We start from the raw sequence: 115,343 nt of genomic DNA on the forward strand, positions 1-115,343 counted from the left end.
TCGACGTCGGTGACCGTGGCGTTCTGCGCCTTGTCGGCGAAGATCGGGTGGATCTGGCCGACGCCGCGCGGGACGGCGGCGCTGCGGCGTTGCATCAGGGATTCGTTGGTCTTGCTCATGCTGTCCTCATCGGAATTGCAGGTTGTTCAGATGGTGGAAGACGCTTCGCGGTCTTCCACCCTACGGATTTAGGGCAACGCTTTTGCTGCAATTTATAGAGCGTAGCGAGCGAAGGTCAGACAAGGCGGCCGGGGTCGGAAAAAGCGGAGTTGGCTGTTGCCAATGAGCATTTTTCCGACCCAGGCCAACGCCGTATGGCCGAGCGCAGTAGCTCTTAGATCCCCAGACAGAGGTATTTGATTTCCAGGTATTCATCCAGACCGTATTTCGAACCTTCACGGCCCAGGCCCGAGGATTTCATGCCGCCGAACGGCGCCACCTCGGTGGAGATCACCCCGGTATTGATGCCGACCATGCCGTACTCCAGGGCCTCGGCCACGCGGAACACCCGACCGAGGTCGCGGGCGTAGAAGTAGGCGGCCAGGCCGAATTCGGTGTCGTTGGCCTGTCGGATCACCTCGGCCTCGTCGCTGAAACGGAACAGCGGCGCCAGCGGACCGAAGGTTTCCTCGCGCGCCACGGCCATCTCGGCGGTCACGCCGCTGACGATGGTCGGCTCGAAGAAATTGCCGCCCAGGCGGTTGCCGCCGGTGACCAGGGTCGCGCCCTTGGCCAGGGCATCGGCCAGATGGCGCTGGACCTTGGCCACCGCCTCGGCGTTGATCAGCGGCCCGGTGGTGATGCCCTCCTGCATGCCGTTACCGACCCGGAGCTTGGCCACCGCCACCTGCAATTTGGCGGCGAAGGCCTCATAGACGCCGTCCTGCACATACAGGCGGTTGGCGCAGACGCAGGTCTGCCCGGCGTTGCGGTACTTGGAGATGATCGCCCCTTCGACGGCCGCATCCAGATCGGCGTCGTCGAACACGATAAAGGGCGCGTTGCCGCCCAGCTCCAGCGAGAGCTTCTTCAGGGTCGGCGCGCACTGCTGCATCAGCTGGATGCCGACGCCGGTGGAACCGGTGAACGACAGCTTGCGCACGATGGGATTCTCGCACAGCTCGGCGCCCACCTCGCGGCTGGCGTGCACGTCGGCCGTGATCACGCTGAGCAGCCCGGCGGGTATGCCGGCGCGCTCGGCCAGATGGGCCAGGGCCAGGGCCGAGAACGGTGTCTGCGGCGCCGGCTTGAGCACCATGGCACAGCCCACCGCCAGGGCCGGACCGGCCTTGCGGGTGATCATGGCGCTGGGGAAGTTCCACGGCGTGATGGCCGCGGTGACGCCCACCGGCTCCTTCTGCACCAGGATGCGCTTGTCCATGGCATGGGCCGGAATCAGATCGCCATAGGCGCGCTTGGCCTCCTCGGCGAACCACTCGATAAAGGAGGCGGCGTAGGCGATCTCCCCGCGGGCCTCGGCCAGCGGTTTGCCCTGCTCAAAGGTCATGATCCGCGCCAGGTCTTCCTGGTTGACCATGATCAGCTCGAACCACTGGCGCAGGCGATTGGCCCGCTCCTTGGCGGTCAGCGCGCGCCAGGCCGGCTGGGCGGCTTGCGCGGCGGCGATGGCGCGACGAGTTTCGTCACGGCCCATGTTCGGCACGCTGCCGATCTTTTCAGCATTGGCCGGATTGAAGATCTCGGTACGCGCGCCGCTGTCGGCTTCGCACCACTGGCCGTTCACAAAGGCCTGCTGACGCAGCAGGCTGGGGTCCTTCAACTCAAGGCTCATGCGGGCTCTCTTGTTCGTTGGGCGATCAGGTGGGTTGCTGGGTGCGCAGTTTCTCGCTGCGCCCGCGCAGCCATTCCAGGGTCAGCAGCAGCAGGATGGAGAAGCCGATCAGCAGGGTCGCCGCCGCGGCGATGGTCGGCGACAGGTTCTCGCGGATGCCGCTGAACATCTGCCGCGGCAGAGTGGCCTGCTCGGGGCCGGCGAGGAACAGGGTCACCACCACCTCGTCGAAGGAGGTGGCGAAGGCGAACAGCGCGCCACTGATCACCCCCGGGGCGATCAGCGGCAGGGTCACCCGGTGGAACGCGGTCAGCGGCGAGGCGCCTAGGCTGGCCGCGGCACGCACCAGGTTCTGGTTGAAACCCTGCAGGGTGGCCGACACCGTGATGATGACGAAGGGCACGCCCAACACCGCATGCACCACGATCAGCGACAAGTAGCTGTTGCCCAGGCCCAGCGGAGCGAAGAACAGGTAGCTGGCCACCCCGACGATCACCACCGGCACCACCATGGGCGAAATCAGCAGGCTCATCACCAGCGCCTTGCCGCGGAACTCACCGCGGGTCAGGCCGATCGCCGCCAGGGTGCCGAAGACCATGGCCAGCACGGTGGCGGCCGGGGCGATGATCAGGCTGTTCTTCAGCGAGCGCATCCAGTCGGCGGACATGAAGAAGTCTTCATACCAGCGCAGGGAAAAGCCCTGCAGCGGGTAGACCAGGAAGCTGCCGGAGTTGAACGACAGCGGGATGATCACCAGCACCGGCAGGATCAGGAACAGCAGCACCAGTGCGCAGAGGCTGCGCAGGCTGTAGTACCAGATGCGCTCGACGGGTGACAGGTAGGGGCTCAGCATAGATCTCTCTCCATCCTAAGGTTGCCCTCGCCCAGCGGACGAGGATGACAGGGGTCAGAGGCTGTGAAAAAAACCGAAGGCCGTCGCGAGGACGCCGCCGGGCGAGCGAAACAAGGCGCGCTACGTGAAAACGAGGGAGTTTGGCGGGCCAAATGACCGAAGTTTTTGCGTAGCGCAACGCAGTTGCAGCCGCCCGGCGACGGCCGCAGCAGGCAAGCGCTTTTTTCACAGCCTCTCATGCCAGACGCAACCGGCTGGCGCCGACCAGCCAGCTGTACACCACGTAAAGCACCAGGGTGGCGCCCAGCAGCAGGCCGCCGAGGGCCGTGGCCATGCCCCAGTTGATGGTGGTGTTGGTATAGAAGGCGACGAAATAGCTGATCATCTGGTCGCTCGGGCTGCCCAGCAGCGCCGGGGTGATGTAGTAGCCGATCGACAGGATGAACACCAGCAGGCAGCCGGCGCCGACCCCGGCCAGGGTCTGCGGGAAGTACACCCGCCAGAAGCTGGCGAAGGGGTGGCAGCCCAGCGACACCGCCGCGCGCATGTAGGTGGGCGAGATGCCCTTCATCACACTGTAGATCGGCAGGATCATGAACGGCAGCATGATGTGGACCATGGCGATGTACACCCCACTGCGGTTGAACACCAGCTGCAGGGGTTCGTCGATGATGCCCAGCGACAGCAGTGCACCATTGATCAGGCCACCGGACTGCAACAGCACGATCCAGGCCGCCACCCGCACCAGGATCGAGGTCCAGAACGGCAGCAGCACCAGGATCATCAGCAGGTTGCTCTGCCGGGTCGGCAGGTTGGCCAACAGATAGGCCAGCGGGTAGGCCAGCACCAGGCAGATGGCGGTGATCACCAGACTCATCCAGAAGGTGCGCACGAAAATGTCCAGGTAGATGGCCTGGTCCGGGGTGGCACTGGCCAGCTCGCCGAGATCGTCGATGCGATGGTCGAGGGCCGCCAGCAGGTAATAGGGGGTGACGCTCGAACTGTTGCGCCGGATCACCTGCCAATAGGCCGGGTCGCCCCAACGCTCGTCCAGGCTTTCCAGGGCGTCCTTGTAGGACTCCGGTTCGCTGGCGAAGGGCAGCGCCCGGGCGGTGCTGCTGATCAGACTGCGAAAGCCGGCCAGCTCCATGTTCAGCCGCTTGGACAGATCACCCAGGCTGCGCTGCTTGCGCGCCTCGACGATATCCAGGCTCACGGCGCGATAGACCGCCTCGCTCGGCAGTGCCTTGCCGTTCCACTCGGCGATGGCCTCGACGGTAAGCGGCAGGCTGGCGACCACTTCCGGGTTGTCCACGCTGCGCCAGAGCAAGGCACCGATGGGCACCAGGAAGGTCAGCAGGAGAAACACCAGCAGGGGCAGGATCAGCGCCTTGGACTTCAGCCGATTGAAGCGTTCGGCGCGGGCCAGACGCTGCTTGAGACTGGGGCTGGTGATGGGCAGGTCGGTGACAGGCATTACGCTGGCCATGGAAAACTCCGCATGCAACGGCCGCACTAGGCGACGGGTAAACACAGGCAAAGCCCCGGCCTTGCGGCCGGGGTCAGGGTGGCTTTAGTTGCGCGCAGCCCAGGCGTTGAAGCGCTGTTCCAGCTGCTCGCCGTAGTCGGCCCAGAAGGTCACGTCGATGGCTACTTGATCCTTGATGTTTTCAGGTGTGGTCGGCATCACGTTCAGGCGCTCGGGCGCCAGCAGGTCGATGGCCTGCTTCTTGGCCGGGCCGTAGGCGATGTTTTCGGCGAAGACTTTCTGCGGCTCCGCTTGCACCGAGAAGGCGATGAACTGCTTGGCTTCTTCCTGATTCTTCGCACCACGCGGGATGGCCCAGGAATCGAAGTCGTAGATGCCACCGTTCCACACCACCTGCAGGTTGCTCTCGGCCTGCACCGCGGCGATCCGACCGTTGTAGGCCGAACTCATGACCACGTCGCCCGAGGCCAGGTACTGCGGCGGCTGGGCGCCGGCTTCCCACCACTGGATATGCGGCTTGAGCTCATCCAGCTTGCGGAAGGCCCGGTCGACGCCGTCACGGGTGGCCAGCACCTTGTACACCTCGGTCGGCGCCACGCCATCGGCCATCAGGGCGAATTCCAGGGTGTACTTGGCGCCCTTGCGCAGGCCGCGCTTGCCGGGGAATTTCTTCACGTCCCAGAAGTCGACCCAACCGGTCGGTGCGCCGCTGAGCTTGTCGGCGTTGTAGGCGAGCACCGTCGACCAGACGAAGAAGCCCACGCCACACGGCTGGATAGCGCCGTCGATGAAATCGTCCGGGTTGCCGAACAGCGCCGGATCGAGCGGCTCGAACAAGCCCTCGTCACAGCCGCGGGCCAGCTCGGGCGATTCCACTTCGATCAGGTTCCAGTTCACGCTGTTGGTGTCGACCATGGCCTTGACCTTGGCCATCTCGCCGTTGTACTCGCCGGCCAGGATCTTGTTGCCGGTGCTCTTCTCGAAGGGCTCGTAGAAGGCCTTGACCTGCGCCTCCTTGCTCGCGCCGCCGAACGAAATCGCAGTCAGATCGGCCGCCACCGCCGGAACTGCAAGGGCCACCCCAACGGCCAGGGCCGCCAACTTCAGGGATCTCGACATTGTTGTTATCTCCTCTGTGTCACATGGGTAAGGATGAAGCACTGTTTGTAGGGTCAGTCCGGCTGCTGTGGATCGAGGGCGCGGACGTGCTCGACCTGCCAGCCGAGCGGCACCAGATCGCCAACGGCCAGAACGGAATCGAGCTCGGCCACCGGCTGTTTGATGTAGAAATCGCTTTTGCCGCAGACCTCCATGCGAATGCGCACGTGGTCGCCCAGGTAGATGAATTCGGCGACGCGCCCGGAGAAGCGGTTCGGGCAGGCCTCGCTGTGGCCGTTCAGGCGAATCCGCTCGGGACGTACCGACAGGGTCACCGGCTCGCCCGGCTGGCCGACATTGACCGCCAGCGCCTCGACCCGCTCGCCACGGGCCAGGCCGACCACGCAGCGCTCGCCATCACGGCTGATCAGGTGACCGTTGAGGCGGTTGTTCTCGCCGATGAAGTTAGCGACGAAGGTATTGCTCGGCTGTTCATAGAGGGTGCGCGGATCGGCGATCTGCTGGATCTCGCCCTGGTGGAATACCGCCACCCGGTCGGACATGGTCAGCGCCTCGCCCTGGTCGTGGGTGACGTAGACCACGGTCACGCCCAGACGCTGGTGCAGGTGCTTGATCTCCATCTGCATGTGCTCGCGCAACTGCTTGTCGAGGGCGCCCAGGGGTTCGTCCATCAGCACCAGCTGCGGCTCGAACACCAGGGCGCGGGCCAGGGCCACACGCTGCTGCTGGCCGCCGGAGAGTTGTCCGGGGTAGCGATTGCGGAAGCTGTCCAGTTGCACCATCGACAGCGCACGCTTGACCCGCTCGCTGGTGTCGGTGCGCGACAGACCGCGCACGGTCAGGGGAAAGGCCAGGTTCTCGGCCACCGTCATGTGCGGGAACAACGCATAGTTCTGGAACACCATGCCGATGTCGCGCTTGTGCGGTGGCAGCTTGGTCAGCGAGCGGCCGCCGAGGAGGATTTCCCCGGCGGTGGGGGTTTCGAAACCGGCCAGCATCATCAAGCTGGTGGTCTTGCCCGAACCGGACGGCCCGAGCAGGGTGAGGAACTCACCCTTGCGGATGTCCAGATTGAGATCCTTGACGATCAGATTCTCGCCGTCGTAGCTCTTCTGCACACCGCGAAAACTCACCAACACATCGTTTGCCTGAGACTCGGACATCACCGCACCCTTTGTTGTTGTCTGTACCTCGTTGGCTACAGACTAGGGGCAGCGCGGCAGTGAAAAAATCGGGCAGGATGACGACCTGTCATCAGATCGACGGAGAGTTTGCTGTAGGCATTGCCCTACAAAAGCCAAGGACATCCGATGCCCGGCACGCCGGTTCACACCAGGCGGTGCTCCATGGCATAGCGCACCAGGTCGGCCATCGAGTGCACCCCGAGCTTCTGCATCAGGCGCGCCTTGTGGGTACTCACGGTCTTGTTGCTGATCGCCAGGTGCAGGGCGATGTCGTTGACCCCTTCGCCGCGCACCAGGCGCTCGAACACCGAGAATTCGCGCTCGGAGAGCTGGGCATGGGGCGGCCGCGAATCGGTCAGGCCGACTTCGAAGACCATGCGGTCGGCCAGGTCGGGATCGATGTAGCGGCCACCCCCGGCCACCTTGCGAATGGCGGTGATCAGCAGTGCCGGGTCGCTGTCCTTGGTCGCATAACCGGCCGCGCCGATCTTCAGCGCGCGGGCGGCCATCTGCGCCTCGTTGTGCATCGACAGCACCAGGATCGCCGGCCCACTGGCCAGCGCGCGGATCCGTGGAATCGCCTCCAGGCCGTTGACCCCGGGCATGCTGATATCCAGCAGCACCACGTCGCAGGCAGTCTTGCGCAGGCACTCGAGCAACTGCTCGCCATTGCCGGCCTCGCCCACCACCTCGAGGTCGCGGGCCATGCCGATCAACTGCTTGATGCCTTCACGCACTATGGCGTGGTCCTCAGCCACCATTACCCGAATCACGCCACTTCCTCCTCGGCCACCGCCACTCGTGCGCACAGCGTAGTGCCTTCGCCGGGCTGGCTGTCAATCTGCAACTGGCCGCCGAGCATCAATACCCGCTCCTGCATGCCGACCAGGCCGAACGACTGCCCCGGCTTGCGCTGCTCGGGCGCGAAGCCTTTGCCGTCGTCGCTGACGCACAGGCACAGCTCGCCGTCCTCCAGGCGCAGGCTCACCTGGACGCTGTGCGCGCCGGCGTGGCGCATGATGTTGGTCAGCGCCTCCTGGAGAATGCGAAACAGGCCGATGGCCTTGGCATCGCTGAGTTTCGGCAGGTTCTCCGGCACCTCGACCATGCACGGGATCTGGGTGCGCGCCTCGAAGCGGCGTACCTGCCACTCGATGGCCGAGGCGATGCCGGCATCGAGAATGGGCGGGCGCAGGGCGGTGGCCACATCGCGCACCAGCTGAAACAGCTGGGCGATCAGGCGCTTCATGTTCTGCAAGTGCTTATCCAGCTCCGGCATCTGGCCGGAACAGACCAACTCGCACATGGCGGTTTCCAGCTTGAGCACGGTGAGCACCTGGCCCAGCTCGTCGTGCACCTCGCGGGCGATGCGCGCCTTTTCCTCCTCGCGCACGCTCTCCAGATGGGCCGACAGCTCACGCAGGCGCGCCCGCGACTCGCCCAGCGCCAGCTCCACCTGCTTGTTCTCGGTGATATCCCAGACGATCCCGTCCCACACCACCCGGCCCTCGCCCAGGCGCCGCGCGGTGGCCTTGATATCGGCCCAACGCAACTGGCCGGCGCGGGTGAGAATGCGCCCCTGCCACTGCCAGTCGCTGTCGCCGGCCAGGGCCGCGTCCTGGGTTAGCCGGTAGCTGGCCTGATCGTCGGGGTGCACCAGGCTGCGAATCCCGCGGTCGGCGCGCTGCAACTCGACGGCCGGATAACCCACCAGTTCGGCGCTGGCCTCGCTGATGTAGGCGAACACCACCGGCTGCTCGACGGCGGCGCGCTCCAGGCGAAACACCAGGCCGGGGACATTGCCGGCGATGCCCTTGAGCCGCGCCTCGCTCTCTTGCAGGGCGGCGCGGGCACGGCGGCGCTCGGTGACATCGGCGAGGAACACCACCAGGTATTCCGCCCGGTCGAAGCGCAGGAAGCTCAGCGACACGTCCACCGGCAAGCCGCTGCCATCGGCACGCCGGCACTCGGTCTCGAAACCCGGCAGGGCCTCGTCGCTGCTGCGCGCCAGCTTCCACAGGCTCAGCCAGCGGTCCATATGCAGACTGGGTTCCAGCGCCTGCAACGGCAGGTCCACCAGTGCCCCGCCGGCATAGCCGAGCATGTCCTCGGCGGCGCGGTTGGCATAACGCACATGGCTGTCCCAATTGACCCAGAGAATGCCCACGGTGCTGTGGTCGATGGAGAACTGGCTGAGGCGCAGGGCCTGCTCGGCCACCTCGCGCTGGCTCAATTCCTGGCGCACGCCGAGCAGTTGACGCTCCAGGCCGCGGCGCTGCTGGCGCAGGTGCAGGACGATGGCCGCGGCGCTGAGCAAGGCCAGCAACAGCAACAATGCGAGACCGCGCCAGAAGGCCAGGGATTCGCCGATCTGCGGGTATTTCAACGGCAGCCAGCGCTCGCGCAGACGCTCGATCTCGCGCCCGGGCATGGCCTCCAGGGTCCGCTCGACGATCTCCGCCAGCAGCGGCTCGTCGCGCCGACTGGCGATGCGCAGCAACTGCGGCAGACCGATATCGCCGACGATGCTCAGGGCCGCGAACTGCGGCTCGCGCAGCAGCAGGCTGAGCCGCGCCTCGTCGACCACCGCGTAGCTGACCTCCTGGCGCAACAGGCGCAGCAGGCCCACCCGCTCCGAACTCACCGCCTGCAGCCGCAGGTTGTTGTGGGTCTTGTACAGGTACTCGAACACCGGGCTCGGCTCGCGCACCGCGACCAGCTCATCGTGCCCCAGGCGATCGAGGTCGACCGCACTGATGCCGCGCCGCTCACTCACCACCAGATGCGGCACCCGCATATAGGGTGCGGAGTAGAGCCACAGCCGCAGCCCACGCGGGGTCTGCTGCAGTCCCGGCGCGAGGTCGACCTCGCCGCGGCGCAGCGCGTTATCCAGCTCGTCCTGGTCGGCGTAGCGCAACCATACCGGCTGCGCGCCCATGCCCTGCAGCACGCGGGTCATCAGCTCGACGTTGGCCCCGGAAAGCCGCTGCAGACGCCGGTCGTACAAGGCCCAGGGCGCCTGCATGAGCAGGCCCACGCGCAACTGCCGATGCTCGGCGAGCCAGGCCTGCTGCTCGGCCGTATAGAGCGGGCGCAGGGGCACCGCCGAGCCTTCGGCCCAGGCAAACAGCGGCCACACCAGCAATAGAACGAGGATGCGCGACCAGATAGGACTCATTGCCAACATTACTCTGCCGGGGCAGCGGGACAGGATTGATACATTACTCCAGTCCAGGCCCGGCTCGCCAAGGGATAGCGCTGACAAGGCGCCATGCAAGCAGTAGGCTGAGGCGCTCATCATTCCGCCCCGGAGTCGTCCATGCCCCGCGCCATCCACCCCCTGCTGGCAGCCCTGAGCCTGAGCCTGCTACTGCCGATCAGCGCGTCGCTGCAGGCCGAAGAGCCCGGCACCACGGACGAGGCCGCAAGCGACCAGGGCGCAGCGCTTGATCCGCCCGCGGCCGATCTGGCTCGCCCACCACAAACCGAGCGCAGTGCGGATGCCGCCAGCGCGCTGAGCCGTCATCTACCCAGCCAGGAACAACAGCTGCTGCAGGCCGGGGATGAGTCTTTCCTGGCCCTGTGGCTTCCCGCCAATACGGCCGAAGCCCACGGCGTGGTGGTGCTGGTCGCCGGCGCTGGCGAAAGCGCCGACTGGCCCAAGGTGCTCGGCCCGCTGCGGCGCAGGCTGCCGGATGCCGGCTGGCACAGCCTGACCCTGAGCTTGCCCGACCCGCAGGATGTCCTGCCGCCAGCGCCCGCCGTCAACCCGGTAAACCCGGCAACGGCGGCCGCTGCGCCGGCAGCGCTCGACGCCGCCCCGGCCAGCGCCGACGCCCCGCAAGCCGACCCGGGCCTGCAGGCCGACCAGCCCATGCCAGCCCCCGGTGAACGCCACGCCCGGCGCATCAAGCAGCGCATCACGGCGGCGCTGGAACTGGCCCGCCAGCAACAGGCCAAACACATCGTGCTGCTCGGCCATGGCAGCGGCGGCTACTGGAGCACGCGCTATCTCAGCGAAGAGCAACCCGCCGATGTGCGCAGCCTGCTGCTGGTGGACGTCAAGCCGGCAGCCGATGCCAGCCCGGGGCTGGACGAACTGCAAACCAGCCTCAAGCTGGCCACTGGCGACTTCTACTACCAAGATCGACAACTCGAGCGCGACGCCGCCGCCAGACGCCTCCTGGCCAGCAAGCGCCAGGAGCATCCGGCCTATACCCAGGTGGCCCTCAAGGCCTTGCCGGGCAACCCCGACGTCGAACAGGAGCAGCTCTACCGCCGACTGCGCGGCTGGCTCACGCTGCAACTGAAGACGCGCTGAACTGCCCTAACGAAAGCCGCGACACTGGCGCACCAGTCCGTAGGCCTGGTGCAGTTCGCGGGTCTTTTCCGTGGCTTCGCGCAGCCGCTCAGGCGTTACCCCGCTGCCGGCCAGCTTGTCCGGGTGGTGGCGGCTCAACAGCCGCCGGTAGGCGCGCTTGATCTGCGCCGGCTCGCTATCGGCGGTCACGCCAAGCAACAGTAGCGCCTGCTGATAGCTACCGCCGCTGGCCGCGACCGAAGCTTGCTTCGGCGCATAGGCCGCACTCAGCACTTGCTGGGTCGCCATCGACACGGCCAGCCACTTGCCCCAGAGCAGAATCAACTCGCGCTCGGTCTGGCTGACCCGACCGTCCACCCAGGCCATGCGCCAGCACGCACGCAACAGGGCTTCGGCCTGCTCGCGCTGGCGGCGCAAGGGCGCACGCAGGCCGTCGCGTCCGGTCTTGCCACGCGCGAAGGCCGCGGCCGCGCGCTGCTGGCCCGCCGCATCCAGGCCCAGGCGCTGCATTTCGGCCCGCGCCTGGAGGATATGCGCCTGCAGCACCCGGCCATCGCACTTGGCCAGGCGACCGAGCAGGACAAACAGCAACTCCTCGTCCCCCGGATACGGCTTGCCACCCAGCCGCTCGCGCAACGCCGCCCAGCTGTGCAAGCGCAAGCGCCGGTCCACGACCTGGCCGAGCAGCCCGCCGAGCAGGGCGCCGGGAATGCTGGCCAGGGCCAGGCCGCCAACGGCTCCGAGCAGCGTCGCCGGCCAGAGCACCTCAGTGCCCCACGGCGAGCAGACGCTCGACTTCGGCCAGGCGCTCATGGGTGCCGACATCGACCCAGCGCCCGGCGAAACGCTCGCCACTGACCAGGCCTTCGCCCATGGCGCGGCGCAACAGCGGAGCCAGCTTGAAGGCGCCCGGCTGGCAACCGGCAAACAAGGCCGGGGCCAGCACGGCGATGCCGCTGTAGGTCAAGCTCGGCTGCTCCGCGTGCGCCTCGCCGACCCGCTCGGCGCACAAGGCAAAATCGCCGGTGCGGTGATGCGGTGGATTATCCACCAGCACCAGATGCGCCAGCCCGGCCAAGGGGCGGCGCAGCTGGGCAAAGGGGTAATCGGTGAAGATGTCGCCATTGACCAGCACAAACGGCTGATCGCCCAGCAGCGGCAGCGCGCGAAAAATTCCGCCGCCGGTTTCCAGCGGCTCGCCTTCGGCCGAATAGGCGATGCTCAGGCCAAACTCCGCACCATCGCCCAGGTAGTCTTCGATCTGCTGGCCGAGCCAGGCGTGGTTGATCACCAGTTCGCGGAAACCGGCGGCGGCCAGGGCGCGCACGTGGTACTCGATCAAGGGTACGCCGGCGGCCTGCACCAGCGGCTTGGGCGTATGCAGAGTCAGGGGGCGCAGGCGTTCGCCCTTGCCGGCCGCCAGGATCATCGCCTTCATGCCGGCACCGCGGCGGCCTGCGGCAGGCTGGCGAACAGCTGCGCCAGCTCGGCCAACTCCGGCCGGCGCGCCAGCACGGCGTCTATATAGGCGAAGAAGCGCGGCACATCGCCAAGGTAACGCGGCTTGCCGTCACGGTGGCAGATCCGCGCGAAGATGCCGATCACCTTGAGATGCCGCTGCACGCCCATCAGGTCGCTGGCACGCAGGAAGTCGTCCAGTTCGGCCTGCACCGGAATCCCCGCCGCCCCGGCCTGCTGCCAGTAACCCGCGAGCCAGTCGCGCACCCGTGCCTCGGGCCAACTGAGAAAGGCATCCTTGAACAGGCAGGTGACGTCGTAGGTCACCGGGCCGTAGACCGCATCCTGAAAATCCAGCACCCCCGGGTTCGGCGTGCTGAGCATCAGGTTGCGCGGCATGTAGTCGCGGTGCACCAGCACCTTGGGCTGGGCCAGGGCGCTGTCGATCAGCAGTGCGCAGATACGCTGCCAGGCAGCCTGTTGCGCCTCGCTCAGCTCGACGCCGAGGTGACGCCGCACATACCACTCGGGGAATAGCTGCAGCTCGCGACGCAGCAAGGCATCGTCATAACTGGGCAGCGGCGCATCCATCGGCAGCCGCTGAAAGGCCAGCAAGGCCTGCACGGCATCGTCGAACAGCCGATCGGCATTCTGCGCATCGATCACGTCCAGGTAGGTCTGCCGCCCCAGATCGCTGAGCAGGAGAAATCCACGCTGCAGGTCCTGGGCGAGAATCTGCGGCACATTGACCCCAGCCTCGGCCAGCCGCTCGGCGACCTTGACGAAGGGCCGGCAATCCTCCTGCGGTGGCGGTGCATCCATCAGGATCAGGCTGCGGCCATCGCCCTGCCAGCGGAAATAACGGCGAAAACTGGCGTCACTGCTGGCTGGCGTCAGCGTGCCGAGCGGCACCTCACCCCACCCGCGGGCGGCGAACAAGGCCGGCAGTTGCTGGTCGAGCCAATCGCTGAGCAGTTGCAGGCGTATATCTTCATCAGGCATTACAAGGGTCTCCGACGGCGCTGGCCGTTGTGCGGGTCATGCTTTATTATCCAGCATCTTTTTCAGCCCATCGAGAGGCGTGCGGCCCCTGGGCCCAATGCGCGCAGGAAGCCCGGATAACAAGATGGCAGTAAAATACCCTAGGTTCCGCAAAAAATTCCCCCTTCTGGTAACTGGCGGCCTGTTGGCCCTACAGCCGTTGGCCAGTCAATTCGCTGTCGCGGCCGAACAATTCGACTGCCAGGTATCCGCTACCGGGGGTTGGGCATGCGCCCCGAAAACCACCAGTGCTGCGGTGCCGGAGCGCCCGGCGCCACACGTCGCGCCAAGCGCCAGCGGCCCGGTCACGGCCCAGCGCCCGGACAGTTCTGACGCGAGTCGAGCCTCCGGTGCCACCCTGGTCACGGAGAGCGGCGGCAAAGCCCTGGCTTCGCGCAGCGCCGACTACAGCCACCTCGACTGGGTGCCTCGCGAGAACCTGAGCGAAGCGCAACTGGCGGAAGTCGGCCCCTACTGTGCCGGCGGCTATGTCGAGCCGAGCCGGCCAGGGATGAACGACCAGACGCCGATGAATCAGGCGCCGCTGTTCATTACCGCCAAAGCCTCGCGCTACGAGCAGGAACAACAGGTCGCCACCCTGGCCGGCGATGTGGTGTTGCGCCAGGCCGGCATGCAGGTCGAGGCCGACGAAGCCAGCCTGCACCAGGCGGAGAACCGCGGCGAACTGATCGGCAACGTGCGCCTGCGCGATCAGGGCATGCTGGTGGTCGGTGATCGCGCCGAACTGCAACTGGACAACGGCGAAGCCAAGGTCGACAACGCCGAATACGTGCTGCACAAAAGCCATGTACGCGGCAGTGCACTCTACGCCAAGCGCGAAGAAACCGCGGTGATCCGCCTGAAAGACGGCACCTACACCTCCTGTGAGCCGGGCAGCAATACCTGGCACCTGAAAGGCAACAACGTCACCCTGAACCCGGCCACCGGCTTCGGTACCGCGACCAACGTGACCCTGCGGGTGAAGGATTTCCCGGTTTTCTACACCCCCTACATCTACTTCCCGATTGACGACCGTCGTCAGTCCGGCTTCCTGCCGCCGAGCATCAGCAGCTCCAGCGATAACGGCATGACGCTGCAAACGCCCTACTACTTCAACCTGGCGCCGAACTACGACGCCACGCTCTATCCGACCTACATGAGCGACCGCGGCCTGCTCATCGAAGGCGAGGGTCGCTACCTGACCAAGAGCAGCGAAGGCCAGTTTGGCGCGGCTTATCTCGACGACAGCAACGACGACCGCAAACTGCAGTCGGACTACGAAGACCAGCGCTGGCTCTATAGCTGGCAGCACAAGGGCGGCCTCGACTCGCGCCTGCTGGCCGAAGTCGACTACACCGACATCAGCGACCCCTATTACTTCCAGGATCTGGACACCGATCTCGGTATCGACACCGTCAGTTACGTCAACCAGCGCGGCACCCTGACCTATCGCGGCGGCAGCTATACCGCGCGCCTCAATGCGCACGCCTACGAACTGGCCAATATCACCGATATCACGCCGTACGACCGCCTGCCGCAGATCACCCTGGACGGCGCCCTGCCGTTCCAGCCGGGTGGCCTGAACTTCAGCTACGGCAGCGAACTGGTGCGTTTCGACCGCGACTTGCGCGACGGCTTCTTCATCAACGAAGAGGGCGTGGCCGAACAGCCGTGGTACGACGCCAACCTGCGTGGCCTGGCCCGCGCCAACGGCACGCGCCTGCACCTGGAGCCGGCCGTCAGCCTGCCGCTGAACTGGAGCTGGGGCTTCCTGACGCCTAAGGTCAAGTACCTGCAGACCAATTACGACCTGAGCCTCGATCAGCAGGGCAAGAACAGCCTGCTGGCCGAACAGGAGTTCGACAGCAGCCAGGATCGCGGCGTCCCCATCCTCAGCGTCGACAGCGGCCTGTACTTCGATCGCGACACCCAGTTGTTCGGCAAATCCTACCGCCAGACCCTGGAACCACGGCTGTTCTACCTCTATGTCCCCGAGGAAGACCAGACCGACATTCCGGTCTTCGACACCGGCGAGAGCAACTTCAGCTATGCGTCGCTGTTCCGCGAGAACCGTTTCTCCGGCAAGGACCGCATCGGCGACGAGAACAAGCTGTCGCTGGGCCTGACCAACCGCTGGATCGAGAGCAACGGTTTCGAGCGTCAACGCTTCAGCATCGGCCAGGCCTTCTACTTCGAAGATCGCAAGGTGCAGATGCCGGGCATCGACTACCGCACCCGCGATGACGCCCAGGCCTCGCAATCGCCTTACGCCCTGGAGTACCTGTATCGCTTCAACCGCGACTGGCGCTTCTCCTCGGACTTCAACTGGGATCCGGACAGCCGCAGCACCCGCTCGGGCAGCGCGATGTTCCACTACCAGCCGGAAGACAACCCGAACAAGGTGGTCAATGCCGGCTACCGCTACCGCAACGACACCATCCGCTTTGACCAGGCAACCGGTAACTGGGTAGTCGGTGGTGGTGACTATGGCACTCCGGGTAGCCCGAACTACATCAAGGACTACTACAAGGTCAGCCAGCATGACTTCTCGGTGATCTGGCCGATCGCGCCGCAGTGGAGCGTGATCTCCCGCTGGCAGTACGATTACGGTCGTGATCGCACCCTCGAAGCCTTCGGCGGCTTCGAGTACGACAACTGCTGCTGGAAGCTGCGCCTGATCAATCGCTACTGGATCGACTATGACGAAGTCAGCCTGAATCCGTCGCTGAATGATGAGCCGGACCGCGGCATTTTCCTGCAAATCGTCCTCAAAGGCTTGGGTGGCGTGGTAGGCAACAAGGTTGAGACTTTCCTCGATCAAGGCATTCAAGGTTATCGTGAACGTGAAGATCAAGCTTTCTGATTGCGTGCGCCCGCTACTGCTGGGCGCACTGTTTCTGGGTGCTGCGGCGCAAGCCGAGGTACAACCCCTCAATCGCGTCGTGGCCATTGTCGACAACGACGTCATCATGCAGAGCCAGCTGGACGCACGCGTTCGCGAGGTGCAGCAAACCATCGCCAAACGCGGTGCAGAACTACCCCCCGAGAACGTCCTCAGCCAGCAGGTGCTCGAGCGCCTGATCATCGAGAACATCCAGCTGCAGATCGGCGACCGCTCCGGCATTCGCATCACCGATGAAGAGCTCAACCAGGCACTGGCCAGCATTGCCCAGCGCAATAGCATGAGCCTCGAGCAGTTCCGCGCCGCCCTGGGACAAGACGGCCTGTCCTTTGCCGACGCCCGCGATCAGGTGCGTCGCGAGATGGTCATCAGCCGCGTGCGCCAACGCCGGGTAGCCGAGCGCATCCAGGTCACCGACCAGGAAGTGCAGAACTTCCTCGCCTCCGACCTCGGCAAGATGCAGCTCTCGGAAGAGTTCCGCCTGGCCAACATCCTCATCCCGCTGCCAGATGGCTCCTCGCCGCAGGCCATCCAGGCGGCTGAGCGCCAGGTACAGGAACTGCACCAGCAACTGCGCGACGGTGCCGACTTCGCCCAGATGGCCATCGCCCACTCGGCCAGCGAGACCGCCCTTGAAGGCGGCGAAATGGGCTGGCGCAAAGCGGCGCAACTGCCGCCGCCATTCGACGCCATGCTTGGCGCGATGGCGGTCGGTGACGTCACCGAACCCATGCGCACGCCCGGCGGCTTTATCATGCTCAAGCTCCTGGAAAAACGTGGCGGCGGCACCCAGGTACTCGAAGAAGTCAACGTTCGGCACATCCTCATCAAGCCCAGCGAGATTCGCAGCGAAGCGGAAACCAAACGCCTGGTCGAACGCCTGCATGAGCGCCTGCTGGCCGGCGAAGATTTCAGCGAACTGGCGAAGAGCTTCTCGGAAGACCCGGGCTCGGCCCTCAACGGCGGCAGCCTCGACTGGATCGATCCCAGCGTGCTGGTGCCGGAGTTCCGCGAGGTGATGAGCAACACTGCCAGCGGCGAACTGTCCAAGCCGTTCAAGAGCCCTTACGGCTGGCATGTGCTGCAGGTTGTCGGCCGCCGCGCCACCGATGGCAGCGCGCAGTTCCGCGAGCAACAGGCCCTGACCGTCTTGCGCAACCGCAAGTACGACGAAGAACTGCAGGCCTGGCTGCGGCAGATCCGCGACGAGGCCTACGTCGAAATCAAGCTGTAGACATCGCGAAGCAGATCAAAGCCCGGCAGCTGTTTCTCGCAGCACCGGGCTTTTTTCGTTCCGCCGCAGGCGCGGCGTAAACTGGCACCGCCCGCCCAGAAAGCACAACCGAGAACCCGCCCATGACTGCACAACCCCTCTTCGCACTGACCCCTGGCGAGCCGGCAGGCATAGGCCCCGACCTGTGCCTGCTGCTCGCTCGCCAGGCGCAACCCCACGCACTGATCGCCATCGCCAGCCGTGACCTGCTCGCCGAGCGCGCTCACTGCCTGAACCTGGACATCCAGTTGATCGCGGTCGGCCCCGGCAACTGGCCGAGCGCACCCGCGCCGGCCGGCAGCCTGTTTGTCTGGGACACGCCGCTGACGGCAGCCGTGCTGCCCGGCCAACTGAACCCGGTCAATGCCGGCTATGTCCTGGAAACCCTTACCCGCGCTGGCCAGGGCTGCCTCGACGGGCATTTCGCCGGCATGATCACCGCGCCGGTACACAAGGGCGTGATCAACCAGGCGGGCATCCCCTTCTCCGGGCACACCGAATTTCTCGCCGAACTGACCCACAGCGAACAGGTGGTGATGATGCTCGCCACCCACGGCCTGCGCGTGGCCCTGGTGACCACCCACCTGCCGCTCAAGGATGTCGCCGCCGCCATCACCGCCGAACGCCTGATCCGGGTCAGCCGCATCCTCGATCATGACCTGCGCACTAAATTCGGCATCGCCCGGCCACGCATCCTGGTCTGTGGCCTCAACCCGCATGCCGGCGAAGGCGGCCACCTCGGCCGCGAAGAAATCGAGGTGATCGAACCGACCCTCGAGCTACTACGCGGCGAAGGCCTTGACCTGGTCGGCCCGCTGCCGGCCGACACCCTGTTCACGCCCAAGCACCTCGAGCACTGCGACGCGGTGCTGGCGATGTACCACGACCAGGGCCTGCCGGTACTCAAGTTCAAGGGCTTTGGCGCCGCGGTCAATATCACCCTGGGCCTGCCGATCATCCGCACCTCGGTCGACCATGGCACGGCGCTGGACCTGGCCGGCAGCGGCAGGATCGACAGCGGTAGCCTGCAGGTCGCCCTGGAAACCGCCTATCAGATGGCGGCCTCTCGGGGCTGACGGCGCCAATCAGGATGCCGACGGCGCCCGCAACTGGTAAGCTGCGCCCCTTTGCCTTGCTGCTTTGGGCGCTGGCTTGACGCTTGCAGCTTGAGGCTTGGAGCTGCTCCATGTCCGAACATCCCCAACACCGCGCGCGCAAGCGCTTCGGCCAGAACTTCCTGCACGACGCTGGGGTCATCCACCGCATCCTGCGCGCCATTCATGCCCGTGAAGGCGAACGCATGCTGGAAATCGGCCCGGGCCAGGGCGCCCTCACCGAAGGTTTGCTCGACAGCGGCGCGCAGCTCGACGTGATCGAACTGGACCGCGACCTGATCCCGATCCTCAATGCCAAGTTTGCCGCCGAGCCGCGCTTCCAGCTGCATCAGGGCGACGCCCTGAAGTTCGATTTCAGCAGCCTCAACCCCGCGCCGCATAGCCTGCGCGTGGTCGGCAACCTGCCGTACAACATCTCCACCCCGTTGATTTTCCACCTGCTGAACAACGCCGCACTGATCCGCGACATGCACTTCATGCTGCAGAAGGAAGTGGTCGAGCGTCTGGCGGCAGGCCCGGGAGGCAAGGACTGGGGCCGGCTGTCGATCATGGTGCAGTACCACTGCCGGGTGGAGCATCTGTTCAATGTCGGCCCCGGTGCGTTCAATCCGCCGCCCAAGGTCGACTCGGCGATCGTCCGCCTGGTACCGCATGAAGTGCTGCCCCATCCGGCCAAGGATCACCGCCTGCTCGAGAACGTGGTGCGCGAAGCCTTCAACCAGCGCCGCAAGACCCTGCGCAATACGCTCAAGGCCTTGCTCCCGGCGGAGGCCATCGAGGCCGCCGGTGTCGATGGCAGCCTGCGTCCAGAACAGCTGGACCTGGCCGCCTTCGTCCGCCTGGCCGACAAGCTGGTCGAGCAACCCAGCATCGACCGACCCAGCTAGACTGGTTTTCAGTTTACCGAGTACTAGTCAATGTCAGATCCCCGTTACCAGGTCGACGTCCGCGTCACCACCCGCTACCTGCCGGAACAGTCGCAGCCGGAGCAGAACCGCTTCGCCTTCGCCTATAACGTGACCATCGTCAACCAGGGTCAGTTGCCGGCCAAACTGCTGTCGCGCCACTGGCTCATCACCGACGGCGACGGCCATGTGCAGGAGGTGCGTGGCGCCGGCGTGGTCGGCCAACAGCCGCTGATCGCCGTCGGCGAGAGCCACACCTACAGCAGCGGCACCGTCATGGCCACCCGCGTCGGCACCATGCAGGGCAGTTACCAGATGCTCGCCGCAGACGGCAAGCAGTTCGACGCCCTGATCGCGCCGTTCCGCCTGGCGGTTCCAGGCTCGCTGCACTGATGGCGACCTATGCCGTCGGCGACCTGCAAGGTTGCCTGAAACCCCTGCAATGCCTGCTGCAGCAGGTCGCATTCGACCCTGCCAAAGATCGTCTCTGGCTGGTCGGCGACCTGGTCAACCGCGGCCCGCAGTCGCTCGCCACCCTGCGCTTCCTCTATCAGATGCGTGATGCGCTGACCTGCGTGCTGGGCAACCATGACCTGCACCTGCTGGCCGTTGCGTCCAATATCGAACGACTGAAGAAGAGCGACACCCTGCAGGAGATTCTCGACGCACCCGATCGCGCCGATCTGCTCGACTGGCTGCGCCGCCAGAAGCTGCTGCATTATGACGCCGAGCGCGACATCGTCCTGGTGCATGCCGGCATCCCGCCGCAATGGTCGCTGCAAAAAGCCCTCAGGCGCGCGGCCGAGGTTGAGGAAGCCCTGCGCGACGACGCGCGCTTTCCACTGTTCCTCGATGGCATGTACGGCAACGAGCCAGCCAAGTGGGACAAGGATCTGCATGGCGTGGCCCGCCTGCGGGTGATCACCAACTACTTCACGCGCATGCGCTTCTGCACGGCCGATGGCACACTGGACCTGAAAAGCAAGGAAGGCGTCGCCAGCTCGCCGCCCGGTTATGCGCCCTGGTTCAGCTACAAACAGCGCAAGACTCGCGGACAGAAGATCATCTTCGGCCACTGGGCGGCCCTGGAAGGTCGCTGCGAGGAACCTGGCCTGTTCGCCCTGGACACCGGCTGCGCGTGGGGTGGCGCCCTGACCCTATTGAATATCGACAGCGGCGAACGCCACCGCTGTGACTGCAGTGAGGTACACGCATGAACGAGTTCAAACGTATCCACCCAACACAGGCCCAGGCTCTGCGCCAGCAAGGCGCCGTCGTGGTCGACATCCGCGACCCGCAGAGCTTTGCCGCCGGCCATATCCAAGGCTCGCAGCACCTGGACAATCACTCGCTGCATGATTTCATCGCCAAGGCCGATCTCGACCTGCCGCTGATCGTCACCTGCTACCACGGCAACTCCAGCCAGAGTGCCGCTGCCTACCTGGTCGGCCAAGGCTTCAGCGCGGTGTACAGCCTGGATGGCGGCTTCGAACTGTGGCGCGCGACCTTCCCCGAAGAAACCGCGCAAACGCCAGACGCATAAAAATTTATTCAGCGCGCCAGACCACGCCAACACTGGGCTACCGCCCACCCCTAAGCAGCGGTAATATCCTGTTATCGTTCGTGGCCACTTGATCTTGCCGATTCCGAACTATCCTTTAGCTCAGGCCATCCAAAACTAAGGTAGAGCCGGCCATCCGGCATCCGGGCCATCGGTAAGACCTTTAGGTGTTCTGGGGGGATTTTCCTCGGCTGACGTGTCAGCCGATCGCCCGCACCCGCACAACCGATGCCACGGCGGCTCTAAGCATCGAGCGAGGTGAAGTCATGAGCATTTTCAGCCACTTCCAGCAACGTTTCGAGGCGACCCGGCAGGAGGAATACTCCCTGCAGGAGTACCTCGAACTGTGCAAACAGGATCGCAGCGCCTACGCCACTGCAGCAGAGCGCCTGCTGCTGGCAATTGGCGAGCCTGAATTGCTCGATACTTCAAGCAACTCGCGGCTGTCGCGGATCTTCTCCAACAAGGTGATCCGCCGCTATCCAACCTTCGCCGACTTCCACGGCATGGAAGAATGCATCGACCAGATCGTCTCCTACTTCCGCCATGCGGCCCAGGGCCTGGAAGAGAAGAAGCAGATCCTCTACCTGCTCGGTCCGGTTGGCGGCGGTAAATCGTCGCTGGCAGAAAAGCTCAAGCACCTGATGGAAAAAGTGCCCTTCTATGCGATCAAGGGCTCGCCGGTGTTCGAGTCGCCGCTCGGCCTGTTCAACGTCGATGAGGACGGCACCATCCTCGAAGAGGAATACGGCATTCCGCAGCGCTACCTGAGCAGCATCATGTCGCCCTGGGCGACCAAGCGCCTGACCGAGTTCGGCGGCGACATCAGCCAGTTCCGCGTGGTCAAGCTGTACCCCTCGATCCTCAACCAGATCGCCATCGCCAAGACCGAGCCGGGCGACGAGAACAACCAGGACATCTCCGCCCTGGTCGGCAAGGTGGATATCCGCAAGCTGGAGGAATTCCCGCAGAACGACGCCGATGCCTACAGTTACTCCGGTGCCCTGTGCCGGGCCAACCAGGGCCTGATGGAATTCGTCGAGATGTTCAAGGCACCGATCAAGGTGCTGCACCCGCTGCTCACCGCCACCCAGGAAGGCAACTACAACAGTACCGAAGGCCTCGGCGCGATTCCCTACAGTGGCATCCTGCTGGCCCACTCCAACGAGTCGGAATGGCACAACTTCCGCAACAACAAGAACAACGAGGCGTTCATCGACCGCATCTACATCGTCAAGGTGCCCTACTGCCTGCGCGTCACCGACGAAATCAAGATCTACGAGAAACTCCTCACCAACAGCTCGCTGGCCAAGGCCCATTGCGCACCGGACACCCTGAAGATGCTCGCCCAGTTCTCGGTGCTGAGTCGCCTGAAGGAGCCGGAAAACTCGAATATCTACTCGAAGATGCGCGTCTATGACGGCGAAAACCTCAAGGACACCGATCCCAAGGCCAAGTCGATTCAGGAGTACCGCGACACGGCCGGCGTCGACGAGGGCATGAACGGCCTGTCGACCCGCTTCGCCTTCAAGATCCTGTCCAAGGTATTCAACTTCGACCCCCACGAGATCGCCGCCAACCCGGTGCACCTGCTCTATGTGCTGGAGCAGCAGATCGAACAGGAGCAGTTCCCCAGCGAAACCCGCGAGCGCTACCTGCGCTTCATCAAGGAGTACCTGGCACCGCGCTACATCGAGTTCATCGGCAAGGAAATCCAGACCGCCTACCTGGAGTCCTACAGCGAATACGGGCAGAACATCTTCGACCGCTACGTGCTGTACGCCGACTTCTGGATCCAGGACCAGGAATACCGCGACCCGGAAACCGGCGAGATCCTCAACCGCGTCGCGCTCAACGAGGAGCTGGAGAAGATCGAGAAACCGGCCGGCATCAGCAACCCGAAGGACTTCCGCAACGAGATCGTCAACTTCGTGCTGCGTGCCCGGGCCAACAACAACGGCAAGAACCCGACCTGGCTCAGCTACGAGAAGCTGCGCGTAGTGATCGAGAAGAAAATGTTCTCCAATACCGAGGACCTGCTGCCGGTCATCAGTTTCAACGCCAAAGCGAGCAAGGAGGATCAACAGAAACACAACGACTTCGTCACTCGCATGGTCGAGCGCGGCTACACCGACAAGCAGGTACGCCTGCTGTCCGAATGGTATCTGCGGGTTCGTAAATCGCAGTAAGGCAGCCATAAGCGGCAAGCTTCAGGCTGCAGGCAACAGCGACCGAGGGCCGGGGTCGCGCTTGCAGTTTGCGGCTTGTGGCTTGCAGCTCCCCGGAGGGGCCCTATGAGCCATGTGATCGACCGACGTCTGAACGGCAAGAACAAGAGCACGGTTAACCGCCAGCGCTTCTTGCGGCGTTACCGTGACCACATCAAGAAAGCCGTCGAAGAGGCGGTGAGCCGCCGTTCCATTACCGACATGGAGCATGGCGAACAGATCAGCATTCCCGGGCGTGACATCGATGAGCCGGTGTTTCACCATGGCCGCGGCGGCAAGCAAACCATCGTCCATCCGGGCAACAAGGAATTCGTCACGGGTGAACGCATTCCGCGTCCGCCAGGCGGTGGTGGCGGCCGAGGAGCGGGCAAGGCGAGCAATACTGGCGAAGGCATGGATGAGTTCGTCTTCCAGATCACTCAGGAAGAGTTTCTCGACTTCATGTTCGAGGATCTCGAACTGCCCAATCTGGTGAAGCGCCACCTGACCGGTGCCGACACCTTCAAGACCGTGCGCGCCGGTATCAGCAACGAGGGCAATCCATCACGGATCAACATCGTGCGCACCCTGCGCTCGGCCCATGCCCGGCGCATCGCCCTGTCCGGCAGCAGCCGCGCCAAGCTGAAAGAGGCGCAGGTCGAACTGGAGCGCCTGAAGCGCGAAGAGCCGGACAACTTCGGCGACATTCAGAATCTTGAGCTGGAAATCGGCAAACTCCTGGCCCGGATTAAACGCGTGCCCTTCCTCGACACCTTCGACCTCAAATACAACCTGCTGGTCAAGCACCCCAATCCCAGCTCGAAAGCGGTGATGTTCTGCCTGATGGACGTGTCCGGCTCCATGACCCAGGCCACCAAGGACATCGCCAAGCGCTTCTTCATCCTGCTGTACCTGTTTCTCAAGCGTAACTACGACAAGATCGACGTGGTGTTCATCCGCCACCACACCAGCGCCAAGGAGGTGGACGAAGAGGAGTTCTTCTACTCCCGCGAGACCGGCGGCACCATAGTCTCCAGCGCGCTCAAACTGATGCAGGAGATCATGGCCGAGCGCTACCCCACCAACGAATGGAACATTTATGGCGCCCAGGCGTCGGATGGCGACAACTGGAATGACGATTCACCGATTTGCCGGGATATATTGATCAAGCAGATCATGCCGTTCGTGCAGTACTTCACCTACGTCGAGATCACCCCGCGCGAGCACCAGGCGCTGTGGTTCGAGTACGAGCAGGTCAGCGAAGCCTTTGACGACACCTTCGCCCAGCAGCAACTGGTGTCGGCAGGCGATATCTACCCCGTGTTCCGCGAACTGTTCCAGCGGAGGCTTGCGACATGACAGCGCATGACAGCAGCGTACCCGTGAAGAAACGCCAACCGATCTCCACCGGCTCGGAATGGACCTTCGAACTGATTGGCGCCTACGACCGCGAGATCAGCCGGCTCGCCGAACGCTATGCGCTGGACACCTATCCCATCCAGATCGAAGTGATCACCGCCGAACAGATGATGGACGCCTACGCCTCGGTGGGCATGCCTCTGGGTTATCACCATTGGTCCTATGGCAAACATTTCCTTAGCACCGAAAAGAATTACAAACGCGGACAGATGGGCCTGGCCTACGAGATCGTGATCAACTCCGACCCCTGCATCGCCTACCTGATGGAAGAGAACACCATGTGCATGCAGGCGCTGGTCATCGCCCATGCCTGCTACGGTCACAACAGCTTCTTCAAGGGCAACTACCTGTTTCGCACCTGGACCGACGCCAGCTCGATTGTCGACTACCTGGTGTTCGCCAAGCAGTACATCATGCAGTGCGAGGAACGCCATGGCATCGATGCGGTGGAAGACCTGCTCGACTCCTGCCATGCCCTGATGAATTATGGGGTCGACCGCTACAAGCGCCCCTACCCGATTTCCGCCGAAGAGGAGCGGCGCCGGCAGAAGGAGCGCGAAGAGCACCTGCAGAAACAGATCAACGACCTCTGGCGCACCATTCCCAAGGGCGCCGGCAAGCGCGGCGAGGAAGACAACAAGCGCTTCCCCTCGGAGCCCCAGGAAAACATCCTGTACTTCCTGGAGAAACACGCCCCCCTGCTCGAACCCTGGCAGCGTGAAGTGATCCGCATCGTGCGCAAGATCGCCCAGTACTTCTATCCGCAGCGCCAGACCCAGGTGATGAACGAGGGCTGGGCCTGCTTCTGGCATTACACCCTGATGAACGATCTGTATGACGAGGGCCTGGTCACCGAGGGCTTCATGATCGAGTTCCTCCAATCGCACACCAGCGTGATCTACCAGCCGCCCTTCGACAGCCCCTACTACAGCGGCATCAACCCCTACACCCTTGGCTTCGCCATGTACCGCGACATCCGCCGAATCTGCGAAGAGCCCACCGAAGAAGACAAGCACTGGTTCCCCGACATCGCCGGTAGCGACTGGCTGACGACCCTCAAGTTCGCCATGAGCAGCTTCAAGGATGAGAGCTTCATCCTGCAATACCTGTCGCCCAAGGTGATCCGCGACCTCAAGCTGTTCAGCATTCTCGATGACGATCAGAAGGATGAATTGCTGGTTCCGGCCATCCATGACGAGCCCGGCTACCAGAGCATCCGCGAAACCCTGGCCGCCCAGTACAACCTGGGCAATCGCGAGCCCAACATCCAGATCTGGAGCATCGACCGCCGCGGCGACCGCTCACTGACCCTGCGCCACCAGCAGCACGATCGCAAACCCCTGGGCAACTCCACCGATGAAGTGCTCAAGCACCTGCATCGCCTGTGGGGCTTCGACATTCACTTGGAGACCCTGCAGGGCGACAAACTGATCGACACCCAGCACGTGCCGCCCAAGGGTGACAGCGATCACGACGGCGACTACCCGCGGCTCGACCTGGTGATTCCGCCTATCTGATCGCGCTCCCGCTGCCCACGCCCTCATTAACCCGGATGACCTGAACAACTGCGTTTGCGGCAAGCCGGATGCCGAGGACGTAGCCCGGGCTACGGGGTTCAAGGGCTCCTACGTCCTGCGAGACTTGTTCTCGCCCCCTCCGCTCTCACTTGCCCTCCCATTCAAGCCATGGCCGCTCAGGCCCTCCAGCCGTTATGCTGTGCCGCAACGGAGGAGCAGGCATGCAGATTTACAAAGTGGGCGGCGCAGTGCGCGACCGCCTGTTGGGACGCCCGGTCAGCGAGGTCGACTGGGTGGTGGTCGGAGCCACGGCCGAACAGATGCACGAGCAGGGATTCCGCCCGGTGGGCGCCGACTTCCCGGTGTTCCTGCACCCGCAAACCGGCGAGGAGTATGCCCTGGCGCGAACCGAGCGCAAGAGCGGGCGCGGCTATGGCGGCTTCACCTTCTACGCCAGCGCGGACGTCACCCTCGAAGAAGACCTGATCCGCCGCGACCTCACCGTCAACGCCATGGCCGAGGACGTACAGGGCCGCCTGATCGACCCCTATGGCGGCCAGCGCGACCTCGAAGCCAAGCTGCTACGGCACGTCTCCCCGGCCTTCGCCGAAGACCCACTGCGCGTCCTGCGGGTCGCCCGCTTTGCCGCGCGCTATGCACCACTGGGTTTTCGCGTGGCGCCCGAGACCCTGGCGCTGATGCGGCAACTGAGCGACTCCGGCGAACTTTCGGCGCTGACGGCCGAACGCAGCTGGAAGGAAATCTCCCGCGCCCTGCTCGAACCGCGTCCCGATGTGTTTATCCAGGTCCTGCGTGACTGCGGCGCACTCAAGGCGCTGCTGCCGGAAGTCGACACCCTGTTCGGCGTGCCACAGCCACCCGCCCATCACCCGGAAATAGACACCGGCGTGCACGTACTCAGCGTGCTGCGTCAGTGCGCCGAACACCAGCAGCCGCTGGCGGTGCGCTGGGCCTGCCTGCTGCATGATGTCGGCAAAGGCCTGACGCCGAAGGCCGACTGGCCCCGGCATATCGCCCACGAACGACGCGGGCTGAAGCTGATCCGGGCGATCAACGAACGCAGCAAGGCCCCGAAAGACTGCCAGGAGCTGGCCCTGCTGGTCGGCGAATACCACACCCACGGCCACCGCGCCCTGGAGCTGAAAGCCTCGACCCTGCTGGAGCTGCTGCAGCACTTCGATGTGTTTCGCCGCCCGCAGCGCTTCGAGGCGTTCATCGCCGCCTGTGAGATGGACGCCCGTGGACGGGACGGACTGGAACAACGCGCCTACCCGCAGGCCGATTACCTGCGCGGCGCCATGCAGGCGGCCCGTGCCGTGGCGGTACAGCCGCTGCTGGAGCAGGGCTTGCAAGGTCCCGAACTGGGCGAGGCGCTCAAGCGCGAGCGCCTCAAGGCGCTCAAGGCCTACAAGGCGAGCCATCAGCCGAGCCTTGCGCCGGTCTCCGCGGATGCGCGCGGCGAGCTCTAGCAGCTCTAGCAGCCCGTCAGGCTGCTAGGCGGACCCGGGGAATGCCGCGAGCAGGTCGGCCGGGGTCAGTTCGCTTCCGCACCACTGGAATGGCACGGGACAGAGTTGCTGATTGATCTGCGCCGCCCGCCACAGCGCGGCAAAACTGCGCTGCTCTGCAGGGTGCAGGCGATCCGGCAGCAGCAGCGCCAATGGCCAGAGCACAAAGGCGTTTTTCAGGATTTCTGCCCGCGGCAGCACCAGCCCATCGAAATTACCGACCTGATCGCCGTACAGCAGAACATCGATATCCAGTGGCAGGCCCTTGCGCTCGGGCGCATAACGGCCGTTGTCCGCCTCGATGAATTTCAGCCGGCGATCCAGCTCACCCAACGGCAGCTCGCTATAGCCCGCCACCACCAGGTTGAAGAAGGGGCCACTCTTGATGCCCACCGCCTGGCTTTCGAACACCGGCGAGCAGCGCATGTCGCCCAGCATGGCGGCCAGCGCCTCGAGCCCGGCCTGCAAATGCGCCTCACGCTCGATATTGCTGCCCAGACCTAGCACAACGGGAGTTAGCGACATCCGCGCTCGATCTCCACACCAACACCGCCAATCGCCGCCGGTACCGCACCGGGCTTGGTCAACCTGAGGCGCAGCCAGGGAATCTGGAACTCGTTCATCAATACCTCGGCCAGCCGCTCGGCAAAGGTTTCCACCAGAATGAACTGCGCTTCGCTGGCGAAGGCCTGGACACGCGCCGACACCGCCGCGTAATCGAGTGCCTTGCTCAGGTCATCGCCAGCCGCTGCCGGGCGATTGTCCCACCCCAGGCACAGATCCAGGCGCAAGCACTGGCGGATGGTTCGTTCCCAGTCGTAGGCGCCGATTACCGTATCGACTTCCAGACCTTCAATAAAAACTGTGTCCAAGCACTCTCTCCACAACACGCCAAAGCCGCACCAACTCGCTGGCTGGCCGAGTAACCACTACTGTGCACGACTATACGGCGTTGAAATCAGGTTTAAATGCTCATTTGCGACTCGTACACCACGCTTTTGTCTTGCCGGGCTAGCCCCGCACGCCATCGTGGTACTGCGCTCGCTACCTTTTTCAACTGCCTGCTAGAATCCAGCCATTCCTTCACCGCGGAATGGCTACCATGTTTTGGCTGCTGGCGATCCTCGCCTACCTGCTCGGCTCACTGTCCTTCGCCATTCTACTCAGCCGCAAGGCCGGTGGGCCGGATCCGCGCGTCAGTGGCTCCGGCAACCCCGGCGCTACCAATATGCTGCGGGTCGCCGGCAAACGCCTGGCCGGTCTGACCCTGCTCGGCGACCTGCTCAAGGGCTTGCTCCCGGTCCTGGCTGGCGCCCTGCTTGGCTTGAGCCTGCAACAACAAGCCTGGCTCGGCCTCGCAGCTGTGATCGGCCATCTTTACCCGCTGTACTTTCGCTTCCGTGGCGGCAAAGGCGTCGCCACTGCCGCCGGCATGCTGCTGGGGCTTTACCCGCCGGCGGCACTGCTGGCCATCTGCGCCTGGCTACTGAGTTTCAACCTGACCCGCACCAGCTCATTGGCCGCGCTGATCGCCACCCCGCTGAGCCTGCCATTGCTGGCCTGGCAACAACCTGCAGCATTGCTGCCGATGAGTGCAGTGACTGGCCTGATCGTCTGGCGACACCGTAGCAATCTACGCGACCTGTTCGACGGCCGGGAACGGCATTTTTAACCAGCCGCCGTTAGACAAGCGGCAGACCGACAGCAGCTTGTGCCACCCAGCTCGTTCTAGAGCGCCGGCAACGCCTCCATCGGCCAACGCGCCTGCACCTTGATATTCAGTTCCTCATGCTGCCCGGCCTTGAGGCGCTGGCAACCGGCATAGGCGATCATCGCGCCGTTGTCGGTGCAGAACGCCGGACGGGCGTAGAACACCTGTCCCTTGAACTCGCTCAGCATTTTTTCCAGCCCCAGACGCAGCGCCTTGTTCGCACTGACGCCGCCAGCGATCACCAGAGAGTTGAGCCCGGCCTGCTTGAGCGCCCGCCGGCACTTGATGGTCAGGGTCTCGACCACCGCCTGCTGGAACGCCAGGGCGACGTCACAGCGGGTCTGCTCGCCGTCATCACCGGCGGCGCGGCACTGCTGCCAGGTATTCAGGGTAAAAGTCTTCAAGCCGCTGAAACTGAAATCCAGTCCCGGCCGGTCGGTCATCGGCCGCGGGAAAGTAAAGCGCCCCGGCGTGCCTCGCTCGGCCAGTCGCGCGATTTCCGGCCCACCCGGATATTGCAGGCCCATCAGCTTGGCGGTCTTGTCGAAGGCTTCGCCGGCGGCATCGTCGAGTGACTCGCCGAGCAGTTGGTAACGACCAATGCCATCGACCCTCACCAGCTGGGTATGGCCCCCGGAGACCAACAAAGCGACGAACGGAAAAGCCGGCGGATTTTCTTCCAGCATCGGGGCCAGCAAGTGGCCTTCCATATGGTGCACGCCAAGCGCCGGAATGCCCCAGGCGAAGGCCAGCGCCTGGGCGCAGGAGGCACCCACCAGCAGTGCCCCGACCAGACCCGGACCGGCGGTATAGGCAACCGCCTGGATATCGCCCGGCGTGCATTTGGCCTCGGCCAATACCTCGCGGATCAACGGCAGCATGCGTTTGACGTGATCGCGCGAGGCCAGCTCGGGCACCACCCCGCCGTAAATACGGTGCTGCTCGATCTGACTGAACAAGGCATCGGCCAGCAGGCCACGCTCGCTGTGATAGAGTGCGACACCGGTCTCATCGCATGAAGTTTCCAATCCCAGTACCAGCATGGGCAACGCCTTGATATCGAGGGGCTAAACGCCAGAAGGCGCGCATGATAATCGGCGCTGGCGGACTCAGACCAGCCCTTTTCGATCAGAGGCTTTGCATTCCTGGCGATGAGACGGTAACATCCGCAACCCTTAAAAACGTACGTTCTCCAGCGCCATTTGCCAGGAGCACGACACCCCCCGGTAATAAAGAAGGTACGCCCTGGATGCCAGCCGTCAAAGTTAAAGAGAACGAACCCTTCGACGTAGCTCTGCGTCGTTTCAAGCGCTCCTGCGAAAAAGCCGGTGTTCTGGCCGAAGTTCGCAGCCGTGAATTTTATGAAAAGCCGACTTCCGAGCGTAAGCGCAAAGCAGCAGCCGCTGTTAAGCGTCACGCCAAGAAAGTACAGCGCGAACAGCGCCGCAGCGTCCGCCTGTACTAATACGTACAAGCGCAACGCCTGAATGCCCGGCCTCGGCCGGGCTTCGCTTTTGGACTCCGCACCACCCACGGGTGGCGCGGGGTCTTTTAGTTTCCGTAGTATTTGTCCAGCCGCCTCGCACGGCAGTATCCTGAGCGCCTATGGCCGGCCTGATCCCACAGTCTTTTATCGATGACCTGCTCAACCGCACCGATATCGTCGACGTGGTCGCCTCGCGCATCCAGCTGAAAAAGGCCGGCAAGAACTACACCGCCTGCTGCCCCTTCCATAAAGAAAAGACCCCCTCATTCAGCGTCAGCCCGGACAAGCAGTTCTATTACTGCTTCGGCTGCGGCGCCGGCGGCAACGCCCTGGGCTTTGTCATGGACCACGACCAACTGGACTTCCCCCAGGCGGTCGAGGACCTGGCCAAGCGCGCCGGCATGGAGGTGCCGCGCGAAGAAGGTGGACGCAACAGCAGCAACAAGCCGCGCCAACCCACCGACTCACCGCTCTACCCGCTACTGACCGCCGCCGCCGAGTACTACCGCCAGGCCCTGAAGAGCCATCCGCAGCGCAAGGCCGCCGTCGACTACCTCAAGGGCCGCGGCCTGTCCGGCGAGATCGCCCGCGACTTCGGTCTCGGCTTCGCCCCGCCCGGCTGGGACAACCTGCACAAGCACCTGGCCAGCGACAGCCTGCAGCAGAAGGCCATGATCGACGCCGGCCTGCTGGTGGAAAACGCCGACAACCCGGAAAAGATCAAGCGCTACGACCGCTTCCGCGACCGGGTGATCTTCCCCATCCGCGACAGCCGCGGCCGGGTGATCGCCTTCGGCGGCCGGGTGCTCGGCGACGACAAACCCAAGTACCTGAACTCCCCGGAAACCCCGGTATTCCACAAGGGCCAGGAACTCTACGGCCTGTTCGAGGCACGCAAGAGCAACCGCGATCTCGACGAGATCATGGTGGTCGAAGGCTACATGGACGTCATCGCCCTGGCCCAGCAAGGCCTGCGCAACGCCGTCGCCACCCTCGGCACCGCCACCAGCGAAGAACACCTCAAGCGCCTGTTCCGCATCGTGCCCAGCGTGCTGTTCTGCTTCGACGGCGACGCCGCCGGACGCAATGCCGCCTGGCGTGCCCTGGAAGCGACCCTGCCCAGCCTGCAGGACGGTCGGCGCGCGCGCTTCCTGTTCCTCCCCGAAGGCGAAGACCCGGACACCCTGGTACGCAGCGAAGGCACCGACGCCTTCCGCGCCCGCATCAACCAGCAGGCGCAACCGCTGGCCGACTACTTCTTCCAGCAACTCAGCGAAGAGGCCGACCCGCGCTCACTCGAAGGCAAAGCCCACCTGATGACCCTGGCCGCCCCACTGATCGACAAGATCCCCGGCAACAACCTGCGCACCCTGATGCGCCAGCGCCTCACCGAAATCACCGGCCTCAGCGGCGAAGCTCTGAGCCAGATGGCACCCGCCACCAAGAGCAGCGCCCATTCCAGCACCGGCCCAGCTCCCGGCGATTACCACCCGGACCATGGCGAAATTCCCGATAGTGCCTACTATGATGTCGCCCCCAGCCACAATGAATATGAAAATCCCGCCCCAACGGCGGGCTTCGAGCGCAGCAAGGGCAAGAGCAATTGGAAGAAAGAAGGCGGAAAATGGAGTAAAAAGGGCCGCGACGACTTCACCCCACGCGCACCACGCACCGCCGTCAGCGTCGAATCGCCACACCTGAGTGCGTTACGCACGCTGCTGCACCACCCCGAACTGGCCCAGAATGTCGAAGACGTCAGCCACTTCGCCGCCGAAGACGACACCTACGCACAACTGCTGGTGGCCCTGCTCGGCGCCCTGCAAAAGAACCCGAAACTGCGCGCCCTGCAACTGATCGCACGCTGGCACGGTACCGAGCAAGGCCGTCTGTTACGGGCCCTGGCGGAAAAAGAGTGGCTGATTTCAGCCGACAACCTTGAACAACAGTTTTTTGACACTATAACTAGTCTTGTGGCCCGCCAACGCGAGCGCAGCCTGGAACATTTGATCAACAAGGCCCGTCAAAGTGAGTTGAGTGCAGAGGAAAAAAACCAACTGCGCAACCTGCTGAGCCGTAATGCATCACCGGTAATCCCGAGCCCAACTGGCGCATAGGGGTCTTATTCGGGTATAATCCGCGGCTTGTTTTTAGCCCGCCAAGACCTTCAGTGGATAGGGTGTTATGTCCGGAAAAGCGCAACAGCAGTCTCGTATCAAAGAGTTGATCACCCTTGGTCGTGAGCAGGGCTACCTGACTTACGCGGAGGTCAACGACCACCTGCCGGAGGATATTTCAGATCCGGAACAGGTGGAAGACATCATCCGCATGATCAACGACATGGGGATCAACGTATTCGAGGTTGCGCCAGATAAGGATTCTCTTATGCTGGCCGACGCCGATACCGACGAAGCGGCTGCGGAAGAAGCAGCGGCTGCGTTGGCAGCGGTCGAGACCGACATTGGCCGTACTACGGACCCGGTGCGCATGTACATGCGCGAAATGGGCACAGTGGAACTGCTGACCCGCGAAGGCGAAATCGAAATCGCCAAGCGTATCGAAGAGGGTATCCGTGAAGTCATGGGCGCTATTGCCCACTTCCCTGGCACCGTCGACAGCATCCTCGCCGAATACACCCGCGTGACCACCGAAGGTGGTCGCCTGGTTGAAGTCCTCAATGGCTATATCGACCCGGACGACGGCAGTGTTCCTGCCGAAGCCGCCGCGCCGGTGCCGGTCAAAGACGGCACCGCCGCCGATGCCGGTGACGACAAGGAAGAGGAAGAGGACGACGCCGAAGAGGAAGAAGAAGGCGACGGCGGTCCGGATCCGGAAGAAGCCCTGCGCCGCTTCACCGCGATCTCCGAACAAATGGAGATCGCCAAGAAGACGCTGAAGAAGCATGGTCGCGGCAGCAAGCAAGGCATCGCCGAGCTGAAAGCCCTGGCTGAGCTGTTCATGCCGATCAAGCTGGTGCCCAAGCAGTATGAAGCGCTGGTGGTTCGTGTGCGTGGCGCCCTGGAGCGCCTGCGCGCTCAAGAACGCGCCATCATGCAACTCTGCGTGCGTGATGCACGGATGCCGCGCGCCGACTTCCTGCGCCTGTTCCCGGGCAATGAAATCGATGCCACCTGGTCCGAGCAACTGGCCAAGGGCAAAGCCAAGTACGCCGAGGCCATCGGCGGTCTGCAAGTCGACATCCAGCGCTGCCAGCAGAAGCTTGCCGCGCTGCAAACCGAGTGCGACCTGACCCTGGCCGAGATCAAGGACATCAACCGGCGCATGTCGATCGGCGAGGCCAAGGCCCGTCGCGCGAAGAAAGAAATGGTTGAAGCCAACCTGCGTCTGGTGATCTCGATCGCCAAGAAGTACACCAACCGCGGCCTGCAATTCCTCGATCTGATCCAGGAAGGCAACATCGGCCTGATGAAGGCGGTGGACAAGTTCGAATACCGTCGCGGCTACAAGTTCTCGACCTATGCCACCTGGTGGATCCGTCAGGCGATCACTCGCTCGATTGCCGACCAGGCCCGCACCATCCGTATTCCGGTGCACATGATCGAGACGATCAACAAGCTCAACCGTATCTCCCGGCAGATGTTGCAGGAGATGGGTCGCGAACCGACCCCGGAAGAGCTGGGTGAACGCATGGAAATGCCTGAGGACAAGATCCGCAAGGTATTGAAGATCGCCAAAGAGCCAATCTCCATGGAGACCCCAATCGGCGACGACGAAGATTCGCACCTGGGCGACTTCATCGAGGACTCCACCATGCAATCGCCGATCGACGTGGCGACCGTGGAAAGCCTCAAGGAAGCCACCCGCGAAGTACTGGCCGGCCTCACCGCACGTGAAGCCAAGGTACTGCGCATGCGTTTCGGCATCGACATGAACACCGACCACACCCTCGAGGAGGTTGGTAAACAGTTCGATGTAACGCGTGAGCGGATTCGTCAGATCGAGGCCAAGGCGCTACGCAAGTTGCGCCACCCGACGCGAAGCGAGCATCTACGCTCCTTCCTCGACGAGTAATCCAGAACCCCCGGCCAACACCGGGGGTTTTGCTATCTGCCTAGCCGAGTGCCAAGCCTGGCCTACACTCGGAGTACCACCCGTTCCGTGACGAGGCCGCCATGCCGCGATTGCCGGCCATTCTCCTGTTGTGCTTGGTGTATTGGGTCAGTCCGGTTGCCGCCTTGCCGCTCAGCGAAGAGGAGCGCAGCTGGCTTGCCGAGCACCCCGTACTGCGTCTGGGCATCGACGCCGCCTGGCCGCCGTTCGAGTTCCGCGACCCACAGGGCCGCTACCAGGGCCTGGCCGCCGACTACATCGCGCTGCTCGAACAACGCCTGGGCGTGAGCCTGCAACCGAGCGCAACAGACAGCTGGAGCGAGGTACTGGAGCAGGCCAAGGCCGGCCAACTCGATTTGCTTCCCGCGGTAATGGCGACCCCCGAGCGGCAGGCTTACCTGACCTTCACCCGCCCCTACCTGGATTTCCCGATAGTCATCCTGGCGCGCGATGGCGGCCCGCAACCACGCGCAATGAAGGCTCTCTCTGGTCTGAAAATTACCGTGGTCGAGAATTATGCGCCCCACGAACTGCTGCGCCGCCAGCACCCGGACCTCCAGCTGCTGCCGTTACCGACCGTCAATGCCGCCCTGCTGGCCCTCGCCAGCGGCCAGGCCGATGCCATGATCGGCGACCTCGCTTCCAGCGCCTGGAGCCTGCGCCAGCTCAAGCTGGAAGGCCTGCTCATCAGCGGCGAAACGCCCTACCGCTACCAACTGGCCATGGCCGCGCCGCACGACCAGGCCATCCTCATCGGGATTCTCGACAAGCTGCTCGCCGACATCAGCAGCAGCGAAGTCGGCGCCCTGCAGGCCCGCTGGATCGGCAACCTGCATGACCGGCGCAGCATCTGGCCTGAACTCCTGCTTTATGGCCTCCCGGGCCTGCTCGCACTGTGCGCCATCATCGCCGTGATCCTGCGCATCAACCGCCGCCTGCATGCCGAAATGAGCGCCCGCAGCCTGCTCGAACAGGAATTGCGCAACAGCGAACAGCACTACCGCAGCCTGGTGGAAAACCTCTCGGCCATCGCCTGGGAGGCACGCCTGGATGACTACACCTTCACCTATGTCTCGCAGCACGCGGAAAAACTGCTCGGCTACCCGCTGGCCGACTGGAAGCGCCCAGGCTTCTGGCTGCGCACCCTGCACCCGGACGATGCCCAGCAGGCCATGGAAGACTGCCTGCGCGAAAGCAGCGCCGGCCGCGACCATAGCCTCGACTACCGGATGTGTGCCGCCGACGGCCGCGTGTTATGGATCCGCGACATTGTCACCCTGGCCCGCAGTGGCGACCAGACGATCATGCGCGGTCTGATGGTCGACATCAGCGAAGCCAAACAGGCCGAGCTGGCCCTGCGCCTCTCCGAGCAGAAATTCGCCTCGGTGTTCCAGCAATGCCCGGACATCCTGGTGATCGCGCGCAGGGCCGACGGCTGCCTGCTGGAAGCCAACAACGCCTTCGAACAGCAGACCGGCATCCCGGTCAGCGAAGCGCTCGGCAAAACCGCCACCGAACTGGATATCTGGGGCATCCCCGGCATCGGCCAGACCCTGCTCAAGCGCCTGCAAGGCGAGAGCCTGCGCAACCTGGAAATGCCCTTCCAGCGGCGTAACGGCCAACGCTTCACCGGGCTGATCTCCGCCCAGGCCTTCCAGCTCGCCGACACCCCGGCGCTGGTGGTGGTCGTACGTGACATCAGCCAGCTCAAAGCCACCCAACAGCAACTGCTGCTCTCCGAAGACAAATTCGCCAAAGCCTTCCACTCCTCCCCCGACGGCCTGCTGATCAGCCGCGTTCGGGATGGCCTGCTGGTCGAAGTCAACCAGGGTTTCACTCGCATCACCGGCTACAGCAGCAGCGAAGTGGCTCGGCGCTCGACCCTGGAACTGGGCGTCTGGGCCAACCCGGCGGATCGCACCCGGATGCTCGAGCAACTCACCCTGCACGGCAGCGTACGCGACCTGACCGCCCCGATCCGCGCCCGCAATGGCCAGATACGCCTGTGCGAGCTGTCCGTCCAACCGATCCAGATCGGCGATGAGCCCTGCCTGCTGACCATCGCCCGCGACATCACCGAACGCCAGGTCATGCAGGAAAAACTCCAGCAGGCCGCCACCGTATTCGAAAGCACCGCCGAAGGCGTGATGATCACCGACCCCCAGCAGTGCATCGTCGCGGTCAACCGCGCCTTCAGCGAAATTACCGGTTTCAGCGAAGCCGAAGCGCTCGGGCAAACACCCCGGCTACTCGCCTCCGGCCAGCACGACAGTGCCTTCTACAGTGCCATGTGGCACCAACTGGAAGCTGAAGGGCACTGGCAAGGGGAAATCTGGAACAGGCGCAAGAACGCCGAGATTTTTCCGGAATGGCTGACCATCAGCGCCGTGCGCAACAAGGACCAACAGACCACGCACTTCGTCGGCGTATTCGCCGACATCAGCTCGCTCAAGCATGCCCAGGCCCGCCTCGACTACCAGGCCCACCACGACCCGCTGACCGGCCTGCCCAACCGCATACTGTTCGAAGCGCGACTGCATGCAGCCCTCGACGATGCGCAAACCAACGACCGCCGAGGCGCGGTCCTGTTTCTCGACCTCGACCGCTTCAAGCACATCAACGACAGCCTCGGCCACCCGGTCGGCGACCAGCTGCTCAAGAGCATCGCCATCCGCCTCAAGGAACAACTGCGCGACATCGACACCGTCGCCCGGCTCGGCGGCGACGAATTCATCATCCTGCTGCCGGGCCTGCACCAGACCGACGACGACGCCAAACTGGTCGCCAACAAACTGCTCGCCTGCTTCAGCCTGCCCTTCTACTTCGACGACCACGAGTTCCATATCAGCGCCAGCATCGGTATCAGCCTGTACCCCGATGACGGCCTGGATGTCGCCACCCTGGTGAAGAACGCCGACGCCGCCATGTACCGCTCCAAAGCCAAAGGCCGCAACCGGGTCGAAATGTACACCCACGACCTGACCTTCCAGGCCACCGAACGCATGACCCTGGAACATGAACTGCGCCGCGCCCTGGAGCGTGAAGAACTGCAACTCTACTACCAGCCGAAACTCAACCTGGGCACCCAGCGCCTGGCCGGCGCCGAAGCCCTGGTGCGCTGGATCCACCCCGTATTTGGTGAAATTCCGCCGGACCGCTTCATACCCCTGGCCGAAGAGAACGGCCTGATCCTGCCGCTGGGCGACTGGGTGCTGCAGCAAGCCTGCCGGCAAATGGGCGAATGGCAACGCCTCCACGCACCGTTCGGCCCCCTCTCGGTCAACCTGGCCGGCGCCCAACTGCGGCAACCGCAGCTGCTCGAACACATCTCGCAGCTGCTGAAGGACAACTCACTCGACCCCAGCCTGCTGCAACTGGAAATCACCGAAAGCTTCATCATGAACCAGACCGAGGACGCCCTGAGCATCCTCCACCAACTCAAGGCCCTCGGCGTGCAACTGGCGATCGACGACTTCGGCACCGGCTACTCCTCGCTGAGTTACCTCAAGCGCCTGCCGCTGGACACCCTGAAAATCGACCAATCCTTCGTCCGCGGCCTGCCGAACGACCCGCACGACGTGGCCATTGCCCGCGCCATCATCGCCCTGGGTCGCAGCATGCAACTCACGGTGATCGCCGAAGGCGTGGAAACCAAGGCCCAGGAACTGTTTCTCGCCACCGAAGGCTGCGAACAGATCCAGGGCTTCGTCCTGAGCCGCCCCCTCGCCGCCGACGCCTTTGCCCATAATTTCCTCGGCCCACGTCGTTCGGTTGGCGCTGCAGAGAAGGCACCGGTATAATCCGCCGGCTTCTGAGGGCCCATAGCTCAGTTGGTTAGAGCAGGGGACTCATAATCCCTTGGTCCACGGTTCGAGTCCGTGTGGGCCCACCAACCTCAAAGCCGCGCACTGCGCGGCTTTTTGCTGCGTGGGCTTTGCCGAGAGCAAACTCAACGCTTGGCGATGATATACACCGCGTGAACGATGCCGGGGATGTAGCCGAGCAGGGTCAGCAGGATGTTCAGCCAGAAGGCGCCAGCGAAGCCGACTTGCAGAAATACGCCGAGTGGCGGCAAGAGGATGGCGATCAGAATACGGACCAGGTCCACGGGCGTTCTCCTTAGTAGGATTGATCAGGCATATACAAGGTCGACCGTGCAGGTTCGCCCGAGGTTCCTTGCCGCTTTCGCGCGGCGCTGGCCATAATCGGCCGCACTCTTTCTTCGGAACCTTGCTGCCATGGCGATTTCTCGCGCTGATCTCGATCAACATGGACTCATCGTCGGGGTCTCGCCCGAGCGCTTTCGCGCGGTGGCCATGCCTTTGCTGTTCGATCACCTGAACGCGCAGTGCGAGGGCACCATCGCGGTCAACCGGCAGGCGCGGATCGTCTGGATCAATGACAAGTACGCGGCGAAGGTCGGCATCAGCGACCCGCGCAGCGTGCTCGGCAAGGAGATCGAAGAGGTGCTGCCGGCCAGCCGCCTGCGTGAGGTGGTGGAGAGCGGCCAGCCGAGCATGCTCGACCTGATGGCCTTTGGCAGCGAGCACTTCGTGGTTACCCGCATTCCGTTGCGCGACGAGGACGGCACCCTGGTCGGTGCCCTGGGCTTTGTGTTGTTCGACCGCGCCCGTCACCTCAAGCCGCTGATGGCCAAGTTCAACGTGCTGCAGAACCAGCTGCTCGCCACCCAGAACGAGCTGGCCAAGGCCCGCCGCGCCCGTTACACCATCGCCGGGTTCATCGGCAGCAGTGTGGCCGCCGCCGAGGTGAAGCGCCTGGCCCGGCGTGCCGCGCAACTGGACGCCACGGTGCTGCTGCGCGGCGAAACCGGCACCGGCAAGGAGCTGCTGGCGCAAGGCATCCATAACCTGTCGCCGCGGGCCAACGGGCCTTTTGTCGCGGTCAATGTCGCGGCGATTCCGGAAACCCTGGTCGAGGCCGAGCTGTTCGGTACCGCGCCCGGCGCCTTTACCGGCGCGGATCGCAAGGGGCGCATCGGCAAATTCGAGGTGGCCAACGGCGGCACCCTGTTCCTCGACGAGATCGGCGATCTGCCGCTGGCATTGCAGGCCAAGTTGCTGCGCGTGCTGCAGGAGCAGGAGGTCGAGCCGCTCGGCTCCAACCAGGTCAAGTCGCTGAACGTGCGGGTGATCGCCGCCACCCATATCGATCTGGAAGCCAAGGTCGCCGCTGGACAGTTTCGCGACGACCTGTATTACCGCCTCAATGTGCTGGCATTGCAGGTGCCGCCGCTGCGCGAACGCCAGGCCGACATCCCGGCACTGGTCGAGCATCTGCTCGACGATATCGCCAACCGCTCCGGCCAGGCGCCGATGGAGCTGAGCGCAGACGCCCTGGCCCTGCTCGCCGAACAGCCCTGGAGCGGCAATGTGCGCGAATTGCGTAACCTGCTGGAGCGCGCCCAGTTGGCCGCCGAAGGCGCCGAGCTGGACGCCGCACGCATAGGCGCGCTGTTGGACGCCAGCGGTAAACTGGCGTTGCCGGCCAGCGTACAGCCGCCACCGGCGCCCCAACCCGGCCCGACCGAGCCGTTGTCCGAGAGCCTGGCCCGTAGCGAACGCGCCGCCCTGCAAGCGGCCCTGCGCGCCTGCCAGGGCAACCGGCGCCAGGCCGCCGTGCAACTCGGCATCTCCCGCGCCAGCCTGTACAGCAAGCTGCAGCAGCATGGCTTGAGCGAGCGTTAAACCGGGGATGGGAGCGGTGGCGGTAGACACGCAGATTGGTCGGCGCATGGGGAATTGGTGCGCACGGCGCACCCTACCGCCTGTACGCACCGCCAGGCCTTTATGTCCATGAAACTGGATACATCTTGCGAGAGAAACTCCATAAATCCATACATGTCCATAAATATGGACACTATCCCACCGCTCGCGGGAAGCTCAGGCCATATCCGAAAAAAGGCATATCACTGCGAATAACCAGAGAAACCGCGCTACTTAACCGCTGATCGCTACCCAATCCACCTTACCCAGCCAAGCGCAAGCAACCTGGCACGTCTTTCGCTCTAGGTTCTTCCATGGATTGCGTATCTGCCTGAGTGCACCACGCAGCCACCCGCGGCACGCCATAGAGCGGTGCCTAAAACAACAACAAAAGGAACATCCCCAATGGGTACCCTCGGTATTCTGATTTCCCTCGCGCTGTTGATGTACCTCGCCTACCGCGGCATCAACGTGCTGATCCTCGCTCCACTGCTGGCCCTGCTCGCCCTGCTGTTTTCCGGCGATATCGCCATGTTGCTGCCGACCTACACCCAGGTGTTCATGAAGGCCATGGGCGGCTACGTCATCCAGTTCTTCCCGTTGTTCCTGCTCGGTGCGCTGTTCGGCAAGCTGATGGACGACTCCGGTTCGGCCCGCGCCATCGCCCACGGCATAGTCGCCAAGGTCGGTAGCCAGCGGGCGATCCTCGCCATCGTGCTGGCCTGCGGCATCCTCACCTACGGCGGCGTGTCGCTGTTCGTGGTGGCCTTCGCCGTGTACCCGATCGGCGCCGCGCTGTTCCGCGAGGCCGCGATTCCCAAGCGTTTGATCCCCGGCGCCATCGCCTTGGGCTCCTTCACCTTCACCATGACCGCCCTGCCCGGCACCCCGGCGATCCAGAACGCCATTCCCAACCCGTTCTTCGGCACCGACGCCTTCGCCGCGCCGGGTCTTGGCCTGATCGCCGGCCTGATCATGTTCGGTCTCGGCACCTGGTGGCTGACCGCCCAGGCGCGCAAGCTGAAAGCGGCCGGCGAAGGCTACGGCGAGCACCGCGACGACCCGGTGGCCGAGGACAACCGCAGCATCCCCGGTTTCTGGCTGGCGCTGCTGCCGATCCTGCTGGTGATCGTGCTGAACTTCGTGATGGCCAAGCAGGTGCTGCCCAGCCTCGACGCCAGCTACCTGGCCAAGCCGGAATTCGGCGGCCTGCAGGATGCCAAATCGCTGATCGGCATCTGGTCGATCATCGTCGCCCTGAGCGCGGCGATCCTGCTGCTGATCGCATTGCACTGGCAGCGCTGGCTGGACCTGAAGAAAACCGTCAACGATGGCGCTTTCGGCTCGATGCTGCCGATCCTCAACACCGCCGCCGAAGTCGGTTACGGCACCGTGATCGCCTCCCTGGCCGGCTTCGTGGTGATTCGCGACCTGGTGCTCGGCGTCTCCGCCAACCCGCTGATCTCCGAGGCGGTGGCGGTGAACATTCTCGCCGGCATCACCGGCTCGGCCTCCGGCGGCATGTCGATCGCCCTCAAGACCCTCGGCGAGCAGTACCTGACCCTGGCCACCAGCGCCGGTATCAGCCCGGAGCTGCTGCACCGGGTCGCCGCCATGGCCTCCGGCTGCATGGACACCCTGCCGCACAACGGCGCGGTGATCTCGCTGCTGGCGATCTGCAAGCTGACTCATCGCGAGTCGTACAAATTCATCTTCGTCAACACCGTGGCCTTCCCCATGGTGGCGTTGGTCATGGTGATTACCCTCGGCACCCTGTTCGGCAGTTTCTAAGCAATAGACCCGTAGGAGCGGGCCATGCCCGCGAAACCCATCGCGGGCATGGCCCGCTCCTACGGTCGAGATACCCCTTTCGTTACGAGTACCCGCCATGAGCAAGATCATGACTGCCGCCGCTGCGGTGGCGCGCATCGCCGATAACGCCAACGTCGCCACCGGTGGCTTCGTCGGCATCGGTTTCGCCGAGGAAATCGCCATCGCCCTGGAGCAGCGCTTCCAGAGCGAACAGGCACCGCGCGACCTGACCCTGGTGTATGCCGCCGGCCAAGGCGACGGCAAGGGCCGCGGCCTCAACCACCTGGCCCATGAAGGCCTGGTGCGGCGGGTAATCGGCGGCCACTGGGGCCTGGTGCCGGGGCTGCAGAAGCTGGCGGTGGACAACCGCATCGAAGCCTACAACCTGCCGCAAGGGGTGATCTCGCAACTGTTCCGCGACATCGCCGCCGGCAAGCCGGGGCAGCTATCCCGCGTCGGCCTGGGCACCTTCGTCGACCCCGAGTTCGGCGGCGGCAAGCTCAACGCCTGCACCACCGTCGACCTGGTGCGGCGCATGCCGATCGACGGCGAGGACTACCTGTTCTACCCGACCTTGCCGATCCACGTCGGTATCGTCCGCGCCACCAGTGCCGATCCGGACGGCAACCTGAGCTTCGAGCGCGAGGCGCTGACAATCGAGAGCCTGGCCATCGCCATGGCCGCGCACAATTCCGGCGGCATGGTGATCGCCCAGGTCGAGCGCATCGTCGAACGCGGCTCGCTGAATCCCCGCGAGGTGAAGATCCCCGGCATCCTGGTCGACTGCGTGGTGGTCGCCGAACCGCAGAACCACCAGCAGACCTTCGCCACCGCCTACAACCCGGCGTTCGCCGCCGAGACCCGGGTGCCGGTGGACAGCCTGGCGCCGCTGCCGTTGGACGTGCGCAAGCTGATCGCCCGCCGCGCCGCCCTGGAGCTCAAGGCCGGCGCGGTGGTCAACCTCGGTATCGGCATGCCCGAAGGCGTCGCCGCGGTGGCCGCCGAGGAAGGCGTGATCGAACGCCTGACCCTGACCGCCGAACCGGGCGTGATCGGCGGCATCCCCGCGTCGGGCCTGGACTTCGGCGCGGCGAGCAACCACAGCGCGCTGCTCGACCAGCCCTACCAGTTCGACTTCTACGACGGCGGTGGCCTCGACCTGGCCTTTCTCGGCCTGGCCCAGGCGGACGCAGCGGGCAACCTCAACGTGTCGAAGTTCGGTTCGCGCCTGGCCGGCGCCGGCGGCTTTATCAACATCAGCCAGAATGCCAAGCGGGTGGTGTTCGTCGGCACCTTCAGCGCCGGCCCGCAGGACATCCGCATCGAGGATGGCCGGCTGCGCATCGTCAAGGACGGCGAGCTGCGCAAGTTCGTCGCCGCGGTGGAACAGCGCACCTTCGCCGGGCGCCGGGCCGCCGAACGCGGCCAGCCGGTGCTCTACGTCACCGAACGCTGCGTGTTCCAGCTGAGCGTCGACGGCCTGGAGCTGATCGAGATCGCCCCCGGCGTCGACCTCGAACGCGACATCCTCGCGCGTATGGACTTCATGCCCAGCGTGCGCCAGCCGCGGCTGATGGAGGCACGGCTGTTCCGCCCCGAACGGCTGGGCCTGCACCAGACCTTGTAACGCTTGAGCGAAAACGCGGGCCCGCCCTTGGGCCCGCGCCTTTTTTCAGCTGTCACCCACTCCCACGGCGCGGCCCCTGCACGCGTTGCCTGGCCGGCTGTGGACCAAACAGCCGTATCCACAATAACAACAAGAGGAAATACCCATGCGCCACACCCCGCACTTGCTCGCCGCGAGCATCACCCTGGGCCTGGCTGGCCCGGCCAGCGCCGCCTTCATCGACGACAGCCAGGCCGTGCTCGACGCGCGCAACTTCTACTTCAATCGCGACTTCCGCCAGGACGGCGCGGCGCAGAGCAAGGCCGAGGAATGGGCCCAGGGCTTTATCCTCCGCCTCGACTCCGGCTACACGGAAGGGTCCATCGGCGTCGGTGTCGACGCCATCGGCCTGCTCGGGATCAAGCTGGATTCCAGTCCCGACCGGGTCGGCACCGGCATCCTCAAGAGTGACCGCGAGGCGCCCAGGCGCGCCCAGGACGAGTACGGCGAGCTCGGCCTCACCGCCAAGCTGCGCGCGTCGAACAGCACCCTCAAGCTCGGCACCCTGCAACCGCTGCTGCCGGCGCTGATGCGCAACGACAGCCGCCTGCTGCCGCAGACCTTCCGCGGCGCCTGGCTGAACAGCAACGAAGTGGAAGGTCTGAGCCTGGACCTCGGCCGCATCGACCGGGTCAACCAGCGCGACTCGTCCGACAATGAGCAGATGAGCGTATTCAACGGCGGCAAGCGCAATATCGTGCTGGGCAGCGCCAAGACCAGCGACGAATTCCTCTTCGCCGGCGGCCGCTACCAGTGGACGCCCGAGCTCGCGACCAGCTACTACTACGGCGGCCTCGATGGCATCTACCAGCAGCACCTGGTCAACCTGGTACACCAGCTGTCGCTGGGCGAGGGCCAGAGCTTCAAGTCGGATATCCGCTTCGCCCGCTCCACGGACGACGGCGGCAGCAACGTCGACAACGACGCCTTCGGCGCGCTGTTCACCTACCGTCTGGGCGGCCACGGTTTCGGCGCCGGCTACCAGCAGCTGAGCGGCGACACCGGCTTCGCCTACATCGCCGGCTCGGACAACGCGCTGGTCAACCTGGTGCAGATCAACGATTTCGGCAACCAGGACGAGCGCTCCTGGCAGGCGCGCTACGACTACGACTTCGCCGGCCTCGGCCTGCCGGGTTTGACCTTCATGACCCGCTACCTGTCCGGCGACAACGTCGAGCGTGGCGCCGGGTTGAGCGAAGGCAAGACCTGGGAGCGCAACACCGACATCGCCTACGTGGTGCAGAGCGGCCCGCTGAAGAACTTCGGCCTGCGCCTGCGCAACGCCAGCACCCGCAGCAACATCGGCAGCGATCTGGACGAGAACCGCTTGATCCTCAGCTACAGCCTGGCGCTCTGGTAAGACACAACACCCGCTCGATTGCTCTCCAGCCTTTATTTGCCGGGCCCGGTGGCCCGGCTTCTTTCGTTGCGGGCAGTCAGTACGGCGGGCCATGTGCAGGGGTAGATCGGCGCCGGGGCTTTCCCGGCTTGCATCCGGACTGATTCGTAGGATGTATTGAGCGCAGCGATACCCAGCCTTCCTGCCCTGGCATATCGCCGCCCCCTGGGAGACGCGCGGCCTGCTGCGTGCGGTTTCACCTGGCCAGCCACCGCAACCGCCAGCCGGGCGAGGTGCAGCCGGCCTTCGTCGAGGATCTGCTCGGAGCCTTCGCCTGCTAGCGACATGAGTGTCGAATGCCCGCGCCGGGGCAGTCTATAGTTTCAGTTCACCCCTCTTCCCGCCCTCACTGGCAAGGAGTCGTCATGAGCAAGGTTCACCACATCGCCGTCCTGGTCGGCAGCCTGCGCAAGGGCTCGATCAATCGCAAACTGGCCCTGGCCCTGATCGAACTGGCGCCGGCTTCGCTGAAACTGGAAATCGTCGAGATCGGCGACCTGCCGCTGTACAACGAGGATATCGACCACGACCAGCCGCCCGAGGCTTACATCCGCTTCCGCGCCAAGCTCAAGGCGGCCGACGCGCTGCTGTTCGTCACCCCGGAATACAACCGCTCGATGCCGGCGCCGATGAAGAACGCCATCGACGTCGGCTCGCGCCCCTACGGCCAGAGCGCCTTCGGCGGCAAGCCGGGCGCCGTGCTGAGTGCCTCGCCAGGCGCCATCGGCGGTTTCGGCGCCAACCAGCACCTGCGCCAGTCCATGGTATTTCTCGATGTGCCGATGATGCAGCAGCCGGAAGCTTACATAGGCAATGCCGGCAGCCTCTTCGAAGAGAGCGGTGAGCTCGGCGACGGCATCAAACCGTTCCTGAAAAAGTTCATCGACGCCTATGCCGAATGGGTGGCGCATCAGGTAAAAGGCTGACCCACGCGGGATGGCGGATGCTGGACAGGTAATAGGGAGCACTGGGCGAACGCCCAAAAAAGAAAACCCCGCTGGTGCGGGGCCTTTGCAGACTGTGTACTGACATCCGTGTTCCGCACACCATCCTGGCGGCTTCCAGCGTATCCCTTTTGGTTACTTTGCGCTTCCTGCGCTACGTCCATGAACAGAAGGTTAGCCGCCCAGCGCCCAGCGCAGTAGTGGCGATCTGCAGCACGCCATGTAAGCTAAGGCTTACATGGCGTCAATCTTTCGGCTTTATCATGCCTCGTCGGTCTTGTTAGAGGCGACCATCCTATAAAAACAACAGCCGCCGAACACGGCGGTCAGCGGGGCCTGGTCATGCGTGCTGTCGTTATCGCCCTCGGTTGCCTGGCAGCCAGTTTCAGCCTGCCGGTTCTGGCCAATGGTCAGAGCCAGATTGCCGATCCGCAAGTTCGCGACCAGTTGTTCTGGAATGAGCTGTATGGCGCCGGCGGCACCTCGCTGTATTGCGCCAAGGCCTTTACCGGCGAAGGTGGTGGCGGACTGCTCAGCGCCAGCCCGATCTACAGCCGCAAGCAGTTGAAAAGCGCCCTGCGCTGCATCACCGATCGCCAGTGCCGCATCATGAACCCGCGCTATGCCTATATGGCCGCCGACCTGCATAACCTCTATCCGGCGCTGACCCGCGTCGAACAGGTGCGGCGCAACGCGCAGTTCGGTGAGCTGGACGCCAGCGGGCAGAGCCCGTTCGTCGACATCGGCTGCGACCTCAAGAGCCGCTTCAAGGTGCTGGAGCCGCCTGACGCAGCCAAGGGCAATATCGCCCGGGCGATCTTCTATATGCATATCGAATACGACCTGCCCATCGTCGGCCAGGCGAGCATGTACAAACGCTGGCACCGGATGGACCCACCGGATGGCGAAGAAAACGCCCGCAACGAAAAGATCGGCAGCCTGCAGGGTACGCGCAACCGTTTTATCGACGACCCGGCCCTGGTCGACCAATTGATCGCCGACTGAGACACCCCGCGCCGCGCCGATGAACCAGCGGTGCACTGCCTGCGGTGAGGTCACCCTGCGGATTGCTCGGGGTAATGGGTCGCAGCGGCGGGCGCCTGGAGACGGCCGCGGTAGACGGGGGGTTGTTCGCGAGCTCTCAGTCCAGGGCGCGGGCCAGCTGGATCAGTTCGGCACGCCATTCGACGGCTACCGGCAAGGCGAGGAAGGACGGGTTGAGCAGGGACTCGCGTGCTTCATAGGTCAGCACCTCGCCCTTGAGGGTCAGCACTTCGCCGCCGGCACCTTCCAACACGCCCTGGGCGGCGGCGGTGTCCCACTGCGAGGTCGGCGCCAGGCGCGGGTAGCAATCGGCAATGCCTTCGGCCAGTTGGCAGAACTTCAGCGAGCTGCCGACGCTGGCCAGTTGCAGGTCGCCGAAGCGCTCGCTTAGGCCCTCGAGCAGACGCTCCTGCGCCGGGCTGCTGTGGCGCCGGCTGGCGACCACGGTAAAGGCCTCGTCCGGGGTCAGGCGCACGCTGATCGGCTGCTCCGCGCCATCGGCCTCGGCCCGCCAGGCGCCCAGGCCGGCACCGCCGTAGTAGCAGCGGCCATTGGCCGGAATACCGACCACGCCGAAGACCACCCGGCCCCGCTCGATCAGGGCGACGTTGACGGTGAACTCCTCGCTGCCGGCAATGAATTCCTTGGTGCCGTCCAGCGGGTCGACCAGCCACCAGCGGCGCCACTGCGCGCGCTCGCCGAAGGCGATATCGGCGTCCTCCTCGGACAGCACCGGGATGCTCGGATCGAGCGCGACCAGGCCATCGGTGAGGATGTGATGGGCGGCCATGTCGGCGGCGGTCACCGGCGAGGCGTCGGCCTTTTCGGTGACCAGCACACCGGCGCGCCAATGCGGCAGAATCGCCGCGCCGGCCTCGCGGACCAACTGGATGACCGCCGGAATCAGGGGGTGGCTCATGGCACGAAGTCTCCGCGCTGGGTCAGCAGATCGCGCGCCAGGTAGAGCGCGGCCAGGGCCCGGCCCTCGCTGAATTGTGGATGCTGCACCAGGCTCGAGAGTTCGCGCAGGTTGACCTTGTCGACCCGCATCGGCTCCGGTTCGTCACCGGGCAGGCTTTCCGGGTACAGCTCCGTAGCCAATACCACCTGGATCTTCTGGCTCATATAGCCGGGCGACAGGCTCAGCTCGGTCAGGTGCTCGAGCCGCCGCGCGCCGAAACCGGCTTCTTCCTTGAGTTCGCGGTCGGCCGCTGCCAGCACGTCCTCGCCCGGTTCGATCAGCCCCTTGGGCAGCGACAGCTGGTAGTCGTCGGTGCCGGCGCAGTATTCCTCGACCAGCAGCACATGCTCGGCATCGGCCAGCGCCACTATCATCACCGCGCCGTAACCGACGCCCTTGCCGACCAGGCGCTCATAGGTCCGTTCCACCCCGTTGGCGAAGCGCAGCTGCAGTTCCTCGACACGAAACAGGCGACTGCTGGCGACGATCTCGCGGGCGAGTACGGTGGGTTTCTGACGCATGGTGCGGCTCCTGGGAGTGGCGAGGCGAGTTATCATACCGCGCCTTTTCCGATTAGCCCCGTCGGAGATTGCGCGATCACGACGTCAGTCGGCAGATTAGCGACAACCTCCGCAATCAGCACACAAGAAGCCGCCATGCCGTCATTGCCCTGGACCGAGATCGACACCGTACTGCTGGACATGGACGGCACCCTGCTCGACCTGCATTTCGACAACCACTTCTGGCTGGAGCACCTGCCGCAGCGCTATGCCGAGCTGCACGGCATCAGCCGCGCGCTGGCCGACGCCGAGCTGCTGCCGCTGTTCCATGCGCACGCCGGCCAGCTCAACTGGTACTGCACGGACTTCTGGAGCCGCGAGCTGAATCTGTCGATCCGCGAACTCAAGCGCGAGGTGGCCCACCTGATCGCCCTGCGCCCGGACGCCGACACCTTCCTCGCCGCGGTGCGCGCCGCCGGCAAACGCGTGGTGCTGATCACCAACGCCCATCGCGATTCGCTGTCGCTGAAGCTGGAACGCATCGAACTGGCGCCCTACTTCGACCGCCTGATCAGCTCCCACGACTACGGCTTCGCCAAGGAAGACCAGCAGTTCTGGTTCGCCCTGCAGCAGGACCTCGGCTTCGCTGCGGCGCGCAGCCTGTTCATCGACGACAGCCTGCCGATCCTGCGCAGCGCCCGCGCCTTCGGCGTCGGCCATCTGCTGGCGGTGCGCCAGCCGGACAGCCGCAAAGGCCCGAAAGACACCGAGGAATTCGCCGCAGTCGATGACTACCGGGCGTTGATCGAGGGGCTGTAAACGCACTGTGGTGCGGCAAGTGAATCAGATTGAGCCGGTGCACGCGCGTCCAGCGCACGGTGAGGCTGACCGAGCCTGGTAGGGTGCGCCGTGCGCACCACTGACAACCGGGTGCCGGTGCGCACGGCCTAGGCAGCCCCGCGCACCCTACGAGCCGGGGTCATCGAAACAATAACGCTGAGAGAGCGCCCTAGCACGCCGGGCTGTAGACCCGGGGCGCGCTGTGATGCGGCAGGTGGATCAGGTTGAGCCGGTGCTCGCGCGCCCAGCGCACGGTGAGGTTGGTCGGCGCCGAGAGGCTGACCAGGGTGGCGAATTCGCCGCGCACCGCCTTGTGAATCAGCTCCAGGCTGCAGCGACTGGTGATCACCACGAAGCCCTGGCGCGCGCTACGACCTTGCTGGCGCAGCGCACCGATCAGCTTGTCCAGCGCGTTGTGCCGGCCGATATCCTCGCGGCACAGGCTGATTTCGCCGTGCTGGTCGACAAATAGCGCGGCATGCAGGGCGCCGCTGTGGCGCGCCAGGCTCTGCACGCTGGCGATGCGCGTGCGCAGGTCACGCAGGTGTGCGGCGGGCGGCAACGGGCTGGGCGGCAGGACCTCGAGTTGCGGCAGTGCCTGCTCCAGCGCCGCCACGCCACACAGGCCGCAACCGCTGGTGCCGGCCAGCTGGCGACGTTGCTGCTTGAGCGCCCAGAAGGCGCGGTTACTGATCTGCACCTCGGCGCTGAGGGTGTCGCCACTGCGCGTAACCCGTACGTCGAAAATTTGCTCGATGCCGCTGACCACCGCGCTGCTCAGGCTGAAGCCGATGACGAAGTCTTCCACGGCCGAGGGCGAGACCATCATCACCGCATGGCTGATACCGTTGTAGGCAATCGCCAGGGCACATTCCTCGGCCAACATGGCGCTGCCGCGCACTGCCGCGTCATCCAGCTCGACATAGGCGTAGGCATCCTGCGCCTGGCTGGTGGACGGCTCGCCCGGAACGGAGATGGCTGCGCGACGTGACATGCTCGATGACTCCAAGGGATCAGCTCCCAGCTTAAGCCGGCCTGGCCACAGGTTCGACCTGGTCGCGACGCGCCCGCATTGCCTCGAGCACAAAGGCGCTCAGCCCTTCACCGCCGCTGGCATCGAGATGAGCGTAGAGCGCGGTGCGCATCTGCGGATCCCATTGGCGCTTGAGGTGCTGGGCGAAATCGTCCCGCGCCTGCAGCGGGTCGGGCTGGGAGGCGAAGAAGGCGCCAATCTGGTTGGCCATCTTGATCAGTTGCGTGGCGTTCATGCCCATGGACGTGCTCCGCTGATTAACCCGACTGCCCCGTAGGATGGGTTGAGCGCAGCGATACCCATGCCGTCGCTGCACACACACCACACGCCCCTCACAGCTGCACCACCTTGATCTGCGGCAGCAGGTCGAGCTGCTCGTGGGTGAAGGCCTGGAACTCCTCCTGCCACTGCGAAGGCGTTGCCACCTTGCTGATCTGCACCGCGGTGACCTTGTACTCGGGGCAGTTGGTGGCCCAGTCGGAGTTGTCGGTGGTGATCACGTTGGCGCCGGATTCCGGGTGGTGGAAGGTGGTGTAAACAATCCCCGGCTGAACCCGCTCGGTAATGGTCGCACGCATCGCCGTCTCGCCGGCGCGGCTGTTGATCGATACCCAGTCGCCGTCATTGATCCCGCGATCCTCGGCATCCACCGGATGGATCTCCAGACGATCTTCGGCATGCCAGGCGCCGTTGGCGGTGCGCCGGGTCTGCGCACCGACGTTGTACTGCGAGAGAATCCGCCCGGTGGTGAGGATCAGCGGGCGCTTGCGCGAGGTGCGCTCCTCGGTGGCGATGTACTCGGTGATCATGAAGCGGCCCTTGCCGCGCACGAAGGCGTCCTCGTGCATGATCGGCGTGCCTTCGGGCGCGGCGTCGTTGCATGGCCACTGGATGCTGCCCAGGCGCTCGAGCTTGGCGTAGCTGACCCCGGTGAAGGTCGGCGTCAGGCTGGCGATCTCGTCCATGATCTGCGACGGGTGGCTGTAGTTCATCGGGTAGCCGAGGGCATTGGACAGCGCCACCGTCACTTCCCAGTCTTCCTTGCCGGCCAGCGCCGGCATCACCTTGCGCACCGGCGAGATGCGCCGTTCGGCGTTGGTGAAGGTGCCGTTCTTCTCAAGGAAGGAGGCGCCAGGGAGGAACACATGGGCGTACTTGGCGGTTTCGTTGAGGAACAGGTCCTGCACCACCACGCACTCCATGGCCTTGAGCGCGTCGGTGACGTGCTGGGTGTCCGGGTCGGACTGCGCCGGGTCCTCGCCCTGGATATACATGCCCTTGAAGGTGCCGGCATGGGCCGCCGCCAGCATATTGGGGATACGCAGGCCCGGCTCGTCGAGCAAGGTGACGCCCCAGGCCTGCTCGAACTGCGCGCGCGCCAGCGGGTCGGAGACGTGGCGGTAGCCGGGCAGCTCATGGGGAAAGGAACCCATGTCGCAGGAGCCCTGCACGTTGTTCTGCCCGCGCAGCGGGTTCACCCCGACGCCGGGCCGGCCGATATTGCCGGTGGCCATGGCCAGGTTGGCGATCGCCATCACGGTCGAGGAACCCTGGCTGTGTTCGGTCACGCCCAGGCCGTAGTAGATCGCCGCGTTACCGCCGGTGGCATACAGCCGCGCCGCAGCGCGCACGCTGGCGGCCGGCACTCCGGTCAACTCCTCCATGGCCTCGGGGCTGTGCCGCGGGTCGGCGACGAAGGCGCGCCATTGTTCGAAGGCCTCAATCTCGCAGCGCTCGGCGACGAAAGCCTCGTCCACCAGCCCTTCACTGACGATGACGTGGGCCAGGCTGTTGAGCAGGGCGACGTTGCTGCCGGGACGCAGTTGCAGGTGATGGTCGGCCTTGACGTGCGGGCCGCGCACCAGGTCGATGCCGCGCGGATCGGCGACGATCAGCTTGGCGCCCTCGCGCAGACGACGCTTGAGCTGCGAGCCGAATACCGGGTGGCCGTCGGTGGGGTTGGCGCCGATCACCAGCACCACATCGGCGGCCAGCACCGAGTCGAAATCCTGGGTGCCGGCGGATTCGCCGAGGGTGACCTTGAGGCCGTAGCCGGTCGGCGAATGGCAGACCCGCGCGCAGGTGTCGACGTTGTTGTTGCCGAAGGCGGCGCGCACCAGTTTCTGTACCAGGTAGGCCTCTTCGTTGGTGCAGCGCGACGACGTCAGGCCGCCGACCGAGTCGCGGCCGTACTGCGCCTGGATGTCCTTGAAGCGTTTGGCGGTATAGGCGATCGCCTCGTCCCAGCTCACCGTGCGCCAGGGCTCGTGGATGCTCTCGCGAATCATCGGCGCGGCGATGCGATCCGGGTGGGTGGCGTAGCCCCAGGCGAAACGGCCCTTGACGCAGGCGTGGCCGTGGTTGGCGTGGCCGTCCTTGTTCGGCACCATGCGTACAACTTCATTGCCTTTGATCTCGGCCTTGAACGAACAACCGACGCCGCAATAGGCGCAGGTGGTGGTCACGCTGCGTTCGGCCTGGCCCTTCTCGATCACCGACTTTTCCATCAGGGTGGCGGTCGGGCAGGCGTTGACACAGGCGCCGCAGGACACGCACTCGGAGTCGAGGAAGGTCTCGTTCTGCCCGGCGCTGACCTGCGAGTCGAAGCCACGGCCAGTGATGGTCAGGGCGAAGGTGCCCTGCACTTCTTCACAGGCGCGCACGCAGCGGTTGCAGACGATGCACTTGGCCGGGTCGAAGGTGAAATAGGGGTTGGATTCGTCCTTGGCCTCGGCCAGGTGGGTCTTCACCGGGTCGTAGCGCACCTCGCGCAGGCCGACCACGCCGGCCATGTCCTGCAGCTCGCAGTTGCCGTTGGCCGAACAGGTCAGGCAGTCCAGCGGGTGGTCGGAGATATACAGCTCCATGGTGCCGCGGCGCAGCTCGGCCAGTTTCGGGCTCTGCGTATGCACCTTCATCCCGGCTTCCACCGGGGTGGTGCAGGACGCCGGGAAGCCGCGCCGGCCTTCGATTTCCACCACGCACAGGCGGCACGAGCCGAAGGGTTCCAGGCTGTCGCTGGCGCACAGCTTGGGCACCGCGATGCCGGCCTCCTGGGCCGCGCGCATCAGCGAGGTGCCGGCCGGCACGCTGATCGCCTGGCCGTCGATTTCCACGGTTACCGGGGCGCCGGTGCGGGCGGGGGTGCCATAGTCGAGTTCACGAAACAGGGCCATGTCGGTGTCTCCGGTTCAGCGGGCTGCGGCAGTGTCTGGCGACACGCCGAAGTCTTCGGGAAAGTGGTTGAGGGCGCTCAGCACCGGATAGGGGGTCATGCCGCCGAGGGCGCACAGCGAACCGCCGAGCATGGTGTCGCACAGGCTCTTGAGCAGTTCGATGCGCCCCGGCTGCGGGCCTTCCGAGCGGGCGACGATGATCTGCTCGAGCAGCTCTTCGCCGCGGGTCGAGCCGATCCGGCAGGGCGTGCACTTGCCGCAGGATTCGATCGCGCAGAACTGCATGGCGTAGCGCGCCATGTCGGCCATGTCGACGCTGTCGTCGAACACCACGATGCCGCCGTGGCCGAGAACCGCGCCAAGGGCGGCGAAGGCCTCGTAATCCAGCGGCGTGTCGAATTGCGACTCCGGCAGGTAGGCGCCGAGCGGGCCGCCGACCTGCACCGCGCGAATCGGCCGGCCGGTGGCCGAGCCGCCGCCATAGTCGTAGAGCAGTTCGCGCAGGGTGATGCCGAAGGCTTTCTCGATCAGGCCGCCGCGGGCGATATTGCCGGTCAGCTGGATCGGCAGGGTGCCGAGCGAGCGGCCCATGCCGAAGTCGCGGTAGTAGGCACCACCCTTGTCGAGAATGATCGGCACCGAGGCCAGCGAGATCACGTTGTTGATCACCGTGGGCATGCCGAACAGGCCCTCGATCGCCGGCAGCGGCGGCTTCGGCCGCACTTCGCCGCGCTTGCCTTCGAGACTTTCCAGCAGCGAGGTTTCCTCACCGCAGACATAGGCACCGGCACCGCGGCGCAGGTGCAGATGGAAGCGCTGGCTGCTGCCGAGAATGTCGTCGCCCAGGTAGCCCTCGGCATAGGCCGTGGCGATGGTCGCCTTGAGCGCGGCCTCGGCATGCGGGTATTCCGAGCGCAAATAGATATAGCCCTCGGTGGCGCCGACGGCCAGGGCGGCGATGGTCATGCCCTCGATCAGCACGAAGGGGTCGTCTTCCATCACCATGCGGTCGGAGAAGGTGCCCGAGTCGCCCTCGTCGGCGTTGCAGACGATGTACTTCTGCGCCGCCTCGCAGCCGGCCACGGTGCGCCACTTGATCCCGGTGGGAAAGGCCGCGCCGCCGCGCCCGCGCAGGCCGGAGTCGAGCACTTCGGCGATGATCGCCTCAGAGCCGATTTCCAGCGCGTGCTTGAGGCCGCGGTAGCCGTCGTGGGCGATATAGTCGGCCAGCGACAATGGATCGGTGATCCCGGCGCGGGCGAAGGTCAGGCGCTCCTGACGCTTGAGGTAGTCGATCTCCTCGGTCAGGCCGAGCGCCAGCGAATGCTCGCCGCCGTCGAGAAAGCCGGCATCGAACATTCCGGCGACGTCGCGGGCCTTGACCGGACCATAGGCGACACGCCCGGCCGGGGTGGCGACCTCGACCAGCGGCTCCAGCCAGAACAGCCCGCGCGAACCGTTGCGCACCAGGCGCACCTCGATATTGCGCGCAGCGGCCTCGGCGACTATGGTCCGGGCAACCTTGTCGGCGCCCAGGCTCAGGGCGCTGGCGTCACGCGGTACGTATACGGTAATGGGCGAACTCATAGCCGCACCTCCTGTTCTTCAACCAAGTCCAGCAGATCCTCGACATCGACACGGCCATGCAGCTCGCCATTGAGCATGGCATTCGGCGCACAGGCGCAGTTGCCCAGGCAGTACACCGCCTCCAGGGTCAAGCTGCCGTCGGCGCGGGTCTCGCCCAGTTGCAGGCCGAGTTTTTCCTGCAGCTCATGGGTCAGCGCCTTGGCACCCATCGACTGGCAAGCCTCGGCCTGGCACAGCTTCAGGTGCACACGCCCCGGCGGGCTGGCGCGAAAATCATGGTAGAAGCTGACCACGCCGTGCACCTCGGCGCGCGACAGGCACAGGTCTTCGGCGATCATCGGTAGCACCTCGGGCGGCACCGCGCCGAGACGATCCTGAATGTCGTGCAGAATGGGCAGCAGGGCGCCCGGTTCGTCGCGGTGCGCCGCCAACACCTCGCGGGTGACGGCCTGGTACTGCGGTAAGTCGGCATGCTGGGCAAGCTTGGCCATGTTCGAGGCTCCGGCCGCTGTGCGGGCTGCTGACCGCCGCTGCTCGCCAAAACTATCCGGCGAGCGGCTGAGCGACCCTTAGGCGCACAACATATGAAATTGAGTTCTTATTTGCAGGTCATGAAAACCACGGTAAGCCAAGCTAACATGCGGTCACGCCACATCAAATATGAAGCAGAGGACATATGATCCGCATCGAGATCCAGCCGCGCTGGCGCTTTCACCAGACCGATGGCAGCAGCCTCGACCCGCAGGGCCTGAGCCTGCTGCAAAACGTCCACGACAGCGGCAAGCTGACCGAGGCCGCCGCCCGCAGCGGCTACTCCTACCGGCATGCCTGGAACCTGCTGGGCAAGTGGGAAACCTTCTTCGGCAGCCCGCTGATCGAGCTGCAGCGCGGCAAGGGTGCACGGCTCACCAGCCTGGGAGAAAAACTGCTGCGCGCCGACCAACGCATCCGCGCACGCCTGACCCCGCAACTGGACAACCTCGCCGGCGAACTGGAGGTCGAACTGAACCGCGCGCTACAGGAAACCCGCCCCGGCCTGCGCATCCATGCCAGCCATGGTTTCGCCGTGGCGGCGCTGCGCGAATGGCTGGAGCAGGACAACCGCTGGCAGTGGGAGCTGCAGTTTCGCAGCGGGGTCGAGGCGATGCTCTCGCTGCAGCGCCGCGACTGCGACCTGGCCGGCCTGCACGTGCCGTCCGGGCCGCTGGGCAGCCTGAGCATGGCGCGCATCCAGCCCTGGCTGCGCGTCGAGCACCGGGTGATCACCTTCGTCGTGCGCACCCAGGGCCTGATCCTCGCCCCCGGCAACCCGCTGGGCGTCACCGGGCTGGCCGACCTGCAGCGCAGCGGCCTGCGCCTGGTCAACCGCGAACAGGGCTCGGGCACGCGCATGCTGCTGGAAAGCCTGCTGCAACAGGCGCAGATCGACAGCGCCGGCATCGACGGTTTCCATAACGAGGAATACACCCACGCCGCGGTGGCCGCCTACGTCGCCAGCGGCATGGCCGATGTCGGCTTCGGCGTCGAGGCGGCGGCGCGGATGTTCGGCCTGGCCTTCATTCCCATGGCCCGCGAGCACTACTGCCTGCTCTGCCACCAGGACAGCCTGGCGCTGCCGGCCATGGGCGCGCTGCTCGAGGTGCTGCAACACCCGGAGTTTCAGGCGCGCATCGCCCAGTTGCCCGGCTACGCCCTGAGCCGCCCCGGCGAGGTGCTGCCGCTGGCCCAGGCGCTGGAACAGTGGAGCCGCGAGAGCCTGCTGGAGTAGCCAAGATTTTTTTCACCAGCCCTATCAAACAACCCGCATGTCATTGATTTTATGGGTTATGACGTTTTATGTAGGAGCGGGGGGGGGGGACGCCTAGTTCCATGGCCGCGATGGGTTTCGCGGGCATGGCCCGCTCCTACAGGGGCCCATAAGCCGACAGAGACGATTGCCTCCAGTTTGCTGCGCGACAGCGCGCCGTCGAAGACGGGGCGGCCCCTCTCAGGGAGCAGCAGACTCCGGCGCGCCTTGCGCCCAGCGCAGGCGTGTGCGCCCGGGCATCTCGACCTTGGGCAGGCTGTCCTGGTCGAGCACGGCGCTCGCGTCCAGCAGGCCATTGAGGTGCAGGATATAGGCGCTGACGGCATACACCTGATCGTCGCTCAGGCTCTTCGGCGCATGGTGCGGCATGGCCCGGCGGATGTAGTCGAAGATGCTGGTGGCGTACGGCCATTGACCACCCACCGAGAGCAGCAGCAACGGGTATTCGCTGATGCGCAGAATACGCAAGGGGTCGTCGAGGCTGAAAAAACCGTCGCTACCAACCAGGCGTGCGGCCGGGCCCTGTTTGCCGTTGGCACTGTGGCAAGCGGCGCACTGGCTGGCATAGAGCTCGCCACCGGCAATCACGCTGCCCTGGCCCGGAGGCAGGTTGCGTCCATCGGGATACACGCTGATGGCATAGCGCTGGATGGTCTGCGCCGCCAACGGCTGGCCGAAGTCGATCACCGGCTGCGCCGCCGCGCTGGTTGTCAGCGCCAGCAGCAGCCACAGGCTACGCATAGACATTCTCCACCTCGCCGCTGCTGCTCACCCGCCAGGCCTGGATGGCGTTGTAGTGGTTGAACGAGTGGGCGGCGTAACGGCTGCGCCACTCGCTGCGGCTCGGCTGGGTGTTGCCCAGCTCGTCGGTGGCGCGGCTGAGCAGGGTGGTGGCCGCGCCCGTCCACTGCCAGGGGATGCTGAAGCGGGTCAGCGCCTTGTCCAGCACCGGTGCGTGCAACTGCGCCGGCGCCCAGGTGCGGCCGTTGTCGGCGGAAACCTCGACCTTGGAGATACGCCCCAAGCCGGACCAGGCCAGCCCGGATACCTCATAGAAGCCTTTCAGCTCGGGCAACTGCTGCAGCCCGCTGGGATGGGTGATCACCGATTTGACCTCCATGGGGAAGCCGAACGCGAGGATGTCGCCATCGCTGAGAATGCGCGTATAGAGGCCCGACTCGTCCTTGCTGAAGGCCGGGCTATCGCTGACTTCCAGGCGGTGCAGCCACTTGACGCTGACGTTGCCTTCCCAACCCGGCACGAACAGGCGCAGCGGATACCCCTGGGAGGGCCGCAGGCGCTCGCCGTTCTGGTAGAAGGCGATGATGGCGTCATCCAGCAACTTGGCCAGCGGCAGGCTGCGGCTGTGCGAGCCGCCGTCGGCGCCCTCGCAGATCACCCAGCGCGCCTCCGCCTTGACCCCCGCTTCGCGCAGCAGGTAGGACAGCGGCACGCCGGTCCATTCCGAGCCGGAGACCTCGCCGAACAATTCCTGGCAATCGGCATTGCGCGCAGTCGGCGAGATGGCGTTGGCGGCGGTGTTGCCCGCGCATTCGAGAAACTGGATGCGCGAGACCATGGGGTAGCGCATCAAACGCTCCAGATCGAACTGCAGCGGCCGCTCGACCAGACCATGCAGCAGCAGCTGATGGCGCTCGGGGTCGATGGCCGGAATGCCGTTGTGGTGCACCGCGTAATGCAAACCGCTGGGGGTGATGATGCCGCGCTGGTGCTGCAACGGCGAATGCCAGATGCTGAAACCGGCGGTCTTTGGGGTCGATGGCTGGCGCTGGCGCAACACCTGCCGTTCATGGGCCGAGGGGCTGCCGTACTCGGTGTCGGCGCCGCCCAGGCTGGTCATCCAGGTCGGCATGGGCGGTTCGCCTTGCGCCAGCACCCGCCCGGCCGGCGTCAGGCCGATGGCGGCGGCAAGGCTGAGGCCGTAACCGCTCCTGAGAAAGGCGCGGCGATCGAGCAGGCCGTTACCGGCGACGAAGCGCAAAGCTGACTTGTTCACGACAGGCTCCTGGACGGCAGTTGCCGTCGCCTTCATTGAATGACCATATAACTAGTAATCTAGTTATATGGTTGCATGCCGTAGGCCGCTTGTCTATTCTCCGCGCCATGGAACTCAATGAAGTCGCATCTTGCCTCGAGGCGCTGGGCAATCCGCTACGCCTGCAGGTCTTCCGCACGCTGGTGCGCAGTGGCCCGGACGGGCTCAACTTCGGCCAATTGCAGGAACGCATCGGCATTCCCCGCTCGACCCTGGCCCATCACCTCAACAGCATGGTGCAGGCCGGCGTGATCACGCAGCAGCGCGATGGCCGTGAAGTATTCAACCGGGTCGACTTCGCCCGCTTGCAGCAGGCCCTGAACTTCATGCTGGCCGAATGCTGCCAGGACGGCGGGCCAGCCTGACCACCCCGGTGGCGGCCCGATCCATCCGCCGGTCTCCCTGAGCAGCTCGGTTTGCGCCGCGACAGCGCTTCGGCGAAGACGGCGATACGACGTCCCGATAATCAATAGATCGGTGGATCAACCTGCAATTCCCCGCGCCTCCAGAGCCACAAGCAGGCACCCGCATCAACCGCTGAAGGCGCCCGCCAAAAGGCCTGAAAAAACGCCCCGGGTTGCTTGGGGCAAGGAGCTATGACCGCCTGATTCCGTAAAAGTTCTCCAGTCAAAACAGCTACTTACACAACCTTTACCTACGCGCACCGCTCGTCGGCAGAAGCTTGCCAGGCCTGCTCGCCAACCCCAGCATCGCCACCGACTTAACCACTGAGAGAGCTTCTCCATGAAGTACATTTCGATGCTTCTACTGAGCCTCGGCTTCGCCGCAGGACAGGCAATGGCAGGCGATAACATTCAGGCCGGTGTCGGCGGCGCGCTGGGCGGGGTATTGGGCTCGGTGGTCGGCCAGCACGTCGGCGGCAGCACCGGCGCAGCCATCGGCGCCGGTGTCGGCGGCGCCGCGGGCGGCTCGGTCGCCGCGCGCCGCGGCAACAAGACCGAAGCCGCCATCGGCGGCGGTTTGGGCGCGGCTGGCGGCAACGTCATCGGCCAGCAGATGGGCGGCACTACCGGCGGCCTGATCGGCGCGGCGCTCGGCGGCGGAGCCGGCGGCGCCATCGGCAACAGCTATGGCGATGCCAGCCGGTACGATGACCGTGACTATCGCGGCGACCGGGGTTACTACCGGGACGGCCATCGCCACGGCCATCGCCATCACCACGGCAAGCGACACAAGCACAAGCACCACCGTCACGGCTGGCGCGACTAGCAGGGCAGTGCGCCACCCGGCCTAGGAGAGACCGTTTAAGCGCAGGTTGGTTTGCGACATCAGCGCGCTGCGTGCCTTACCCATGATGCAGGTGCGACCAGCCCCGGTCAGGGAACCAAAACCCGCCATGCGCCTCTACATCTGCGCGATGTAGCGAAAAGCCACTAATCGTGACTGCCGTACGCTCGCCCCCTCTTATTCAGCAGGACTCAAACCATGCGCAATATTCTCGCAGCGTTAGTGCTCAGCGGCCTTATCGCCGCGCCTTATGCCCTGGCCGGCGACTCCGGCAAAGTCGCCATCGGCAGCGGCGTTGGCGGTGTCCTGGGCAACGTCATCGGCCAGCAGGTCGGTGGTAGCACCGGCGCGGCGATTGGGGCCGGAGTCGGCGGTGCCGCCGGCGGAGTGATTACCGCCCGCGACGGCAACAAGACCGGCGCCGCCCTCGGCGGTGGCCTCGGCGCAGCGGGCGGTTCGGTGCTCGGCGGCCAAGTCGGCGGCAGCACCGGCTCGACCATAGGTGCGGGCCTGGGTGGCGCAGCCGGCGGCGCGCTCGGCAACGAACTGAGCAACGACAACCGTTACGACAGCCACTATGACGGCGGTGGCCACTCCCATGGCCACAAGCACAAGAAACACAAGAAAAATCGCCACCATTGAGTCATTCCAGGCGCAGCTGCCACCCAGCGTCATCGGCCACGACAGCAGCCGCTCACCCAGCCCGGTGAGCGGCTTTTTTGTAGCCTGGACAAGGTCGCAGAGTAACCCCCAGTGCGTCATGCGCACCAAGGCTTCACGGCCTTCGGCAATCTGGTGCGCACAGCGCACCCTACGGTTCGAACTCGTCGCACCTATTGCTCCACGCCCGCGCAGGTCAGCGGCGCATGCCCTCAACCTGCCAGCAGCAGCCGGTCCGGCTCATCCAGGTGCTGCAGCAACTCGGCCCGCGCGCTGTCGCGCAATCTGATCGCATCCAGCCAGTCGGGGCCCTGCGTCAGCAGTTGGGCGCAGATGTGCAGATGGATTTCGCCACGGTGGGGGAACCACTGGCCGCCACGCAGGATCATGCGCGAACCGGCGATGGCCACCGGCACCAGCGGCACGTCGGCGCGCGCGGCGAGGACGAAGGCGCCCATGCGAAATGGCAGCAGCCCCGGCTCGCGACTCAACGTGCCTTCGGGGAAGAACACCAGCGACTGCCCGGACTGCAACGCCTGCGCCAGGCGTTCGGCGTCGTCGGCACTGCGCTGCAGGTCGAAGCGCTCGACGAAGCAGGTGCCGAGCTTGCGCAGGAAGGGTCCGGCGATACGCTGCCCGGCCAGTTCACGCTTGGCGACGAAGCTGAACTCGGCAGGCAACGCCGCGCAGAGCAGCAACCCGTCGAGGTAACTGGCATGGTTGGCGACCAGCACCCGCACCTCCTGCCGGCGCAGCCTGTCCAGGCGTTCGATATGCACGGGGATGCCCGCCAGACGCAGGAACAGGCGCGCCGCGGCCCCGGTCAAGCGGCGGCGCCAGGTCAGCCGCGGCAGCAGTGCCACGGCCGTCCAGGTCAGGCTGCCGAGTAGCCCGAGCAACCCCCAGAAATACCCGGCATAGAGCGCGGTCTGAACGCTGCGCCAGCCGCGGCCGAGTTGCGCCCGCGCCGCCGACTGCGCCAGGCGCAGCAGTTGCCGCCACACCGGACGCCCCGCCCGGCCTACCTCGCCGCGCTCGTACAGCTCGCGGCTGGCGGCGCGGCGGATCTTGCCGCTGGAGGTTTTCAGTACGCTGTGCGGCGGCGCCAGGACGATATCGTCCGGCGGCACCCCGGTCAGGTCGACGGCGATCCGCCGGATCTGCTGCTGCAGACGTTGCCGCACGTGGGCCTCCTTCTCGTTGGTTTCCGCCAGCACCACCAGGCGCTCGCTGGCACTGGCCGGGTCGCCACTGCCGAACACCGCGACGCAGCCTTTGCGCAGGCCCGGCAGGCTGCCGACCGCGGTCTCGACGTCGTAGGGATAGATGTTGCGCCCGCCGCGAATGATCAGGTCCTTGGCCCGCCCACTCAGATAGATCTCGCCTGCGGCCATATAGGCCAGGTCGAGCGAGTCGATCCATTCGCCATGGCGCACCCGCTGGCTCTCCTGCGGGTTATGGAAATAGCCGCTGCTGGTCGACGGCCCCTTGAATTGCAGATGGCCCTCGCTGCGTTCGGGCAGTTCGATATCGTGGTCATCGACGATCCGCACCTGGTGCCCCGGCAGCGGCCGCCCGCAGCTGACGAAGCGCAGCGCATCGGCACTTCCCGGCTCGGCGTGCACAGCCTTGCCCCGGGCCTGGAACGGCTCGCGCCGGATCCAGTCGATCAGCAGCCCGCTGTCCATCGGCGGGAAGGCCACGCCCAGGGTCGCCTCGGCCAGGCCATAGACCGGGGCCAGCGCAGCCGGCTGCAGCCCACAGCGGCCGAAGCGCTCGGCGAAGCGTTGCAGGGTGTCCGGGCTGACCGGCTCGGCGCCGTTGCAGGCCAGGCGCCAACTGCTCAGGTCGAGGCCCTCGATCTCGCTGTCGGTGAGCTTGCCCAGGCACAGTTCGTAGGCGAAATTCGGTGCCGCCGACAGCGTGCCGCGGAAGCGCTGGATGGTCTCCAGCCAGCGCAGCGGCCGGGCGAGGAACGCCAGCGGCGACATCAGCACTAGGACGAAACCGTAATACAGGCTGCCGAACCAGGCGCCGATCAGGCCCATGTCGTGGTACATCGGCAGCCAGCTGACGAACACATCCTCGGCGCTGACGCGAAACGCCGTCCCCATCGCGCGCAGGTTGGCCAGCAGGTTGGCGTGGCTGATCATCACCCCCTTGGGCTGGCCGGTACTGCCCGAGGTGTACTGCAGGAACGCCAGATCCTCGGCCTGGCGCCTGCTCGCCAGGAAGGTACCGGGCTCGGCGGACAACTCGGCCACCGTGGCGATCTCGCGCAGGCTCGGCACCTGCGACTTGAGCAGGCGGGCGAGCAGTTTGGCTTCGCTCACGGTGATCAGCATGGTCGCCTCGGCATTGCCCAGAATGCCGGCCTGGCGGCGCAGGTGCTCCTCGATCTGCGACAGGCGCATGGGCGGATAGATCGGCACCGGCACGCCGCCGGCGAGGAGGATGCCGAAGAAGCCGAAGAGGAAGTCCCGGCCGGTCGGCAGCATCAGCGCCACCCGCTGCCCGGCACGCAGGCCGCGCTGCTGCAAGCCACTGGCAACCGCCCGGGCGCCCTGCTGCAAGGCCAGGTAGCTGATGTCTTCGGGCACATCGCTATCGCCCAGCAGACGCACATGAATGCGCTGCGGGTGCTGCTGCACATGCCAGTCGAGCACCTCGATCAGGGTCTGCGCAGCGTCCGGCGCGAGCCGCTCCTGCGGGCCGACGGGCAAGCGCTCGACGCTGCCGCGCGGCTCCGGCCCCGGCCCGACTGTCGGGGCGCATGCCAGCAGCGCCTCGAGCACATCGCCCGGGGTCTCCGCCGAGGCGAACAGCGCTTCCGGCAAACGCACGCCGAACTCGCGCTCGACACGCGACCACAGCTCGACCCGGGCCAGACTGTCCAGCCCCAGATCGCTGTCGAGTACGCTGTGCAGGCTGACGGGTGAGTCCTGCGCCGCATCGGGGCGCAGCTCGACAAGCGTCTGTCGAACGATGCGTAACAGTCGTTGCGCCGCAGCCGCTGAATCGGGATGGGCGCGTGTTGCATGAGGCAAACGACTCATCGGCGACCCCTCTCCGGGTGGGCAGTCTTGGCGACCACCCTCGCCCGAAAACAATAAGCCTTTGCCGGCGCTGGCGATAATAACCTCTGGCCCATACCAGGCCCGTGGTTATAGCGCGGTCGTCTCTCGCCGAGCGGGCTGTTAGGATCTCTTGATCCACAATTGTCCAGCGCCAACCCGGAGTGCCCGCCATGCCCCCCAGCCTCGCCCCCGGAGTCACACGCCGCGAAGCCTGGGCCTGGGCGATGTACGATTTCGCCAACTCCGGCTACACCACGGTGGTGATCACCGCGGTGTTCAACGCCTACTTCGTCGCCGTGGTGGCCGAAGGCGCGACCTGGGGCACCCTGGCCTGGACCAGCGCCATCGCCCTCTCCTATGCCCTGATCATCCTCAGCGCACCCGTGCTCGGTGCCTACGCCGATGCCTATGCCTGCAAGAAGCGCCTGCTGCTGCTCTGCACCTTCGGCTGCGTAATCTTCACCGCCGGCCTGGCGCTGGCCGGGTCGGGTGCACTGGCGATCGCCATCGTCTTCGTCGTGCTGTCAAACTTCTGCTTCGGCAGCGGCGAGAACCTGATCGCCGCCTTCCTCCCGGAAATCGCCCGCGAGGAGGCCATCGGCCGGGTCTCCGGCTGGGGCTGGGGTTTCGGTTATCTCGGCGGCCTGCTCAGCCTCGGCGCCAGCCTGGCCTACGTCAGCTGGGCCCAGGCCCAGGGCCACACGGCGGCGCAGTTCGTGCCGGTGTGCATGCTGCTCACCGCGATCCTGTTCGCCCTGGCCAGCCTGCCGACCTTCCTGTTCCTGCGCGAGCGCAGCCAGGCGCAGCCGCAACCGGATGCCCGCCACAGCGCGCGGGTGGCCTTCGCCCGCTTTGCCCAGACGGTCCGCGAAGCCGGGCGCTATCGCGACCTGCTGCGCTTTCTCGCCTGCACCCTGTGCTACCAGGCCGGGATCGCCGCGGTGGTGACCCTGGCGGCCATCTATGCCACCCAGGCCATGGGCTTCACCACCCAGGACACCCTCAAGCTGATCCTCCTGGTGAATGTCACCGCCTCGCTCGGCGCCGTGCTGTTCGGCTATGTGCAGGATCGCCTCGGTCATCTCGCCACCCTGACCCTGACCCTGTTCGGCTGGCTGCTGATGATTGGCCTGGCCTGGGCCGCCGAGGGGCCGCCGCTGTTCTGGCTGGCGGCAAATATTGCCGGTTTGTGCATGGGCGCCAGCCAGTCGGCCGGGCGCGCCATCGTCGGCCTGCTGGCGCCGCCATCGCGGCGCGCGGAGTTCTACGGCCTGTGGGGCCAGGCGGTGAAGCTGTCGTCGATCATCGGACCGATGACCTACGGCCTGACCAGTTGGCTGACCGCCGGCGACCACCGCCTGGCGATGCTGATCACTGGCAGCTACTTCGTTCTCGGCCTGCTGATCCTCGCCAGCGTCGACCTTGCGCGCGGCCGCCGTGCGGCACTGGCCGACTGGTAAGGCCCAGGCACCACCTACTGACGACTGGCATCGAGCATCCACGACTCCAGGCGGCGGCCGAATGCCAGCTCGACCCGCACCTGCGGCCGCTCCTCGCGATAGGCGCCACCCTGCTGCCAGTCGCTGAACACCTCGCGCAGGGCATGCGGCACCGTGATCCGCGTATGGTCGGGGTAGATAGCCGCGGCAAACCCGCCCGCCCCCGGCTTGCCACTGTCGGCATGGGGCTTCAGGCGCCCGCCCAGCAACAGGTAGCGCTGGCGATCCGGGTAGGCCTGGCGCAGCGCCTGGGCGTCGAGCCCGGCATCGACCAGGAACAGGCGGCTGTCGCGTCGCTCGGCCTGGACCAGTTGCTCCCGCTGGCTGTCGCGCTGGCGTTGCAGCTCCTGATCATCCGGCCGACTGCGCACGCGCGCCTCGGCCTCGGCCAGCGCCTGACGCGCGCTCTGCAGCTGGCGCTGGTAGGCCGGACCGTCGAGTTCCAGCACCAGCACGACCGGGCGGGCCAATTGCCGGTTGAGGCGCTGCGGCCAATCGTCCCGGGTGAAATCGGGCACCTGGAAACCCAGGGCCTGCAGCTTGTTTGCGCTCAACCAGTCGACCCGGCCGTACTCGTCCGCGCGGCGCCACAGCAGCTGCACGCGCAGGCCGCTGTTGTCCTCGCGCTGGAACCAGTCGCCGTAGGGCAGCTGCAGTTCGCGCTCGCTCAGGGTCAGGCGGCTCTCCGGCGCGCCGCTGCGGTTGTAGTAGACCCCGGCCAGGGCCACGGCATTGCTCAGCAGGATCAGGCCGAGGCCCAGCCATAGGCGCCGGCGCGTGCTCCAGAGGTTCATTGCGCACCCTCCTGGGCGCTTCTGCGCCAGCGTTGCAGCAGGGCCAGGAGCAACAGCGAGAGCAGGCCCAGCAGCAGGAAGAACAGGTACTTGGGCAGCAGCTGCCACCACCAGTCGAACAGCTTGGCGTAGAGGAAGATCACCGCGAACAGCAGGCCGATATTGACCAGCTCCGCCCAGCCGCGACGAATCCCTTGCCAGATCACCAGCCCGGCGAGGGGGAAGCTGAGCAACTGGTAAACCGTCTCGATCGTCCCGCTCGACCAGGGCAGGTAGCTGCTGGCGCCCCAGTAGGACAACAGCAACACGGGGACGAACAGGAAGAGCAGCGCCATGCCGCGATAGAGGCTGGCGAAGCCGCTGTAGCGCGCCTGCTCGAACAGCTGCGGCACGGCCAACAGCAGCAGCGCCACCGGCAGGAAGTTCTCCGGCCGCTGGCCCACCGAAAACCAGTAGAAGCCGCCCCAGGCGTTGCAGCGAATCGCCACGAACAGCCCCAGGCAGAGGATGCCGGCGGCCAGCAGCAGGCGTTGCCGGCACTGGTAGGCGAGCAGCAGGGCCAGCGCGCCCCAGGGCAGCAGGGCCCGGTCCGAGGGGGTGATGTTGAAGATCTGGCCGAGCATGCTCAGGTTCAGCACGAAGCAGACGAAACTCAGCAGCGCCGCCAGCTTGGCGTAGTAACCGGAACGGTCGCGCGCCTGAATCCAGAAGGTCAGCAGTACACTGCCGAGTGCGCTGCCGAGCAGGATCGCCACCTGCGCCGCCTCGTTGAACAGCCCCCAGAACTGATAGAAGAGGAAGAACACCCCGGCCGCCAGGGCCAGGGAGCCGAACAGCGAGGCGATCCGCATGCCCAGCGACAACTGCCGCGAGCGCTGGTCGGCATCGATATCCAGGGTACTGGCGAAATGGCTGAGCAGGCGCTGGTGATAGAGGCTGATCGCCACCTGCTGCTCCGGCGTCAGGCTAACCACCTGTTCGGCCTGCAACTGCGCCAGTTCCTGCTGGAAGGCGTGAATCCGCTCGGCGCGCTGCTGCGCCTGCTCACGGGTTTGATCGGGCATGGGCACTCTTTCGCATGGTGACTGCCGACAGCCTAGTGCGCCCTTGGCAATTTCACCATGCATCTGCCGTAGGGATCATCAGCGTCATGCTGCGCCGCAGGCCTGGTGCGCACGGCCTAGGCGGCCCCGCGCACCCTACGGAATGGAGCCAGCGCATCGTAGGAGCGGGGGCGACGCCCAGTCCCATGCCCACGAACAGCTATTCCACCAACAACGCCGCCAGCGCCGTGCGCAAGCGTTCGGGAATCGGCAACGGCCGGTTGCTCGCCCGCTCGACGAACACCTGGACGAAGCGCCCGGCCGCGCAGGCCTGTTCCTCGCCCTGCTTGAACACCGCCAGCTCGTACTGCACCGAGCTGTTGCCCAGTTTGCCGACCCGCAGGCCGATCTCGATGCGCTCGGGGAAGGCGATGGAGGCGAAGTAGTCGCAGCTGGAACTGACGACGAAACCGACCACCTCGCCGTTGTGGATATCCAGGCCGCCGACCTCGATCAGGTAGGCGTTCACCGCGCTGTCGAAGTAGCTGTAGTAGGTGACGTTATTCACATGGCCGTAGATATCGTTGTCGTGCCAGCGCGTGGTGATCGGCTGGAAGTGCAGGTAATCGCGGCGCAGGTGCTGGGGTGGGTTCATTGAGTGTCCTTGGGGTAGGGTGCGCTGTGCGCACCAACGGGGCTCGCCTCAATAGGCCGACTGGTAGATCGCCAGGGCGTGCGCCTCGGTCATCTCGCGCGGATTATTCGCCAGCAGGCGCTGCTGCAGCATGGCGTCGGCCGCCAGTTGCGCGAGCATCTCCTGCGGCACCCCGGCGTCACGCAAACGGGTGGGTAGGCCGCAGCGTTCGCTGCAATCGGCCAGTTCGAGGATGAACTGCTCGGTCTGCTCCATGGCGCTACCGGGGCGCATCTTGGCACCCAGCACCAGCGGCGCCAGTTCGGCATACAGCGGCGCGGCCACCGAGGCATTGAAGCCCAGCACGTGCGGCAGCACCAGGGCGTTGCTCAGGCCGTGGGGAATGTGGAAGTGCCCACCGAGCGGATAGGCCAGCGCATGCACCGCCGCCACCGGCGCATTGGCGAACGCCTGGCCGGCCAGGCAGGCGCCGAGCAGCATGGCCTGGCGCGCCCGGCGGTTGCTGCCGTTGTGCACCGCCTCGTCCAGATTGGCGGCGAGCAGACGCAGCGCCTCGCGCGCCAGCAGGTCGGACAGCGGGTTCTTCTTCAGCGCGCTGGTGTAGGCCTCGATGGCATGCACCATGGCGTCGATGCCGGTGGCGGCGGTCACCGCCGGCGGCAGGCCGAGGGTCAGGTCGGCGTCGAGCAGCGCCAGGTCCGGCAGCAACAGCGGCGAGACCACGCCCTGCTTGGTCGTGGCGCCGGTGGTGACGATCGCCACCGGGGTGACCTCCGAGCCGGTACCGGCGGTGGTCGGCACCTGGATCAACGGCAAGCGCCGGCCCCTGGCATTGCCGACGCCGTAGAGGTCGGCCAGTTGCTGGCTGCAGTCGGGATGGGCGAGCAACGCGACCAGCTTGGCCACGTCCATCGAACTGCCGCCGCCGAAGCCGATGATCAGTTCGGCCTTGAGCTCCCTGGCCTGCGCCACCGCGCTCTGCACTATGGCTTCCGGCGGGTCGGCCAGCACCTGATCGAACACCTGGGCGGTCACCCCTTCCAGCAGGAAGCCGGGCAACACCTCGGCGAGCAGACCGAGGTGGGTGATACCGGGATCGGTGACGATCAATACCGCCTTGGCGCCGCGTTCGACGCACAAGGCCGCCAGCCGACGGGCGGAACCGGCTTCGCAGATGATCTGCGCGGTGGTGGCGAAGCTGAATGGCTGCATTGTTGTGCTCCTCTGGTTGTTCGGCACAGCCAAGGCGGTGACTCGGTGAGCACGGCGCATGAACCCATAGGGTGCGCCGTGCGCACCAAAGCCCGCCACTAAAATGCGAAACTCGCCTCCGGCATGGCCATCAGCCAGTCCGCGCCTCCAAGCAGTGCTTCGCGGTGGCCGCTGACGCGCGGCAGCACGCGCTTGAAGTAGAAGGTCGCGCTGTACAGTTTGGCCTGGTAGAAGGCCGCTTCGGCAGCGCCTCGTCCAGTAGATCCTGCGCCCAGCCGTTGTCAACGTATTGCCGGTAGGCCGCGGCGTAGCGCGCGCCCTCCTCCAGCACGCCGTCGATCAGTTCGCGTTCGAGGCCGTTGCCGAGCAGCGCGCAGTGACCGCCGACATCGAACAGCGCGTGGAGGACGAAGCGCATGTCGCGCAGCGGCGCCTGGTAACTCATACCCGGCCCGCCTGCACGGCGGCGAAACCCTGGCCGCTGGCGGCCAGGGTTTCGAGCAGCCTGGCCGGCTGCCAGTGGTCGCCGAAGCGTGCCTGCAACGCCTCGAGCCGCGCCAGAATGTCCGCCAGGCCCTGCTCGTCCGCCCAGGCCATGGGCCCGCCCTTGTCTGCCGGGAAGCCGTAGCCGTTGAGGTAGACCAGATCGATGTCATGGCTGGTGCTGGCGATCTGTTCTTCGAGGATTTTCGCGCCTTCGTTGACCAGCGCCAGCAGGCAGCGCTCGAGGATTTCTTCCGGCCCGATGTCGCGGCGGACGAAGCCCAGCTGTTCGGACACCTGCAACACCAGGGCGTCCACCTCGGGATCCTGCTCGGCCTGGCGGCTGCCCTCGGCGTAGCGGTAATAGCCCATGCGCGCCTTCTGGCCGAAGCGACCGAGGCCGCACAGGCGGTTGTCGACCTGCACCGTCGGTTCGTCCTGGCCCTGGCCTGCCAGTTCGCGGGCACGCCATTCCAGGTCGATGCCGACCACGTCGTACATGCGGAACGGCCCCATGGCGAAGCCGAAGCCCTGCAACGCGGCGTCGACCTGATGCGGGTAGGCGCCTTCGAGCAGCAGCATCCGCGCCTCGTGCACATAGCTGGCGAGCATGCGGTTGCCGATGAAGCCATGGCAGTTGCCGGCCACCACCGCCACCTTGCCGATGCGCCGGCCCAGCTCCAGGGCGGCGTCCAGCACCGCCGGCGTGGTTTTGGCGCCGCGGACGATTTCCAGCAGTTTCATGATGTGCGCCGGGCTGAAGAAGTGCAGGCCCAGCACCTGCTGCGGGCGCGCGGTGACGGCGGCGATGGCGTCGATATCCAGCGCCGAGGTGTTGCTGGCGAGGATCGCGCCGGGCTTGAGGGTGGTGTCCAGGCGGCGGAAGATCTGCTGCTTGAGCTCGAGGTTCTCGTACACCGCCTCGATCACCAGATCGGCCCCGGCCAGGGCCGCGTAATCGCTCACCGGGGTGACGCAGGCCAGGCGCGCGGCCGACTGCTCGGCGCTGATCCGGCCGAGCGCGACATTGTGCGCATTGGTCTCGGCCACCACGCCCAGCGCCTGTTCGAGCATCTGCGGGTTGTTGTCCAGCCACAGCACCGGAATGCCGGCGTTGGCCAGGCTCATGACGATCCCGCGACCCATGGTGCCGGCGCCGATCACGGCGGCTTGCTGAACGGTGAAAGCGGAGTGGCTCATCGGGGTACCTCTGGCTGGAGAATGAATGGACATGCCGCCTGGATGCGATTCCCGTAGGAGCGGGCCATGGCCGCGAATCGCGGGCATGGGCCTAGGCGTCCCCGCCGCTCCTACAGGAGACCGCGCATGCGCCAACGCCATCCAGCACGGGCACATTCAGGCGAAGAAAAATCGACAATCACCATAAACAAGGCGCTACTATTTTTGAAATTTAGTCTTGTGATAAGTCGTATTCAGTAGATGAATATCTTTACCTTCGATCTGAACCTGCTGCGCGTATTCGATGCCCTGATGCGCGAGCAGCATGTCTCGCGCGCCGCCGAACGCCTGGCCCTCAGCCAGCCAGCGGTGAGCAACGCGCTGAACCGCCTGCGCGAACTGCTCGACGACCCGCTGCTGGTGCGCGTCGGCCGCAGCATGCAACCGACACCGCGGGCGCTGGCCCTGGAAGCGCCGATCCGCGCCGCCCTGCAGCAGATCGAGCAGAGCCTGATGGCCGGCGAGGCCTTCGATCCGGCGAGCAGCCGGCAGCGCTTCAATATCGCGGTGACCGACTACGTCGAGCTGATCTGCATGCCGCGCCTGGTCGAACGGCTCAGTAGGCAGGCGCCGGGCATCCGCCTCGACATCCGTCACCTCAGCCCGAGCCTGCCGGCCGAAGCCCTGGACAAGGGTGAGCTGGACCTGGTGCTGGGCCGCTTCGAGGAGACGCCCGCGCGCTTCGCCCGCCGCCACTGGATGAGCGAAACCCTGCAACTGGCGTTACGCCGCGACCACCCGCAGGCCGCGGGGAAGCTGGATCTGCAGACGTTTCTCAGGCTGCGCCACTTGTGGGTGCACGGTGGCCAGACCCGCGGCATGGTCGACCAGTGGCTTGGCGAACAGGGCCTCAGCCGCGAGATTCTCTACACCACCCCGAACTACCTGCAGGCCGCGCATATCGTCGCCAGCAGCGAACTGGCGGCCGTGCTGCCCAGGCAACTGGCGCGCCACTTCGCCGCGCTGTTGCCGCTGCAACTGTTCGACCTGCCCTTCCACCTCGGCCCCTTCCACCTGGAAGTCGTCAGCCTGGCGCAGCGCCAACGCGACGCGGCGTTGCAGTGGTTGATCGAACAGATAATTGCCATCGGCCAGGGCTGACGCCTGGCCGACTGCCGCCATCAGCCAGCGGCCGCAGCCAGCTCCGGCGCGGACGACGCGCTGGTTTGCCGCGAGTGTTGCTGCGTGTTGCGGGCCGAGGACGACGCCTCGGTCTCGGCATGGTTCCAGAGCGGGCCTTCACTGATCAGCATGCCGTGCGTGACCAGGCAGCTTCTGCCCCCGAGCTGCAACTTGAGCGGATTGCGCTGGGCAATGACCCAGCCCTCGCGCAGCAGTTGGTCGATGTGCGCGCGCAGCGCAGGGAGGTAGCGTTGTTCCTTCATGGCAGAGTCCTTTCTTACCTGTAGATGATGACAGTGGCACGGCCCAAGGAGCCGTCGCACTCATCCATAAAGCACGCTGCAAAGGATAGTGGCCAAATGCCTGCCATAAAAGCGAAATTTGCCCTGGCCTTGTAGTCGATAGCCCCCAATCAGCTATGGCGTTTGGCTTACACAAGACCAGGTCCCCGCTACGAGTTGCCAGCTGCCTCCGGCAGCAGCACGCAGTACGTAGGATGGGGCGGGCCGCGTAGGTTAGGCGCCCGCAAACTGACCTGCTGTCAGCAGAACAAACGCGCCGTAACCCATCATCGATAGTCGCCATGACACCGGGCACGGGCATAAACCGCTCGATGGGTATCGCTGCGCTCAACGCCATCCTACGGGGTTGCGGAGGGGCTGAGTCTTATACGACAGGGCCGAACGCCTCGGCATCCTCGCGGCGTTGCGGCGAGCTGAATTCCAGGTAGCCGTCCTCCAGCTTGCCGTAGCGCAGCAGCGCCAGGTCGAGCAGGTAGTTCTGGTAGAGCTTCCAGGGCACGCGATCGCCCTGCTTGGGAATCCTGTCGGCGGCGCGCTGGATGTAGCCGGAGGTCAGGTCGAGGAACGGTGCTTCCCCGACCCGGCGCGCCGGGTCGCGCGGGGTGCACTGGCGCATGCCGATGGCGTCCATGTGCTTGATCAGGCGGCAGAAGTATTCGCTGGACAGATCCGCCTTGAGCGTCCAGCTGGCGTTGCTGTAACCGAGCACCACCGCGGCATTGGGCAAGTCGCGCAGCATGATGCCGCGATAGCCCATGCTCGTGGCCGCGTCGAACGGCTGGCCGTCCACCGCCACCTCGATGCCGCCGAACAGCAGCAACTCCAGGCCGGTGGCGCTGACGATCACGTCGGCCGGCAGCACCTGGCCGGTTTTCAGGCGGATGCCGGTTTCGGTCAAGCTGTCGATCTGCTCGGTCACCAGCGACGCCTTGCCCGCGCGCAGCGCCTTGAACAGATCGCCGTCCGGCACCACGCACAGGCGCTGATCCCACGGCTGGTAGCGCGGGCTGAAGTGGCGCATGTCGAAATCCGCGCCCAGTTGGCGCCGGGCCTGGCCCAGCAGCAGCTTGCGCATCAGCGTCGGCAAGGCCCTGGCCAGCTTGTAGAAACCCAGTTGCATGAGCACATTGCGCGTGCGCACCAGGCGGTAGACCAGGGCCGGCGGCAGCCAGCGGCGCAGCAGGTTGGCCAGCCTATCGCGCTGCGGCAGGCTGACCACATAGCTCGGCGAGCGCTGCAGCATGGTCACATGGCGGGCCTTGTCGGTCAGCGCCGGCACCAGGGTAATGGCGGTGGCGCCGCTGCCGATCACCACCACATCCTTGCCGCTGTAGTCGAAGCCCTGCGGCCACTGCTGCGGGTGGATGAACGCGCCGCGGAACAGCTCGCGGCCCTGGTACGGCGGGGTATAGCCGGCGTCGTAGCGGTAGTAGCCGGTGCACATCAGCAACTGGTTGCAGCTCAGCAGGCTCGGTTCGGCCGCCTCGCCGCACTGCACCTGCAAGGTCCAGCGCGCCGCCGCGCTGCACCAGTCGGCCTTGAGCACCCGGTGCCGGTAGCGGATCTTGGCGTCGATGCCGTGCTCCCGCGCGGTCTCCTCGATATAGCGACGGATCGACGGGCCGTCGGCAATCGCCTGCGGGTCGGTCCAGGGCTTGAAGTTGTAGCCGAGGGTGTACATGTCCGAGTCGGAGCGAATGCCCGGGTAGCGAAACAGATCCCAGGTGCCGCCGAGGGCATGCCGGCCTTCGAGGATCGCGAAGCGCTTGCTCGGGCACTGCTGCATCAGGTGATAGGCCGCGCCGATGCCGGACAGGCCGGCACCGATGATCAGTACGTCCAGGTGTTCCACAGACATGGGCTGCCTCGCTGTCCTGTTGCCTAGCCCGGTCGACGACCTCGCCCCGGCGGGTTCGCCAGATACAGGGTAGACGCTGGCAGCGCCGGCCAGCCGTTGGCCTGCCGTCGTGCACCTACGCCCAGGATCGACGCCCGCCGAATGCTGGCAAACTGCCGTCAGCAGGCTTACCCTCCTGCACAGTTACGCGCCGGCCGAACCCGCATCGGCACAGGCCCGCCATGGACAGGTAAAGGGATGCCATGAAGCACCAGGATTGGCAACGCGACAGCCGCGAGGTGAATGTGAAGTGGATCAAGGGCTGGAACGGCGACACCTCCTACCTCGCCGAATGGCACGCCCTGGATAACCGCATCGACAGCAGCAGCGTGTGCGTCAACCACCGCCGCGGCTCGATCGACTACCGCGAATGCCGCAAGGCGGCCAAGGTGCATTTTCGCGAGCAATGTCGAGCCTGGGAAAAGCGCTGGGCGCGGGATGGTCAAGAGTGGAGCAAACAGATGGAACAGCGCTATTGCAGTGCGGCGAATGGGTTTAGTCCGATGGGCTGAGGTTGTTTTATTGGCTGCGTCGGCCAGGAGTGGACATGTCGTCACAGTCCGCTTCGGGTCGGGTCGGAAGCGGCCCCCGCACCGCAGCTATCGATTACTTCTCCAGCCCCATCCATGCCCTCAGACCAAAACATCCGCCGGCAATGCACAAGCGCGCTTTGCGGTGCGTCTGTGCTATTCATAAAGTTGTTGACTTAGAGTGCACTCTAACTTTTAGGATCGAGTTTATGGAATCCCATCTGACTATTGATGAAGTCGCCAAGCGCACGGGCCTCACGGCTTACACCTTGCGCTATTACGAGCGTATCGGACTGATTGCTGCGGTCACGCGCGCAGCTGGCGGTCAGCGTCGCTATTCGGCAACGGATATGGCTTGGCTGGAATTCCTGTTGCGTTTGCGCACGACCAACATGCCTATCGGCAAGATGCAGGCGTTCGCAAAACTTCGCGACGCTGGGGACTCGACAGTGCCGGATCGCCGCCAGATGCTGGAAGAGCATTTGACCGACGTGCAGGCAAGGATCGAAGCGATGCAGCAATCCGCTGAAGCGCTGCACGCCAAGATCGAGCATTACCACTCGCTCGAGCGCTCCCTGGCGCCATGCTCAAACTCGAATGAAGGGTGCACTGATGAACAAGGAAAATCGCTACGAACGCGGCCTGGCAAAGCTTCGCGAAATTGATGGTGAAGCCGGAGAGCGCGTGCTGGATAGCCTGAGTGATATCGCGCCAGACTTTGCTCGCTACCTGATCGAGTTCCCCTTTGGTGACATCTATTGCCGCCCAGGTCTGGATCTTAAAAGCCGAGAAATCGCAGTGGTTGCAGCACTCACGGCAATGGGCAACGCAGCGCCTCAACTCAAGGTGCATATTCAGGGCGCCTTGAATGTCGGGGTTTCCCGCGAGGAGATAGTCGAGACCATTATGCAGATGGCGGTCTATGCCGGCTTTCCGGCTGCGCTGAATGGCTTGACGGTGGCCAAGGAAGTGTTTCTTCAAAACGGCATTTAACGGCGTGGAGAGGCACAACGATTGCGCAGTTCGTGACTGGCCGGAGGCCGCATCTCACCGATACCGGCTGCCTTGAATAGCCCAAGTGCGGACAACCCGAGTCAAGCCTTCAGCGTTCTCCGGCACCTGCGTGACGTGCCGCTTCGGGGCATGCTAAATTGCATCCGCAATTGCCCTAACCGGTAATGGATAAGGTTCTCATGACCCCCGATTTCGTGGCACGCATTTCATTTGTTTCGACACCGGCTAACGCCGTCGGTGTCTGCGTGCGCGCAACCTACCCCCCGCATACCCCATCTGTCGTTGATGGCGTACCGGCAGGCGCTTGCCCGCCGCCGTCCGCCGTCATCCGCGGCTGATTTCAGCCCGGTTTCACAGCTCCAGCGTAAACCCCAACCGTTATTCCTGCGCCTGTGCGCTGGCTAGGTCGCTGGAGCCTGTTGGCTTTTGACAGGTGAATCAATCATGACCTTGAACAAATCTACACTGGCCTCGCACGGGGCCATGGTGCTCTTCGTATTGCTCTGGGGAAGTGCTGCCATTGTCACGCGCTGGGGGCTGGATCACGGCTCCACCTTTGCCCTGCTGTTTGTCCGCTTCAGCATCGCCTTCGGCGTGCTGCTCATGCTGGGCTTGAGCCGGGGCGGCTGGTTGCCGGTACGGGGGACTCGCCGGCAAGTTGCCGCAACGGGTCTGTTGCTGATTGGCAGTTACACCATTTGCTACTTCCAGGCCATGACCTTTGGCATTACCCCGGGCCTGATCGCCACCCTGCTGGGAATTCAGCCCATCTTGACGCTACTGCTGGTTGAGCGGCGCTTCAGTGCGCTGCGTCTCGGCGGCTTGCTGGTTGCGCTGGGCGGCTTGGTGCTGGTGGTGTATCAGAGTCTGGTCGTGTCGCGCTTCGCGCCCGTCGGCATGCTATTCGCCCTGGGAGCATTGGCCTGCATGACATCGGGTGCCATTTTGCAGAAGCGGGTACAACAATCGCCGACCGAGGTGCTGCCGTTGCAATACGCGGTCACGCTGGTGGCGTGTCTGCTATTCGCGCCCTTCCAACCCGTCGAGTTCGAGAAATCCCTGGGCTTCTTCGGCCCTGCGCTTTGGCTGGGACTGATCATCTCGGTCGTCGCCCAGCTGCTTCTGTATCGGATGATCCACTCCGGCAACCTGGTCAATGTCACCAGCCTGTTCTATCTGGTGCCAGCCGTGACGGCGGCAATGGATTATCTGTTCCTGGGCAATTTGCTGTCCAAGCTGAGCATTGTCGGCATGGCGGTCATTCTGCTGGGGGTTGCGCTGACCTTCAGACAGGCACCGGCGCCCAAGGGATAGGCGTTCGCCACGATCCATTCTCGAGGCCGCGCAGTAAGGGATTGTTTTCTTACTGCGCGGCGCGGGATGAGAGAGGCTCACTCCTGGTCAAGGGAAGGGATGCTGTGGGCGAAACACCATCGGCGAAGACGGGTGGGCAATATCCCACAGCGGCACGGAATCATCCGGACGGGCAGTCGGCGGCGGATCAGGGGCGTGGCTAGGGGCTGGTTTGGCGGATTGCGGTATGGCTTGCGCCACCTTAAAGGGCTTGCCATGCATGCATGGCAAGCCCTTGTGGCAATCACTCAGGACTCAACGAATGTGAGCGCCTTAAGCCCGGCTCAGGGCTTCTTCCTTGGCCAGGAATTCTTCCTGCAGCAGGGCCTCGGTGACTTGCTCGGGTTCTTCGCTCAGGCGTGGGTCGTCGATGTGGCCGGTGGATACGGCTTTTATCTCAAGCTTGCCGACCATGTGATCGAGGGCATGGCGCATTTTTTCGGTGGCGCCGTCCACAGCCTGATCGAGCGATGAGGCCTTGTGGGTGACTGAAATGGATTGGTGGCCCTTTGGCCGTGCTTCGATCTGGCAGCGCTTGTCGTCGGCACCGGCCTTGTTGCCGTTTTCGTCGCTGAGATGAACTTCAACCCGAGTGAGAAAATCTTCAAAACGGTCCAGCCGCTCGGTGACTGTTGCGCTTACCCACTCCTGAAGCCGGACACTTCCTTCGATATGGTTGCTTCTCACATGAATTTGCATGGTATTCCTCGCTTCTGACGGGTCTGTACCTTCGAGGGCCGGCATACCGTCGAGGTTCCGGACTTTGTCGTTGCGGCGCTGACAAAGACCACAATCTGCGATGTTGCTGCTGCGTATGCGCAGCCCTGTATTGCCCCGAGTCTACAGGGGGTGTTCTGAGTTCGCTCCTTCAGATTGCCACAGAACATTTATGACGATGGCCAGCATGGAAGGCAACCCCTATCGCCTGCACGGCGGGCCAAATGATGCCGGGGATGACGCGGACGCAAGCAGGCCCGGCGCCAGGATCGGGCGCCGGGTATGGGTTCAGCGGGCGTCTGCCGCAGGCCGATGCCCTGACCGGCACGCGGCTAGTCCGGTTGCCCCGGCTGCAGGGGGCCGATGCGCAATGGCCGCATCATCTCGTTGTCCTCGTGTTCGACGATGTGGCAGTGCCAGACGAACTGGCCCGCAGCGGGGAAACGCATGCGCACTCGGGTGACCTGGCCGGGATAGGCGATGACGGTGTCCTTGAAGCCGGTCTCCCAGGGCTCGGCTGGAGTGGGCACGGAGCCGGGAGCTAGCTGCACCTGTTGTTCATCCTCGTCGACGAGGATGTCCTGCCGGTCGATGACCTCGAACACCACCTCATGGATGTGCATCGGGTGGGCGTCGCCGGTGGCGTTGTACAGTTCCCAGACCTCGGTCGCGCCCACGGCCGGGTTCTCGGTCACCGGGTCCATCCACAGGTGTTTGCTCCACTGCGCCGGCGCCTCGGCGGGGTCGCCGGCCAGGGTCCCCAGCAATGCTTCGGCCGGGGCATCGTCGAAAAAGGCCGACATCTCTTCGATCAGGACCAGGCGACGGGTGACGCTCGCCGCCGGCAGCGGGGCGAGCGTCGGCAACTGCAGGAACTGCGGCGGCGTACTCGGATCGGCGGCCACGGCCGGCACCACGCGGAACTCCAGGACCTGACCGGTGGACGCCGGGTCGGCTATATCGAAATCGCCATCCGGTACGCCGCCGCTGAAGGGCTCGTCCGGGCCGACATTGCCCAGCACGTAATTGCCCACTGGCACCTGGCTGAAATCGACGATCAGGTCGGCCCGTTCGGCCGGGCCCATCAGCAGACGGTTGGCGTGGTCGGCGCTGAGGTTGACCGGTGCGGCGAGGAAGCCGCCATCGTTGCCGATCTGCCAGACCTCCACCCCGGGAATATTGCCGAACTCGAGGATCAGGAAACGCGACTGGCAGCCGTTGAGCACGCGCAGGCGATAGCGCGCCTGGGCGACGGTATGGAAGGGCCAGGTGTTGCCGTTGACCATCAGCATGTTGCCGAAGAACTCGGGATTCCAGGCCGGCGCGATGTCGGTGTCGGGGATGAAGGGGCCGGCGATGTCGTCGAAGAATTCGCGGGAATCGGGGTAGAACAGCGAGCCGTCGCTGTTGAACGAGCGATCCTGGATGGCGATGGGGATCTCGTAGTAGGTCTTGTTCGGTGGGAAGCGGTCGCCCTCCCGCGGCGCCGGCCCCGGCAGCACGGCGCTGCTGCCGAAGCGGCTGTCGAGCACCGCCTTGTCGCCACCTGGGCCGCCACGCAGGAGATAGAAACCGGCCGGCCCGGCGTAGACATTCAGCCGGGTCATGCCCAAGGTGTGGTCGTGATACCAGATGGTCGAGGCGCGGTTGAGGTTCGGGTACTGGAAGGTGGCAAAACCCGGCCCCCAGGTGGCGCCAAAGCCGGCCTCGGCCTTGCCGGCGAAGAAGTCGTACCAGCGGCCTTCATGGGCGTAATCCGGCGGAATGTTGCTGGCAGCGGGGAGGTACCAGGCTTCGGCATAGCCGTCGCTCTCGTCACCGACGCCGACTGCACCATGCACATGGGTGACGATGGGCACCGGCCCGGTGTAGGGCGCGGGCGTGCTGGTGAAGGTCGGGCGCATGTCGCGCCCGCCAAGGCCGCCGGGTGGGTTGGCCCAGTGCAGGGTCGGGTCCACCGGCAGCAGGTGCGGCAGGTAGTTGCCGGCATCGTCCGTGAGGTCGTTGATCCACTTCACCCGCACCGGGGTGTTCCACTTGGCCTCGATGGTCAGCGACGGCGCATTGTGCAGCAGCAGGCCTTGCCGGCGCGCCGATGACACCGCGCCGTAGCCCCAGACTGTGGTGGCCGGCAGGCCGGCCGGGAGAATCTGCTGGGCGAATTGCTTGACCGAGATCTCGTAGTAGTCGACCTGCTTGCCGCCACGCATGACGACGCGCCCGACCTTGGGCATCACCGGCGGAATCAGCAGCGGGGTCTGGAACTTGGGCACCACACCCGGATCGAGTGAGCCACCGGGAATCTGGGCGAGGGCGACGGGCACGCCGAACCTGTCGAATGCATACAGGGTAAGAGCGCTGCCGCCGGTGTATTTCAAGAATGTACGCCGCGTGAACATGATGCGAACCCCTAGCCGTCAAATTGCCTGAACCGCCGCCTGGGACCGTCCATCAATTTGCCGAAGGCATCCACTTTCAGGTTGCACACGACGCGCTGTAGCACAACATTCCCTGTCTCCCTTGCCTCAGCGTTTGACCTGAAGACTGCCTGTATGAACGCGATGCTGTTCGAGAAATACTGCTGCGTGGGCGAAAGACAGCACTTGTGCGGCCAACTCGGCCCGCCACCTAAGCTTAGCCAGCGATCGACCCGCGGTATTGCCGTTGGTCGTACATTGCCGGGTGGGCGTGGGCGATTGGCACCGGCCCGCGGCGAAAAAATGAGCTTTGCTTGCTCTAGCGGCCATTACTCAAGGGCGTGGATATGACACTTGAAACCTGGGAACTGCTGTCCTACATCGTCACGGTGGTGGCCTTGCCCTTCGCGATCGGCGTGTTCCTCGTCGAACAGCGCAAGGAGCGCGCGAATGAACAGGAAGCCACCTGGCAGCAGATCTCCGATGCCTATATCGACTTCCTCGAGGTGGTGCTGGCCAACCCGGACCTGAAGCTGCGCAGCCAGCTCGCCACCCCGGATCTGACCGATGAACAGCGCGAACGCATGTTGCTGATCTTCGACATGCTCATCTCGCTGTTCGAGCGCGCCTATCTGCTGGTCTACGCGCCCGACATGGACGAGAAGAAACAGCGTCGCTGGCATTCCTGGGAGGACTACATGCGCGAGTGGAGCCGGCGCGAGGACTTCCGCGAACGGCTGCCACAACTGCTGCGCGGGGAAGACCCGGATTTCGCCATCTACCTGCAGCGGCTGGCGGATGAGGAAGCGTCGGGGGTGCCTCCTCACGGACCGGGTAGCGCGGATGCCACCCCGTAGCAGCCAGCTTGCCGTGGTCCTACAGGTCCCGAAAAGGCGTTGTCAGGCGAAGACGAAGTACTTGCGCACCGTCTCGACCACTTCCCAGGTGCCGCGCATGCCCGGTTCGACGATGAAGATATCGCCGGCCTTGAGGTGGATCGGCGCCTGACCGTCCGGGGTGATGATGCAGTAGCCTTCCTGGAAGTGGCAGTACTCCCATTTCTCGTAGGCGACCCGCCATTTGCCGGGGGTACAGATCCAAGTGCCCATGATCTTGCTGCCGTCTTCCGAGGTGTAGGCGTTGAGATTGACGGTGTGCGGGTCGCCGGCAAGCTTCTCCCATTTGCAGGCGTCGAGCATGGGCATGGGGGCGGTATCGCGGAGAACGGTGATCGGGTTAGGCATGTCTGCTCCAAGTGGTTCGGCTGAAATAACACCCGTCTAACCTAGAGCCTCTGGCGCCGGCACGGATGTCTGTAGTCGACTCCCAAATGCCTGGAAGCGCGCAACGTGAGGGTGGGCTGGACCCTCATCGCGCCATCTCGGATTGCGCAGAGCTCAGAGCTTTTGAAAATATCGAGCGCCGTAGCGAGAGCGCCTCCAGGCGTTCGCGGCAAGGCGCGCTACGTGAAAAGTAGGGGAGTTTAGTGAGCTAAATGACCCTGCTTTTCACGTAGCGCAACGCCGCAGCGGGCGTTTGGAGGCGGCCGCAGTAGGCGAGAGTTTTTTCACAAGCTCTCCGCGTGCCTGGCGGACCTGCTGGCGCAGAAAGCCAATCCAGTAGCGGGCACAAACTGGATTCTCGACAGGGCCAACCGGCCAGGCCCTGAGAATACGGGGCTGTTGCCGGGGTTTATGCGCGTTAATTCCTGAAGCCTCAGGTTTTATCGCTACTCGTACTAAACCACTCGCGATGAATCGGACTACCTTATGACTCAGGACAGCAACAAGGAGGGCTTAAGCGAATGACGACACGCAGTATCACTTGTCCCCCAATCAGCACCCGCGTGATTCTGCGCGCTGGCCACAGGGCCAAAGCACAGAATGCACGTGTAACCATGGAGTCGAAACGTCCGGCCGTGGGTGCAGGTCAACAACACATGATGGCAATCCAACTCCGCGCTTAGCGCGTAACGCCGCAGCTCGCGCTTGGGCAAATCGTACAAGGCGAAACAGTAGAACGGCATAACCGGACCATGGGTCAGGATAGATAGCCATAGCGCTAACGAAGATCCGATCAACTGCAGAGCATGACGACCCAACGCAGCATCCTGGCACTCGTCCAGGCGGTCAGCGACACAGATCCAGCGCCCCGCATGGGGCGTGAAGCAGAAAAATCCCGAGACGGCTGCTGACCCTCACCAGCGCCGCCTCGGTTCTGATCTTCCCCCTTTCCCGACGCATTTCATCCCGATCAAGCATCGGGATGAAATGTGTCGTGCGCGGTCATGATCGTGCTCGGGGATGCCGCCCAACCTTCCCCCTGACGCGACGCCATAGCCAAGTAGGCTGTGCCCTGCGCAGCACAGCCGCGTGTTGCCAGCGGTGCGCACAGCGCACCCTACGTGAGTATGGCGTTGGGGCCCTGATGTTGAGGCCGCGCAGCAGACCTTGAGCAGTCAATCTGACGCTGGCCTGTGCGGTTAGGTAGGGTGCGCTGTGCGCACCAGCTGCTTGCGCCGCATCTGGCGGCATTTGCGCCGCGGCGGGTTTGCTCGCGGTGTCAGTGCGCGGCCAGTTGCTGCTCGGCCCAGGCGCGCACGTCGGCGTAGGGGTAGCTGTCCAGCGCGGCGAAGCCGGCAAGGCTGCGCGCCTTGAGCTTGGTGAACAGCGGCACGCTGATGCCGCAGAGGAAGCGGGTCAGGCATTCGGCGCTCGGGGTACTGCCTTTCAACTCGGCGTGGCGCTGGATAAAGCTGCCGCACAGGCGTTGCAGCTCATGTTCGGCCAATGCGGGCAGCAGTGGCGGCTCCGGCAGGTGGGCGATCTGGCCGTGACACACCGAACAGTGGCCGCAGCGCTCGGGGGCCTGGCGGTCGCCGAAGTAGGCGGCCAGGCGCTGACTCAGGCAGTGCCCGGTGGCAAACAGCTCGAGCATGGCGTGGATGCGGGTGATTTCGCTGCGTTCCTGCTGCTTGAAGTAGCCATGCAGCTCGGCGCTCAGCGACTCGGGGTCGAAGCCGGCATCGAGCAACGCATAGACCTCGGTCATCTGTTTGCTTTCCAGCTCGATCCAGCCCTTTTCCTGGAAGTAGTCCAGCGCCTTGACCACCCGCCCGCGCTCGGCCTGGTGCTGCTGGTAGAGGGTGTCGAAATCCAGGGTGCACCAGGTACGGGCGCGTTGCGAGCTGTCGAGGATGGCCTCGACGAACTGCCGCCGTTCGCCGTCGAACTTGGCCAGCAGGGCCTCGGGTTCGAGCAGGTGCTTGAAGCGGTATTCGGCGAAGTAGGCGTAGCGCGGGGCGATGATGCCGCGCAGCTCCAACTGCACCAACAGGGTTTTCAGCGGCAGTTGGCGAATGTTGCTCTGCTCGGACAGGGCATTCAGCAGCAGTTCCCACTGCCCGTCCTGGCTGCTGGCCAGCAGCTCGTCGAGCACGCAGCGGATGCCGCCCTGCTCGGGCGTGTCGCCATAGACGAAGTTTTCCAGCACGTTGAGGCTGTCGCGGTTGGCCAGCACCAGGCAGTCGGAGGGCTGGCCGTCGCGCCCGGCACGGCCGATCTCCTGGCTGTAGTTCTCGATCGACTTGGGCAGGTCGAAGTGCACCACGTTGCGGATGTCGCTCTTGTCGATGCCCATGCCGAAGGCAATGGTGGCGACGATGCAGTTGATCTGCCCGCCCATGAAGCGGCGCTGGATCGCCTCGCGCGCCTCATGGGCCATGCCGGCGTGGTAGGCGCTGGCGGCGATGCCACGCTGGCTGAGGCGTTCGGCGACCTGCTCGGCGGTCTTCTGCTGGGTGACGTAGACGATGCTCGGTTGCCCGGCCTTGGCCCCCAGCCACTCGACCAGCCGGCGCTGCTTGTCGGCGCCGCCGACCGGCTCGACCAGCAGGTTGAGGTTGGCCCGGTAGAAGCCGGTGGTGATCACATCCGCCGGCGCGATGGCGAACTTGGCCTGCATGTCGGCGATCACCGGCGGCGTGGCGGTGGCGGTGAGCAGCAGCACCTGGGGAATGCCGAACTGGCGCTGGTAGTCGGGCAACTTGAGGTAGTCGGGACGGAAGTTGTGGCCCCACTCGGAGATGCAGTGGGCTTCGTCGATCACCAGCAGGGAGATCGGCACCTGGCCGATGAAGTTGCGGAAACGTTCGTTCTTCAGGCGCTCGACCGAGATCATCAGGATCTTCAGTTCGCCGGACTTGGCCCTGGCCATCACCGCGCTGGCCTCTTCGCGGCTCTGCGCCGAGTCGATGCTGGCGGCGCTGATGCCGTGGCGGGCGAGAAAGACCAGCTGATCCTGCATCAGCGCCAGCAACGGCGAGACCACCAGGGTCAGATGCGGCAGGTGCAACGCCGACAGCTGGTAGCACAGCGACTTGCCCGAACCGGTGGGAAAGATCGCCGCCGCCGAACGCCCGGCCAGCACGGCGCCGATCACCGCCTCCTGACCGGGACGCAGTTGCTGGAAACCGAAAACACGTTCGAGGGTGGTGTACATGAGCTGTCACTCCGTTGACTGCTGGATGGCCTGTGACCATAACGCGGCGAGGGTGGGTCAGGCCACCGGTAAAAACGAGGCGACCTCGTAGCCCGGATGCAATCCCGGACATTGTCGCGCCCCGGATTGCATCCGGGCCGCGGCGCGGCGGGCAGCGCGTTCACGGTACTACCCGTGGGAGGGGCCTTGGCCGCGAAAGCGCCAGCATCGCTGCTCGCCTGCGGACGCCGTTCGCGGGCAAGTCCGCTCCCACAGGGGCGGCGCGACGCCCGGAAATGACAAAGCCGCCCGAAGGCGGCTCTGTCGCAGGACGCGCTGCGGCTTAGAGCTGCGGGCCGGCCTGCTTGATGGCGTCACTGACATCGAACTTCTTGAAGTTGTCGATGAACAGCTTGGCCAGGCCTTTGGCGGCTTCGTCGTAGGCGTTCTTGTCTGCCCAGGTGTTGCGCGGGTTGAGCAGGTTGGTTTCGACGCCCGGAACCGAAGTCGGCACGCTGAGGTTGATGATCGGCAGTTGCTCGGTCTCGGCGCCGATCAACGCACCGCTCTGGATCGCGGCAATCACGCCTCGGGTAGTCGGGATGTTGAAGCGTTTGCCGACGCCGTAGCCACCGCCGGTCCAGCCGGTGTTGACCAGGTAGACCTTGGAGCCGAAGCCGCGGATGCGCTTGATCAGCAGTTCGGCGTACTCGCCAGCCGGACGCGGGAAGAACGGCGCGCCGAAGCAGGTGGAGAAGGTCGACTTGATGCCGCTGCCGCTGCCCATCTCGGTGGAACCGACCAGCGCGGTGTAGCCGGAGAGGAAGTGGTAGGCCGCCTGCTCTTCGTTGAGGATCGACACCGGCGGCAGTACGCCGGTCAGGTCGCAGGTCAGGAAGATCACCGCATTCGGCTCGCCACCGAGGTTCTTCTCGGAACGCTTCTCGACGAACTCCAGCGGGTAGGCGGCGCGGCTGTTCTGGGTCAGGCTGTCGTCGGTGAAGTCCGGTACGCGCTCTTCGTCGAGGACGACGTTTTCCAGCACGGTGCCGAACCGGATGGCTTTCCAGATCACCGGCTCGTTCTTCTCGGACAGGTCGATGCACTTGGCATAGCAACCGCCTTCGATGTTGAACACCACGCCTTCGCCCCAGCCGTGCTCGTCATCGCCGATCAGGTAGCGCGACTCGTCGGCCGACAGGGTGGTCTTGCCGGTGCCGGACAGGCCGAAGAACAGGGTCACGTCGCCCTCTTCGCCGATGTTGGCGGCGCAGTGCATCGGCAGCACGTCTTTTTCCGGGAGCAGGAAGTTCTGCACCGAGAACATGGCTTTCTTCATCTCACCGGCGTAACGCATGCCGGCCAGCAGCACCTTCCTGGCGGCGAAGTTGATGATCACGCAGCCGTCGGAGTTGGTGCCGTCACGCTCGGGCACGCACTCGAAATTGGCCACGTTGAGCACCTTCCACTCGTCCTTGCCGGCCTGGTTGTAGGTTGGCGGGTTGATGAACAGCTGGCGGCCGAACAGGTTCTGCCAGGCCGTGGCCGTGGTCATCTTGACCGGCAGGTAGTGCTCCTCGGCGGAACCTACATGGACGTGGGAAACGAAACGATCCTGATCCCGGTTGAATGCCTCGACACGATCCCACAGGGCATCGAACTTGTCGGCGGGGAAGGGACGGTTGATCGGGCCCCAGGCGATTTTTGCCTCGGTGCTCGGCTCTTGCACGATATAGCGATCAGCCGGCGAACGACCAGTGCGGTGCCCGGTACGTACAACCAGAGCGCCACTGGCAGCCAGCTCGCCCTCACCGCGGCGAATGGCTTCTTCGACCAGTTGTGCAGCGCTGATGTCGGTGTACACGGCATTGTTAGCTTGCGTCATGTGGGTCCCCATCGGCCAAAGGGCCGAGTTTTCCAAACGTTTTGTAGTAAAAGCGAAAACACTACTACAGCGAGAAAAAAGTGGCGGGAGTATGCCAGAAAGCACGTCCCTTGGCAGCACCCGATCCGCTAAGCGGGTCGATAGGCGCACGCTATCGCTTTCAGTGAAGGGTATCCGCAGGCCCTGCGCTGCCGCCTCCAGCGAATAGCTGGGCGATGTCGGCAGCGTCGAATGCATAGCGCTGGTTGCAGAACTGGCAGTCGATCACCACTTGCCCGGCATGCTCGCTCAGCAGCAGTTCGGCATCGGCCTGACCTAAACTGACCAGCGCGTTGGCCGAACGTTCACGCGAGCAGCTGCAACGAAATTGCAGCGGGCGCGGTTCGAACAGGCGTAGCGGCTCTTCGTGATAGAGGCGGTGCAGCAGGGTTTCGTTGTCCAGGCCCAGCAGCTCCTCGTGGGTCAGGGTGCCGGCCAGCGTCGCCACATGCTGCCAACTGGCCTCGCGCTCTTCCGGATCTTTCAGACGATCGGCAGGCAATTGCTGGAGCAGCAGGCCACGCGCACGCTGACCGTCGGCACACAGCCAGAAGCGCGTAGCCAGTTGCTCGGACGTGGCGAAATATTTGGACAGGCAATCGCTCAGGGTGACGCCGTCCAGGTCGACGATGCCCTGATAACGCTGACCCTGGGCGGGGTCGATGGTCATCGCCAGCACGCCATCGGGCATCAGCTCGACCAGTCCGGCATCGGCGTTGATCTGCTCGGCATGGTAGCGGGCGATGCCGCGCAGTTCGCCGGCGCTGGAGCATTCGACCATCAACAGCGGCAGCGCACCCGAGGAGCGCGCCTGCAAAATCAGCAGGCCGTCGAACTTCAGGGTACCAACCAGCAGGGACGCCGCGGCCATCAGCTCGCCCAGCAATTGCGCGACCGGCTGCGGATAGTCATGTTTGGCCAGCACGTGCTGGTAGCTCTCGCCCAGGACGACCAACTCGCCGCGAATGTCGGTGTCGTCGAACAGAAAGCGTTGGGTGAAATCGGGCATAGCGGGCTCGCCTGCAAGGGGAACTGCGAAAGGCTGGCGATTTTATGCACAAATGCCGGCCTAACCAAGGGCCGCGCGCCGAATGACCGTCACCAACGGGTCGATTGACGAGCAATTCGGGGGAATGTGCCGGTCGCATCGGGTGAATGACCTGGGCCGTCCAGTCAATTGCAGGCACCGAACCTCACTCGCGGCAGCGACTTTAGCTGCACAAGCCTCGCAGCCGAAGTGCAACGCCGCCATGGGTTCGTGCGCCTGCGCTACAGCAGATGCTCCAGCACGCTGGTCGCCGACCGGAAGGGCAGGCCATGGGCCTCGGCGACGCTGGCACAGGTGATCACGCCTTTGGCCACGTTGAGGCCATTGCACAGGTGCGGGTCTTCCTCCAGGGCGCGGCGCACGCCTTTCTCGGCGAGGGCGATGACGAACGGCAGGGTCGCGTTGTTCAGCGCCAGGGTCGAGGTGCGCGCCACCGCACCGGGCATGTTGGCCACGCAGTAGTGCACCACCCCGTCGACCACATAGGTCGGATTGTCGTGGGTGGTGGCTTTCGAGGTTTCCGCACAGCCACCCTGGTCGATCGCCACATCCACCAGCACCGAGCCGGGCAGCATCTGCCTGACCATCTCGGCGCTGATCAGCTTGGGCGCGGCGGCACCGGGAATCAGTACGCCGCCGATCACCAGGTCGGCGGCGAGGATCTGCTCGCGCAGCGTAGCGCGGGTCGAATAGAGGGTGGTGATGCGGCTGGCGTACTGGTTGTCCAGACGGCGCAGGGCATCGACGCTCTTGTCCAGCACCGTGACGTCGGCGCCCAGCCCCACCGCCATGGCCAGGGCATGACTGCCGACCACGCCGCCGCCGAGGATCACCACCTTGCCCGGCGCCACGCCCGGTACGCCGCCGAGCAGCACACCGCGCCCGCCCCTGGCTTTTTCCAGGCAGTTGGCGCCGGCCTGGATCGACATGCGCCCGGCCACCTCGGACATCGGCGCCAGCAGCGGCAGACGGCCGTGGTTGTCGGTGACGGTTTCGTAGGCGATGCAGGTGGCGCCGCTGGCCATCAGCTCGTCGGTCTGCGGCCGGTCCGGCGCCAGGTGCAGGTAGGTGAACAGGGTGTGCTCGGGCCGCAGCCGCGCGCGCTCGGCGGTCAGCGGTTCCTTGACCTTGACGATCAGCTGCGCCTCGGCGAACACCTGCGCCGCGTCCCCGGCGATCTGCGCGCCGGCCGCCTGGTAGTCGGCGTCGCTGAAGCCGATGGCGGCCCCCGCCTGGCTCTCGACCCAGACCTGATGGCCAAGGGTGGTCAGTTCGGCTACCGATTGCGGAGTCAGGCCGACGCGGTACTCATGGTTCTTGAGCTCTTTGGGGACACCGATACGCATGATCCTCTCCTTCATCCAGCCGAGTACCTTGAAGTTTAGAAGAGCGCTGGAGCGGGCCTCCCTGTATATCCGCCGCGCTTCAGGGGAAAGCCCTGATTCACTCAGGCATCACGGCACCTTCCCCGCCACTCGGCGCAGAATGCGACAGCTTGTCCGCAGCCAGTCAGCCGCGCGGATGCAGCCAGGCCGGTGCCAGGCTGGCCGGATCGAGCGCCGGCGCCTCGGCCAGTTCGACGCCGTGGGCACGCAGCAGCGTGGCCAGCCGGCCATCAGCATAGGCGCCAAACAGCTCGCTGCAGCCGCCGACCAGTTCGCCACCGACGAATATCTGCGGGATGGTGAGCATCCCGCTCTTGCGCTGCAGCGCCACGCGCAGGCGGCCGCCGAGGTCGTCCCGCTGGTACTCGACCGAGTCCAGGTCGACCGAGCGGTAGGGCACGCCGAGGGCGTTGAACAGCTTGCGCGCCGACCAGCAGAACTCGCACCACTCCAGGGCAAACATCACCAGCGGCTGCTCGCGGTCGGCGAGGATCTGCGCCAGCAGCGCCGCGGCCTCGACATCGACTTCTGCGCCGAGCGGCTCTGCCGGCGCGGCACTGGCCGCGGCGAGGCTGACGTCGAAGCGGTAGTTGGGCGTCGAGCAGGCCAGCTGCTGCTCCTCCTCGCTCATGTCGACGGCGATGTCTTCGAACAGCGGCGTGGACAGGTAGCGCTCGCCGGTATCCGGCAGCATGCACAGGATGCGGCTGCCGGGGGCGGCATCGGCGGCCACGGCCATGGCGCCGGCGAAGGTGGCGCCGCTCGAGGGCCCGCAGAAGATGCCTTCCTGGCGCGCCAACTGGCGGGCGTAGTGGAGGGCCTGGTTGCCGTTGATCGGCACGATCCGGTCGATCAGGCCGAGACTGCGCGCGTCCTCGGTCAGCTTGGGAATGAAGTCCGGGGTCCAGCCCTGCATCAGGTGCGGGCGGAACGCCGGGTGGCTGTCCAGCGGCCGGCCCTCGGCATCACGCAGCTGGGCGATGCCGCTGCCCAGCAGCGGCGAGTTGTCCGGCTCGCAGACCACGATGCGGGTCGCCGGGCTGCGCTCGCGCAACACCCGCGCGGTGCCCTTGAGCGTGCCGCCGGTGCCGTAGCCGGTGACGAAGTAGTCGAGTGACACATCGGCGAAGGCCTCGAGGATCTCCAGGGCGGTGGTGCGGGTATGGGCGTCGGCATTGGCCTCGTTCTCGAACTGGCGCACCAGGAACCAGCCATGCGCCGCCGCCAGTTCCTCGGCCTTGCCGACCATGCCGCTGCCCTTGAGCGCGGCCGGGGTGAGCACCACCCGGGCACCGAGAAACCGCAGGATCTTGCGCCGCTCGATGCTGAAGTTCTCGGCCATGGTCAGCACCAGCGGATAGCCCTTGACCGCGCAGACCATGGCCAGGCCGATGCCGGTGTTGCCGCTGGTGGCCTCGATCACCGTCTGCCCCGGCCGCAGGGCGCCGCTGCGTTCGGCCGCCTCGATCACGCTGAGGGCCATGCGATCCTTCACCGAGCCCATGGGGTTGAAGGCTTCGGCCTTGACGTACAGCTCGATGCCGGGCGGCGCCAGGCGGTTGATGCGGATCACCGGGGTGCGGCCGATGGTGGCCAGAATACTCTCGCAGCGGGTGTTCATCGAAGCCTCCGTCAGCAGCCTCGACCGCACTAGGCGGTGCCCGCATTGCGCGAGCCCTGCCCGATCGCCGGCCGGCTAACTTTTACCCTTGAGTTCGGCCATGCCCTGGAGCAGTTCGATCGGCAGCGGAAAGACGATGGTCGAGCTCTTGTCGCCGGCGATATTGCTCAGGGTCTGCATGTAGCGCAGTTGCATGGCGCCGGGCTGGCGGCCGAGCATTTCGGCGGCCTGCATGAGTTTTTCCGAGGCCTGCAACTCACCCTCGGCATGGATCACCTTGGCCCGCCGCTCGCGCTCTGCCTCGGCCTGCTTGGCGATGGCGCGGATCATCGATTCGTCGAGGTCGACGTGCTTGATCTCGACATTCGCCACCTTGATGCCCCAGGCATCGGTCTGCGCGTCCAGCACCTGCTGGATGTCGATATTCAGGCGTTCGCGTTCGGCGAGCATCTCGTCCAGCTCATGCTTGCCGAGCACCGCGCGCAGGGTGGTCTGCGCCAGCTGGCTGGTGGCGCCGTGGTAGTCCTCGACCTGGATGATCGCCTTCTCCGGGTCGAGAACGCGGAAGTAGACCACCGCATTGACCTTGACCGAGACGTTGTCGCGGGAGATCACGTCCTGGGTCGGCACATCGAGCACGATGGTGCGCAGGTCGACGCGCACCATCTGCTGGATGCCCGGAATGATGATCACCAGGCCCGGTCCCTTGACCCGCCAGAAGCGCCCCAACTGGAACACCACGCCGCGCTCGTATTCGCGCAGGATGCGAAACGCCGAAACCAGCAGCGCCATCAGCAGCACCGCCAGCGTGGCAAAACTCAATTCGAAACCCATGTCAGTCTCCTTGTGGCGGTGTGTCTTCAGTGGTGGCGACGTCCAGCATCGAGCCGTTGCGCGCCAGCACCCGCACCTGCTGGCCGGGTTGCAGCGGCACCTGGCTGACGACCTGCCAGTTCTCTCCTTGCAGTTGCACCCAGCCGCCCAGCGGGTTGCTCGGCTGCACCGCCTGGACCCGCGCCAGGCTGCCGATCAGTTCGCTGTCGCCGCCGACCAGGGCGCGGCGCCTGGCACGCAAGGCCATGCTGAGGATGGCGAAGATCACGGCGCCACTGGTCAGGGCCAGGGTCACGATCAACCCCAAGGGGATGCCGAAGCCGGGCACATCGGTGTCGATCAGAATCAAGGCGCCGAAGACGAAGGCGACCAACCCGCCGATGCCGAGGACACCGAAACTCGGCAGGAAGGCTTCGGCGGCGATAAAGGCGATGCCGAGCAGGATCAAGGCCATGCCGGCGTAGTTGACTGGCAACAGCTGCAGGGCATACAGCGCCAGAATCAGACAGATGCCGCCGAGCACGCCGCCGACGCCGGTGCCCGGGTTGGAAAATTCGAAGAACAGGCCGTAGACGCCGATCATCATCAACAGCAGCGCCACGCTGGGATTGGTGATCACCGCCAACAAGCGCGTGCGCCAGTCGGGCGCGTGGCTGACCACCACGGCATCGGCGGTGTGCAGCTTCGCCTCGACGCCGGCGGCGGTGAAACTTTTGCCGTCCAGTTGCCTGAGCAGATCGGGCAGGTCGCGGGCGACATAGTCGATCACCTTGAGCTTGAGCGCCTCTTCGGCCGCCAGGCTGACCGCCTGGCGCACCGCCTGCTCGGCCCATTCGGCATTGCGCCCGCGCATCTGCGCCAGGCCACGGATATAGGCGGAGGCATCGTTGATCTGCTTCTTGCTCATGGCGTCGCCCGGCGCCTGCTCGGCCTCGCCTTCACCTTCTTTGTCTTTGTCGGATTTCTCCGACTTGTCCCCCGCCGGCTGCTGCGGCGGCGAACCGGGCATGCCGCCGATCGCCACCGGTGTGGCCGCACCAAGGTTGGTGCCCGGCGCCATCGCCGCGATATGGCTGGCATAGAGGATATAGGTGCCGGCACTGGCAGCCCGCGCGCCACTGGGCGCGACATAACTGGCCACCGGAATCGGGCTGGCGAGAATCGCCTTGATGATGTCGCGCATCGAGGTGTCCAGACCGCCGGGGGTGTCGATGCTCAGCACCACCAGTTGCGCACCCTCTGCCACCGCGCGGGCCAGGCCGCGCACCACATAGTCGGCGCTGGCCGGGCCAATCGCGCCGTCGACGCGCAACTCCACCACCGGCGCCGGGGTCGCCGCCTGAGCGGCCAGCAGTCCCGGCGGCAATAGCAGCAGAGCCAGGACGACGAGCAAACGAGGTATCGGGAAAACCTTCACGGCCCTCTCCACGACAGCCGCTATGGGAAGCTAAAGATGGGCAAAGCACGGTTGTCTGCTTACAGGATAGTCCATGACTTTTTTGCGCAGGCCCGACATGCCGCCGACGCAGTAAAAGGTGTCGCCAGGGGAGTGCCAGTCGTCCGCATACTCCGTTAGTCTGCTCACTATTGCCGCTGCACAAGGTCGCCCGGATGCCCGCCAGCTCTTTTCACCACTCCCTGCGCCGCCTGTGGGCGCTGGATAAATTCAGCTACAGCCTGCGGGTGTTCATCGCCCTCGGCGGCGCCCTGCTGCTGTGCTGGGCGCAGGACTGGATGCAGGCGCTGATTCCGCTGTTTCTCGGGGTGATCGCCAGCGCACTGGCCGAGACCGACGACAGCTGGCAAGGCCGCCTGACCGCGCTGCTGGTGACCCTCGGCTGCTTCAGCGCGGCGGCTTATACGGTGGAATGGCTGTTTCCCTATCCCTGGCTATTCGTCGCCGCCCTGGCCCTGGCCAGCTTCGCCCTGACCATGCTCGGCGCCCTCGGCGAGCGCTACGCCACCCTGGGCTCGGCGACCCTGATCCTGGCGATCTACAGCATGATCGGCGTGGAGCAGCGCGGCGGCGTCGCCGGCCTGTGGCTGGAACCGCTGCTGCTGGTGGCGGGCGCGGCCTGGTACGGGGTGTTGTCGGTGATCTGGAATGCGCTGTTCGCCAACCAGCCGGTGCAGCACAGCCTGGCCCGGCTGTTTCGCGAGCTGGGTCAGTACCTCAAACTCAAGGCCGCGCTGTTCGAGCCGCTGCGCCAACTCGACGTGGAGCAGCGGCGGCTGGCCCTGGCCCAGCAGAACGGCCGGGTGGTGGCGGCGCTGAATGCCGCCAAGGAAATCATCCTGCACCGCGTCGGCAATGACCGACCGGGGAGCAAGGTCAGCCACTACCTCAAGCTGTACTTCCTCGCCCAGGACATCCACGAGCGCGCCAGCTCGTCGCATTACCCCTACAACGAACTGGCCGAAGCCTTCTTCCACAGCGATGTGCTGTTCCGCTGTCAGCGCCTGCTGCGCCTGCATGGCGAGGCCTGTCAGCGCCTGGCCCAGGCCATCGAGTTGCGCCAGCCGTTCGAGTACCGCGAGCAGTGCAGCCAGGCGCTGGACGACCTGCGTGCCTCATTGCAGCACCTACGCCTGCAGAGCAACCCGGCCTGGCGCCAGCTGCTGCGCTCGCTCGGCGCCCTGGCCGACAACCTCGCCGCCCTCGATCAACTGCTCGGCCATGCCAGCAACCCCGATGCCCTGGACGAGCAACAGGACAGCAGCCTGCTGGATCGCGAGCCGCACTCGCTCAAGGAGGTCGTGGAACGCCTACGCCAGCAGCTGACCCCGACCTCGCTGCTGTTCCGCCATGCCCTGCGCCTGGCCATCGCCCTGGCCGCCGGCTATGGCGTGCTGCACTGGATTCACCCGACCCAGGGCTACTGGATCCTGCTGACCACGGTGTTCGTCTGCCAGCCGAACTACGGCGCCACCCGCCTCAAGCTGGTGCAGCGGATCGCCGGCACGGTGCTCGGCCTGCTGCTCGGCTGGGCGCTGTTCGACCTGTTCCCCAGCCCGCTGGTGCAGGCCTTCTTCGCCGTGGCCGCCGGGGTGGCCTTCTTCGCCACCCGCAGCAGCCGCTACACCCTGGCCACCGCGGCGATCACCCTGCTGGTGCTGTTCTGCTTCAACCAGGTCGGCGACGGCTACGGCTTGATCCTGCCGCGCCTGGTCGACACCCTGATCGGCAGCCTGATCGCCGGCCTCGCGGTATTCCTGATCCTGCCGGACTGGCAGGGGCGCCGGCTCAACCGCATGCTGGCCAACACCCTCAGCTGCAACAGCACCTACCTGCGGCAGATCATCCAGCAGTATGTCAGCGGCAAACGCGATGACCTGGCCTACCGCCTGGCCCGGCGCAATGCGCACAACGCCGAAGCCGCACTGTCCACCACCCTCGGCAACATGTTGATGGAGCCCGGGCATTTCCGTAAGGAGGCGGACATCGGCTTCCGCTTCCTGGTGCTGTCGCACACCCTCTTGAGTTATCTCTCGGGCCTTGGCGCGCACCGCGGTGAGATTATCCTTGGCGACCGGCAGAGCCCGCTGCCGGCGAGCGCCGAGCGCCTGGCCGCCAGCCTCGACGAAATCGCCGGGAGCCTGGCCGAAGAGCGTGCGGTGGCGATTCAGAGCGATGCCGAAGAACAACTGGCCGCCGAACTGGAACAGCGCGCGGATGCGCTGGACGACCAGCAGCGCCTGGTGCAGACCCAGCTGGCGCTGATCTGCCGGCAACTCGGGCCGTTGCGCACCCTCGCCGCGCACCTGCTCAAGGATCGCAGCCAGCCGTAGAGGGGGCTCTGCGGTGATGCAGAGGAACCGCTAGCGCAGCACCGCGGCCAGCTCGTGGATCTCGTCCCAATGCTGGCTGACCAGGACCAGGCTGCCGTCCGCCGCCACTTCATTGTGCAAGCCATTGAGCTTGGCGTAGGCGGTCAGGCTGGCCAGTACGGGCAACTGCGCTGCGCCGACGCTATCAAGCAGGGTGTGGAACAGGCTCAGGTTGACCAGATCGAGCAACTCGATCTGCCGCTGGCGCTGCAGCGTCCAGTTGCCCGCCTCGCGCACGATATCCACGTAGGCCTCATCCACCGCCCACTTCTTCAGCAGCATCACCCCCAGCGATGCGCCATAGGCCTGGCACAGGCTGTGGTAGCGCGCGGGCGTCGGCACCAGGTCACCGCCCTTGAACGCCGAGAGCACCGCGAGCGAGCCCACCTCGCTGAGCAGGCTGGCGAGCACCGCATGATCGGCCGGCACCTGCCCCACCTTGCGCGCGAGAAAGCCGCAGATGCTCGCCTTCAGGGTCAGCCGCTGCCAGGCGTCCATGAACAGCAACTTGTGCCCGGGGCTGTGCAGCACGAACAGGCTCTTGACGCTGTGCAGCATCACCACCCGATCCACCTGCTGCATGCCGAGCACGCGCAACACGTCCTGCAGGGTTTTCGGCGCCACGCGGGTACGCAGCAAGGCGCTGGAGGCGTACTTCATCAGCAACGCACTGAGAGCCGGATCCCTGCCGATCAGGCTGACAAGCTGGCTCATGCTGACCTCGGGCTTGGCCAGCGCCCGGCGAATTTCCAGGGTCAACATCGGCAGGCTGGGCAGCTGCTCCTGGTCATGCATCAGTTGAGTGACTACCTGCCGATAAATCGAGTAGTCCGACTGTGTCGTCTCCATCATGGCCTCCCGCCGCAGATGGAGCGCAGTGTAGCCAAGGCCATGGGCTATTGCGCCAGCTTGCTGGCAGATTGCCGCACGAGCAGTCAGGCGATGCTCGCCTGGCTGGCCTGGGCGCGCCGACGAATGGTCAGATCGACCTTGAGGCAGATGGCCGCCAGCACCATGAAGCCGGCGCCGAGGTTGCCGCGGCTGATTTGCACACCGAACAGAGCGCTCAACCAGTCGGCAATCGGCCCTGGGTAGCTGGCCAGCAAGGCGCCCAGCGGCACCAGCAGAAACAGGAAGAAATAGCCCATCGACCGCATCATGTTCATTCCCATACCCTCGCTTTTAGGAGCAACCCGTGCACAATGCCGCCTTCGGTAGCCAGGGCGACACTAGACTTTGGTGCATATGCCGAGACTTTTCCTGCCGACCCTGCGAGTGACCGTTGAACAAAGCCCTGCTCCAGCAACTGATTCTCGACAAGCTGCACTCCGACCTGGCACTGGCCCAGCAAGCGGCGTTGACCGCCTACGAGGCGGCCACCCATGAAGAGAATATTGCCGAGAACAAGTACGACACCCTGGGCCTGGAGGCCTCCTATCTGGCCGCCGGACAGGCGCGCCGGGTCGAGGAGATTCGCCTGGCCCTGAGCGCCTGGGAAAAACTCCGGCTGCGGCCCTTCGATGCGCAACTGGGCATTCAGCTCAGCGCCCTGGTGTGGCTGGCCGATGCCGAGGGCGCCGAACAATGCCTGTTCCTCGGCCCCGACGGCGCCGGTCTGAAGCTGCTGCTGGACGGTCAGGAAGTGCGGGTGATCAGCCCGCGCGCACCGCTTGGACAATGCCTGATCGGCTGCGGCGAAGGCGATCGGGTGGAACTGCGCATGGGCAGCAGCATTCAGCGCTTCGAGGTGCTGCGGGTCTGCTGAACGCCCTTGCTCAAGGGATTTCCACCTGCCACTGGGCCGCCAGCCGGGCCAGCTGGCCGCGCTCGACCAGCTGTCGATAGCCCTCCTCGAAATCCTCGCGCAGGTGGGCGTGGCTGCCATGCAGAGGGAAGGCGAAGTAACCATCCTGGGTATCCACAGGCGGCTCGAGCTGGCTGACCTCATCGCTCAAACCCAGGGCCTGCAGCACCGGCAGGGTGTTGCGCTGATTGCTGACGAGGAGCTCGAGACGGCCCAGGCTGAGCATTTTCAGACCGTTGTCGACCCCCTCCACGGTGACCAGTTCGAGCCTCGCGCGCTCGGCATCGAAACGCGCGCCATAGGCCCAGGCACGCACCACGCCAATGCGCTGGCCGGCCAGCTGGCGGAAATCGCCAGACCACTGACATGACCTGGCGCGGCGACAATAAAAGACGATCCGGTCGCGATAGAAGGCCTGCCCGACAAACGCGAAACGCGCCTCGCGCACCTGACTGCGATAGGGACCGATAAGGATGTCGGCCTGACCCAATTCGACCATACGCTGCGCGCGGGCCCAGGGGTAAGAGGCGAAACGCAGGCTATGGCCACGCGGCTCGAGCACCTGGCGCAGGACGTCAGGGCCGAGCCCCCGGTACTCGCCCGCCGCCGTGCGCTCGAAAATCCGCGGGAAATCGGTGCCGACCGCCAGCAACTCGCGCGCCAGTGCCAACGGCGGGAGCAGCAGCGCAAGGCTGACCACGAGCGCGAACAACCTGCGCAAAAGTCCTGAATGCATGCCGTGACCACCTCGAGTACCTGGAAAACCTGCCCGCATGCAGGCCTTGGCGGCCTGCAGCCGGCGGCCGGTAGTTAGTCGATATACGCTAGGCTGTATGGGCGAGTCCACCCTCCAGAGGAGCACATCATGGAAAGCCCTACCCACGATCTCTCGGCGCTGTTCGAGCAGCTCGGCTTGCCCGCCGAACAGGCCAGCATCGAGCGTTTCATCGCCACCCATTCGCCCTTGCCGGAAACCTGCAAACTGGCTGATGCGCCCTTCTGGACCGCCGCCCAGGCCAGCTTTCTGCGCGAGGAGATCCTCGAGGACGCCGACTGGGCGGAAGTGGTCGATCAGCTCAATCTGCTGCTGCGCGGCTGAGGAGCAGCACGGCAACCGGCCCCGACCATTGCGTGCCGACCGCCTGCCGGCTCAGGCCGGGCTACGCCCTTGCAGCTCGCGCCAGGTCAGGTAGACACGCAGATCGAACTCCACCTGATGATAGTCGGGCAGCATGTATTCGCAGAGCTTGTAGAACGCCTTGTTGTGCTCGGCCTCTTTCAGGTGGGCCAGTTCGTGCACCACGATCATCTGCAGGAATTCCGGCGCGGCCTCCTTGAACAAGGCGGCGACGCGGATTTCCTTCTTCGCCTTGAGCTTGCCGCCCTGCACCCGGGAAATCGCGGTGTGCAGGCCGAGGGCGCGGTGGGTCAGGTCGAGGCGGTTGTCGAACAGCACCTTGTCGATGGCCGGCGCGTTCTTCAGGTGTTCCTGCTTGAGCGCCTGGATATAGGCGTAGAGCGCCTTGTCGCTTTGCACCCCGTGCTTGCCGCTGTAACGCTGAGCCAGGTAGTCGCCCAGGCGCTCCTGGGCGATCAGCTGGCGGATCTGCTCCTGCAACTGCAGCGGGTAGCCCTGGAGGAATTTCAGTGGGGTCATGGACGGTACCGGGCGGTTCTCGTAGGGCCGGGGTTGCGCAGTATGCCGCAACCCGCCGCCCGGGCAACCAGCCACTGCCGCCGCCGGCCTGCCAGTGGTCGGAGCGACTGTCCCAGCCGCTGGAAAAACCGCGGCTGACACCCACGGCGCGCCCGATCATGGCGCCCCTGGCCGCGCAGAGCCCCTGGACAACACCACCATCTGCAGAATCCTGGCAGCGCGACCAGGCGCACGCCGGGGGCAGCTACGGTGCAAGACCCATACTGGCTATATATTGACGCCAATAAAACGACGAACGGTCTTCATCTGCCTGCGCCCCTTGCCGCTATAAAGACGACCGCCTTTCGCGGCCAATGGCAGCCCCGCCTCAACCTCTTCCAGTTCGCGTGTGCCACCCGCCGGAATGCCAAGTAAGCCGTTACTGACGCCTGGATGTGATGTGCCCCGACTGAAGCCATTTCTCTCGTAGGAGAATCAGTCATGATCGACCTTGCCACCTGGAACCTGAGTATTCCCGTCGGTATCCCTGCCACCACCATCGACACCCCCCTGCTGGTCGGCGGCTATCAGGATCATTACTTCCAGTCGAAAGATGGGACGATCTTCTTCTGGGCCCCGGTCAACGGCAGCACCACCGAGAATGCCCAGTACCCGCGCAGCGAGCTGCGCGAAACCGCCAGCGACGGCAAGCTGTACAACTGGACCTACCCCAGCGCCGACAACTTCCTGCGCGCCGCCCTGAAGATCAGCCAGGTACCCTCGACCGGCAAGCTGGTCATCGGCCAGATCCATGCCCACCAGAGCAGCGCACCGCTGCTCAAGCTGGAGTACCAATACAAGGCCTACGCCGCCAGCGGTAATATCGTGGCCAAGCTGCGCCTGAGTCCCGACGCGCCGATCCAGGTCATCAGCATCGCCAGCGGCATCGCCTTGAATCAGCGCTTCACCTACGTCATCCACCTGACCCCGAACGGCACGCTGTCGATCAACCTCAACGGCATCAACTGGAATACCCGGATCGATTCGGCCTGGGCGGCGAAACCCCTGTACTTCAAGGCCGGCGCCTATCCCCAGGACAACAGCGGCTACGAAACCGAGGCCGGCAGCGCACAATTCGACAAGCTGGACATCGAGCATCGACCGCTGGTCAGTGCCACGCCATAACGCAAAAAGCCCGCATCGCTGCGGGCTTTTTCGTTACTGCACGGCGGCTGTCGCCAACTCAGAGGTTGTGAAAAAACACTCAGTTGACCTTGGCGGCCAGCTCACCCTTGGCGTAGCGCTGGAACATGGCTTCCAGGGAGATCGGCTTGATCTTCGAGGCATTGCCGGCGGTGCCGAAGGCTTCGTAGCGGGCGATGCAGATGTCGCGCATGGCGGTGACGGTGGCGCCGAAAAACTTGCGCGGGTCAAACTCGCTCGGGTTGGTCGCCATCAGGCGGCGCATGGCACCGGTGGACGCCAGGCGCAGGTCGGTGTCGATATTGACCTTGCGCACGCCGTACTTGATGCCTTCGACGATCTCCTCGACCGGCACGCCATAGGTTTCCTTGATGTCGCCGCCGTACTGATTGATGATCGCCAGCCATTCCTGCGGCACCGAGGAAGAGCCGTGCATCACCAGGTGGGTGTTGGGGATGCGCTTGTGGATTTCCTTGATCCGGTCGATGGCGAGGATATCGCCGGTCGGCGGCTTGGTGAACTTGTAGGCGCCGTGGCTGGTGCCGATGGCGATGGCCAGGGCATCGACCTGGGTACGCTTGACGAAGTCGGCGGCTTCTTCCGGGTCGGTGAGCATCTGGCTGTGGTCCAGCACGCCTTCGGCGCCGACGCCGTCTTCTTCGCCGGCCATGCCGGTTTCCAGGCTGCCCAGGCAACCCAGCTCACCTTCCACCGACACGCCGCAGGCGTGGGCGAAGGCCACGGTCTGCTGGGTCACGGCGACGTTGTAGTCGTAGTCGGCCGGGGTCTTGCCGTCTTCCTTCAGCGAGCCGTCCATCATCACCGAGCTGAAACCCAGCTGGATCGAGCGCTGGCAGACGTCCGGGCTGGTGCCGTGGTCCTGGTGCATGCACACCGGGATATGCGGGAACTCTTCGATGGCGGCCAGGATCAGGTGGCGCAGGAAAGGTGCGCCGGCGTATTTGCGCGCACCGGCGGAGGCCTGGACGATCACCGGGGAATCGGTCTTGTCGGCCGCTTCCATGATCGCGCGCATCTGCTCGAGGTTGTTGACGTTGAAGGCCGGCACGCCGTAGCCGAATTCGGCGGCGTGGTCGAGCATCTGGCGCATGCTGATAAGTGCCATGGTGTTCTTTCTCCCGGAGGGACTCGTTAATCGTGCAGCCTGCCGCAGGGGCAGGCGCTATTCAAGTATTCAGGGACAAGGGGTCAGCTCGTCCGCCCCTCACGCCCAGCGAGGGGTCAATCCGTAGCCCGGATGCAATCCGGGAAAATCTTCCGACCAACCCGCAATGCAGCCGGGCGGCCCGGTCACGCGGCCGGGCAAATCATGCTTGCCGGCCAAGCAGGTCACGCCCTGGAGCCGGAAGGATAGCCGGTCTACGCCGCGAGCCTGGCAATCGACCACCAGCGGACGAGCTGGTTCAGCCTCGCCGCGACCTTCCCGACCAACAGGTGCTAGCCCTTGGCGCGCTGCTCCAGCACTGCCACGGCCGGCAGCACCTTGCCCTCGACGAACTCGAGGAAGGCGCCGCCGCCGGTGGAGATATAGGAAATCTTGTCGGCCACGGCGTATTTGTCGATGGCCGCCAGGGTGTCGCCCCCACCGGCAATCGAGAACGCCGGGCTGGCGGCGATGGCTTCGGCCAGCACCTTGGTGCCGTTGCCGAACTGGTCGAACTCGAACACGCCGACCGGACCGTTCCACAGAATGGTCTTCGACGACTTCAGCAGCTCGGCGAATTGCCGCGCGGTCTGCGGGCCGATATCGAGGATCATGTCGTCATCGGCCACATCGGCGACCAGCTTGACGGTCGCTTCGGCGTCTTCGGCAAAGGCCTTGGCCACCACCACGTCCACCGGCAGCGGCACGCTGACCTTGGCCGCGATGGCTTTGGCGGTATCCAGCAGATCGGCCTCGTACAACGACTTGCCGACCGGGAAACCGGCGGCGGCGAGGAAGGTGTTGGCGATGCCGCCGCCGACGATCAGCTGGTCGCAGATCTGGCTCAGGCTGTTCAGCACATCGAGCTTGGTCGACACCTTGGAGCCGGCGACGATGGCCGCCATCGGCTTGGCCGGATTGCCCAGCGCCTTGCCCAGGGCATCCAGCTCGGCCGCCAGCAGCGGGCCGGCGCAGGCGACCCGGGCAAACTTGGCCACGCCGTGGGTCGAGCCCTGGGCGCGGTGAGCGGTGCCGAAGGCGTCCATGACGAATACGTCGCAGAGGGCGGCATATTGCCGGGCCAGTTCGTCGCTATTCTTCTTCTCGCCGTTGTTGAAGCGCACGTTTTCCAGCAGCACCAGCTCGCCGGGCTGGATCGCGACGCCGTCGAGGTAATCGCGCACCAGCGGCACTTCACGGCCGAGCGCCTTGCTCAGGTAGTCGGCGACCGGCTTGAGGCTGTTTTCTGCGGAGTATTCGCCCTCGCTCGGGCGCCCCAGGTGCGAGCAGACCATGACCGCCGCACCCTTTTCCAGGGCCAGCTTGATGGTCGGCAGCGCGGCGAGGATGCGCGCGTCGCTCGTCACCGCGCCGTCTTTTACCGGCACGTTGAGGTCTTCGCGGATCAACACGCGCTTACCCTGGAGGTCGAGGTCGATCATCTTCAAAACGGTCATGGAATCAGTCCTTCACGGGGCTGGTTGAATGGAAACAGGAGACACGGCGAGAAAGTGTTCGGCCACGTCGAGCATGCGATTGGCAAAGCCCCACTCGTTGTCGAACCAGGCCAGCAGATTGACCAGGCGCGGCCCGGAAACCCGGGTCTGGCTGCCATCGACGATGGCCGAGTGCGGGTCGTGGTTGAAATCGCAACTGGCATGGGGCAACTCGGTGTAGGCGATCAGGCCCTGCAGCGGGCCACTTTCGGCGGCCTGACGCAGCACCCGATTGATTTCATCGGCACTGGTGTCACGCGCGGTCTGCAAGGTGATGTCCAGGCAGGACACGTTTACCGTCGGCACGCGTATGGCTTTGGCCTGAATCCGCCCACTTAGTTCCGGCAGCAGGCGTTCGATACCGCGGGCCAGGCCGGTGGACACCGGAATCACCGACTGGAAGGCCGAGCGCGTGCGGCGCAGGTCCTCGTGGTGATAGGCGTCGATCACCGGCTGATCGTTCATCGCCGAGTGGATGGTGGTGATGGAGACGTACTCCAGACCCACCGCCTCGTTGAGCAACTTGAGCAGCGGCACCCCGCAGTTGGTGGTGCAGGAGGCGTTGGAGACCAGCTTCTCCGCGCCGCTCAGGCACTGCTGATTGACCCCGAAGACGATGGTGGCATCGATATCCGTTTCGCTGGCCATCGGCTGGGAGAACAGCACCCGCGGCGCGCCGGCCGCCAGGAAGCGCTGGCCGTCGGCGCGGGTGTGATAGGCGCCGGAGCACTCGAGCAACAGGTCGATATCCAGCGCCGCCCAGTCGATGCCTTCCGGCGTCGCCTGGCGCAGCACCTGCACGCAGTCGCCGTTGATATGCAGGCAGTCGCCGTCGACTCGTACCTCGCCGGGAAAACGCCCGTGGGTGGAGTCGAAGCGGGTCAGGTATTCGATGCTGGCCTGGTCGGCCAGATCATTCAGCGCGACTATTTCCAGGCGCGCCCCGGCCCCGCGCTCATGCAGCGCGCGCAGCACGCAGCGACCGATGCGGCCGTAGCCGTTGAGGGCGATTCTGTAGGGGCGATTGGTTTTTGGCATGTTTGGCACGAATGCAGTCAACCTGTAGGAGCGAGCTTGCTCGCGATCAATGTTTGAGCATCGCGAGCAAGCTCGCTCCTACCAAGGCTTTCAGTCTTCCAGCAGCTCGGCGGCGGTTTCCAGCAGGTTCTCGACGGTGAAGCCGAAGTGCTCGAACAGCGCCGGCGCCGGGGCGGACTCGCCGAAGCTGGTCATGCCGATGACGCGACCTTCCAGGCCGACGTACTTGTACCAGTAGTCGGCATGGGCGGCCTCGATGGCGATCCGCGCACCGACCTGCAGCGGCAGCACCGCCTGCTTGTAACCGGCATCCTGCGCATCGAACACGCTGGTCGACGGCATCGACACCACCCGCACCTGGCGGCCTTGCGCGCTCAGCTGCTCGTAGGCGGCGACGGCCAGACCGATTTCCGAACCGGTGGCAATCAGGATCAGCTCCGGCTCGCCGGTGCAGTCCTTGAGCACGTAGGCGCCGCGGGCGATGTCGGCCAACTGCTGGGCATTGCGGCTCTGGTGCGGCAGGTTTTGCCGGCTGAAGATCAGCGCGCTGGGGCCGTCGCTGCGTTCGATCGCGCACTTCCAGGCCACCGCCGACTCCACCGCGTCGCAGGGACGCCAGGTATTCAGATTCGGCGTGCAGCGCAGGCTGGCCAGCTGTTCGATCGGCTGGTGGGTCGGGCCGTCCTCGCCGAGACCGATGGAGTCATGGGTGTAGACGAACAGCACGCGTTTTTTCATCAGCGCCGACATGCGCACGGCATTGCAGGCGTATTCCATGAACACCAGGAAGGTCGCGCCGTAGGGCACGAAGCCGCCGTGCAGGGCGATGCCGTTCATGATCGCGCTCATGCCGAACTCGCGCACGCCGTAGAACATGTAGTTGCCGGAGGCGTCTTCAGCGGAGACGCCCTTGCAGCCTTTCCACAGGGTCAGGTTGGAACCGGCCAGATCCGCCGAGCCGCCGAGGAATTCCGGCAGCAGTGGGCCGAAGGCGTTCAGCGCGTTCTGGCTGGCCTTGCGGCTGGCGATGGTCTCGCCCTTCTCGGCGACTTCACGGATATAGGCGGCAGCCTTCTCGGCGAAATCGGCCGGCAGCTCGCCGGCGATACGCCGCTTGAACTCGGCGGCCAGTTCCGGGTAGGCGGCGGCGTAGGCGGCGAAACGCTGATCCCACTCGGCCTCAAAGGCGGCACCGGCTTGCTTGGCGTCCCACTCGGCGTAGATATCGGCCGGGATCTCGAACGGGCCGTGGTTCCAGCCGAGGGCGGCGCGGGTCAGGGCGATCTCGTCGACGCCCAGCGGCGCGCCGTGGCAGTCTTCCTTGCCCTGCTTGTTCGGCGAACCGAAGCCGATGGTGGTCTTGCAGCAGATCAGGGTCGGCTGCTCGCTCTTGCGCGCGGTGTCGATGGCAATCTTGATTTCTTCGGCGTCGTGGCCGTCGACATTGCGGATCACCTGCCAGTCGTAGGCCTCGAAGCGCTTCGGCGTGTCGTCGGTGAACCAGCCCTCGACTTCGCCGTCGATGGAGATGCCGTTGTCGTCGTAGAAGGCGATCAGCTTGCCCAGGCCCAAAGTACCGGCCAGCGAGCTGACCTCATGGCTGATGCCTTCCATCATGCAACCGTCGCCGAGGAACACATAGGTGAAGTGGTCGACGATCTGGTGACCTTCGCGGTTGAACTGGGCGCCCAGGACCTTCTCGGCGAGGGCGAAGCCCACGGCGTTGGCCAGGCCCTGGCCGAGCGGGCCGGTGGTGGTTTCCACGCCCGGGGTGTAGCCGTATTCCGGGTGGCCCGGGGTGCGGCTGTGCAGCTGGCGGAATTGCTTGAGGTCTTCTATGCCCAGGTCATAACCGGTCAGGTGCAGCAACGAGTAGACCAGCATCGAACCGTGACCGTTGGACAGCACGAAGCGGTCGCGGTCGGCGAAGCCCGGGTTGCTCGGATTGTGCTTGAGGTAGTCGCGCCAGAGCACTTCGGCGATGTCCGCCATCCCCATAGGGGCACCCGGGTGGCCGCTGTTGGCTTTCTGCACGGCATCCATGCTCAGGGCACGAATGGCATTGGCTCGCTCACGACGGCTGGGCATCACTGAATCTCCTACGGGTTTTGCAACAGGAAGGTCGAAAAAGGCGGCCATTTTCGCCCAGCGGAGCCCGCCGGGGCAATGACAGATAGTCGCAGAGCCAATGTTTTCTGGCTTCTGCGCCAGCAATACCAATATCAAAACTTTTTGATATTGGTATTGCTGGATGAAAAATGACCGACTAGACTGCGCAGCTTATGAATATGCGTGCCCCCCAGTTGCGTTTCGAGCCCGTCGACGAACTGTCCGCCCTGTGCAAGGCCGGCGGCGACCCGTTGCGCCTGAACGTGCTGCGCGCCCTGGCCAACGACTCGTTCGGCGTGCTGGAACTGGCGCAGATCTTCGCCACCGGCCAGTCCGGCATGAGCCACCACTTGAAGGTGCTGGCCCAGGCCGGCCTGGTGGCCACCCGGCGCGAGGGCAACGCGATCTTCTACCGGCGCGCCCTGGCCCAGGGCGAGCGGCTCGGCGGCATCCTGCACGCGGCGCTGCTCGACGAAGTCGATGCCCTGGCGCTGCCCAGCACTGTCCAGGCGCGGATCGCCGAAGTGCATAGCCAGCGCGCCGCCGCCAGCCAGGATTTTTTCGCCCGCACGGCGGCCAGCTTCCAGGCCCAGCAGGACCTGATCGCCGGCTTGCCGCAATACCGCGACAGCCTGCTGGCACTGCTCGATGCCCTGGGTTTTGCCGGCGCGGCGACGGCATTGGAAATCGGCCCCGGCGATGGGGCTTTTCTGCCCGAGCTGGCACGTCGCTTCAGCCAGGTCACGGCGCTGGACAACAGCCCGGCGATGCTCGAACTGGCGCGCACGCGCTGTGCACAAGAAGGCCTGGGCAACGTCGAGCTGCAACTCGCCGATGCCCTCAACGATGACTACCCGACCGCCGACTGCGTGGTGCTGAACATGGTCCTGCACCATTTCGCCGCCCCCGCCGAGGCACTGAAACAGTTGGCGCGGCAGGTGAAAAGCGGCGGCAGCCTGTTGATCACCGAGTTGTGCAGCCACAACCAGAGCTGGGCCCGGCAAGCCTGCGGCGATCTCTGGCTGGGTTTCGAGCAGGACGACCTGACCCGCTGGGCGGTCGCCGCGGGACTCACCCAAGGCGAAAGCCTGTACGTGGGGTTACGCAATGGTTTCCAGATTCAGGTGCGGCACTTCGCCAAGCCAGATCAACACAATGGCCCACGGGCCGCCCTCAGCCACCGGTAATGAATAGGAAAACCGATCGATGAGCGAATACTCCCTCTTTACCTCCGAGTCCGTCTCCGAAGGCCATCCGGACAAGATCGCCGACCAGATTTCCGATGCGGTGCTCGACGCCATCATCGCCAAGGACAAACACGCCCGCGTGGCCTGCGAAACCCTGGTCAAGACCGGCGTGGCGATTGTCGCCGGCGAAGTCACCACCAGCGCCTGGGTCGACCTCGAGCAGATCGTCCGCGACGTCATCTGCGACATCGGCTACACCAGCTCCGACGTGGGTTTCGACGGCGCCACATGCGGCGTCCTCAACATCATCGGCAAGCAGTCCCCGGACATCAACCAGGGCGTCGACCGGGCGAAACCGGAAGACCAGGGCGCCGGCGACCAGGGCCTGATGTTCGGCTACGCCAGCAACGAAACCGACGTGCTGATGCCCGCGCCTATCGTGCTCAGCCACCGCCTGGTCGAGCGCCAGGCCGAAGCGCGCAAGTCCGGCCTGCTGCCGTGGCTGCGCCCGGACGCCAAATCCCAGGTCACCTGCCGCTATGAAAACGGCAAGGTGGTCGGCATCGACGCGGTGGTGTTGTCGACCCAGCACAACCCGGAAATCAGCCAGGCCGACCTGCAGGAAGCGGTCATGGAGCTGATCGTCAAGCACACCCTGCCAGCCGAACTGCTGCACAAGGGCACCCAGTACCACATCAACCCGACCGGCAAGTTCGTCATCGGCGGCCCGGTGGGCGACTGCGGCCTGACCGGGCGCAAGATCATCGTCGACACCTACGGCGGCATGGCCCGTCATGGCGGCGGCGCCTTCTCCGGCAAGGATCCATCCAAGGTCGACCGCTCGGCGGCTTACGCCGGTCGCTATGTGGCGAAGAACATCGTCGCCGCCGGCCTGGCCGAGCGCTGCGAAATCCAGGTGTCCTACGCCATCGGCGTGGCCCAACCGACCTCGATTTCGATCAACACCTTCGGCAGCGGCAAGATCGGCGACGACAAGATCATCCAGCTGGTGCGCGAGCACTTCGACCTGCGCCCGTACGCGATCACCCGGATGCTCGACCTGCTCCACCCGATGTACCAGGCGACCGCGGCCTACGGTCACTTCGGCCGCACCCCGGTCGAGATGACTGTCGACGGCGACACCTTCACCACCTTCACCTGGGAAAGAACCGACAAGGCCGCCGAGCTGCGTGCCGCTGGCGGTTTGTAACGCTCAGCCGTCGCACTACCCGAAGCCCCGCCTTGCGCGGGGCTTTTTATTGTTCCGTAGAAAACGGACTAGGCTCTACAGCTTATCCCCCGAGCAAGGACGCTCATGATGAAAGCCTGGATTGCGCTACTGCTCGTTTCCCTCGCCCTCGATGCCTGGGCCGCCCCTTGCCCCGACTGGCCTGAAGCGCAGGCCAAGCGGGAAATAGTCGCACTCACCGCACAGGTCGCCGTCTGGGACCAGGCCTACCATCGCCAGGGCGTTTCCCTGGTCGCCGACGAACTCTACGACCAGGCCCGCGCCCAATTGGAGCAGTGGCGCAGCTGCTTTGCCGACGGCGCGACAGCGCCCGCCGATCCGCTGGCCGGCAGCTCCGGGCGCGTTGCCCACCCGGTGGCGCAGACCGGGCTGCACAAGCTGGCGGACAGCGCCGCGGTGCGCGACTGGATGGCGAGTCGCGAGGACCTGTGGATCCAGCCCAAGGTCGACGGCGTGGCGGTCACCCTGGTCTATCGTGGCGGCCTTCTGCAGCAGGTCATCAGCCGGGGTGACGGCCGCCGCGGCCAGGACTGGACGGCCCAGGCGCGCCGCCTGCCAGCGATCCCGCAACGGCTGCCGACACCGCACGACCTGACCCTGCAAGGCGAACTCTACTGGCGCCTGCCCCGACACATACAAGCCGAGGCCGGCGGCCTCGGCGCACGCGGCCGGGTCGCCGGACTGCTGGCACGACAGAGCCTCGACGAGGCCGACGCCGCCGGCATCGGCCTGTTCGTCTGGGACTGGCCGGACGGCCCGGCCGAGATGCGCGAGCGCCTGCAGCGCCTCGACGCCATGGGCTTTGCCGACAGCCGGCGCCTCAGCCAGCCGATCGGCGACTTCACCCAGGCCAGCCACTGGCGCCAGCACTGGTACCGCAGCGCCCTGCCCTTCGCCAGCGACGGCGTGGTACTGCGCCAGGGCAACCGACCGCCGGCGCAGCGCTGGCAAGCCGAACCACCGCACTGGGCGGCGGCCTGGAAATACCCGTTGCGTCAGGCGCTGGCGGTGGTGCAGGCGGTGGATTTCCGCATTGGCCGCCGCGGCCGCATCACCCCGGTGCTGCGCTTGCAGCCAATCAGACTGGACGAGCGCAGGATCGAATATGTCAGCCTCGGCTCGCTGCAACGCTGGCGCAGCCTGGACATTCGCCCCGGCGATCAGGTCGCCATCCAGCTGGCGGGGCTGACCATTCCCAGACTGGACAGCGTGGTCTGGCGCAGCCAGCAACGCCCCGTGGTCAAGGCGCCGCAAGCCGACGACTACCATGCGCTGAGCTGCTGGCGGGCAACGCCGGCCTGCACCAGCCAGTTTCGCGCACGCCTGGCCTGGCTCAGCGGCAAACAGGGCTTGGCGCTACCCGGGGGTCGGCCCCGGCACCTGGGACAAGCTGCTGCAGGCGCGGCAACTCGACGGCCTGCTCGACTGGCTGACGCTGTCTGCCGTGCAATTGGCCGAGGTACCCGGTTTAGGCCCGCGCAGCGCCGGCACGCTCGCCCAGAGTTTTGCCCAGGCCCGGCAACGCCCCTTTGCCGACTGGCTGCGCGCGCTCGGCCTGCCGCCCAGCACCGCGGCGCCCCTGGCGGACAACTGGGATGAGCTGGCGCAACGCAGCAGCGGGGAGTGGCAGCGCCAGCCCGGCATAGGCCCGAGCCGCGCGGCGCAACTGCAGGCGTTCTTTCGGCACCCGGAGGTACAGGCCCTGCGCGAGCGACTGCGGACGGCAGGCGTCGCGGGTTTTTAAGCCGGCGCTATGACCAGCGCGCGTAGGGCGCGCTGCGCGCACCACCTGTCCGCACCTATGCCGCGGCCCGACCTGGGGTTAGGTCGCGGGACAACAGGTTAGAACGCGCGAAATTCCTCGTGGCAGGCCTTGCAGCCGTCCTCGACGCGCTGCACCGGCGCGACCAGCTCGGCGCTTTGCAGCGGGCTGGCGGCGGTCGCAGCGACCAGCGCGGCAGTGCCGGCCTCGAGCTCGCGGGCCAGTTGCTGAAAACGCTCCTGGCGCTGCCAGACGTCATCCTTGGCGCGGGTCTCACCGCCCTCTTCCCTGACCTGGGGAAAGTGCTGCCAGGGCGTGCGGGTCAGTCGATCGAGTTCGGCCGCAGCGCTGACGAAACGCTGCTCCTTGAAGGCGATGCGCCCACGCAGCATGCCGCCGAGGTCTTCGCTGACCTTGAGCATCTGCTTGAAGATGGCCTGGCGCTGGCCCTGCGGTGAGTTCGGATCGACACCCCCGCAAGCAGTCAGGGTCAGGGCAAGCACAACGAGGAACAGGCTTTTCAGCTTCATAACACCTTCACGACAAACAGCTTGGGCTAACAGGCCGTTGAAAAACGTAGGCGAGGCAGCCGAGACAAGGCAAAACAGGCGAGGAAGCGGACTGGGCTCGCACGCGAGTTTACGAGCTGTAAATGAGCATTCCGAGCCTGTTTTTAACGCCCCGCTCTTTTATCAAGAGGGGGCAACCTAGGTAGTTTTTCATCGACCTGTTAAGGAACGGCCGACAGTATCGCCATACATTGCCAGCGGGCCAAGCGTGGTGTTTTGCCGCAGCGATCAACGGCTCAAGCCGAGACCACGAACAGGCCGATGCCGACAAACCAGACCAGCGCGCGCACCGGCGCCCAGTCGGCCAGGACGCAGAGCCAATAGAGCACGCGACTGATCACCAAGGCGATGACCAACTGATCGAGCAAGCCCAGCTCGGCGCCGCCGGCCAGGTGGGCGATGATCACCGCCAAGGCGACTCAAGCGCGGCACCTGGATGGCAAGCCGGCCAATCAGGCCGCCTGTTTTCCCTTGGCCAGCGCCGCGCAAGCCGCGAGCATCGCCCGCAGCAGCACCGCGCAGCCTGCGGCCAGGTCGGTCGGCGCGGCGTTCTCGATCTCGTTGTGGCTGATGCCGCCCTCGCAGGGCACGAAGATCATCCCGGCCGGGCCCAGCTCGGCGAGGAAGATCGCGTCATGCCCGGCACCGCTGACGATATCCATATGCGACAGCCCCAACCCGGCTGCAGCGCCACGTACCGCCTCGACGCAACCCTGATCGAAATACAGCGGCGGGAAATCGGCGGTGGGGGTCAGCTCGAAACTCAGGCCGTGCTGGGCACAGGTCGCCTCGATCACCCCGCGCACCTCTTTGATCATCGAATCCAGGCGCGCCGGCTCGAGATGGCGGAAGTCCAGGGTCATGCGCACCTCGCCGGGGATCACGTTGCGCGAACCGGGATAGGCCTGCAGGCAGCCGACCGTGCCGCAGGCGTGCGGTTGATGTTCCAGGGCCACCCGGTTGACCGCGGCGACCACCGCGGCGGCGCCGACCAGGGCGTCCTTGCGCAGATGCATCGGGGTCGGCCCGGCATGGGCCTCGACACCCCGGAGGTTGAGGTCGAACCATTTCTGGCCGAGGGCGCCGAGCACCACGCCGATGGTCTTGCGCTGGTCCTCGAGGATCGGCCCCTGCTCGATATGCGCCTCGAAATAGGCGCCCACCGCATGCCCGGTGACCGCGCGGCTACCGGCATAGCCGATGGCGTTCAATGCCTCGCCGACCGTGATGCCTTCGGCATCGCGCTTGGCCAGGGTTTCTTCCAGGGTGAATTTCTCGGCGAACACCCCGGAGCCCATCATGCAGGGGGCGAAGCGCGAGCCTTCCTCGTTGGTCCAGACCACCACCTCCAGCGGTGCCTCGGTCTGCACGCCCAGGTCGTTGAGGGTGCGCAGCACCTCCAGGCCGGCCAGCACGCCGAAGCAGCCGTCGAACTTGCCGCCGGTGGGCTGGGTGTCGATATGGCTACCGGTCATCACCGGCGGCAAGGCGGGATTGCGCCCGGCCCGGCGGGCGAAGATATTGCCGACACCATCGACCGTCACCGTGCAGCCGGCCTCTTCGCACCAGCGCACGAACAGGTCGCGGGCCTGGCGATCCAGGTCGGTCAGGGCCAGACGACAGACCCCGCCCTTGACGGTGGCACCGAGCTTGGCCAGTTCCATCAGCGACTGCCACAGGCGTTCGCCATCGATATGCGCTTGGCTGGACTGCAGGACGTTTTCTGCCGTGTTCATGCCGATCTCCTCGATCTGTCATCTGTGACTCGCCCGCGGGAGAGGGGCGCGTCTGCTGGATCGCATCGCGAGCAGGCTCGCGCCTACAGGTGCGCGCGGTCATTGCTCGCGGTGCTTTTGCCTCACACCGGCGCCTTGGCCACCAGCGCTTGCGTCCCGCGCAGGCTGCCCAGGGCGAAATAGAGCAGGCCGCCGAGGAAGGAACCGGTGAACCAGCCATAGTCGTAGAACCAGCTGAAGGCGTTGCTGCCGAGCGACAACAGGGTCAATGCCACCGGTACGGCGAAGGCAACGAAGCCGATCCAGTTCCAGGCCGGGTAGACGTCGTCGCGGTACAGGCCGGCGAGGTCGAGCTGCTGCTTCTTGATCAGGAAGTAGTCCACTACCATGATCCCGGCGATCGGCCCGAGCAGGCTCGAATAACCCAGCAACCAGTTGGAATAGACGCTTTCCAGGCTCAGGTCGGAGACCAGCAGGCCGAGTTTCTTCAGCAGCTCATGGCCCATCAGTGCCAGGCCGATCAGGCCGGTGAGCAGCACCGCCTTGGTCCGATCGATCCGCTTGGGCGCGATGTTCTGGAAGTCGTTGGTCGGCGAGACGATATTCGCCGCGGTGTTGGTCGACAGGGTCGCGACTATGATCAGCGCCATGGCCAGGGCGACCCAGCCGGGGCTCTGGATATGGCCGATCAGGCTGACCGGATCGGCCACGGTCTCGCCGACCAGCGAGGCCGAGGCGGCGGTCAGCACCACGCCGAGGGCGGCGAAGAGGAACATGGTCAGCGGCAGGCCGAGGATCTGGCCGAGGATCTGGTCCTTCTGGCTCTTGGCGTAGCGACTGAAGTCGGGGATGTTCAGCGACAGGGTGGCCCAGAAGCCGACCATGGCGGTCAGACCGGCGAGAAAGTAGCCGGTGACGCTGGCGCCCTCGGGACGGCTAGGTGGCTGCGCCAGCAACTCGCTCATCGACACGTTGGGCAACGCCCACACCAGCAGACCGACACCGACCAGCACCAGCAATGGCGCGGAGAGGGTTTCCAGCCACTTGATCGACTCGGCGCCGCGCAGCACGATCCACAGGTTGAGGGTCCAGAAGATCATGAAACCGATCACCTCGCCGGTGCCGCCCAGGCTCTTCCAGCCCTCGAAGATCGAGCCGAGCAGCAGGTGGATGGCCAGGCCGCCGAACATGGTCTGGATGCCGAACCAGCCGCACGCCACCACCGCGCGAATCAGGCAGGGCACGTTGGAGCCGATCACGCCGAACGACGAGCGCAACAGCACCGGGAAGGGAATACCGTACTTGGTGCCGGGGAAGGCGTTCAGGGTCAGCGGCACCAGCACCACGATATTGGCCAGCAGGATCGCCAGCAGCGCCTCGCCCACCGACAGACCGAAGTAGGCGGTCAATACGCCACCGAGGGTGTAGGTGGGCACGCAGATCGACATGCCGACCCAGAGCGCAGTGATGTGCCACTTGTTCCAGGTGCGCTCGTGCACCTTGGTCGGGGCGATGTCGTGGTTGTAGCGCGGGCTGTCGAGTACGTCGGGGCCAGCGGCCAGTTCGTACAAACCATCGCGCTCGGTCACTTGCGATCTGCTCTGCTGCATGGAGCCTCTCCAGGAATTGTTCTGCTTGTTCGCTCATCGGGGGTGAGCCGATGGCCGGAGTATGGGTGCATCTCGGGGCCGGCCAACCCGGTAGCGGCGACACTCAATAAGCATGCCGAAAACTGCGCGCGCCACTCGAAAACCGCATCAACACAAGCCAACCAGCTGATATTCAACAGTTTTATAACAGGGAGCAAGCTCCTGCGGCGGTCTCGCCGGCTTGTCGATGATTGACCAGACCAGCCTGTCTGCATAGTCAGGATTCAAACTGGTGCAGGCAAGCTTTTTTCCAGCGCCTGACGCGGTTCACAGGCGCCACTCAACCGGCTGATTTTCCATAGGAAATCTTGACCATATTGGCTTCTTGTCAAGTGCGTCAAAAAGATCGAGGCACGCACCATTTTGTTTATTTGTGTATTTTTTCGTTTAATATCAATAATTTAATTAGTACAAAATTGATCGAAAAATAATCTTGATCAATCCAAAAACAGCGACTAGATTCAATTCCTGTCAGCCATGACAGGAATTTAAACGCTCCCGCCTGGCTCGCCATAACACCAAGAACCGGCACGCACCGGTCAGCCTGAGAGGAACTCGCTATGTCGCTGTTGATCCGTGGCGCCACCCTGGTCACCCATGAGGAAAGCTACCGCGCCGACCTGCTCTGCGCCGACGGCCTGATCCAGGCCATCGGCGCCAACCTCGACGCCCCGGCCGGCTGCCAGGTGCTCGACGGCAGCGGCCAGTACCTGATGCCCGGCGGCATCGACCCGCACACCCACATGCAACTGCCGTTCATGGGCACGGTGGCCAGCGAGGACTTCTTCAGCGGCACCGCCGCGGGCCTGGCCGGCGGCACCACCTCGATCATCGACTTCGTCATCCCCACCCCGCAGC

96 protein-coding genes, 1 tRNA gene and 3 pseudogenes (1 of these 100 running past the window's edge) are annotated in these 115,343 nt (G+C 65.1%); 44 read left to right on the plus strand and 56 right to left on the minus strand.

The window, feature by feature from the left end:
* The 8 genes and pseudogenes from G9C89_RS17570 to G9C89_RS17605 form a co-directional block, all read right to left on the minus strand.
* Window positions 1-119, minus strand: a pseudogene (locus G9C89_RS17570) (4-aminobutyrate--2-oxoglutarate transaminase); the annotation flags it as partial.
* Window positions 120-334: 215 nt separating this feature from the next.
* A complete protein-coding gene (gene gabD / locus G9C89_RS17575) occupies window positions 335-1,792 on the minus strand; it encodes an NADP-dependent succinate-semialdehyde dehydrogenase (protein ID WP_172150384.1) in 1,458 nt (485 codons plus the stop codon).
* Between the two features lie 25 nt (window positions 1,793-1,817).
* The gene (locus G9C89_RS17580) at window positions 1,818-2,645 is read right to left on the minus strand and encodes an ABC transporter permease (protein ID WP_172150386.1); all 828 of its coding nucleotides are present in this window, start codon (window positions 2,643-2,645) and stop codon (window positions 1,818-1,820) included.
* Window positions 2,646-2,880: 235 nt separating this feature from the next.
* The gene (locus G9C89_RS17585; RefSeq protein ID WP_390623846.1) at window positions 2,881-4,122 is read right to left on the minus strand and encodes an ABC transporter permease; all 1,242 of its coding nucleotides are present in this window, start codon (window positions 4,120-4,122) and stop codon (window positions 2,881-2,883) included.
* 96 nt (window positions 4,123-4,218) lie between these two features.
* A complete protein-coding gene (locus tag G9C89_RS17590) occupies window positions 4,219-5,253 on the minus strand; it encodes an ABC transporter substrate-binding protein (protein ID WP_172150390.1) in 1,035 nt (344 codons plus the stop codon).
* A 53-nt stretch (window positions 5,254-5,306) separates the two neighbouring features.
* Entirely contained in the window at window positions 5,307-6,416 is a 1,110-nt protein-coding gene (locus G9C89_RS17595; RefSeq protein ID WP_172150392.1) for an ABC transporter ATP-binding protein, read from the minus strand.
* A 164-nt stretch (window positions 6,417-6,580) separates the two neighbouring features.
* Window positions 6,581-7,198: a response regulator gene (locus G9C89_RS17600; protein WP_172150783.1), complete on the minus strand. Its 618-nt coding sequence runs from the start codon at window positions 7,196-7,198 to the stop codon at window positions 6,581-6,583.
* Between the two features lie 8 nt (window positions 7,199-7,206).
* Complete coding sequence (locus G9C89_RS17605) at window positions 7,207-9,615, minus strand: PAS domain-containing sensor histidine kinase (protein ID WP_172150394.1); 2,409 nt, start codon at window positions 9,613-9,615, stop codon at window positions 7,207-7,209.
* Between the two features lie 141 nt (window positions 9,616-9,756).
* Between G9C89_RS17605 and G9C89_RS17610 the strand changes: the two genes are divergently transcribed.
* Entirely contained in the window at window positions 9,757-10,758 is a 1,002-nt protein-coding gene (locus tag G9C89_RS17610) for an alpha/beta hydrolase family protein (RefSeq protein WP_172150396.1), read from the plus strand.
* Window positions 10,759-10,764: 6 nt separating this feature from the next.
* On the opposite strand, the gene G9C89_RS17615 is transcribed toward G9C89_RS17610, so the two are convergent.
* The 3 genes from G9C89_RS17615 to G9C89_RS17625 are packed head-to-tail and all read right to left on the minus strand — an operon-like array spanning window position 10,765 to window position 13,218.
* Window positions 10,765-11,523 carry a TerB family tellurite resistance protein gene (locus G9C89_RS17615; protein ID WP_172150785.1) on the minus strand — a complete coding sequence of 253 codons (759 nt, stop codon included), beginning with the start codon at window positions 11,521-11,523 and terminating at the stop codon, window positions 10,765-10,767.
* Between the two features lies 1 nt (window position 11,524).
* The gene (murU, locus tag G9C89_RS17620) at window positions 11,525-12,196 is read right to left on the minus strand and encodes an N-acetylmuramate alpha-1-phosphate uridylyltransferase MurU (RefSeq protein WP_172150398.1); all 672 of its coding nucleotides are present in this window, start codon (window positions 12,194-12,196) and stop codon (window positions 11,525-11,527) included.
* Window positions 12,193-13,218 (minus strand): aminoglycoside phosphotransferase family protein, encoded by a 1,026-nt coding sequence (locus tag G9C89_RS17625; protein ID WP_172150420.1) that lies wholly within the window; start codon window positions 13,216-13,218, stop codon window positions 12,193-12,195. Before G9C89_RS17625 ends, murU begins: the two co-directional genes overlap by 4 nt.
* A gap of 124 nt (window positions 13,219-13,342) precedes the next feature.
* Here G9C89_RS17625 and lptD point away from each other — a divergent pair, with 124 nt between their 5' ends.
* From lptD to G9C89_RS17680, 11 genes are all read left to right on the plus strand, one after another.
* Entirely contained in the window at window positions 13,343-16,120 is a 2,778-nt protein-coding gene (lptD, locus tag G9C89_RS17630; protein WP_172150429.1) for an LPS-assembly protein LptD, read from the plus strand.
* Window positions 16,101-17,393, plus strand: coding sequence for a peptidylprolyl isomerase (locus G9C89_RS17635; RefSeq protein WP_172150431.1), 1,293 nt, complete (start codon window positions 16,101-16,103; stop codon window positions 17,391-17,393). Before lptD ends, G9C89_RS17635 begins: the two co-directional genes overlap by 20 nt.
* 122 nt (window positions 17,394-17,515) lie before the next feature.
* Window positions 17,516-18,508, plus strand: coding sequence for a 4-hydroxythreonine-4-phosphate dehydrogenase PdxA (gene pdxA, locus G9C89_RS17640; RefSeq protein WP_172150433.1), 993 nt, complete (start codon window positions 17,516-17,518; stop codon window positions 18,506-18,508).
* 110 nt (window positions 18,509-18,618) lie between these two features.
* Entirely contained in the window at window positions 18,619-19,434 is an 816-nt protein-coding gene (gene rsmA / locus G9C89_RS17645) for a 16S rRNA (adenine(1518)-N(6)/adenine(1519)-N(6))-dimethyltransferase RsmA (protein WP_172150435.1), read from the plus strand.
* Window positions 19,435-19,464: 30 nt separating this feature from the next.
* Window positions 19,465-19,845: a Co2+/Mg2+ efflux protein ApaG gene (gene apaG / locus G9C89_RS17650; protein ID WP_172150437.1), complete on the plus strand. Its 381-nt coding sequence runs from the start codon at window positions 19,465-19,467 to the stop codon at window positions 19,843-19,845.
* On the plus strand, window positions 19,845-20,669 hold the full coding sequence (locus tag G9C89_RS17655) for a symmetrical bis(5'-nucleosyl)-tetraphosphatase (RefSeq protein ID WP_172150439.1): 825 nt from the start codon (window positions 19,845-19,847) through the stop codon (window positions 20,667-20,669). Before apaG ends, G9C89_RS17655 begins: the two co-directional genes overlap by 1 nt.
* Window positions 20,666-20,995 carry a thiosulfate sulfurtransferase GlpE gene (gene glpE, locus G9C89_RS17660; RefSeq protein ID WP_172150448.1) on the plus strand — a complete coding sequence of 110 codons (330 nt, stop codon included), beginning with the start codon at window positions 20,666-20,668 and terminating at the stop codon, window positions 20,993-20,995. Before G9C89_RS17655 ends, glpE begins: the two co-directional genes overlap by 4 nt.
* A 284-nt stretch (window positions 20,996-21,279) precedes the next feature.
* Window positions 21,280-23,202: a PrkA family serine protein kinase gene (locus G9C89_RS17665; RefSeq protein ID WP_172150450.1), complete on the plus strand. Its 1,923-nt coding sequence runs from the start codon at window positions 21,280-21,282 to the stop codon at window positions 23,200-23,202.
* A gap of 105 nt (window positions 23,203-23,307) precedes the next feature.
* Complete coding sequence (locus G9C89_RS17670) at window positions 23,308-24,579, plus strand: YeaH/YhbH family protein (protein ID WP_172150452.1); 1,272 nt, start codon at window positions 23,308-23,310, stop codon at window positions 24,577-24,579.
* Window positions 24,580-24,602: 23 nt separating this feature from the next.
* Entirely contained in the window at window positions 24,603-26,156 is a 1,554-nt protein-coding gene (locus tag G9C89_RS17675) for a SpoVR family protein (protein ID WP_172150787.1), read from the plus strand.
* 221 nt (window positions 26,157-26,377) lie between these two features.
* Complete coding sequence (locus tag G9C89_RS17680) at window positions 26,378-27,646, plus strand: multifunctional CCA addition/repair protein (protein WP_172150454.1); 1,269 nt, start codon at window positions 26,378-26,380, stop codon at window positions 27,644-27,646.
* A 24-nt stretch (window positions 27,647-27,670) separates the two neighbouring features.
* Here the strand turns inward: G9C89_RS17680 and folK are convergent, their stop codons facing one another.
* Both folK and folB read right to left on the minus strand, forming a co-directional pair.
* Entirely contained in the window at window positions 27,671-28,210 is a 540-nt protein-coding gene (gene folK / locus G9C89_RS17685; protein ID WP_172150456.1) for a 2-amino-4-hydroxy-6-hydroxymethyldihydropteridine diphosphokinase, read from the minus strand.
* Window positions 28,201-28,557: a dihydroneopterin aldolase gene (gene folB, locus G9C89_RS17690; protein ID WP_172150458.1), complete on the minus strand. Its 357-nt coding sequence runs from the start codon at window positions 28,555-28,557 to the stop codon at window positions 28,201-28,203. Before folB ends, folK begins: the two co-directional genes overlap by 10 nt.
* A 230-nt stretch (window positions 28,558-28,787) precedes the next feature.
* Between folB and plsY the strand changes: the two genes are divergently transcribed.
* Window positions 28,788-29,357, plus strand: coding sequence for a glycerol-3-phosphate 1-O-acyltransferase PlsY (gene plsY, locus G9C89_RS17695; protein WP_172150460.1), 570 nt, complete (start codon window positions 28,788-28,790; stop codon window positions 29,355-29,357).
* A 56-nt stretch (window positions 29,358-29,413) separates the two neighbouring features.
* Here plsY and tsaD read toward each other — a convergent pair whose 3' ends face one another.
* Window positions 29,414-30,439: a tRNA (adenosine(37)-N6)-threonylcarbamoyltransferase complex transferase subunit TsaD gene (gene tsaD, locus G9C89_RS17700; RefSeq protein ID WP_172150462.1), complete on the minus strand. Its 1,026-nt coding sequence runs from the start codon at window positions 30,437-30,439 to the stop codon at window positions 29,414-29,416.
* Between the two features lie 206 nt (window positions 30,440-30,645).
* Between tsaD and rpsU the strand changes: the two genes are divergently transcribed.
* The 5 genes from rpsU to G9C89_RS17725 all read left to right on the plus strand — a co-directional run bounded on the left by rpsU (window position 30,646) and on the right by G9C89_RS17725 (window position 38,842).
* Window positions 30,646-30,861, plus strand: a complete 216-nt coding sequence (gene rpsU / locus G9C89_RS17705; protein ID WP_003296736.1) for a 30S ribosomal protein S21 — start codon at window positions 30,646-30,648, stop codon at window positions 30,859-30,861.
* A gap of 140 nt (window positions 30,862-31,001) precedes the next feature.
* Window positions 31,002-32,996: a DNA primase gene (gene dnaG, locus G9C89_RS17710; protein ID WP_172150464.1), complete on the plus strand. Its 1,995-nt coding sequence runs from the start codon at window positions 31,002-31,004 to the stop codon at window positions 32,994-32,996.
* A 67-nt stretch (window positions 32,997-33,063) separates the two neighbouring features.
* Window positions 33,064-34,911 carry an RNA polymerase sigma factor RpoD gene (gene rpoD / locus G9C89_RS17715; RefSeq protein ID WP_172150466.1) on the plus strand — a complete coding sequence of 616 codons (1,848 nt, stop codon included), beginning with the start codon at window positions 33,064-33,066 and terminating at the stop codon, window positions 34,909-34,911.
* Between the two features lie 101 nt (window positions 34,912-35,012).
* Window positions 35,013-38,750 carry a bifunctional diguanylate cyclase/phosphodiesterase gene (locus tag G9C89_RS17720; protein ID WP_172150468.1) on the plus strand — a complete coding sequence of 1,246 codons (3,738 nt, stop codon included), beginning with the start codon at window positions 35,013-35,015 and terminating at the stop codon, window positions 38,748-38,750.
* Window positions 38,751-38,765: 15 nt separating this feature from the next.
* Window positions 38,766-38,842, plus strand: a tRNA-Ile gene (locus tag G9C89_RS17725).
* A 57-nt stretch (window positions 38,843-38,899) separates the two neighbouring features.
* Here the strand turns inward: G9C89_RS17725 and G9C89_RS17730 are convergent.
* Window positions 38,900-39,058 (minus strand): YqaE/Pmp3 family membrane protein, encoded by a 159-nt coding sequence (locus tag G9C89_RS17730; RefSeq protein ID WP_095600415.1) that lies wholly within the window; start codon window positions 39,056-39,058, stop codon window positions 38,900-38,902.
* A gap of 130 nt (window positions 39,059-39,188) precedes the next feature.
* On the opposite strand from G9C89_RS17730, the gene G9C89_RS17735 reads away from it, so the two are divergent.
* The 6 genes from G9C89_RS17735 to G9C89_RS17765 all read left to right on the plus strand — a co-directional run bounded on the left by G9C89_RS17735 (window position 39,189) and on the right by G9C89_RS17765 (window position 47,502).
* Complete coding sequence (locus G9C89_RS17735; protein WP_172150470.1) at window positions 39,189-40,658, plus strand: sigma-54 interaction domain-containing protein; 1,470 nt, start codon at window positions 39,189-39,191, stop codon at window positions 40,656-40,658.
* A gap of 423 nt (window positions 40,659-41,081) precedes the next feature.
* Window positions 41,082-42,467 carry a GntP family permease gene (locus G9C89_RS17740; RefSeq protein WP_172150472.1) on the plus strand — a complete coding sequence of 462 codons (1,386 nt, stop codon included), beginning with the start codon at window positions 41,082-41,084 and terminating at the stop codon, window positions 42,465-42,467.
* 97 nt (window positions 42,468-42,564) lie between these two features.
* Entirely contained in the window at window positions 42,565-44,115 is a 1,551-nt protein-coding gene (locus G9C89_RS17745; RefSeq protein ID WP_172150474.1) for an acyl CoA:acetate/3-ketoacid CoA transferase, read from the plus strand.
* A gap of 145 nt (window positions 44,116-44,260) precedes the next feature.
* Window positions 44,261-45,514 carry an OprD family porin gene (locus tag G9C89_RS17750; RefSeq protein ID WP_172150476.1) on the plus strand — a complete coding sequence of 418 codons (1,254 nt, stop codon included), beginning with the start codon at window positions 44,261-44,263 and terminating at the stop codon, window positions 45,512-45,514.
* Between the two features lie 404 nt (window positions 45,515-45,918).
* Complete coding sequence (locus G9C89_RS17760; protein WP_172150478.1) at window positions 45,919-46,479, plus strand: NADPH-dependent FMN reductase; 561 nt, start codon at window positions 45,919-45,921, stop codon at window positions 46,477-46,479.
* 360 nt (window positions 46,480-46,839) lie between these two features.
* A complete protein-coding gene (locus G9C89_RS17765) occupies window positions 46,840-47,502 on the plus strand; it encodes an endonuclease (protein WP_172150480.1) in 663 nt (220 codons plus the stop codon).
* A gap of 136 nt (window positions 47,503-47,638) precedes the next feature.
* Here G9C89_RS17765 and cysQ read toward each other — a convergent pair whose 3' ends face one another.
* Window positions 47,639-48,460 (minus strand): 3'(2'),5'-bisphosphate nucleotidase CysQ, encoded by an 822-nt coding sequence (gene cysQ / locus G9C89_RS17770; protein ID WP_172150482.1) that lies wholly within the window; start codon window positions 48,458-48,460, stop codon window positions 47,639-47,641.
* On the minus strand, window positions 48,457-49,023 hold the full coding sequence (gene nudE, locus G9C89_RS17775) for an ADP compounds hydrolase NudE (RefSeq protein ID WP_172150484.1): 567 nt from the start codon (window positions 49,021-49,023) through the stop codon (window positions 48,457-48,459). Before nudE ends, cysQ begins: the two co-directional genes overlap by 4 nt.
* Window positions 49,024-49,158: 135 nt before the next feature.
* Between nudE and yrfG the strand changes: the two genes are divergently transcribed.
* Entirely contained in the window at window positions 49,159-49,821 is a 663-nt protein-coding gene (gene yrfG / locus G9C89_RS17780; RefSeq protein ID WP_172150486.1) for a GMP/IMP nucleotidase, read from the plus strand.
* Window positions 49,822-50,011: 190 nt separating this feature from the next.
* On the opposite strand, the gene fdhD is transcribed toward yrfG, so the two are convergent.
* From fdhD to G9C89_RS17805, 5 genes are all read right to left on the minus strand, one after another.
* Window positions 50,012-50,836 carry a formate dehydrogenase accessory sulfurtransferase FdhD gene (gene fdhD / locus G9C89_RS17785; RefSeq protein WP_172150488.1) on the minus strand — a complete coding sequence of 275 codons (825 nt, stop codon included), beginning with the start codon at window positions 50,834-50,836 and terminating at the stop codon, window positions 50,012-50,014.
* A 31-nt stretch (window positions 50,837-50,867) separates the two neighbouring features.
* Complete coding sequence (locus G9C89_RS17790) at window positions 50,868-51,116, minus strand: formate dehydrogenase subunit delta (protein ID WP_172150490.1); 249 nt, start codon at window positions 51,114-51,116, stop codon at window positions 50,868-50,870.
* 91 nt (window positions 51,117-51,207) lie between these two features.
* Window positions 51,208-54,051, minus strand: a complete 2,844-nt coding sequence (fdhF, locus tag G9C89_RS17795; RefSeq protein WP_172150492.1) for a formate dehydrogenase subunit alpha — start codon at window positions 54,049-54,051, stop codon at window positions 51,208-51,210.
* Between the two features lie 15 nt (window positions 54,052-54,066).
* Window positions 54,067-55,638, minus strand: coding sequence for a formate dehydrogenase beta subunit (locus tag G9C89_RS17800; protein ID WP_172150494.1), 1,572 nt, complete (start codon window positions 55,636-55,638; stop codon window positions 54,067-54,069).
* A complete protein-coding gene (locus tag G9C89_RS17805) occupies window positions 55,635-56,129 on the minus strand; it encodes a formate dehydrogenase subunit gamma (protein WP_172150496.1) in 495 nt (164 codons plus the stop codon). The genes G9C89_RS17800 and G9C89_RS17805 overlap by 4 nt, the downstream gene beginning before the upstream one ends.
* Before the next feature lie 185 nt (window positions 56,130-56,314).
* Between G9C89_RS17805 and G9C89_RS17810 the strand changes: the two genes are divergently transcribed.
* The gene (locus G9C89_RS17810; protein ID WP_172150498.1) at window positions 56,315-57,406 is read left to right on the plus strand and encodes a substrate-binding domain-containing protein; all 1,092 of its coding nucleotides are present in this window, start codon (window positions 56,315-56,317) and stop codon (window positions 57,404-57,406) included.
* A gap of 219 nt (window positions 57,407-57,625) precedes the next feature.
* Here G9C89_RS17810 and G9C89_RS17815 read toward each other — a convergent pair whose 3' ends face one another.
* Both G9C89_RS17815 and soxC read right to left on the minus strand, forming a co-directional pair.
* On the minus strand, window positions 57,626-58,186 hold the full coding sequence (locus G9C89_RS17815; protein ID WP_218575944.1) for a c-type cytochrome: 561 nt from the start codon (window positions 58,184-58,186) through the stop codon (window positions 57,626-57,628).
* The gene (soxC, locus tag G9C89_RS17820) at window positions 58,179-59,462 is read right to left on the minus strand and encodes a sulfite dehydrogenase (protein ID WP_218575945.1); all 1,284 of its coding nucleotides are present in this window, start codon (window positions 59,460-59,462) and stop codon (window positions 58,179-58,181) included. The genes G9C89_RS17815 and soxC overlap by 8 nt, the downstream gene beginning before the upstream one ends.
* Window positions 59,463-59,551: 89 nt before the next feature.
* On the opposite strand from soxC, the gene G9C89_RS17825 reads away from it, so the two are divergent.
* The 3 genes from G9C89_RS17825 (at window position 59,552) to G9C89_RS17835 (ending at window position 61,391) form a co-directional block, all read left to right on the plus strand.
* Window positions 59,552-59,866 carry an ArsR/SmtB family transcription factor gene (locus tag G9C89_RS17825; protein WP_218575946.1) on the plus strand — a complete coding sequence of 105 codons (315 nt, stop codon included), beginning with the start codon at window positions 59,552-59,554 and terminating at the stop codon, window positions 59,864-59,866.
* Window positions 59,867-60,245: 379 nt separating this feature from the next.
* Window positions 60,246-60,731, plus strand: a complete 486-nt coding sequence (locus G9C89_RS17830; RefSeq protein ID WP_172150503.1) for a hypothetical protein — start codon at window positions 60,246-60,248, stop codon at window positions 60,729-60,731.
* Between the two features lie 216 nt (window positions 60,732-60,947).
* Window positions 60,948-61,391 (plus strand): glycine zipper domain-containing protein, encoded by a 444-nt coding sequence (locus tag G9C89_RS17835; protein ID WP_172150505.1) that lies wholly within the window; start codon window positions 60,948-60,950, stop codon window positions 61,389-61,391.
* 230 nt (window positions 61,392-61,621) lie between these two features.
* Here G9C89_RS17835 and G9C89_RS17840 read toward each other — a convergent pair whose 3' ends face one another.
* Window positions 61,622-64,465: an AMP-binding protein gene (locus tag G9C89_RS17840; RefSeq protein ID WP_172150507.1), complete on the minus strand. Its 2,844-nt coding sequence runs from the start codon at window positions 64,463-64,465 to the stop codon at window positions 61,622-61,624.
* A 191-nt stretch (window positions 64,466-64,656) separates the two neighbouring features.
* On the opposite strand from G9C89_RS17840, the gene G9C89_RS17845 reads away from it, so the two are divergent.
* Window positions 64,657-65,946, plus strand: a complete 1,290-nt coding sequence (locus G9C89_RS17845) for an MFS transporter (RefSeq protein WP_172150509.1) — start codon at window positions 64,657-64,659, stop codon at window positions 65,944-65,946.
* Window positions 65,947-65,960: 14 nt separating this feature from the next.
* Here G9C89_RS17845 and G9C89_RS17850 read toward each other — a convergent pair whose 3' ends face one another.
* The 7 genes and pseudogenes from G9C89_RS17850 to G9C89_RS17880 form a co-directional block, all read right to left on the minus strand.
* Entirely contained in the window at window positions 65,961-66,779 is an 819-nt protein-coding gene (locus G9C89_RS17850) for a DUF4824 family protein (protein WP_172150511.1), read from the minus strand.
* Complete coding sequence (locus G9C89_RS17855) at window positions 66,776-67,843, minus strand: DUF2157 domain-containing protein (protein WP_172150513.1); 1,068 nt, start codon at window positions 67,841-67,843, stop codon at window positions 66,776-66,778. The genes G9C89_RS17850 and G9C89_RS17855 overlap by 4 nt, the downstream gene beginning before the upstream one ends.
* Window positions 67,844-68,042: 199 nt before the next feature.
* Window positions 68,043-68,477 (minus strand): acyl-CoA thioesterase, encoded by a 435-nt coding sequence (locus tag G9C89_RS17860; protein ID WP_172150515.1) that lies wholly within the window; start codon window positions 68,475-68,477, stop codon window positions 68,043-68,045.
* A gap of 48 nt (window positions 68,478-68,525) precedes the next feature.
* Window positions 68,526-69,689, minus strand: coding sequence for an iron-containing alcohol dehydrogenase (locus G9C89_RS17865; RefSeq protein ID WP_172150517.1), 1,164 nt, complete (start codon window positions 69,687-69,689; stop codon window positions 68,526-68,528).
* A 98-nt stretch (window positions 69,690-69,787) separates the two neighbouring features.
* Window positions 69,788-69,964 carry an acyl-CoA dehydrogenase C-terminal domain-containing protein gene (locus G9C89_RS25570; protein WP_172150791.1) on the minus strand — a complete coding sequence of 59 codons (177 nt, stop codon included), beginning with the start codon at window positions 69,962-69,964 and terminating at the stop codon, window positions 69,788-69,790.
* 32 nt (window positions 69,965-69,996) lie between these two features.
* Window positions 69,997-70,134 (minus strand): annotated as a pseudogene (locus tag G9C89_RS17875) (acyl-CoA dehydrogenase N-terminal domain-containing protein); the annotation flags it as partial.
* Window positions 70,131-71,372 (minus strand): 3-hydroxyacyl-CoA dehydrogenase, encoded by a 1,242-nt coding sequence (locus tag G9C89_RS17880; protein WP_172150519.1) that lies wholly within the window; start codon window positions 71,370-71,372, stop codon window positions 70,131-70,133. The pseudogene G9C89_RS17875 and the gene G9C89_RS17880, both read right to left, overlap by 4 nt.
* A 240-nt stretch (window positions 71,373-71,612) precedes the next feature.
* Here G9C89_RS17880 and G9C89_RS17885 point away from each other — a divergent pair, with 240 nt between their 5' ends.
* Complete coding sequence (locus G9C89_RS17885; protein ID WP_172150521.1) at window positions 71,613-72,512, plus strand: LysR family transcriptional regulator; 900 nt, start codon at window positions 71,613-71,615, stop codon at window positions 72,510-72,512.
* 20 nt (window positions 72,513-72,532) lie between these two features.
* On the opposite strand, the gene G9C89_RS17890 is transcribed toward G9C89_RS17885, so the two are convergent.
* A complete protein-coding gene (locus G9C89_RS17890) occupies window positions 72,533-72,796 on the minus strand; it encodes a hypothetical protein (RefSeq protein ID WP_172150382.1) in 264 nt (87 codons plus the stop codon).
* A 403-nt stretch (window positions 72,797-73,199) separates the two neighbouring features.
* Window positions 73,200-74,693 carry a flavin-containing monooxygenase gene (locus tag G9C89_RS17895; protein WP_172150523.1) on the minus strand — a complete coding sequence of 498 codons (1,494 nt, stop codon included), beginning with the start codon at window positions 74,691-74,693 and terminating at the stop codon, window positions 73,200-73,202.
* A 242-nt stretch (window positions 74,694-74,935) separates the two neighbouring features.
* Between G9C89_RS17895 and G9C89_RS17900 the strand changes: the two genes are divergently transcribed.
* From G9C89_RS17900 to G9C89_RS17915, 4 genes are all read left to right on the plus strand, one after another.
* Window positions 74,936-75,244, plus strand: coding sequence for a hypothetical protein (locus tag G9C89_RS17900; RefSeq protein WP_172150525.1), 309 nt, complete (start codon window positions 74,936-74,938; stop codon window positions 75,242-75,244).
* 227 nt (window positions 75,245-75,471) lie between these two features.
* Window positions 75,472-75,927, plus strand: a complete 456-nt coding sequence (locus G9C89_RS17905; RefSeq protein ID WP_172150527.1) for a MerR family transcriptional regulator — start codon at window positions 75,472-75,474, stop codon at window positions 75,925-75,927.
* Entirely contained in the window at window positions 75,875-76,255 is a 381-nt protein-coding gene (locus G9C89_RS17910; protein ID WP_172150529.1) for a carboxymuconolactone decarboxylase family protein, read from the plus strand. The genes G9C89_RS17905 and G9C89_RS17910 overlap by 53 nt, the downstream gene beginning before the upstream one ends.
* A 465-nt stretch (window positions 76,256-76,720) precedes the next feature.
* Window positions 76,721-77,590, plus strand: a complete 870-nt coding sequence (locus G9C89_RS17915; RefSeq protein WP_172150531.1) for a DMT family transporter — start codon at window positions 76,721-76,723, stop codon at window positions 77,588-77,590.
* A 312-nt stretch (window positions 77,591-77,902) separates the two neighbouring features.
* Here the strand turns inward: G9C89_RS17915 and G9C89_RS17920 are convergent, their stop codons facing one another.
* A complete protein-coding gene (locus G9C89_RS17920; RefSeq protein ID WP_172150533.1) occupies window positions 77,903-78,328 on the minus strand; it encodes an HPF/RaiA family ribosome-associated protein in 426 nt (141 codons plus the stop codon).
* Window positions 78,329-78,678: 350 nt separating this feature from the next.
* On the minus strand, window positions 78,679-80,724 hold the full coding sequence (locus G9C89_RS17925; protein ID WP_218575947.1) for a multicopper oxidase family protein: 2,046 nt from the start codon (window positions 80,722-80,724) through the stop codon (window positions 78,679-78,681).
* A gap of 386 nt (window positions 80,725-81,110) precedes the next feature.
* On the opposite strand from G9C89_RS17925, the gene G9C89_RS17930 reads away from it, so the two are divergent.
* On the plus strand, window positions 81,111-81,620 hold the full coding sequence (locus tag G9C89_RS17930; RefSeq protein ID WP_172150546.1) for a hypothetical protein: 510 nt from the start codon (window positions 81,111-81,113) through the stop codon (window positions 81,618-81,620).
* 42 nt (window positions 81,621-81,662) lie between these two features.
* On the opposite strand, the gene G9C89_RS17935 is transcribed toward G9C89_RS17930, so the two are convergent.
* The 8 genes from G9C89_RS17935 to G9C89_RS17970 all read right to left on the minus strand — a co-directional run bounded on the left by G9C89_RS17935 (window position 81,663) and on the right by G9C89_RS17970 (window position 93,447).
* Window positions 81,663-82,007, minus strand: coding sequence for a cupin domain-containing protein (locus tag G9C89_RS17935; protein ID WP_172150548.1), 345 nt, complete (start codon window positions 82,005-82,007; stop codon window positions 81,663-81,665).
* 1,318 nt (window positions 82,008-83,325) lie between these two features.
* The gene (locus tag G9C89_RS17940; RefSeq protein ID WP_172150550.1) at window positions 83,326-85,263 is read right to left on the minus strand and encodes a RecQ family ATP-dependent DNA helicase; all 1,938 of its coding nucleotides are present in this window, start codon (window positions 85,261-85,263) and stop codon (window positions 83,326-83,328) included.
* A 322-nt stretch (window positions 85,264-85,585) separates the two neighbouring features.
* A complete protein-coding gene (locus tag G9C89_RS17945) occupies window positions 85,586-87,127 on the minus strand; it encodes a phosphoenolpyruvate carboxykinase (protein WP_172150552.1) in 1,542 nt (513 codons plus the stop codon).
* Between the two features lie 160 nt (window positions 87,128-87,287).
* On the minus strand, window positions 87,288-88,175 hold the full coding sequence (hslO, locus tag G9C89_RS17950; protein WP_172150554.1) for an Hsp33 family molecular chaperone HslO: 888 nt from the start codon (window positions 88,173-88,175) through the stop codon (window positions 87,288-87,290).
* Window positions 88,176-88,435: 260 nt separating this feature from the next.
* Window positions 88,436-89,560, minus strand: a complete 1,125-nt coding sequence (ald, locus tag G9C89_RS17955) for an alanine dehydrogenase (protein ID WP_172150556.1) — start codon at window positions 89,558-89,560, stop codon at window positions 88,436-88,438.
* 163 nt (window positions 89,561-89,723) lie between these two features.
* Window positions 89,724-91,220 (minus strand): pyridoxal-phosphate dependent enzyme, encoded by a 1,497-nt coding sequence (locus tag G9C89_RS17960; protein WP_172150558.1) that lies wholly within the window; start codon window positions 91,218-91,220, stop codon window positions 89,724-89,726.
* A 75-nt stretch (window positions 91,221-91,295) separates the two neighbouring features.
* Window positions 91,296-92,054, minus strand: coding sequence for a slipin family protein (locus G9C89_RS17965; RefSeq protein WP_090501962.1), 759 nt, complete (start codon window positions 92,052-92,054; stop codon window positions 91,296-91,298).
* Window position 92,055: 1 nt separating this feature from the next.
* Complete coding sequence (locus tag G9C89_RS17970; RefSeq protein WP_178115610.1) at window positions 92,056-93,447, minus strand: NfeD family protein; 1,392 nt, start codon at window positions 93,445-93,447, stop codon at window positions 92,056-92,058.
* Window positions 93,448-93,665: 218 nt separating this feature from the next.
* Between G9C89_RS17970 and yccS the strand changes: the two genes are divergently transcribed.
* Window positions 93,666-95,843 (plus strand): YccS family putative transporter, encoded by a 2,178-nt coding sequence (yccS, locus tag G9C89_RS17975; protein WP_172150560.1) that lies wholly within the window; start codon window positions 93,666-93,668, stop codon window positions 95,841-95,843.
* Between the two features lie 30 nt (window positions 95,844-95,873).
* Here yccS and G9C89_RS17980 read toward each other — a convergent pair whose 3' ends face one another.
* A complete protein-coding gene (locus G9C89_RS17980) occupies window positions 95,874-96,731 on the minus strand; it encodes an HDOD domain-containing protein (protein WP_172150562.1) in 858 nt (285 codons plus the stop codon).
* Window positions 96,732-96,817: 86 nt separating this feature from the next.
* Entirely contained in the window at window positions 96,818-97,048 is a 231-nt protein-coding gene (locus G9C89_RS17985; protein WP_172150564.1) for a hypothetical protein, read from the minus strand.
* Window positions 97,049-97,164: 116 nt separating this feature from the next.
* Between G9C89_RS17985 and G9C89_RS17990 the strand changes: the two genes are divergently transcribed.
* Entirely contained in the window at window positions 97,165-97,647 is a 483-nt protein-coding gene (locus tag G9C89_RS17990; RefSeq protein ID WP_172150566.1) for a GreA/GreB family elongation factor, read from the plus strand.
* A gap of 10 nt (window positions 97,648-97,657) precedes the next feature.
* On the opposite strand, the gene G9C89_RS17995 is transcribed toward G9C89_RS17990, so the two are convergent.
* Window positions 97,658-98,422 carry a substrate-binding periplasmic protein gene (locus tag G9C89_RS17995; RefSeq protein ID WP_172150568.1) on the minus strand — a complete coding sequence of 255 codons (765 nt, stop codon included), beginning with the start codon at window positions 98,420-98,422 and terminating at the stop codon, window positions 97,658-97,660.
* A gap of 129 nt (window positions 98,423-98,551) precedes the next feature.
* On the opposite strand from G9C89_RS17995, the gene G9C89_RS18000 reads away from it, so the two are divergent.
* On the plus strand, window positions 98,552-98,785 hold the full coding sequence (locus G9C89_RS18000) for a DUF2789 domain-containing protein (RefSeq protein WP_172150570.1): 234 nt from the start codon (window positions 98,552-98,554) through the stop codon (window positions 98,783-98,785).
* A 51-nt stretch (window positions 98,786-98,836) separates the two neighbouring features.
* Here G9C89_RS18000 and G9C89_RS18005 read toward each other — a convergent pair whose 3' ends face one another.
* Window positions 98,837-99,343, minus strand: coding sequence for a M48 metallopeptidase family protein (locus G9C89_RS18005; protein WP_172150572.1), 507 nt, complete (start codon window positions 99,341-99,343; stop codon window positions 98,837-98,839).
* Between the two features lie 480 nt (window positions 99,344-99,823).
* Between G9C89_RS18005 and G9C89_RS18010 the strand changes: the two genes are divergently transcribed.
* Window positions 99,824-100,507, plus strand: a complete 684-nt coding sequence (locus G9C89_RS18010; protein ID WP_172150574.1) for a polysaccharide lyase family 7 protein — start codon at window positions 99,824-99,826, stop codon at window positions 100,505-100,507.
* 79 nt (window positions 100,508-100,586) lie between these two features.
* Here the strand turns inward: G9C89_RS18010 and fba are convergent, their stop codons facing one another.
* From fba to tkt, 4 genes are all read right to left on the minus strand, one after another.
* On the minus strand, window positions 100,587-101,651 hold the full coding sequence (gene fba, locus G9C89_RS18015; protein ID WP_172150576.1) for a class II fructose-bisphosphate aldolase: 1,065 nt from the start codon (window positions 101,649-101,651) through the stop codon (window positions 100,587-100,589).
* A 332-nt stretch (window positions 101,652-101,983) separates the two neighbouring features.
* Window positions 101,984-103,147 carry a phosphoglycerate kinase gene (locus G9C89_RS18020; protein WP_172150578.1) on the minus strand — a complete coding sequence of 388 codons (1,164 nt, stop codon included), beginning with the start codon at window positions 103,145-103,147 and terminating at the stop codon, window positions 101,984-101,986.
* A 12-nt stretch (window positions 103,148-103,159) separates the two neighbouring features.
* Window positions 103,160-104,224 carry an erythrose-4-phosphate dehydrogenase gene (gene epd, locus G9C89_RS18025; protein ID WP_172150580.1) on the minus strand — a complete coding sequence of 355 codons (1,065 nt, stop codon included), beginning with the start codon at window positions 104,222-104,224 and terminating at the stop codon, window positions 103,160-103,162.
* A gap of 90 nt (window positions 104,225-104,314) precedes the next feature.
* Window positions 104,315-106,312, minus strand: a complete 1,998-nt coding sequence (gene tkt, locus G9C89_RS18030) for a transketolase (RefSeq protein WP_172150582.1) — start codon at window positions 106,310-106,312, stop codon at window positions 104,315-104,317.
* Between the two features lie 194 nt (window positions 106,313-106,506).
* Between tkt and G9C89_RS18035 the strand changes: the two genes are divergently transcribed.
* The 3 genes and pseudogenes from G9C89_RS18035 (at window position 106,507) to ligB (ending at window position 110,513) form a co-directional block, all read left to right on the plus strand.
* Window positions 106,507-107,520, plus strand: coding sequence for an ArsR/SmtB family transcription factor (locus tag G9C89_RS18035; RefSeq protein ID WP_172150584.1), 1,014 nt, complete (start codon window positions 106,507-106,509; stop codon window positions 107,518-107,520).
* A 19-nt stretch (window positions 107,521-107,539) separates the two neighbouring features.
* Window positions 107,540-108,730 carry a methionine adenosyltransferase gene (gene metK / locus G9C89_RS18040; RefSeq protein WP_172150586.1) on the plus strand — a complete coding sequence of 397 codons (1,191 nt, stop codon included), beginning with the start codon at window positions 107,540-107,542 and terminating at the stop codon, window positions 108,728-108,730.
* 108 nt (window positions 108,731-108,838) lie between these two features.
* Window positions 108,839-110,513 (plus strand): annotated as a pseudogene (ligB, locus tag G9C89_RS18045) (NAD-dependent DNA ligase LigB).
* 98 nt (window positions 110,514-110,611) lie between these two features.
* On the opposite strand, the gene G9C89_RS18050 reads toward ligB, so the two are convergent.
* From G9C89_RS18050 to G9C89_RS18065, 4 genes are all read right to left on the minus strand, one after another.
* Window positions 110,612-111,061 (minus strand): c-type cytochrome, encoded by a 450-nt coding sequence (locus G9C89_RS18050; protein WP_172150588.1) that lies wholly within the window; start codon window positions 111,059-111,061, stop codon window positions 110,612-110,614.
* 275 nt (window positions 111,062-111,336) lie between these two features.
* Window positions 111,337-111,507: an MAPEG family protein gene (locus G9C89_RS18055; RefSeq protein ID WP_390623847.1), complete on the minus strand. Its 171-nt coding sequence runs from the start codon at window positions 111,505-111,507 to the stop codon at window positions 111,337-111,339.
* Between the two features lie 45 nt (window positions 111,508-111,552).
* Window positions 111,553-112,836, minus strand: a complete 1,284-nt coding sequence (locus G9C89_RS18060; RefSeq protein WP_172150592.1) for a Zn-dependent hydrolase — start codon at window positions 112,834-112,836, stop codon at window positions 111,553-111,555.
* A 122-nt stretch (window positions 112,837-112,958) separates the two neighbouring features.
* Window positions 112,959-114,446: an NCS1 family nucleobase:cation symporter-1 gene (locus tag G9C89_RS18065; RefSeq protein ID WP_172150594.1), complete on the minus strand. Its 1,488-nt coding sequence runs from the start codon at window positions 114,444-114,446 to the stop codon at window positions 112,959-112,961.
* A 599-nt stretch (window positions 114,447-115,045) separates the two neighbouring features.
* Here G9C89_RS18065 and hydA point away from each other — a divergent pair.
* Window positions 115,046-115,343, plus strand: the start of a protein-coding gene (gene hydA, locus G9C89_RS18070) for a dihydropyrimidinase (protein WP_172150596.1). 1,142 nt of this gene lie beyond the right edge of the window; 298 of the gene's 1,440 nt are visible here — the first part of the coding sequence; the start codon lies at window positions 115,046-115,048; the stop codon falls past the right edge of the window.

The organism is Pseudomonas tumuqii (assembly GCF_013184545.1).
Lineage (GTDB): Bacteria > Pseudomonadota > Gammaproteobacteria > Pseudomonadales > Pseudomonadaceae > Aquipseudomonas > Aquipseudomonas tumuqii.

Excerpts from the sequence above, each read along its gene's own strand:
- G9C89_RS18020 (WP_172150578.1), bottom strand. The coding sequence starts at position 103,147 with ATGACCGTTTTGAAGATGATCGACCTCGACCTCCAGGGTAAGCGCGTG.
- G9C89_RS18060 (WP_172150592.1), bottom strand. The coding sequence starts at position 112,836 with ATGAACACGGCAGAAAACGTCCTGCAGTCCAGCCAAGCGCATATCGAT.
- G9C89_RS17805 (WP_172150496.1), bottom strand. The coding sequence starts at position 56,129 with ATGGCCAAGCTTGCCCAGCATGCCGACTTACCGCAGTACCAGGCCGTC.
- G9C89_RS17835 (WP_172150505.1), top strand. The coding sequence starts at position 60,948 with ATGCGCAATATTCTCGCAGCGTTAGTGCTCAGCGGCCTTATCGCCGCG.
- ald (WP_172150556.1), bottom strand. The coding sequence starts at position 89,560 with ATGCGTATCGGTGTCCCCAAAGAGCTCAAGAACCATGAGTACCGCGTC.
- metK (WP_172150586.1), top strand. The coding sequence starts at position 107,540 with ATGAGCGAATACTCCCTCTTTACCTCCGAGTCCGTCTCCGAAGGCCAT.
- G9C89_RS17680 (WP_172150454.1), top strand. The coding sequence starts at position 26,378 with ATGCAGATTTACAAAGTGGGCGGCGCAGTGCGCGACCGCCTGTTGGGA.
- G9C89_RS17605 (WP_172150394.1), bottom strand. The coding sequence starts at position 9,615 with ATGAGTCCTATCTGGTCGCGCATCCTCGTTCTATTGCTGGTGTGGCCG.
- lptD (WP_172150429.1), top strand. The coding sequence starts at position 13,343 with ATGGCAGTAAAATACCCTAGGTTCCGCAAAAAATTCCCCCTTCTGGTA.
- folK (WP_172150456.1), bottom strand. The coding sequence starts at position 28,210 with ATGTCGCTAACTCCCGTTGTGCTAGGTCTGGGCAGCAATATCGAGCGT.
- G9C89_RS17840 (WP_172150507.1), bottom strand. The coding sequence starts at position 64,465 with ATGAGTCGTTTGCCTCATGCAACACGCGCCCATCCCGATTCAGCGGCT.
- G9C89_RS17905 (WP_172150527.1), top strand. The coding sequence starts at position 75,472 with ATGGAATCCCATCTGACTATTGATGAAGTCGCCAAGCGCACGGGCCTC.
- G9C89_RS18010 (WP_172150574.1), top strand. The coding sequence starts at position 99,824 with ATGATCGACCTTGCCACCTGGAACCTGAGTATTCCCGTCGGTATCCCT.
- cysQ (WP_172150482.1), bottom strand. The coding sequence starts at position 48,460 with ATGAGCCACCCCCTGATTCCGGCGGTCATCCAGTTGGTCCGCGAGGCC.
- plsY (WP_172150460.1), top strand. The coding sequence starts at position 28,788 with ATGTTTTGGCTGCTGGCGATCCTCGCCTACCTGCTCGGCTCACTGTCC.
- G9C89_RS17985 (WP_172150564.1), bottom strand. The coding sequence starts at position 97,048 with ATGAACATGATGCGGTCGATGGGCTATTTCTTCCTGTTTCTGCTGGTG.
- G9C89_RS17830 (WP_172150503.1), top strand. The coding sequence starts at position 60,246 with ATGAAGTACATTTCGATGCTTCTACTGAGCCTCGGCTTCGCCGCAGGA.
- tkt (WP_172150582.1), bottom strand. The coding sequence starts at position 106,312 with ATGCCCAGCCGTCGTGAGCGAGCCAATGCCATTCGTGCCCTGAGCATG.
- fba (WP_172150576.1), bottom strand. The coding sequence starts at position 101,651 with ATGGCACTTATCAGCATGCGCCAGATGCTCGACCACGCCGCCGAATTC.
- G9C89_RS18065 (WP_172150594.1), bottom strand. The coding sequence starts at position 114,446 with ATGCAGCAGAGCAGATCGCAAGTGACCGAGCGCGATGGTTTGTACGAA.
- G9C89_RS17735 (WP_172150470.1), top strand. The coding sequence starts at position 39,189 with ATGGCGATTTCTCGCGCTGATCTCGATCAACATGGACTCATCGTCGGG.
- G9C89_RS17750 (WP_172150476.1), top strand. The coding sequence starts at position 44,261 with ATGCGCCACACCCCGCACTTGCTCGCCGCGAGCATCACCCTGGGCCTG.
- G9C89_RS17790 (WP_172150490.1), bottom strand. The coding sequence starts at position 51,116 with ATGGGCATGAACGCCACGCAACTGATCAAGATGGCCAACCAGATTGGC.
- G9C89_RS17940 (WP_172150550.1), bottom strand. The coding sequence starts at position 85,263 with ATGTACACCACCCTCGAACGTGTTTTCGGTTTCCAGCAACTGCGTCCC.
- rpoD (WP_172150466.1), top strand. The coding sequence starts at position 33,064 with ATGTCCGGAAAAGCGCAACAGCAGTCTCGTATCAAAGAGTTGATCACC.
- G9C89_RS17670 (WP_172150452.1), top strand. The coding sequence starts at position 23,308 with ATGAGCCATGTGATCGACCGACGTCTGAACGGCAAGAACAAGAGCACG.
- hslO (WP_172150554.1), bottom strand. The coding sequence starts at position 88,175 with ATGCCCGATTTCACCCAACGCTTTCTGTTCGACGACACCGACATTCGC.
- G9C89_RS17980 (WP_172150562.1), bottom strand. The coding sequence starts at position 96,731 with ATGGAGACGACACAGTCGGACTACTCGATTTATCGGCAGGTAGTCACT.
- epd (WP_172150580.1), bottom strand. The coding sequence starts at position 104,224 with ATGCCAAAAACCAATCGCCCCTACAGAATCGCCCTCAACGGCTACGGC.
- G9C89_RS17890 (WP_172150382.1), bottom strand. The coding sequence starts at position 72,796 with ATGAAGGAACAACGCTACCTCCCTGCGCTGCGCGCGCACATCGACCAA.
- G9C89_RS17895 (WP_172150523.1), bottom strand. The coding sequence starts at position 74,693 with ATGTCTGTGGAACACCTGGACGTACTGATCATCGGTGCCGGCCTGTCC.
- pdxA (WP_172150433.1), top strand. The coding sequence starts at position 17,516 with ATGACTGCACAACCCCTCTTCGCACTGACCCCTGGCGAGCCGGCAGGC.
- G9C89_RS18005 (WP_172150572.1), bottom strand. The coding sequence starts at position 99,343 with ATGACCCCACTGAAATTCCTCCAGGGCTACCCGCTGCAGTTGCAGGAG.
- G9C89_RS17960 (WP_172150558.1), bottom strand. The coding sequence starts at position 91,220 with ATGAACACCCGCTGCGAGAGTATTCTGGCCACCATCGGCCGCACCCCG.
- rsmA (WP_172150435.1), top strand. The coding sequence starts at position 18,619 with ATGTCCGAACATCCCCAACACCGCGCGCGCAAGCGCTTCGGCCAGAAC.
- G9C89_RS18050 (WP_172150588.1), bottom strand. The coding sequence starts at position 111,061 with ATGAAGCTGAAAAGCCTGTTCCTCGTTGTGCTTGCCCTGACCCTGACT.
- G9C89_RS17800 (WP_172150494.1), bottom strand. The coding sequence starts at position 55,638 with ATGAGTTCGCCCATTACCGTATACGTACCGCGTGACGCCAGCGCCCTG.
- G9C89_RS17880 (WP_172150519.1), bottom strand. The coding sequence starts at position 71,372 with ATGAGCCACTCCGCTTTCACCGTTCAGCAAGCCGCCGTGATCGGCGCC.
- G9C89_RS17815 (WP_218575944.1), bottom strand. The coding sequence starts at position 58,186 with ATGCGTAGCCTGTGGCTGCTGCTGGCGCTGACAACCAGCGCGGCGGCG.
- G9C89_RS17665 (WP_172150450.1), top strand. The coding sequence starts at position 21,280 with ATGAGCATTTTCAGCCACTTCCAGCAACGTTTCGAGGCGACCCGGCAG.
- G9C89_RS17740 (WP_172150472.1), top strand. The coding sequence starts at position 41,082 with ATGGGTACCCTCGGTATTCTGATTTCCCTCGCGCTGTTGATGTACCTC.
- G9C89_RS17915 (WP_172150531.1), top strand. The coding sequence starts at position 76,721 with ATGACCTTGAACAAATCTACACTGGCCTCGCACGGGGCCATGGTGCTC.
- G9C89_RS17850 (WP_172150511.1), bottom strand. The coding sequence starts at position 66,779 with ATGAACCTCTGGAGCACGCGCCGGCGCCTATGGCTGGGCCTCGGCCTG.
- G9C89_RS17655 (WP_172150439.1), top strand. The coding sequence starts at position 19,845 with ATGGCGACCTATGCCGTCGGCGACCTGCAAGGTTGCCTGAAACCCCTG.
- G9C89_RS17900 (WP_172150525.1), top strand. The coding sequence starts at position 74,936 with ATGAAGCACCAGGATTGGCAACGCGACAGCCGCGAGGTGAATGTGAAG.
- G9C89_RS18000 (WP_172150570.1), top strand. The coding sequence starts at position 98,552 with ATGGAAAGCCCTACCCACGATCTCTCGGCGCTGTTCGAGCAGCTCGGC.
- rpsU (WP_003296736.1), top strand. The coding sequence starts at position 30,646 with ATGCCAGCCGTCAAAGTTAAAGAGAACGAACCCTTCGACGTAGCTCTG.
- murU (WP_172150398.1), bottom strand. The coding sequence starts at position 12,196 with ATGAAGGCGATGATCCTGGCGGCCGGCAAGGGCGAACGCCTGCGCCCC.
- tsaD (WP_172150462.1), bottom strand. The coding sequence starts at position 30,439 with ATGCTGGTACTGGGATTGGAAACTTCATGCGATGAGACCGGTGTCGCA.
- G9C89_RS17595 (WP_172150392.1), bottom strand. The coding sequence starts at position 6,416 with ATGTCCGAGTCTCAGGCAAACGATGTGTTGGTGAGTTTTCGCGGTGTG.
- G9C89_RS17760 (WP_172150478.1), top strand. The coding sequence starts at position 45,919 with ATGAGCAAGGTTCACCACATCGCCGTCCTGGTCGGCAGCCTGCGCAAG.
- G9C89_RS17920 (WP_172150533.1), bottom strand. The coding sequence starts at position 78,328 with ATGCAAATTCATGTGAGAAGCAACCATATCGAAGGAAGTGTCCGGCTT.
- G9C89_RS17945 (WP_172150552.1), bottom strand. The coding sequence starts at position 87,127 with ATGACGCAAGCTAACAATGCCGTGTACACCGACATCAGCGCTGCACAA.
- G9C89_RS17745 (WP_172150474.1), top strand. The coding sequence starts at position 42,565 with ATGAGCAAGATCATGACTGCCGCCGCTGCGGTGGCGCGCATCGCCGAT.
- G9C89_RS18035 (WP_172150584.1), top strand. The coding sequence starts at position 106,507 with ATGAATATGCGTGCCCCCCAGTTGCGTTTCGAGCCCGTCGACGAACTG.
- G9C89_RS17845 (WP_172150509.1), top strand. The coding sequence starts at position 64,657 with ATGCCCCCCAGCCTCGCCCCCGGAGTCACACGCCGCGAAGCCTGGGCC.
- G9C89_RS17585 (WP_390623846.1), bottom strand. The coding sequence starts at position 4,122 with ATGCCTGTCACCGACCTGCCCATCACCAGCCCCAGTCTCAAGCAGCGT.
- G9C89_RS17855 (WP_172150513.1), bottom strand. The coding sequence starts at position 67,843 with ATGCCCGATCAAACCCGTGAGCAGGCGCAGCAGCGCGCCGAGCGGATT.
- gabD (WP_172150384.1), bottom strand. The coding sequence starts at position 1,792 with ATGAGCCTTGAGTTGAAGGACCCCAGCCTGCTGCGTCAGCAGGCCTTT.
- fdhD (WP_172150488.1), bottom strand. The coding sequence starts at position 50,836 with ATGTCACGTCGCGCAGCCATCTCCGTTCCGGGCGAGCCGTCCACCAGC.
- G9C89_RS17610 (WP_172150396.1), top strand. The coding sequence starts at position 9,757 with ATGCCCCGCGCCATCCACCCCCTGCTGGCAGCCCTGAGCCTGAGCCTG.
- G9C89_RS17865 (WP_172150517.1), bottom strand. The coding sequence starts at position 69,689 with ATGCAGCCATTCAGCTTCGCCACCACCGCGCAGATCATCTGCGAAGCC.
- apaG (WP_172150437.1), top strand. The coding sequence starts at position 19,465 with ATGTCAGATCCCCGTTACCAGGTCGACGTCCGCGTCACCACCCGCTAC.
- yccS (WP_172150560.1), top strand. The coding sequence starts at position 93,666 with ATGCCCGCCAGCTCTTTTCACCACTCCCTGCGCCGCCTGTGGGCGCTG.
- dnaG (WP_172150464.1), top strand. The coding sequence starts at position 31,002 with ATGGCCGGCCTGATCCCACAGTCTTTTATCGATGACCTGCTCAACCGC.
- G9C89_RS17600 (WP_172150783.1), bottom strand. The coding sequence starts at position 7,198 with ATGGTGGCTGAGGACCACGCCATAGTGCGTGAAGGCATCAAGCAGTTG.
- G9C89_RS17720 (WP_172150468.1), top strand. The coding sequence starts at position 35,013 with ATGCCGCGATTGCCGGCCATTCTCCTGTTGTGCTTGGTGTATTGGGTC.
- G9C89_RS17860 (WP_172150515.1), bottom strand. The coding sequence starts at position 68,477 with ATGAACCCACCCCAGCACCTGCGCCGCGATTACCTGCACTTCCAGCCG.
- nudE (WP_172150484.1), bottom strand. The coding sequence starts at position 49,023 with ATGCGTCAGAAACCCACCGTACTCGCCCGCGAGATCGTCGCCAGCAGT.
- fdhF (WP_172150492.1), bottom strand. The coding sequence starts at position 54,051 with ATGGCCCTGTTTCGTGAACTCGACTATGGCACCCCCGCCCGCACCGGC.
- G9C89_RS17810 (WP_172150498.1), top strand. The coding sequence starts at position 56,315 with ATGATCCGCATCGAGATCCAGCCGCGCTGGCGCTTTCACCAGACCGAT.
- G9C89_RS17580 (WP_172150386.1), bottom strand. The coding sequence starts at position 2,645 with ATGCTGAGCCCCTACCTGTCACCCGTCGAGCGCATCTGGTACTACAGC.
- glpE (WP_172150448.1), top strand. The coding sequence starts at position 20,666 with ATGAACGAGTTCAAACGTATCCACCCAACACAGGCCCAGGCTCTGCGC.
- G9C89_RS17930 (WP_172150546.1), top strand. The coding sequence starts at position 81,111 with ATGACACTTGAAACCTGGGAACTGCTGTCCTACATCGTCACGGTGGTG.
- G9C89_RS17965 (WP_090501962.1), bottom strand. The coding sequence starts at position 92,054 with ATGGGTTTCGAATTGAGTTTTGCCACGCTGGCGGTGCTGCTGATGGCG.
- G9C89_RS17935 (WP_172150548.1), bottom strand. The coding sequence starts at position 82,007 with ATGCCTAACCCGATCACCGTTCTCCGCGATACCGCCCCCATGCCCATG.
- G9C89_RS17625 (WP_172150420.1), bottom strand. The coding sequence starts at position 13,218 with ATGCCTGATGAAGATATACGCCTGCAACTGCTCAGCGATTGGCTCGAC.
- G9C89_RS17765 (WP_172150480.1), top strand. The coding sequence starts at position 46,840 with ATGCGTGCTGTCGTTATCGCCCTCGGTTGCCTGGCAGCCAGTTTCAGC.
- G9C89_RS17995 (WP_172150568.1), bottom strand. The coding sequence starts at position 98,422 with ATGCATTCAGGACTTTTGCGCAGGTTGTTCGCGCTCGTGGTCAGCCTT.
- G9C89_RS17590 (WP_172150390.1), bottom strand. The coding sequence starts at position 5,253 with ATGTCGAGATCCCTGAAGTTGGCGGCCCTGGCCGTTGGGGTGGCCCTT.
- G9C89_RS17910 (WP_172150529.1), top strand. The coding sequence starts at position 75,875 with ATGAACAAGGAAAATCGCTACGAACGCGGCCTGGCAAAGCTTCGCGAA.
- G9C89_RS17885 (WP_172150521.1), top strand. The coding sequence starts at position 71,613 with ATGAATATCTTTACCTTCGATCTGAACCTGCTGCGCGTATTCGATGCC.
- yrfG (WP_172150486.1), top strand. The coding sequence starts at position 49,159 with ATGCCGTCATTGCCCTGGACCGAGATCGACACCGTACTGCTGGACATG.